This is a genomic window from Bradyrhizobium sp. SZCCHNR1002 (assembly GCF_032381435.1).
GTDB classification, from domain to species: domain Bacteria; phylum Pseudomonadota; class Alphaproteobacteria; order Rhizobiales; family Xanthobacteraceae; genus Bradyrhizobium; species Bradyrhizobium aeschynomenes.
In genome coordinates, this window is record NZ_JAUHIS010000003.1 from 458,403 (window position 1) to 571,061 (window position 112,659).

A 112,659-nucleotide genomic window follows, 5' to 3' on the forward strand; every position below is an offset into this window, starting at 1 on the left:
CGGGTCGGTCCAGACCAAGCAGGCGCTCAACGCCAATACGGTGACGCTGATCACCGGCACGATCGGCGGCACCTATGTGCAGTTCGGCGCCGACCTGGCTTCGCTGCTCGATGACGGCAACAACCTGCGGGTCCTGCCGATCGTCGGACGCGGCTCGGTGCAGAGCGTCGCCGACATCCTGTTCCTGCAGGGCGTCGATCTCGGCGTGGTCCGCGCCGATACGCTGGACTATCTGGAGCGCAAGGGCTTCGCCAAGGACATCAAGCGTCAGTTCACCTACGTCACCAAGCTCTACAATGAGGAGATGCAGGTCATCGCGCCGCGTGCCGTGCGCAATCTCCGCGACCTCGAAGGCCGCCGCGTCAGCGTCGACCTGCCGAATGGTGGCACCTTCGTCACGGCCCTGACCGTGTTCGAGCGGCTCGGCCTGCGCGCCAACTTCGCCTATATCGAGCAGCGCATCGCCATGGAGAAGCTGAAGCGGGGCGAGCTCGACGCGGTCATCGTCGTCGGCGGCAAGCCCTACAAGTCGGTCAGCACCTTCGTGAATGATGGCCGCTTCCATCTCGTCAATGTCGACTACGACCGGCCGCTGCAGACCGATTATCTGCCGGCGACGCTGACGGCGAAGGACTACCCGAACCTGATCGCAGAAGGCGAGAAGGTCGATACGATCGCGGTTCCGGCCGTGCTTGCCGCCTATAACTGGGCGCCCAACACCGATCGCTATCGCAAGCTGGCGACCTTCGTCGACGCGTTCTTCACCAAGTTCCCGGCGTTCCAGAACCCGCCCTTCCATCCGAAGTGGAAAGAGGTCTCGCTCTCGGCGCCGCTCGCCGGCTGGCAGCGCCTGCCCTCCGCCAGCAAATGGCTGGAGAGCCACGCGATGGAAGGCGCGCAGCGCGATCGCTTCGATGACTTCCTGAAGCAGAGCAGCACCGGCAGGGCGCTGCCCAGCGAAGCCGACCGGGAAGCGCTGTTCAAGCAGTACCAGGCGTGGGAGGCCGAGAAGACCGGCAACGCCCGCGCGCAGGCGCGGCCGCAGCGCTGAGCCGCTGCCTCGCGCCTGTTCCCGGTCTATATTGAAGCAAGAGAAGAGCCCTGCTCGCGCAGGGCTTTTTGTTGTCCGAGCATCGTCCGGCGCCTACGGACGCGCTGACGCAATCGGCGACGGTCGCTTCAGCCGCCCGTCGCGCCTTCCTGTTCCAGATCGACGTCCTTGTCCGCCTCGAGCCGTGCGAGCGCCGCACGGGCTGCCGCGCGATGGTCGGGCGTGATGTGCGAGGCCACCATGCGGATGGCCGTGGCGAGCACTGCGGCATCGTCGGTGAAGCCGAGCACCGGCATGACATCGGGCAGAAAGTCGAACGGCAGGATGAAATAAGCGAGCGCGCCGAGCAGCGCGACCTGCACATGCCGCGGCGTCTCCTTGTCGAAGGCGCAGTAATAGGCGGCGAGCAGATCCGCAGCGAACGGGATCTTGGCCACGACCTGCTTGAACTTGATCCAGAACCGCCGGCGCACACTGTCGCGATCCCGCGCCAGCCGGTCGGCCGGCTCGAAGCCAACGCTGTAATCGGTCGAATCCGACGCCATTTGCGCAATCTCCCGAGGCCTCCACGACACGCCATTGGCGCGGGCCCTACCCGTCATGTGGGGACCAGGTGCGGTGCTGCAAGATGATCCGGCAGCGGTGCCGCCGCAAATGGGACAGGCAGGGCACATTGACGGCGAGCGCAACCCGGCAGGCGCTGCGCTCGCCGGCATGTCATTTCGGCACGGCCTTGTAGGCCAGATAGGCCGCGTGGCTCAGGCCAAGCAGCGAGACGAAGCCGCCGTCGACCGGCGGAAACGTCGAGACCGGCGTCATGGTCTTGAGCACATTGAAGATCGAGCTGCCATAGACGATCAGCAGCAAGGCCGTGAAGGTGAGCTGCTGGACCTTGCTGATGTCGACATAGTCGGCATCGTTGGTATCCCCCCGGATGATATCGAGCCAGCGGGCGTCCCCAGGCGTCGCCTTCGTCACGACCTGGCCGCGCGAATCCGGCGGGGCCGTGAGCGTGTCGGACTTCTGGAGGTTGGCGCTGATCGTCTGCAGCCGACTCGGATCCGCCCCCTTCTGCTTCTCGCCGAGGATCGACGACGATGCGACGAAGCTGAAGCTGCCGATCCCGAGCAGCGCCCACACGCTGGCAGGAATCTGGATCTCGAGCGGGTTGGCCACGCCGATGCTGACATTCGAAAGCCCCGCCGTGAACAGTGCGCTGACCAGGAGGACGGTCCAGAGCACGATCTGGACGCGCGACAGGCTGACCTTGTTGCGTTCGTCGATCAGGACGCCGTCCCAGCGCCGCTTCTGCGCCACGCCAATGATGACGAACACCACGATCAACATGAGCAGCGTCAGCAGCCAGGTGACCGGACGTCCAAGTCCGACCAGGCTCGCGATGCCTCCGGTGTCGCCGCGCACCAGATTGGCCGCGACGAGAAAGATCAAAACGACGATCGTTGCAGACATGATGAATCTCCCCTCGTTCGATTGCCTCGTTGTCCCAGGCCGGCCGACGAGCCGGCCTGGGACAAGCTCATTGCTCCGATGCCTCGAACACCCAGCCGTTCGGCTTGCCGGAATTGCTGTCGGTGCCGGCAGCGTAGAGTCGCAGGCGGTCTCCGATGCGGGATACGACCGCGCGGCCCTGGGCTTTGAAGAAGGTCGCGTCCTTCACACCTTCCGGAAGCTCGGCGAGGATCTTGAACTCGGTGCTGTAGCCTCGCCGTCCGATCTTCCTGGCGTAGATCGTGTGCGGCGCCGGGCCCTGGTCCGCGATCGTCAGCACGTCGCCATTCAGCCTGACCGTGAGCGTCTCGGAACCCTTGTCCTGGCTCGGAATGGTGGGCGTAGCTGGATTGGAGAAGCTCAGATGATTGCTCATCTGCACCGAGAACGCGTCGAGATCGGGCGCGGTGCTGCCGGCCAGGATCCCGTAGACGCCCTGAGCGATCGTCCGGCCCAGCGGGACGCCGCCGACGGCGTCCGACTGCGTCAGCAAGCCGTCCGCGTCCGTCGCCGTCGTGCCGTCGAACCGCCAATGTACGCCGAGATAGACGCGGCTGACCGCGTTCTCGTACATCGCGTCGATGAGACGCTTGTAACGCCGGGCGTGTCGCGTTCGCCGCGTTCCGTCGGCATCGTGGCTCAGTCCGTTCAACTCGTCGGACACGAAGCTGAAGCCGATCGTGTCGGCCTGGTGGCACGGCACCTTCAGGAACAGCCGCACCATCTCGAACACGGCGCCGCCGAAGGTCGCATGCCCCGACGGATAGGCCGGGAAGTGCGGCGTGAAGTTGCGCTTCTGAGTGTTGGTGCTCGGCGCGCCGACCGGCTCCCAGAACGGATCGGCGTCGGCGTCGATCGATACGACCGGCCCGGCATCGGGGCCGAGGCCATCGCCCCTCTCACGGATGCCGATCACCGGACGCCACAGGTCGTAGACGTACTTGTAGTGCCACGCATCGATCGCCGCCTCGGCCATCGCGACGTTGACGAGCATGAGCAGCCGAAGATTGTTGACCAGCGCGGCATCCGCGGTCTGCTCCTTGTTGATGTCGGCAAGAATGGCGGTCACGATCTGGTTGTAGAGCCGTGGCGGCGTACCGATCTGGGCAGCACCGTCATAGGCCCAGAACGTCCCGATCGCGCTCTCGTCGGCGGTCCGCGCGGAGCCGTTGCGGTGGCCCTTGCTCATCACTTCCTTGTAGTGCCGGAGGTACAGCGGATCCTGCTCGTCGAGCGCGGCGCCGTCATGGCCGGGCGGGGGCGAAAGCGGTTGATGCGCCGGCATCACGAAGTGCCGCGTCTCGCCGTAGCATTGACCGAGCAGGCCCTGCTCCTCGTTGAACGGGTCCGGACGATGGTGCCCGCGCTTCCACGAGAACATCGCCGCCTTCGAGACCTCGGAGCCGTCTTTGAAGCGGTCGGCGATCACGTTGCGTCCGACGCGGATGCCGAATTCGCCGGCTGCCTCGACGTTGCCGCTGATGGCGGCGAGCGCGCCGGACAGCGCGACGTCGAGGCGATCGCGTTGCGACGGATAGAGCTCGTTGAGCACGACGAAGGCGGCTTGTGAGATCGCCGCGACGATGTCGTCGCGGGAAGCCGGGCTCGGCAGAATGATCTGGTTGGAGGGAAGGATCGGATCACAGTTCTCCGGATTCAACGGCGCTCCGCGGGGCACCAGGCCGAAATAGGCGTCGTGCATCGCGACATGAACCATCGCAAGAGCGCGCGAGCTCAAGGTCGGGCCGCGCTGGTTGCGCGCCGCCATGGCGCCGGTGTGATCGATACGGTTTGCCTCGAGGGCTATCGTGTTCCAATAGAGGGCAGGATCGCTCATCTGTTTCTCCGTTCGTAGACGATTGACGATTCCCGCCGTGGTCCAGCACAGGACGTGCCTCGGAATCGATCCGCGGCGGGCAGCTGTCTCCGATGAAAGGTGCCGTCCCTGTCGAGGGACGGCAGTTTCAGGGAGGATTGCGACGATGAGCCTATGGTCGATGGTCAGGCGCAGTAGCGCCGGCAAACGTCTCGTGTCCTCATGCAGAGCAAGTCGAGATGTGCCATGGACGAAGTGGTCGCCATTCCGTCTGACAGCGTCGGCGATCGGCTCGTCTTCAACTAATCACGTCGATCGAGCGCGTCGTGAGTGAATTAAGCGTGAGAAAATCCGATTCGCGGCAATCGCTGTTGGTCCTACTACGAGTAGCAGGTCGTATGTCATGACGGCGTGCCGTCCGATGCCGGTGGTTTCCGATCGAGCGGTCTGAGATCGTTCTCTCCGACGCGATCGGCGAGCAGGATGAGCCAATTCAAGGTCGTTTTCTGAAGAGGCGAGAGGTCGGCCCGTCCTGCCAATCCGGTGGCTACGTCGCGGAAATCCGACCAGCGTCGATAGAAATCGATCAGGTCGCGCGGCGGATTCCTGCGGCGGCGACGTGGGCCGCCTTCGCGGCCTGGGCGTTTGTTCGGCGCACTCATTGCGAGCGCAGGCTAGCGCGTCGCGCGCTCTGGAGCCGCGTGAAAAAAGCGTGAAACGGCTTGGAAGCGCAAAATCACAATGTTAAGTTGCGAGCAGTTCATTGGCGGGGCAATGCAGATGGACGGCAAGCGGATCGAGATCAGCCTGTTCGGAGCCTGCGTCGTGCGCGCAGCGGGCCGCTCAGGCTTCGAGATCAGCGGCGCCAAGCACAAGGCTCTGTTTGCTCTTCTCGCGACAGCCCCGTTGGGGCGCCGGACGCGCAGTTTCCTGCAGACCATGTTGTGGGGAACGGCGTGCTACGACACGGGTCGCCAGAGCCTTCGGCGCGCCTTGTCGGATATTCGGCACGTCATGGGTGACGCCTTCGACGACGTTCTTCTCTGCACCAATTCGGACGTCACTCTCAATCTCGGGCGGGTCCGCTTCATCGGCCGTCCCGGAGCCGGCGAGGTTCTCGAGGGCCTTGCCATCCGCGAGGACGGCTTCAGCCGCTGGCTGAGCGCTCAGCGTCAGAGTCCGGAGCAGCTCTACGCGCTCTACAGTCTGTCCGCACAGCCTCCGCCGGCCCCGATGCTGCCGGCCGTGACGGTGCTGCCGTTCCGAACCATCGCCGGCAGCGCCGATCACGCGATCCTCGGCGACTGGCTGGCTGAGGAGGCCTGCCGCTCGCTGTCGCGCTCGAACCTCCTCTCGGTCATATCCCACCTGTCGGCGCGCGCACTCGATCGGACCATCGTCGACGTGGCGATGATCAGGACGCAACTGGCCGTCGATTATTGCGTCGCCGGGACGCTGCGCGTCAGTGGCGGAGAGATTGCGCTCGATGCGGATCTTCTCGACGCCGAGTCGGGACGCATTCTCTGGACGCGGCACTTTTCCGGCTCGCATGACGATTTCCTCGGCCGGTCAGCCGACGGGGTGTCGGAGATCGTGACGTCGGTGGGCCGCGCCATTGCCGACGATGCGATCACTCACGTCAGCGGTCGGCACCTCGCCAACATCGAGGACCATCGGCTTCTGCTTGCCGGCGTCGACCTCATGCATCGGCCGTCGTTGCGCGAATTTGCCCGGTCACGCGAGTTGATCGAGGAGGCGCTCCGGCGCGCGCCGCATTCTGCCGAGACCCATGCCTGGTTCGGCAAGTGGCACGTGCTGTGTGTCTTCAACGGCTGGAGCACCGACCCGCCCAAGGACACGCAGCGCGCGATCGATTGCACGGCGCGTGCCCTCGACATCAGTCCCGACAGCTCTTTCGCGCTCAGCATCGACGGCTTCGCCCAGAACAACCTGTTGCGCCGCATCGACACGGCCAGGAGCCGTTACGATGCCGCGCTTCGGCTCAATCCCAACGAGTCGATCGCGTGGCTGCTCAGCGGCGCGCTTCATGCCTTCACCGACGAGCCTGATGCCGCGGTGTTTGCTGCGACGAAAGCGCGTCGCCTCTCGCCCATCGACCCCTTCCGATACTTCTACGACTCGCTCAGCGCGAGCGCGCTGTTCGCAGCCGGCCGCTATGAAGAGTCGCTGGCGCTCTCGGACAATTCGTTACGGCTTCACGATCGGCATATTTCCACGCTGCGAACGAAGATCGCGGCACTTCATTATCTCGACCGCGACGACGAGGCCCGCATCGTCGCCGCGGAGATCATCAGGCGGCATCCCGATTTCACGGTCGCTGGCTATCTGCGCGGCCACCCCGCGGGAGAGCACGAAAGCGGACGTCGCGTCGCCGCGGCATTGCGAGCAGCAGGCATTCCATGAAGTCGTTTGAAGGGAAGCTCATATGTCACAAGCGGGCGGGTTTGGTGGTTTCGGAGGATTTGGCGGGTTCGGCGGTTTTGGTGGCTTCGGAGGATTCGGTGGTTTCGGCGGCTTTGGCAGCGCCAATTTCAGCGGGCTCGGCCCGTTCCTCGGTGCCGGAGCGGACCCCGTCTACGATCCGGCTCTCGTGCAGGGCCTCCAGATTGCGGAGCAGGCCATCGCGCACGTCACCCACGGCTGCCCCGATCCGAAGGGGCGGCAGGCACCGTTCTCCGAGGCCGCCAACATGCGCTTCTGGGCCGATTGGGTCCGTTCTTCGGTCTATCTCACCGATTTCCTGAAAGATCTCGACTGGCACATCGACAGGCAATCCGAAGCGGTCACGCTGCACTATGGGAGTCCAAGTTTCCTGAAGCTGGTGCGCCCGGCCGTTGAGACCTTCAAGCAGCAGCTCGGGATCATGCGGCAATATCTCGATCAGCGGCCTGATCGCTCATCCGAGGTGATGACGCAGCTGAGCTTCCCGACGCCGTATTTCGCGATGGTTCTCGGGCTGCAGACCAATCACCGCCACGTCTCGGAGCTGATTGCCGTCGTGCAGTTGTTGGCATCTCACGTGGCGATGGTCGCCAAGCATCATCTCGCATGCCGCCGGCCGGTGCATCTTGGTGCAACCGTGATGCCGATGATCCCCACGCCCGCACATGGCAGCTTTCCGAGCGCTCACGCGGCGGAAGCCTATGCCGTCGCTGAGATCATGGGGCACTTTGCCGCCGCCCACCCGAAGCACTTTGCCGATGTCGAGCGGCGTCGGGCGCTGCTCGCCAAACTGGCTGAACGTATCGCGGTGACGCGAACCGTTGCAGGCATGCATTTCCCGATCGACAGCTGGGCAGGCGCTCTGCTGGGCAAGGCCGTCGGCCAGATCGTTGCCGGCAAATGCGGATTGGAAGTCCAGGTCGGGTCGTTCGCATACGATGCGATCGGAAGCAGCGACTTCTTCAACAGCGATTTCGAGAAGCACGACCGTAAGCCCTTCGGCATCGAGCGGCAGAACAACAATTTCAAGGTGCGATCGAGTCCGGTGTTCGAATGGTTGTGGGAGCAGGCGGGCGAGGAGCTGGCGCGATGAAGCGGCCCGCGAAGAAGCACGCGCGTTTCGTAACGCCCATCCCAGAAAGTCTCGGGCCGTATGAAACCTGGCTGTTCGGCGCCGGCATGGACTACGGGCCTGCAAGTGTCGGCATGTACTCGCGTCGCTATTTGACCGCGATTTCAGAGGTCGAGCCGTCGATTGAATTCAGCTTCATCCATCAGCTGGCGGCTCGTCATTCCCGACGGTTTCGGATCCCGACCTTGTGGAAACGCAACGAAGGCGGCAACGACCAATACGGGTTGCGGCATATCCCGTTCGTGATCGGCAGACCGAAATACAAGGCCAACATCGCGGAGCGGGCCGAAGCGCTCGATAGGCGGCTGCGCGAAGGAGTGAGTCCCGCGAAAGCCGAGCGACATCTCAAATCCGGCGGGGCGTTCTGTGGGCGGTTTCGGGTCGGTCTGCCCGTCGGCACCGAGGCGATGAAGGACACCCTGGAGAAGCCGACTGCGCCGTCCTGGCGTCCCGATGGCGAACTCCGAGCGCGTATCGGGCAAGAGAAGCGGATCACGGTCGTGGCCGTGATCGACGATGGCCTGCCGTTCGCGCATCGGAACTTCCGCGATGCGACCGGCAGCCGGACCCGCGTGGAATTCTGCTGGCTGCAATCGGCCAAGGCGGCTTGCGATCAGACCAGTGTCCTGTTTGGCCGCGAATTCACCCGCCGCGACATCGACGCTTGGATCTCGAAGTCCGGCGGCGACGAGGACGAGCTCTACCGTCGCGCCGGTGCCACTGACGATACGGAGGGGCTGGCGAGTCTACTGTCGCGGCATGCGACGCATGGCGCCCATGTGATGGATCTTGCCACGGGCTACGCGCCGGAGCGGCAAGAGACGGCCGCGGAAGGGATTCGCATCATCGGAGTGCAGCTGCCGAACCTGCTCACGATCGACACGTCCGGGATCGGCAAGGACATGTACGTTCTGTCGGCACTGCACTACATTTTCGATCGGGCAGACCTGATCGCCGAGGGTTACGGGCAGGACCGGCTCCGCCTCGTGATCAATTTCAGCTATGGCTATTTCGGCGGCCCCCACGACGGAATCTTTGATATCGAGGGCGCGATCACCGATCTCGTTCGCGCTCGTCGCAGCCAGGGCAAGCCGACGGCGGTGGTGCTGCCGACGGGAAACAGTTTCCTCGACCGCCTGCATGTCAGCGTGCCGGACGACAGGTTCGTTCGGAGGAGTGTCGTGATTCCCTGGCGTCTGCAACCCAATGATCGCACCCCGAACTATCTCGAAATCTGGTTTCCCAAACAGTTCAAGCCACTCGGCTACACCGTGAGCGTGACGGATCCTTCGGGCGTCGAATTCCGGGCACTCCGCGTCGGTCTCGCGCGAGGCGACGAGAACAGGGTCGTTGCACTTTACGACCAGCACCGCCGCCAGGTCGGCCAGATGAGCGTTGATGAACGGAACGGCCGCTGGCGCGTGCTCATCGTGACCGCGCCCTCGGAGCCGCACCCTGGCAAACTTCCGGCGGCCCGGGCCGGACTGTGGCAGATCACGATCAGTCGCGAGCCGCGCGCCGCGCGGCTTGAATGGCCCATCCACTGCTGGATCCAACGCGATACGGATCCGATCAGCGTCCGGTCTGGTGCGCGCCAGAGCTATTTCGATGATCCCGGCAATATTCAATTCGACGAGCGGGGAGCTCTCATGGAGCGTGATACGCCGACGGCGCTCGTGAGACGCTTTGGCTCGCTCAACGGGCTGGCAACCTCAGAGATCGCACTGGCGGTCGCCGGATTCCGTCGCAGCTCGGCTGCTGAGGAGAAGGGGATGGTACCCTCCCGCTACAGCTGCGCAGGAACGCAAGACCTGGGACGCGTATCCTGCTCCTCTCTGTCCGACCGAACGGCAGCGCTCCCCGGCACTGTGGCCGCCGGGGTGCGGAGCGGGTCGCGCTCCATCCTGCAGGGAACGAGCGTCGCCGCGCCACTCGTCGCGCGGCGTCTGGCAGAGGCCTTCCTGACGGCCAGCAACAAGCGGGTCGAGCGGGCTGAAGCCGACAATTATGTCAGTCTGCTGCCTGGGCCGCGGCTGACCGAGAACGATGACCAGCTCGTCCGGCTCGGCAAGGTTGCTATGCCGCCGCATGGACAGGTCGCCACGTCATGATTCGCCCACGCGGTGCTTTCAATCACCGGCCAGGACATGCGCAGCCGCAATCGCGTTCATCGCCTTTGCCAGCTCGATGTCGCGCGCGGTGACGCCGCCGGCATCGTGGGTGGCGAGCGCGACCTCGACGGTGCGGTAGACGTTGCGCCACTCGGGATGATGGTCGCGCTTCTCGGCGAGCAGGGCGACGCGGGTCATGAAGCCGAAGGCTTCGTTGAAGTCGCGAAAGGTGAAGGTGCGGGTAATGGCCTCGCGGCCATCGACCTCGGACCAGCCGGGAAGGTCCCGCAAGGCGCTCGCGCGCGCCTCGGCTGACATTCTCTCCACCATGTCGAACCTCCCGTTCATCTCGTCGGTGCATCGGGGCGGCGCGGCAGATCCGGAGCTCTACGGGCATCGGCCTGCGCCGCGTCACCCGGACCGGCGCGCCAGAGTAGCAGAAACGGCATCCGGATCAGAGCCTTGCGACAAAACCGACGCGGACCCGTCATGCAACCGCCGGGATCGTCGCGCACTCGGGCTCCGGTAACCATGACGCAGATGTCACCCCGGACGGAAAAGAAATTTGCTACAGTTTCGGCCTAGCGAAGGACGAGGCCCTGCGGAGCTGCGCATCGCGCGGCCCCCAACCGATCGGATCACCGGAGGACTGGACCTGGCAGACCCCCAGACCACGCCAGCGCAGCGCTCGCAGATGCGCCCTGCCGTGTTCGTCGTCATCGCCGGCATCCTCGCGGTCGTCGGCGCGCTGGCGGGCGCCTATTATTTTGCCATGCGTCCGGTGGTGCTGAAGATCGCCGTCGGTCCGCCCAACAGCGACGATCTCAAGGTCGTCCAGGCCTTGACCCAGGCATTCTCGCAGTCCCATGCCTCCGTCCGGCTGCGGCCGCTCCCGACCGAGGGCGCCGGCGAGAGCGCGCAGGCGCTGGCCGCGGGCAAGGTCGATCTCGCCATCGTGCGCGGCGACCTCGAGGTGCCGAAGAACGCGCAGGCGGTGGCGACCCTGCGCAAGAACGTGGCCGTGCTGTGGGTGTCGCCCGCAGGCAAGGGAAAGGGCCGCAAGGGCGCGGCCAAGATCACCAAGATCTCGCAGCTTCCCGGCCACAAGGTCGGCATCATCGGCCGCACGCCGGCCAATGCCAATCTGCTGAAGGTGATCCTGCACCAATACGGCGTCGACGCCGGCAAGGTCGAGATCATCCAGTTTCCGATCACCGAGGCGGCCGAGGCCGTCCGCAACCAGCGGGCCGACGTCTATCTCGCCGCCGGCCCGATCAACAGCAAGATCACGGCCGATGCGATTGCGGCTGCCACCAAGGATGGCGGCGTGCCGACATTCCTGGCGATCGATTTGGCCGGAGCCATCGCGCAGAACCATCCCGAATATGAGGCGGCAGAAATTCCGGCCGGCGCCTTCGGCGGCTCGCCCGACCGGCCGGAGGATGAGGTCAAGACGATCAGCTTCAGCCACCATATCGTCGCGCGTAGAGGGCTCGCCGAGTCGACCGTCTCCACCTTCACCCACCAGCTGTTCTCGGTGCGCCAGCAACTGCTGTCGGAATTCCCGCTCGCCGCCAAGATCGAGACGCCGGACACCGACAAGGATGCCGCGATCCCGGCCCATCCCGGTGCTGCGGCCTTCGTCGATGGCGAGGAGAAGACCTTCCTCGATCGCTACAGCGACTACATCTGGTGGGGCTTGATGGCGCTGTCGGCGATGGGCTCGGCCGGCGCCTGGTTCGCCGGTTACCTCAAGCGCGACGAGCGGACGATCAACACCACGCTGCGCGACCGGCTGCTGGAGATGATCACCATCGCACGCAAGAGCGACTCGACCGAGGAGCTCGACCAGCTCCAGGCGGAAGCCGACGAGATCCTGCGCAACACGCTGACCTGCTTCGAGGACGGCGCCATCGAGCATGCGGCCCTGACCGCCTTCAATATCGCGCTCGAGCAGTTCCACAACGCGGTCGCCGATCGCAAGCTGATCCTGATGAGCATGCCCGCCAACCTGCAACGCACCGGCGCGCAGTTGCGCGCCGCCGGCACCTGAGCCGGTCTCGGTCATCTTCGTGCTGCATCTGGCATTGGCCCGTGTGCTGGGGCGAGCGGCCTTGTAATTTCAACGTCATCAATCTTTTCTAGGTCTGCGGCGTCCTGGCAGCGCGGTTCTGCGCGCCATCCGACGAGGAGATCGTATGACCATTCACATTCCCCGCCCGCAGCTCCACAAGCTCTCCCGCCGCCGCTTCCTGTCGACGGCTGCCGCCGGCGTCGCGACGCTCGCGATGCCCGGTCTGAGCCGCGCCGCTGACCGGCCGCAGATCACGCATGGGGTGCAATCCGGCGACGTCGGCATGGATGGCGGCGTCGTCTGGGCCCGCGCCGACCGGCCGTCGCAGATGATGGTCGAGGTCGCGACCACCGAGTCGTTCAAGAACGCGCGCCGCCTGCCGCCCATTGCGGCGCTTCCCGAAAGCGATTTCACTGCCAAGATGCTGGTCGATGGCCTGCCGAGCGGTCAGGACATCCTCTATCGCGTCAAATTCCGTGATCTCTCGCACCCCGCGGTCGAGAGCGAGGCGGTCGTCGGCCGCTTCCGCACGGCGCCAGGCAACACGCGTGACGTGTCGTTCGTCTGGGGCGGCGACGTCGCTGGCCAGGGCTGGGGCATCAATCCCGACGATGGCGGCATGTTCACCTTTGCCACGATGAAGAAGCATCGCCCCGACTTCTTCCTGCACTCCGGCGACACCATCTACGCCGACGGCCCCATCAAGCCGGAGGTGAAGCTGCCGGACAACAAGGTCTGGAAGAACCTCACGATCGAGGAAAAGGCCAAGGTCGCCGAAACGCTCGACGAATTCCGCGCCGCTCACAAGTACAATTTCCTCGACGAGAATGTCCGCGCCTTCAATGCCGAGGTGCCGATCTTCGTGCAGTGGGACGACCACGAGGTCACCAACAACTGGTCGGCCTCCAAGGAATTGCCGGCCGCCTACAAGGAGCGCAACATCCAGCTGCTCGCCGCACGGGCGGCGCGCGCCTTCCACGAGATGTATCCGATGCGCGAGAGCATCAACGAGCCCGGCCGCATCTACCGGACCATCAACTACGGCCCGCATCTCGACGTCTTCGTGCTGGATGAGCGCAGCTATCGCGGCGCCAACGGCGCCAATCTCGAGGACAAATATGGCCCGGCGTCCTACTTCATCGGGCCGGAGCAGCTGCGCTGGCTGAAGCAGGCGCTGCTGAACTCGCGGGCGACCTGGAAGGTGATCGCCTCCGACATGCCGCTCAGCATCATCGTCTATGACGATGCGGCCAACAAGAAGGGCTCCGAAGCGATCGCGCAGGGCGATGGTCCTGCGCGTGGACGAGAGCTGGAGATTGCCGAGATCCTGCGCTTCATCAAGACCGCGCCGATCCAGAACACCGTCTGGCTCACCGCCGACGTCCATTACGCGGCGGCGCACTATTACGATCCCAACAAGGCGCAATTCCAGGACTTCGAGCCGTTCTGGGAGTTCGTCTCGGGTCCGCTGCATGCCGGCACGTTCGGTCCGAACGAGCTCGACAACACGTTCGGCCCCGAGGTTCGCTTCATCAAGGCCCCCGGCCTCGATAAGCAGAACCTGCCGCCGTCCGCAGGCATGCAGTTCTTCGGTCACGTCAAGATCGACGGCGAGTCCGGTCAGATGACGGTAACGCTGCGCGATCGCGCCGACGTCGCATTGTGGTCGACGACGCTCGACCCGAAACTGGGCTGACGGCGTCTCGCTGCGGCGACGACTAGTCGCGCCGCCGCAGCACGGCCTCCAGGGCATCGGTCGGGCAGGGCTTCGGCAGGCGCGGCCGGTCGGAAAACGCCGCCGGCACGCCGTCGGCGCCATAGCCGGTCGAGAATGCGAAGGGGATGCCAAGCGTGCTCAGCCGCTCGGCGATCGCAAAGCTCTTTTCGCGGACCAGGCCGACATCGAGCAGAGCGAACTGCGGCGCGCGCTCCTCGATCATGGCGAGCGCCGTGGCGACATTGGCGGCGATCCTGACCTCGGCAACACCGAGGTCATTGATGGTGTCTTCCAAGCCAAGCGCAATGATCGGGTCGTCCTCGACGACCAGCACATGCTGATAGAGCTCGGGCACGCTGGGTTGCGAGCTGGTCATGTGATCTGCGGGTTCCAAGGTGAGGTTGGCTCCCGCAGCCGGCGCCTCATCACAAGCACGCTGGCGGGTTCCTGGAACCGAAGCCATCATATCGGAGTTCCTGTGTCTGTGCACTTGTGAACACAAGAAGCACAGATCACGCACATGCGTAGCGCGGGGGATTTCGATGCCGACCCAGACTGTGACGACACTTGCGCGTGAGCGACCCTATAACAATCTGCTGCGCCGGTTGAGTCCACCGGATTATGCTCTGATCGCGCCCTATCTGGTCGAGGACCAGGCGATGCCGAGCGAACTGCTGTATCGCCCCGGCGACGACGTGCAGATCGTGCATTTTCCCTGCGGCCCGGCGCTGACATCCTACCTGGTTCCCAACGAGGACGGTCGCGACGTTGAGACCATTCTGGTCGGTCGGGAGGGCGCGGTCGGCGGCATCGTCAGCGAGGGTTTCCTGCCGGCCTATACGCGGATCGTCGTCAAGTTCGGCGGCCCGTTCGTCCGCTTGCCCCTATCACGCCTCGCCGCGGCCAAGCTGCAATCGAAGACGCTGCGCAACGTATTCGCGCGCTATGCCGATTGCATGCTGGCGCAGATGTTCCAGTCGACCGCCTGCAACGCCATCCACTCGATCGAGCAGCGCACGGCGAAATGGATCGTGGCGGCGATGGACCGCACCGATGGCGAGCCGATCGTGCCGCTGACGCATGAGCAACTCGCGACCCTGCTCGGCGTCGGCCGCTCCTATGTCAGCCGTGTCGTCCAGACCTTCCGCGTCGAGGGCATTCTCGAAACCAGGCGCGGCGCGTTCATGGTGCGGGATTTCGATGCTTTGAAGCAGCGCTCCTGCCTGTGCAACGAGGCGGTGAAGACCCATTTCGAGGAGGTCCTGCGCGGCGTCTATCCGACGGAGCAGGCGGCCACGGCCTGACGAACACGTCATTGCCTTTGATCCCGGGAACTTGCCATAGTCCGGATGCAACCGGACGATGGGAGTCATGGACGGCGCCGTTCTTCATGCGATCTTCGACGTCGCCGCCTGGCTCAGCGCGGCCGCTGCCGGCTGGTGGCTCACGCGCGGGGCGCGCGTCAGCTTCCCGAAGCAGTCGACCGAATGGCCCTATGTCGCCGCGCTCGTGTTCGGCGCCGGGCTGGGCGCCTATCTGTTCGGGACCTTGAACCTGTGGCTGTCCGGCATGACCGGGCTGGCGCGCTCGGTCGAGGGCGCGCTCGCCGGCGGCATCCTGGCGGTCGAGCTCTACAAATGGCGGCACGGCATCGCCTTGCGGACGGGGGCGCGGTTCGCGCTGCCGCTGGCGGTCGGCATCGCCGTCGGCCGTATCGGTTGTTATGCCGCCGGGCTCGATGATTTCACCTATGGCACGCCGACGTCCCTGCCGTGGGGCCACGATTTCGGCGACGGCGTTCTGCGTCATCCGGTGCAGCTCTATGAGAGTCTGGCGATGGCGGTCTTCGCGGTGCCCTACATCATCGCGGTCTTCAGGCGGAGCGACTCCATCATCGACAACGGCTTCTATCTCGCGCTGCTGGTCTACGGCCTGCAGCGCTTCGCCTGGGAATTCCTCAAGCCCTACGGGCCGGTGATCGGCCCGCTCACCCTGTTTCATCTGCTGTCGCTCGCGATCGCCGCCTACGCCGCGGTCATGCTGGCGACCGCGCCGCAACCGAAGGCCCTGCATGAACGCGCCGCTGCGTAAGTCCCGCCCCTATGTGTTCTGGGGGCAGACGCAATCCCTGTGCGAGACCTGCCTCGAACTGGTGCCGACCAAGATCCAGATCCTCGACAACGAGGTCTGGTACGAGAAGCGCTGCAAGCAGCACGGCGTGCAGTCGACCCTGGTTTCCGACGATGCCGCCTATTGGCGGCGCTGCAAGTCCTTCATCAAGCCGGGTGACACGCCGCTCAGCTTCCAGCGCCGCACCGAATATGGCTGCCCCTATGATTGCGGCCTGTGTCCCGATCACGAGCAGCATTCCTGCCTGGCGCTGATCGAGATCACCGATCACTGCAACCTGACCTGCCCGGTGTGCTTCGCCGAGTCCTCGCCGCAGCGCGCGCATTTCACCCCGCTGGCGACCGTCGAGCGCATGCTGGATGCGCTGGTGAAAAGCGAGGGCGAGCCGGACCTGGTGCAGATCTCCGGTGGCGAGCCGACCTTGCATCCCCAGTTCTTCGACATCCTCGCCGCGGTGCGCGCGCGCCCGATCCGCCACGTCATGATCAATACCAACGGGCTGCGCATCGCGCGCGAGCCGGAGTTCGTGGCGAAGCTCGCGGAAAACAAGCGCGGGCTCGAGGTCTATCTGCAGTTCGACTCGCTGTCGCGTGCCGGCCTCACCAACATCCGCGGCGCCGATCTGCGCCGCATCCGCCAACAGGCGCTGGACAATCTGGAGCGTGCGGGCATTTCGACGACATTGGTCGCGACCATCAAGCGCGGCGTCAACGACGATGAGATCGGCGACATCGTCCGCCACGCGCTGCAATGGTCCTGCGTCCGTGGCGTGACGTTGCAGCCGGTACAGGACGCAGGGCGCAACGCCGATTTCAACAAGGACACCGACCGCATCATGCTATCGGAGATCCGCCGCCGCGTGATCGAGACCGGCGTGTTCGGTGAGAACGACATGATCCCGCTGCCCTGCAATCCCGAGAGCATCTCGATCGGCTACGGCCTGCGCAACGGCACGACCGTGCTGCCGCTGACCTCGATGGTGCCGCAGGAGGAGCTGTTGTCGGTGATGCCGAACACGATCAGCCCCGAGAAATACCCGGTGCTGCGTGAAAAATTCGTCGAGCTGTTCTCGCTGTCGTCGGGACCGCTCAACACCGGCGAACGCGTTGCCGAATTCCTCTGCTGCCTGCCGTCCGTGCAGGTGCCCGATAATCTCGGCTATGAGCACGTGTTTCGGGTGACCATCGTGCAGTTTCTCGACCGCTTCAATTTCTGCGTCGGCAACGTCAAGCGCTCCTGCATCCATTTCGTCACCGAGCGCGGCGAGATCATCCCGTTCGACACCTACAACCTGTTCTACCGCAGCGGGGCCATCGACGGCATCCGCGCACGAATCGGGAAGGGGCGGATATGAGCAAAGCACTCATCCGTGTTGTTCGACCGATTCAAGGGTGATGACCATGACTGAACGCCCGATTCTTCCCCCCGAGCTCCCGCCACGACAGCAACGCTCCGGCTGTCTGACCGCGCTCGGCGTCGTGGCCGGCCTGATCCTGCTGTTTCCCATGGCCTGCGTCCTCGTCGTCTTCCCCAATCAGATCACGCGCAATGATCTGGTCGATCCGATCGGACTGCTGTTCATCGGCGCTGCGCTCGCCGGCGTCGTGCTGATCGTGCTCGCCGTCAGGCGCGGGCGGGGGCCGGCATGACATCGCCTGCGCAGCCGTCGGCTGCGCGTGGCTGCCTCACGGCGGTGGCGTCCATCCTGATGCTGCTGATCGGGCTGGTGCTGCTCGCGCCGGGCTTGCTATGCTTGATCACTGAGCGGAATCTCCCGGGCCTGTTCGCCGCGCTTGCGCTCGGTGCCGTGGTGCTCGGCTTGTTTCTGGTCCTTGCCGCGATTCGCCTGATGATGCCGCGCCGCCATGGATGATGACCCGTTCCACCGCCGTCCGCCGCTGTCGCCCTTCCTGGAGGAGGTGCGTCGGGTACGCGAGCCGGCAAGCCTTGTGGCGACGGTGGGTGCGATTCTCGGCGGCCTTGCGCTGGCGTTTCCGTTCGGCTGTGTGATGGCGTTCATGCGGCGCGAATGGAACGAGTTCGGCGGCCTGTTCGGTCCGGGAGCGATCCTGGCCGGCATGGCCGTCGCGGGCCTCGTAGTGATCGTGCTGGCCGCTCACCGCCGCTGGGGCTGAGCGAGCGCTCCACGCAGGGGCTTAATCAAGTGCCCGGATCCGCTCCTCATTCCTGAAAGCAGTCATTGTTTTTTGGCATTTTCCGCCTATATTGCGCCGCAACGCGCGAGGTCTGCCCGGTCGATTGGCCGGGTTTCCTATTTGGGGCTGCCGGCCCCTTCCGCCGAACGAGTTTCGCGAGCGCGCGTCGCAAAGCTAACAGCTTGATTCGACTATCATAAAGCGCGCGCCCCGCCGGGGACAGAGCACGGGCTCTTGAGAAAGCTTAGAAGACACCGACCATGAACCTCCGTAACATCGCCATCATCGCCCACGTCGACCACGGCAAGACCACCCTGGTCGACAAGCTCCTGCAGCAGTCCGGTACCTATCGCGAGAACCAGCGCACGGTTGAGCGCGCGATGGATTCCAACGATCTGGAGCGCGAGCGCGGCATCACCATTCTGGCCAAGTGCACCTCGGTGCAGTGGCAGGACACCCAGATCAACATCGTCGACACCCCCGGCCACGCCGATTTCGGCGGCGAGGTCGAGCGCATCCTGTCGATGGTCGACGGCGTAATCGTGCTGGTCGACGCCGCCGAAGGCCCGATGCCGCAGACCAAGTTCGTGGTCGGCAAGGCGCTCAAGCTCGGCCTGAAGCCGATCGTCGCCATCAACAAGGTCGACCGCCCGGACGCCCGCATCACCGAGGTTGTCAACGAGGTGTTCGACCTGTTCGCGGCGCTCGACGCCACCGACGAGCAGCTCGATTTCCCGATCCTGTACGGGTCGGGCAAGAACGGCTGGATGGCGACGTCGCCCGACGGCTCGCATGAGGACGGCATGAAGCCGCTGTTCGACCTCGTGCTCAAGCATGTCGCGCCGCCGGTGGTCGAGGAAGGCCCGTTCCGGCTGCTCGGCACCATCATCGAGGCCAACAACTATCTCGGCCGCATCATCACCGGCCGCATCGCGTCGGGCTCGGTGAAGCCGAACCAGGCTGTGAAGGTGCTGTCGCGTGACGGCAAGCTCATCGAGACCGGCCGCATCACCAAGATCCTGGCGTTCCGCGGCCTCGAGCGCCAGCCGCTCGACTACGCCGAAGCCGGCGACATCGTCGCCATCGCGGGCCTCACCAAGGGCACCGTGGCCGACACCTTCTGCGATCCCTCGGTCGAGACCCCGCTGCAGGCGCAGCCGATCGATCCGCCGACCGTGTCGATGTCGTTCATCGTCAACAACTCGCCGCTGGCCGGCACCGAGGGCGACAAGGTCACCAGCCGCCTGATCCGCGACCGCCTGATGCGCGAGGCCGAGGGCAACGTCGCGCTGCGCGTGGTCGAGTCCCAGGACAAGGACGCGATGGAAGTCTCCGGCCGCGGCGAATTGCAGCTCGCGATCCTGATCGAGACCATGCGCCGCGAGGGCTTCGAGCTCTCGGTGTCGCGTCCGCGCGTCGTGTTCGAGAAGGACCCGGCCACCGGCCAGACCCTAGAGCCGATCGAGGAGGTCGTGATCGACGTCGACGAGGAGCATTCCGGCGTCGTCGTGCAGAAGATGAGCGAGCGCAAGGCCGAGCTGATCGAGATGCGCCCGTCCGGCGGCAACCGCCTGCGGCTGGTGTTCTACGCGCCGACCCGCGGCCTGATCGGCTATCAGGGCGAGCTGATGACCGACACCAAGGGCACGGCGATCATGAACCGCCTGTTCCATAACTACATGCCCTACAAGGGCGCGATCCAGGGTCGCCGCAACGGCGTCCTGATCTCCAACGACCAGGGCGAGGCCGTGGCCTACGCCATGTTCAAGCTGGAGGACCGCGGCCCGATGATGATCGAGCCGGGCTGGAAGGTCTACAAGGGCATGATCGTCGGCGAGCACACCCGCGACAACGATCTCGAGATCAACGTGTTGAAGGGCAAGCAGCTCACCAACATCCGCACCACCTCGAAGGACGAGGCCGTCCGCCTCACCCCGCCGATCCGGATGACCCTGGAAAAGGCGCTGGCCTATATCGAGGACGACGAGCTGGTGGAGATCACGCCGAAGTCGATCCGGCTGCGCAAGAAGCACCTCGACCCGAACGAGCGCAAGCGCGCCGAGAAGCAGAAGGAAGCGGTGGCGTAAGCCACTCGACCGCTTCAGTGGGGCAGGGCGTGGTGGCGCAACATCCGCTCTCGTCATGCCTCGCTTGTCGAGCGCAGTGTCTCGACATCCTCCGCCGTCATGCCCCGCGCAGGCGGGGCATCCCGTACGCCGCGGCCCCTCGGGGTCACACGCCCGTCTCGGCGTACTGGATCACCCGCTTTCGCGGGTGATGACAGTCGTGGTGAGGCGATAGCCGGGCCTCCATCGTAGGAGCCGCAGCCGCCTCATGAGCAGTCTCCCATCCTCCATCGATATCGCCATCATCGGCGCTGGCGCGGCCGGTCTCGGCGCCGCGCATGCGCTGTGCGACAAGGGCGTCTCCTTCATCGTGCTCGAAGCGCGCGACCGGATCGGCGGGCGCGCCCACACCGTCATGGCGTCGCCCGAGGTCACATTCGACCTCGGTTGCGGCTGGCTGCATTCGGCCGACCGCAACTCCTTCGTCGCCATCGCCGAGCGGCTCGCCTTCACCATCGACAAATCCCGTCCGCCCTGGCGCGACCAGGCCTATGAGGCGGCGTTCCCGCGTGCCGAGCGCGACGATTTCCTCGGCGCGCTGGAGTCGTTCTTCACCCGCACGGCAGAGGCCGCCGCGCGTGGCCCTGACGCGCCGGCCAGCATCTGCCTCGAGCCCGGCAACCGCTGGAACGGCATGATCGATGCGATCTGCACCTATCTCAACGGCTGCGAGCTCGACCAGATGTCGCTGATCGACTTCGAGGCCTATGAGGACACCGAGCTGAACTGGCGCGTCCGCCGCGGCTACGGCGCACTGGTCGCCGCCTATGGCGCGGGGCTGCCGATCGCGTTGAGCTGCAATGTGAGCCTGATCGATCACGGCGACAAGCGCATCCGCCTGACGACTTCGCAGGGCACGCTGACCGCCGACAAGGTGATCGTCACCGTACCGACCAATCTCATTGCCGGCGAAGCGCTCCGTTTCACGCCGGCACTTCCCGCCAAGGTCGACGCTGCTGCCGGCCTGCCGCTCGGCCTCGACAACAAGGTGACGCTGGCGCTCGACGGCTGGGAGCACCTGCCGAAAGATTCCGGGATGCGCGGGCGCAGCAGCAGCGCGCGCGTCGGCAGCTTCCAGTTGCGTCCGTTCGGCCAGCCCTGCATCGAGGGTTTCTACGGCGGCAGTTTCGCCCGCGAGATCGAGGCGGCGGGCGAGGGGGCGCTTGCGGCACAGGCGATCGACGACGTCGTCGCATTGCTCGGCAACGACATCCGCAGCAGCCTGCGCCCGCTCGCCGAGTCCCGCTGGGGCGGCGATCCCTTCGCGCGCGGCGCCTATTCGCACGCGCTGCCGGGTCATGCCGACAAGCGTGCTGTGCTGGCCACGCCGGTCGACGATCGCCTGTTCTTCGCCGGTGAGGCCACGTCGCCGGATTTCTTCTCCACCGCCCACGGCGCGCGCGACTCGGGCGAGCGGGCGGCCAAGCAAGTGCTTGCGTCGTTAGGTAGGCACTGACCTCTCTGCCGTCATTGCGAGCGCAGCGAAGCAATCCAGGACCGCACGGGTGGTGAGAGTCTGGATCGCGTCGCTACGCTCGCGATGACGTTGCCTCAAACAGCGACCACCGCTCCCACGATCCGCAGGAACTCCCGCGCCGCCTGCGTCTGGTGATGCTCCCGATGCCGCAGGCTGTAGAAGTGCCGCTTCGGCAGTTCGAGATTCGCGACGGCGAGCAGTCCCGCCTTCACCGCCCGCATCACCACCAGCCGCGACAGCACCGTGACGCCGGCGCCGGCTTCGACCGCGCCGCGCACGGCCTCGTTGGACGGCAGGTCGAACACCACATCGAGCTCGGCTGGCGCAATGCCAATCCGGCCGACCGCCGCTTCGAGCACGGCGCGCGTGCCGGAGCCCTGCTCGCGCAAGACCCAGCGCGCCGCCTTGAGATCCTGGACCGCGACCGGCGTTCCCCGGCACAGCGGATGATCGATCGGCCCGACCAGCACCATCTCGTCCTCCGCCACGGGCTGGGCTGCGAGAATGGGATCGTCGACGTCGCCCTCGACGAAGCCGAGATCGGCAGAGCCTTCCCGCACCCGCTCCGCAACCTGCTCGGTATTGCCGATCGACAGTTGCAGGGTGATGGCCGGATGCGCGGCGTTGAAGCGGTGGATGAAGGCCGGCAGCCAGTAGCCGGCAATGGTCTGGCTGGCCGCGAGCGCGAGCTGCCCGCGTTTTAGCCCGGCGAGGTCGTCCAGCACGGTCTCGGCTGCGGCGGCCCGCGCGAGCACCGCCTTGGCCTCGACCAGAAACGCCTTGCCGGCCGCCGTGAGCACGATGCGGCGGCCGACGCGATCGAACAGCTTGGTCTGGTAGCGCGCCTCAAGCGCAGCGACGGCCGCTGACGTCGCCGACTGGGTCAGATTGAGCTCGCGTGCCGCCTGGGTGACGTGCTCGCGCGTGGCGACGGCAACGAAGATCCGGAGCTGCTCGAGCGTCACATGGTCTCCTCAAGCATGATCCGGAAAAGTGCGCAGCGGTTTTCCGAAAAGATCATGCGCAAACGACAACCGAAAGCGCGATGACGATTCATCCTGATCTCATCGCGCTTTAGGTCGTCAGCTTCACCAGCGCCAGGCTGAAGCCGGCGATGAACAGAAAGGCTGCAAAGCCCAGCGCCAGCGGCCGCAAGCCCTTCGCCTTCAGCTTGGCGAAATCGGTTTCCAATCCCATGGCCGCGAGCGCCATCGAGAGCAGGAAGGTCGTCGCGGTCACGATCACCGTCTTCGCCTCGGCCGGCACCGTGACGATGCTGTTGAGGCCGACCAGCGCGATGAAGCCGAACACGAACCACGGCAGCGGCGGCTGCGCGCCGGTCTGGCCGTGCCCACCCTGGCGCGCCCGGCGCGTCGCCAGCAGGCCGAGCGTCAGCACCACCGGCGCCAGCAGCATCACCCGCGCCAGCTTGGCGATGGTGCCGAACTCTCCTGCCTGCTGTCCTCCTTGGAACGCGGCCGCGACCACCTGCGCGATCTCGTGGATCGAGGCCCCGCTCCACAGTCCGAAGGCGTGGGCGTCGAGATGCAGGAGGCCGGGCAGCAGCGGGTAGGCGACCATCGCGACCGAGCCGAACACGGTCACGCAGGCCACCGCATAGGCGACGTCCTCGTCATGCGCGCGCGTCACCGTGTTGGTGGCGATCACTGCCGAGGCGCCGCAGATCGAGGTTCCCGCGGCGATCAGCTCGGCGAGCTTGCGGTCGACGCCGAGCAGCCGTCCCATCCACACCGTGAACAGGAAGGTGCCGGTCAGGCTCAGCGCGATCACGAACAGCCCGCGCGCGCCGACCTCGACGATCTGTGCCGCCGTCAGCTGCATGCCGAGCAGGATGATGGCGAACCTCAGGACCCGGCGCATCGCGAATGCGACACCCGGCTTGGCGCGCGTCGGCGTGCCGACGACGTTATGCAGCGCCATGCCCGCCACGATCGCCAGGATCATCGGGCTGAACATCCCGAGGCCGGGCAGCAGGCGGAGCCCGAAGGCGCCGGCCGCGATCGCGGCCGAGAGTGCCAGTCCCGGAAGCAACCCGGGCCGACCCGGCGTCGCCGACGCGCGGGCATGTCCAGAATGAGCGGCAATTGGTGCATCGGCAGTCAGATCGTGCGAAGGGGCAGTCATGAAAAACTCTCCCAAACCAGAGGTTTGAAAGAGAATTCCATGCTCCTAATGATCGATCCAACGAATTATATCGGATATATCGTTCGATTCAATCGATTATTCGGCGTTTCATTGCTCCAGCACCCGCCGGCGGAGCTCGGCATCCGGCACGAAGCACGAATCATATTTGCCGAAGATGCGATAGCGATTGCGGGCGACAACGCCATAGAGGGCGTCGCGCAACGGCTTCGGCACGGTGAACAGCGCGCGCGTCCAGCCCCAGCCCTCCAGGTTCGAGAGCACGGTCAGGGCCGCATCTGATTTCAGATGAGCGCGGCCGCCATGCACGACCGCGTTGGTATCGGGCTCCTCGGGATCGATGCCGAAAGCCTGCGCCAGCCTGATGCCGTAGGGCGACTGGATCGGCGTGAAGCGGAAGCGCCTCGCCGTGTCGCGCGCGATCACGAACCGGACCCAGCGCGAGCAGAACACGCAGACGCCGTCATAGAGGATCACATCATCGTCGGGCCAGTCCGTCGCCGTGTTCGTCATCATCGATTGTCCATCGTCAGCAGCGCGACCAGCATCAGCACGATCGCGGGAGCCGTCTTCACCAGCGCGCCGAGCGGCTCGAGCCAGAGGTCAGGGGTGAACAGCGCACACCCGATCATATAGCCGAGCGAGACGAAGATGCCCGCAACGAGCCCGAGCACCGCGGTTCGCCGAAACGCGATCAGCAGCCCCACCGAGATGTCCATCATGCTGGTGATCGCCGCGAACGGAACGGCGAACCAGTCGGGCCAGCCGCGTGTGGTCAGGATCGCGGTCGTCGCCGGGAATGACACGAACAATGCAATGCTGCCCGACGCGACCCAGAACAGCACGAGGCTCACGAGGATCAGCGCCTTGACCAGGAACAGCCGTGCGAACCACTTGTCCTGGATGGTGGCGCCATGCGCGCCGACGGTCCCGGCCAGCGTTGCCGGCGCGATGCCGGTCGCTGCGGTCCAGGGCGCGGGATCGCCGCGGACGCCGCGCCGGAGCTCGGTGATGGCGGTGGTGCGCATCGGCGGCATCCAGCCGAGCCGGCTCGAGATGTCACCGGCGAAAGCGCCGAGATCGATCAGCAGCGCGGGCACCGCGATGCGTGGCCAATCCGTTGTGCCGTAGCTGCGCCGAAACGCGCCGATGACGTCGCCAAGCGTCACCGCTTCGGGCTGCATCAGATCCCAGCTCACCGCACGCACGGCCTCATCGTCGATCGGCCGCGCGGCGAGCCAGGCGATGGTCGCGGCGATGTCGGCGACCGCCACCGGCTGGAACGGCGTCGCCGCATCCTTGGCCGGCAGATCGACCGGGAGCGCCGCGAGCGCCCGCACCATTGCGCTGCCGCCATAGGCCGACGGCGCGATCACGAAGCCAGGGCGCAGGATCGCATGCGGAATTCCGGACTCTGCGATCAGCCGCTCCGCCGCGCGCTTGGTGGTCGCGAACGACGTGTGGTCCTCGTCGGCGATGCCCGGAATCGAGATGTGAACGAGACGGGCACTGCGACCGCATGTCGAGATCGCCTGCAGCAGCCGGGCGACGAAATCGCGGTGCACGGCATTGGTGTCGCTGCCCGGGCCGTCCTGCAGCACGCCGAGGCAATTGACGACGACGTCGATCTGGTGCGCGCGAATGAGCCCCGCCAATGCCGTCGCATCCAGCGCCATGATCGGCAGCTCGATGTCGAGCGGCGATGCCTGCTGCGAAGCGGAGAACGTGCGCGCGATGCCGAGCGCCGCGAAGCCGCGCCGGCGCAGATCGTCGGTGACGAAGCGGCCGATCAGGCCGGAGGCGCCGAGCACGAGCACGCGCTGAGTGGCGATGGATGTCATGCGTGCCTCGTCAGAACGGCTTTGCGACCATCAGCCAGAGAATGGCCATGACCGAGCCGAAGCCGGGAATGCCGCACAGGAACCAGCGGCGGAAGACGATGAAATAGCGCGTGGGCAGCGGCTGCGCGGACATGTCCGCAGCACGCGCGAGATCGCGCAATTCGATCTGCATGAAGATGACGGGCACCCAGAACAGGCCGGCCATCGCATAGAGCGCGAGCGAGGTGAGCAGCCAGCGTTCCGACAGCGAGGTCGACGACAGCCACATCAGCACGCCGCCGGTCACCGGCTGCAGCAGCACCGCCGACAGCGTGAACAGCATGTCCGCGATCACGACGACGCCGGCGGTGCGCGCGATGAACGCGGCCTCGCCGCTCAGATGCGCCATCAGCATGAAGAATGCGATCCCCGTGCCGGTGCCGAGGATCACGATGGCGCCGAGCACGTGGAGATATTTGACGAGGAAATACAGCGTCATCGTGTCCTTGTTAGTGGCGCCTCATCGGACGCGGTGGCAGCCGCGCGAGCGCTTCCGACACAGCCGTGATACCGCCTTGCTGCTCGGCAAGCCAATGACCCTCATGAGAGAACGGCGGCAACAGCCTGAACTCCGCGGTTCCGCCGGCGGACGTGAATGCGTCGGCCAATTGCCGCGACAATGACGGTGGGAAGTAGCTGTCATTGGCCGCAACGAGCCAGGTGACATGAATGCGCGCCTCGCGCCCGAACATGCGCACTGCTTCGCGGAGTCGCTGCTCCGCGCACACGCGCCCCTCGACGTCATCGGCGTGTCCACCGCGTCCGGGCGCGAACACGATGATTCCCGAAACGAGATCCCGCGACTGTGTCGCCAATGCCAGCGCGCCCCAGCCGCCGGCGGAGTGCCCGACGACGAGCGCGCCGCCTGTCGCAACGAATGGCTGCTCGCGCATGTAGCCGAGCGCCCGGAGGATCTGCGCGGCGGTGGCGCGTCCCGCCTTTTCGTAGTTCGCTTCCTCGCAGCCGCCTTGATCTTCGACATAGGGGCCGCCGGTGCGGCCATGACCGAGACGCTCCGGCACCAGCACCGCATAGCCGCGCGCGACCAGTTGAGTAGCAAGTGCCGTGTAGCTCGGCTGCGGCATCTGCGCCCGCCGCAGCGCGTTCTGCGTCGAGGCGTGCGCGATCAAGGCCAGCGGAAACGGTCCCTCACCGGCGGGCCGATACAGCAATGCATGCGCCGGAATCCCCGGCTCGGTTGACGGCACCAGCCATTGCTGCTGCCGCGCCGGTCCGCCCTCTGAAGAGACCGGGCCGAAAGCCTGCGCCCAGGCGTTCGGTCCTGTCACGACCATGAAGGCGAGCAACCATGAGACGCAGCGAAGCAGTGCCATTCAGCCGGACGGGAGGATGTTGAAGCTGGGCCACACTAGCCGACCCCCGGGCGGACCAGATGCAGTTTTTAGTTCGCCTTATGAACATGCGGTGACAGGACACCGCCGCCACCCGACAATGTTGCGAAATTGTCCCTTTTCGGCACAGGTTTCCGCCACGGTGATGCCGAAAGTCCACAGGTTAACCGATCTTTAACGTGGCACCTTGAAGGCGGACCGCCGACTTGCTTTGATCCCGTCATGAGCACAACCCTGATCGAAGTCCGTCCGGCCAAGGCTGCAGATGCGGCTGCGGTGGCGTCAGCCCATGATGAAGCTTGGCGTTCTGCCTACCAGGGGATCATCCCCGGCGCAGAGCTGGAGAAGCTGATCAACCGTCGCGGCCCGCAATGGTGGGACAGCGCGATCCGCAAAGGCAGCCGCGTGAGCGTGCTGGTGTTCAACGACAAGGTCGCAGGCTATGCGAATTACGGCCGCAACCGCGCCCGCAGCCTGCACTTCGACGGCGAAGTCTACGAGCTTTATCTGCGACCGGAATTTCAGGGGCTGGGGTTCGGTCGCCGGCTCTTTCAGTCCGCCAAGCGCGATCTCGCGCAGAGCGGCCTGAAGAGCATGGTGGTGTGGGCGTTGTCCGACAACGATCCCGCCACCGAGTTTTACCGCGCGTTGGGCGGGCGCATGGTCGCGCGCTCGTCGGAGCGCTTCGGGCCGAAGTCGCTCGACAAGGTCGCCTTCGCCTGGACCAACTGAGTCCGGCGAAGTTGAGCTCTCGTCGCGTTAAGCGTTAACGCGGCGGTGAATTGAACTGAAGGTCAGGGATTGAGGTAGCTGTTGCGCGGCCGCGATTTTTTTGCGACTGCGAATGCGAGCGCTCGTCTTGCGGGCGTCCGACCCCTCAAACGTTCAAGTCCTCAAACGTTCAAGTTCTACGGAGCATCCATGCGCATCGACGCCATCCCGATCGGGAAAGATCCGCCGCGCGAGGTCAACGTCGTCATCGAAGTGCCTGTCGGCGGTGAGCCGATCAAGTACGAGCTCGACAAGGAAGCCGGCACGCTGATCGTCGACCGGTTCCTCTATACGGCGATGCGCTATCCCGGCAATTACGGCTTCATCCCGCATACGCTGTCGAACGATGGCGACCCGTGCGACGTGCTGGTCGCCAACACCCGCGCCATCGTTCCCGGTGCGGTGATGAGCATTCGACCCGTCGGCGTGCTGCTGATGGAGGACGAGGCCGGTGGCGACGAGAAGATCATCGCGGTGCCGTCCTCGAAGCTCACCCAGCGCTACGACAAGGTCCGCAGCTATTCGGACCTTCCGGACATCACGCTGCAGCAGATCCAGCATTTCTTCGAGCACTACAAGGATCTCGAGCCCGGCAAATGGGTCAAGGTGCTGCGCTGGGGCAATGCCGACGATGCCCATCAGCTGATCAGCGAGGGCATCGCCCGCGCCAAGGCGGCGAAGAAGTGACCTTGAGAGCGTTGGCAACAACGCTCGACAGGTCATTCCGGGATGCGCGAAGCGCAGGCCCGGACTCTCGAGATTCCGGGTTCAGCCGCTGCGCGGCTGCCCCGGAATGACTGTGCATCCTACACCGCGGGCTTGGGCAGCCCGGCGATTGCGCAGGCGGCGCGCAGGGTGTTCACCAGCAGGCAGGCCACCGTCATCTGCCCGACGCCGCCCGGCACCGGCGTGATGGCACCCGCGACCTCAGCCACTTCGGCATAAGCGACATCGCCGACCAGCTTCGTCTTGCCCTCGGCGGTCGGGATGCGGTTGATGCCGACATCGATCACGGTCGCGCCCGGCTTGATCCAGTCGCGCTTCACCATCTCCGGCCGGCCGACCGCCGCATAGACCAGATCGGCCCGTGCGGTCAGCGCCGGCAGATCGCGCGAGCGCGAATGCGCGATCGTCACCGTGGCGTTCTCGTTCAGCAGCAGCTGCACCAGCGGACGCCCGACCAGATTGGACCTGCCGATCACGATCGCGTTCATGCCCTCCAGCGAGGCGTGGACCGTCTTGCTGAGGATGATGCAGCCGAGCGGCGTGCACGGCGCCAGCGCCGGCTGGCCGCCGGCCAGCCGGCCGGCATTGTGCGGATGCAGGCCGTCGACGTCCTTGGCCGGATCGATCGCGTTGATCACCACCTCGGTCTCCAGCCCCTTCGGCAGCGGCAGTTGCACCAGGATGCCATGCACCGACGGATCCTGGTTGACCTTGCCGATCAGCGCCAGCAGCTCCGCCTGCGAAACGTCAGCGGGCAGCTTGTGCTCGAACGAGGCCATGCCGGCGGCCTGGGTCTGCGTGTGCTTGCTGCGGACATAGACCTCGGAGGCCGGATCGTTGCCGACCAGCACGACGGCAAGGCCCGGCGTCAGGCCGTGGTCGCGCTTGACCCGCTCCACCTCGCTGGCGACCTGCGCCCGCAGATCGGCTGCGATGACTTTTCCGTCGATGATGCGTGCGGTCATGTCTGGTCCCCTCGTGTCAGCGTCGATTCAGCTCAACGACAGCAAGATCGTTGCCGCAAGCTCCCCCTCCAGGGGAGGGTGAAGACCGCCGCTTGCAGCCGGAAGCGTCGATACGCTCGTCTTGCGTCTGCTCTGACTATTTGCCGGTGGGCTTATGGGCTACGATGGCATCGCGCAAGGCCTGATCGAGCGTCGACGGATCGCCGTCGATCGCCGCCTGCTTCAGCCGCGATGTCGTGCCCGAGGTGATTCGCACCGACTTCTTGGTGACGCCGATCGCCTTGGCCAGGAGCTCGGTCACGGCGCGATTCGCCTCGCCGCCGTCGGCGATCGCGCGCACCCGCACCTTGAGCACGCTGCGGCCGTCGGACAGCGTCTCGACGCCGTCGATGGCGTCGCGGCCGCCGCGCGGCGTCACCCGCAGCGCGACCGTCAGGCCGCCGGCCGCTGCGCGCCAGGGGTCCATCGCGGCGCGCGCGATCAGAAGACGTTGGGATAGATGTAGTAGGTGATGACCCGCTGGATCAGCATGATGATCAGGATCAGCACGATCGGCGAGATGTCGAGGCCGCCGAGATTGGGCAGCATGCGGCGGATCGGCGCCAGCACCGGCTCGGTGATTCGGTACAGGAACTCGGCGACGTTGGACACGAACTGATTGCGCGTGTTGACGACGTTGAAGGCGATCAGCCACGACAGAATCGCCGAGGCGATGAGCAGCCAGACATAGAGGTCGAGAACGATCAGAACGATGTCGAGAACGGCACGCATGCGGGTCCACTCGTGGGCGAGGTCGCGAATTCGACCTGCGACGCCCGGTAGATATCGGTTCCCCCCCGCCCAAACAAGGGACGCCGCCCGTCAAGGCTAACGGGCGATGTGAGCGTTCTTGACTTGACCGCTGCGCCCACTGTAAATGGCGCCCGATCTGCCGGCCGCCTTTTCCCACCATCGAAGCGGTCGTGTCACGGGGCCATAGCTCAGCTGGGAGAGCGCGTCGTTCGCAATGACGAGGTCGGCGGTTCGATCCCGCCTGGCTCCACCACGCTTCGCCCTTCGGGTTACGCGTGGCGCAGCCACGCAAGAGCCCGAGGGGCGAAGCGTGGTGCCCGGCGAAGCCCCTTGGCGAAGCCGGGCTGACTCAGCCCTCAAAGCCAATCGTCCGGAAAGCGCGCCCGCTACTCCGCAGCCTCCGCCATCACCGCAACCGGTTCGCGCGCCAGCCATCCGTCCAGGAAGTGCTTCAGCCACACCCGCTCGGCGGCATCGTGCACCGCGCGACCTTCGAAATGGTGATGGCGCGGACGGGCACCGGGCGTGTCCAGCCGGGCATGGCCGCGCGTCGTCCAGCGGCACATCATCGCGTAGGTGACGTCGGGGTGGAATTGCAGCCCGGTGGCGTTGTCGTATTGATAGGCCTGGACGGGAAAGTCGCCGCCCTCGGCCAGCAGGTCGGCGCCGGCGGGCAGATCGAAGCCCTCGCGATGCCAGTGATAGACGTTGTCGGGCCAATGCGGGCACAGCTTCTGCCCGGCCCGCGTCGGTCGGATCGGATAATAGCCGATCTCGGCGCGGCCTTGCGGATGCGGGGCGACCTGCGCGCCGAGCTGGACGGCCAGCATCTGCGCGCCCAGGCAGATCCCCAGGAACGGCCGCTGCTCGCGCAACGGCACCTCGATCCAGTCGATCTCGCGACGGACGAAATCATCCGGATCATTCGCGCTCATCGGACCGCCGAAAATAACGGCACCTGCGTGCTCATCGAGCGTTTCGGGCAACGGGTCGCCGAAACGCGGACGGCGGATATCGAGCGGATAGCCACGGGCGCGCAGCGCGTTGCCGATGCGTCCCGGGCTCGACGTCTCCTGGTGCAGGATGATGAGGACGGGCCGGCGCGGCGCAGCCGCCGGGGCTGGCTTCGGGTGGAGATGCCGAACGTCCGCCTTGGCGGTCCCGTTCGGTTGCAGCGAAGGGTATGGCCTGAGCATCACCTGGCGATCATAGCTAAGCGAAGGTTAACGGTGCGTGAGCAAGTCGACATTGCCAAAGCAAGCGCCGGGCCAGCGTCCGTCAACTCCGTTTCAGCTGCAGCCGACCGACCGCGTCGAGGATGAAGCCGCGCGGGAACCAGCGCAGCAGGAACGGCACGATCTTGATGCCGATCCCGGGCAGCACCACCCGCTTGTCGGCCATCAGGCCGCGATAGCCGGCTTCGGCCACAGCCTTCGGCGGCACGTTGAGAATCACCGAGTCGACTCCCGGCTTGAAGCCGGCGCGGTCCTGGAATTCCGACGGCACCGGACCGGGGCACAGCACGGTGACCCGCACGCCATGCGGCGCCAGCTCCTTGCGCAGCGCCTCGGTGAACGAGATCACATAGGCCTTGGAGGCGTAATACACCGCCATGCCCGGTCCGGGCAGGAAGCCGGCGACCGAGCCCAGGTTGAGGATGCCGCCCTTGTTGCGGATCAGCTGGTCGGAAAAGCGCAGCGACAGTTCGGTCAGAGCCCGGACGTTGACCGCGATCATGTCGAGCTGCTCGGTGCGGTCGAGCTGCACGGCTTTGCCGAACAGGCCGAAGCCGGCATTGTTGACGAGATAGTCCAGTTCGACTCCGGCCGCCGACAGGGCGGCCTCGATGGTCGCGCCGGCATCGGGCGAGGTGAGATCGCAGGGAATGACGAGCGGCGCCGGGCCGCCCTTGGCGGCGATCTCCTGCGCCAGCGCCGCAAGACGGTCCTCGCGCCGCGCCGTGAGCGCCAGACGGTGTCCATTGGCGGCAAACACACGGGCCAACTCGGTCCCGATCCCCGCCGATGCCCCCGTTACGAGCGTGACACGTTCACCCACAATCCCTGCTCTTCGATCACATTCCAAACATCATCCGATTGCGGCGGACGAGAGCATAGGCAGGCGGGAACATGCAAGCCGCCGCAAAATGCGGGCGAGCGTCCAATCGCCGCAATAGTTACGGATTCACATAGGTTTACATGAACAAGGAATGCCCGGAACAAAATTAAAGTTTGTTCATCTGAAATTCCGGGGGCCCGACGGCATCAGCCCGGATCGGTGGCGCGGCGCGCCGCCACCCGGTGCTTCAGGTCGACGCGGTCGCGTGCGGAGATGCCGAGCAGCTCCGAGGCGCGCCAGACCACGTTGTCCTCGAACTCGGTCACCTTGCCGTCGGCATAGACCAGCTGCCACATCATCTCGACGATGCGCAGGCGGCCGGCCTCGTCGACCTCGCGCATGATGACGCTGGTGAAACGATAGAGATCGACCGCGTCGCCCTCCGCCAGCATGGCCTGGGCGATCAGCCGGTCGGCGCTGCCGGGATCGAGCCCGAAGCGCAGCTCGATCAGGCTGTGCAGCTTGCGCCGCTCGGCCGCGCTCGGCTCGCCGTCCAGCGAGATCACGTGGATCAGCAGCGCGGTCGCCGCCAGCTGATAGCCGTTGTCGTCGAACGCCGGCGTCTGCTGCGGCGAAACGACGTCGGCGATGAATTGGCGCAATCCCTCGAGCATGGCGTCCTTCGGCTATCGCATTCGCGGGCGGGCGGTTCGGCCGTCCTGCTGACGACTATCATATGCGACCGCGAGCCGCGCTCGGCAATGCGTCGCGGCTCGGTCGGCGCATGACATTTCGGTAAGCGTTACGGTATTTCGTAGACCATCATCCGGTCGGCGATGCCGCGCAGCGCGGCCTGCTTCTGGATCGGTGCGATCCTTGCCGCGCTCAGAATGTCCGCCACCCCCGGGCTCTGGATCACCGGTGCGGTGAGATGAATCTCCTGCGCAGTCGACAGGCTTTGCACGCGGGCGGCGATGTTCACGGTCTGGCCGAAATAATCCTGGCGGTCGTTGAGCATCACCGCGAGGCACGGCCCCTCATGAATGCCGATCTTGACCACGAGGTCCTCGGTGCCGCGCTCGGCGTTGAGCCGCTGCATCGCCGCGCGCATGCGCAGGCCCGCTGACAGCGCATGCTCGGGCTTGATGAACGTCGCCATCACGGCATCGCCGATCGTCTTCACGACCGCGCCTTTCTCGGCATTGATGATCTCGAGCAGCACGCGGAAATGCGCGCGCACCAGATCGAACGCCGCGAGATCGCCGACGCGCTCGTACAGTGCGGTCGAGCTCTTGAGATCGGTGAACAGGAAGGTCAGCGAGGTGATCTTCAGCCGCTGGTCGATGTTGAGATTGTCGGCCTTGAACACGTCGCGGAAGGTCTGGTTGGACAGCATCCGCTTGGCGGTCAGGAACGGCTTGCGCCGGCCGATCAGGTGATGCAGCGCATCCGCCGCCACCATCACGGTCGGCAGCGTGCGCACGCGCGCCTTGTTGTCGAGCGCGAGCTGCAGCGGTCCGGGACGGAGCACCGTGGTCTCGACCGCGGCGCGCCCGCCGTCATATTTGAGGACGAGCTGCTGCACCTCGTCGGTCGGCGCGCCCTGCACGTCGATGAAATGCGCTGCATGGGTGACCGGCTCGAACACGATGATGAACTGCGGCGGCAAGGTCAGCGATATCGTCGTATGATCGCCGGCGGCAAGTTCGCGGGTGTCGATCACGACCTCGTTCGACAGCGCAGCCATCGACGTTTCGTCGAACTCGACGCCGGAGCTCCAGAACACCTGCTTGAAATAGCCCCACACCGGAAGCGAATGCGGGTCGTGGGCGGCGATGCGCCGGACCCGCGGGCTTACCGTGAACGCCGCCTCGACCTGCTGGTCGACGGTCGCCTCGTAGCCGCAGGCGCACAGCCCGCATTGATACTCGTCAGACCGCAGCGATTTTAGCGTGCCATGCGCGTCGAGCACGCCGCCGCAACCGGGGCACAGCACGTTCCAGGTCAGGTCGAACAGGCCGGCGCGCGAGGCATGGATGAAGCCGGAGATCACGCGCTCCTCGTCGAGGCCGGTGCGACCCGCGAAATCCAGCACGTTGATGCGGTTCAGCTCGTGATCGGCGCCTTCGGCGATTAGCCGCGCGATGGCGTCCGACACGGCCGGATCGGCCGCGTCGCCGGAAGCAGAAAACTTCACGGCCGCCGCGCTCAAGGACATCCGGATCAAATAAGGCGCGACCGGTCGGAATGCCAGACGCAACCGCTCAACGGGGCGTGATTCTGAACGGCGGCGAGCGGTTCGGCTGCGTCGTCACCACCCCCACAGGCATGACCGGCTCGCGATCGACGAGCTCGATCCTGAACGCACCGACCAGCCGCGCCAGCGCGAGCACCGCCTCGACCAATGCGAAATGCGCGCCGATGCAGACGCGCGCGCCGGCGCCGAACGGCAGGTAGGCGAAGCGCTCCGGCGGCGGCGCGCCGGGCAAGAAGCGCTCGGGCATGAAGGCGTTGGGCGCCTGCCACAGCCGCTCGTGCCGGTGCAGCAGCCACGGCGAGATCAGCACCACGTCGCCACGCTTGACCTGGAACTCGGCGATCTGGTCCGGACCGCTCGCGGCGCGCGCAATCAGGAAAGCCGGCGGATAGAGCCGCAACGTCTCGTCGATCACCGCGCGCGTGAACGGCAGCTGATCGGGATTGCCGAGATCCGCAGCGCCGCGAGCCTCCTGCGCCAGCCGCTCCTGATTGGCCGGATCGAGCGCGATCAGATACAGCGCCCAGAACAGCGCCGTCGCGGTGGTCTCGTGTCCGGCGAGGATCATGGTCGCGACCTCGTCGGCGAGCTGCGCATCGGTGAATGCAGCCCCGGTCTCGGGATCGCGCGCCGCCCCCATCAGGTCGAACAGGTCGCGCGGCGGAGCATCCTCCAGCTTGCCGGCGGCACGGCGCTCGGCCATCAGCGTGGCAATGAAATCGGTCCAGCGCTTGCGGAACCGCCGGCGCGCGAAGTCGCGCGGCGTCGGCCAGGACAGCGGCAGCACGATATCGAGCAGGTGCGGAGCCGCCAGCCGCTCGCCATATTCGTAGACGAAGTCGCGCAAGGTCGCGCCGTGGCGGCCCATCTCGAACGAGAACATCGTCCGTCCCGCGATGTCGAGCGTCATCCGCTGCATGATCTCGCGCAGATCGAGCGGCTGCCCGCATTGCTGCTGCAGCCGCGCCACGGTCTCGTCGGTCACCGCGATCATGTGCGGAACCAGGCCCGAGACGGCGCGCGGCGTGAACGCCGGCGCCAGCGTGCGGCGCTGGTGCTTCCAGGCCCGGCCCTCGGCGATCAGCAGGCCCTCGCCGAGCACGGGGCGCAGCACGCGGATGGCGCCGACGGTGCGGGCGTAGTTCTCCCAATTGTCGACCAGCACGTGCTTGATGGTCTCGGGCGTATTGAGAATGTAGCTGGAGTTGCCCAGGAAGCGGCCGCGGATGATCTCATCCTCATAGGCGCGCTGGCTCCAGGTCGCGATCGCGTTGTCGCCCATCATCAGCACGCGGCGCAAGGCGCCCATGCTGTCGGGCGCGCGTGGCGGCGCCGGAGGAATCAGTGGTGACCGGGCCTGCGACAGATAGTGGATCTCGGCGGCGCTCATCGGCGGCCTCGCGCGGCTGTGATGCGCCGTGAGCGGCCGAACGGCGCCGTGACGTCGGGGCTCGCGAGCGCGCCGACGCGAGGCGAGCCGCAGCGCGGTGGACCGGCAAGGCCGGCCCTAAGCGTCCCGGAGGCAATCGCGTCGCCAGCGTTGCGGTTCGAAAGGGGAAGCGCGATGTCGCGCTTCCCGATGCCGTGATGTATCATCCTACTCCGGTAACTAATTAGTCAGCTCGATCATCGCAATCCTACTTTCCGATGCTGGCCAAAGACGGGCGGCGATGCGTTCCTCATTGAACAGTCCGATGACGGTTCGTCCGATGTCGCCCGCCGGCAGCCGCAATGTCGTTGCCGCATCCGTAGGTACTCCCTTCTGTACGTCGGCAGGTTCCTTGCCGTCGAGCAGCACGATGTCGCGCGGCAGGCCGAAATAGCCGCGCGGCCTGACCATAATGACGATGGCGCCCGCGCCGGCGTCGGCCTGGCCCAGCGGTCGCGCCGCGCGCAGATGCACGACATCGGACGAGCGCGGGAACGGCGAGCGGTAAAAATGCGTGATCGGCGCGCCGGGCGAGGTCAGCACGATCTCGATATGGGAGGTGGGATCGATTTCCGCAGGACCCCAGCGTCCGTCGGCGCCGGTCTGGCCGCGATACACCGCCTCGCCATTGCGCGCGCCGGTCTCGCCCGAGACGCGATAGACCTCCACGGTGGCGCCGGTCACGGGACGGTTGGTCGGCGCACCGCCCGGCGTGCCCGTGACGAGGCCGCTGATGCGCACCTCGCGCTCGGGCTGCACCGCGATGAACGCCGGCTCACGGCCGGCGATGAATTTGTAGATCTCGCGGAACGCGCGCGGATGGAATGCGACCTCGCGATGATCGAGTGCACCGATCACGAGGTTGGTCGCGCCCTTCAGGGCCGGGCCCTCGGCGGTGATGCCGGTGGGCACGCCGGGCTTGCCGACCAGCCGGCCATCGGCCTGCGCATATTTGTCGAGCCCGTCGCTGCGCAGGGTCAGGAAGGCGGTGCCCGCCGTCACCTCGCTGTCGCCGGAATTCAGAGAGCGCAGGAACGGGCCGCGGCCGTTGAACTCGCTGCCGGGGCTGTCGTCCCAATCGAACACGCCGTGATTGGGCGTGCCGCACAGCACGGCATGGCTGACGTCGGCGCCGCCGCCATTCTTCACGACGTTGCGGATTGCGTTGCCGCCGCGCGAGCTGCCGACCAGCGCCACGCGCGCAGCTCCCGTGCGCTCCTTGAGCGCCTTGATGGCTTCAGCCAGCTCGCGGCGCTGGTCGTCGGTCGAGGAGCGGTTCGGCTGCGCCACGGCGTCGTCGTTGCGCGCCAGCGGATCGGTGAAGTTGAGCGCGGCGAGCCGCGTGCGCGGCACGCCGTTGGATTCCATCCGCCACAGCGCCGTCAGCCACAGCGCGGCATGATCGCCATTGCCATGCACGAACAGAACGGGGGGAATATCGCCGGATGCCGCGGCCGCGGTCTGCGCGGCGGCTGGTAAGGCCAGACCGCTCGTGAGCAAGGGCAGGGTTCCAATGCTCTGCAGCATGGTGCGGCGCGTCAACGTCATCGGCGGTCTCCCTCGGGTGGTTTTTTGGGTCGCGTTGATTTGTGTTCGTTGGCCGCCGTCGGGATGCAAAGCCGGGGGTGAGCACTGGACAGCGGCGGACATTCGCAGGCATCACATACGTCCGGCCGGAATCAAGCGATAGTTCAATGCGACAGAGTCCGATGCGACGTTCAAGCCGAGCTGCCGACGTGGAGCGACCTGCATGAATGCACCGCAGAAACGGGAGCTGTTCGCGCCCGAGAGCATTGCCGCGCCGCTGCGACACGCCGTGTTCCGCCGCATCTGGCTGGCGAGCCTGCTGTCGAATCTGGGCCTCTTGATCCAGGCGGTCGGCGCCGCCTGGGCGATGACGCAGATGACGTCGTCGGCCGACAAGGTCGCCCTGGTGCAGACCGCCTTGATGCTGCCGATCATGTTGATCTCCATGCCCGCCGGCGCCATCGCCGACATGTATGACCGGCGCATCGTCGCGCTGGCGGCGCTGGCCCTGGCGCTCGCGGGCGCCGTGACGCTGACGGTGCTGGCCTGGCTCGGTCTCGTGACGCCCGAGCGCCTGCTGGCGCTCTGCTTCGTGGTCGGCAGCGGCATGGCGTTGATGGGCCCGGCCTGGCAGTCCTCCGTCAGCGAGCAGGTGCCGCCGGAGACGCTGCCCGCCGCCGTCGCCCTCAATGGCATCAGCTACAACATCGCGCGCAGCTTCGGCCCGGCCATCGGCGGTGTCGTCGTCGCGGCCGCGGGGGCGGTCGCAGCCTTTGCCGCCAATGCGCTGCTGTATCTGCCGCTGCTGGCGGCGCTGTTCCTGTGGCGGCGCGTCGTCGAGCCGAGCCGACTGCCGCGCGAGCCGCTCAACCGCGCCATGGTGTCCGGCGTCCGCTACATCCTCCATTCGCCGTCGATCCGCATCGTGCTGATCCGCACGCTCGTCACCGGCCTCATCGGCGGCTCGATCTCGGCGCTGATGCCGCTGGTCGCCCGCGACCTGCTGCATGGCGGCGCGCAGACCTACGGCATCATGCTCGGCGCCTTCGGCATGGGCGCCGTGATCGGCGCACTCAACATCGGGGAGATCAGGAAGCGGCTATCGGGCGAGGCGGCGATCCGCAGCTGTGCACTCACGCTCGGCGCCGCGACGGCCGCCGTGGCGCTCAGCACCGAGCCGGTGCTGACGGCGGCGGCGCTCGTGATTGCCGGCGCGGTGTGGATGCTCGCCGTCGCGCTGTTCAACATCGGCGTGCAGCTGTCGGCGCCGCGCTGGGTCGCCGGCCGCGCGCTGGCCGCGTTCCAGGCGGCGATCTCCGGCGGCATCGCCATCGGCAGCTGGGGCTGGGGCCGTCTCACCGACGCGGCCGGCGTCGAGGTCGCCCTGCTGGTGTCCGGCGCGCTGATGATGGTGTCGCCGCTGCTCGGGCTGTGGCTGCGGATGCCGCCGGTGGGCGCCCGCAACGAGGACGGCGAGACCCTGGCCGATCCGGAGGTGCAGCTCGAGCTGACGCCGCGCTCGGGGCCGCTGGTGGTGGAGATCGAGTACCGCGTCGCCGAGGACAACGCCCGCGCCTTCCACGATCTGATGCAGGAGGTGCAGCTCAGCCGCCAGCGCAACGGCGCCTATGGCTGGTCGATCGCGCGCGACATCGCCGATCCGGAATTGTGGACCGAACGCTATCACTGCCCGACCTGGATCGACTATCTGCGCCAGCGCAACCGCTCGACCCGCGCCGAACGCGAGCTGCACAAGCGCGCGATCGATTTCCACATCGGCGCCGATCCGGTGCGCATCCGCCGCATGCTGGAACGCCCGTTCGGATCGGTGCGCAGCCGCGACGACATCGACCGCACCGCCGAGCAGGCGCCGGCGGTGGCGGCCCGCAGCGGGCCGTAGCCGACGCATCGGCGGAACGGACGTTACTGCCCGTGATCGGTGAGCACCTTCTCGCACGCCTTGGACAGCTTGGCGCGGTGCTCCTTCAAGCAGGCCAGAACCGCCTGGTCGCCGTTGTTCATCACCGCCCGGCAATGTCGCGAGACGTCGCGCGCGCAGGCATCCTGGCCGGGCTGCTGCTGGGCCGATGCCGCCGACGCCAGCAGGACGAGGGGCAGGACAAGGGGAATGACCACCGCAAATTTGCTCATGACTGACGCCTCGCTCCCGGCATTTGAAGGTTCGCGGCGCTTTTAGTGGTCACAACCGGGCCTCGCAAGCGCCTCGGTCGCAGCCGGGGCGCGCAAGGGGGAGAGCATGCAAAGCCCTGCACGCCGGCCTCAGTCGGCGGCGCCGGCCTCGGCGACCTTGCCGCCCCGCCGGGACACCTCCTTGTCGAGCACCGTGCGGCAGCCGCTGCTGAGCGAGGAGCGGTTCTTGATCATGCAGGCGGTGATCGCCGGAATGTTCGGGATCTCGCTGCTGCAGAGACGGAAGGCGTCGCCGGTGCACATCTGCTGCGCCTCGGCGCTGAAGGCGAAGCTGGCGCTCGACGCGAAGGTCGAGAGGGCGGCGGCGCCGACGACCGTCAGAACGGCGTTGCGCAGAAGATTGGCGGACTTCGTCATGGCTGGCTCCCATCGGCTCCGCATCAGCGCGGGCCCCGTGTTCAATGCGCCCATCATGGCCTGAGCGCTCTCTAGCAACAGTGACGCGGGTCACGCCAGATCGGGCCATTCAACCCCGGCCGTCGCGTGGCGCAGGCCGATGGCCGCGGCGACATGTCGCTCCGGTGAACCCCCGAAGTCAGCCCCGCATGATCCTGGAAATCTTGGCCGATCCTGGCCGTGTTGGCACCGCGTTAAGGATTCGTTGGCACTAATGGAAGCTAATCGAAGGTGCCGGACGGCGTCGAAGTCCGGCATCCGTATCTCGCGTTCGGGAAGAGTAACCATGCGTAATGCGTTAGGCTTGCTGCTGGCCACCGTCGTCGGGGCGCTGGCGATCACCGGTGTCTGGTATTGGGTTTCGAAGCCGAACGCCGCCAAGGCCACAGCGCAAAGCGCGGCCGCAAAACCCTCCGAGCTCGCACCGCCGCCCGCCGCGAAGGTCGCCGCCAAGGGCGCCAAGGACGATGTCGACTACACCGGCACCGTGCCGACGCGCATGGCCGCAGCCGCCCAGGCGCCGGTGCAGCCGAAATCGACCTGCGCCAACCCGGACGCGCTCGGCGTCTCGCGCACCGTCGTTGTCGACACCACCGGCGGTCCCGGTTTCGGCCTCGATCACTTCAAGCAGTTCGACTTCCTCGCCGACCGCGAGGTGGTGCTGACCTTCGATGACGGCCCGTGGCCGGTCAACACGCCCGCGGTGCTCAAGGCGCTGGCCGACGAGTGCACCACCGGCATCTTCTTCACCATCGGCAAGCACGCGACCTATCATCCGGAGATCCTGCGCCAGGTCGCGGCCGCCGGTCATGTCGTCGGCGTGCACACCTGGTCGCACGTCAATCTCAACGGCAAGAAGATGACCGACCAGACCGCAAAGGACGAGCTGGAGAAGGGTATCAGCGCGGTCAAGTTCGCGCTGGGCGGCACCAGCCCCGCGCCGTTCTTCCGCTTCCCGCAGCTGCAGCACCGTCCCTCGGCCGTGGCCTATCTCGGCAGCCGCAACGTGGCGATGTTCTCCTGCGACGTCGACAGCTTCGACTTCCGCTCCAAGGATGCCGACCAAGTCGTCAACACGGTGATGACCGGGCTCGACAAGAAGGGCAAGGGCATCATCCTGATGCACGACTTCCAGAAGAACACGGCGCTGGCGCTGCCGGCGCTGCTGCGGCGGCTGAAGGCCGGCGGCTACAAGGTCGTCGCGATGAAGCCGAAGGGCACGCTCGACACGCTGCCGGAATATGACGCGATGGTCGGGCAGGATCCGAAGCTGCCGACCACGATGACCAATGCGCGGCCGATCTCGAGCGTGATCCAGACCGTCTCGCAGTGATGCCCCGCTGCACGGTGGCGACGCGCGAAGGCCGGGCATTGCCCGGCCTTTCTCGTTTCGTGGCGAGAGCATGATCCGGAAAAGTGGAAACCGGTCTTCCGAAAATATCATGCTCAGACAAAGGGAGGAGATCATGATGCGATTCCGTGGAATCGCATCATGACCAGGGGCTCACCAATAGATGCCGTGGCGATGCAGCTCGCGGACGATGCGGGCTTCGGTCCAGCTCTTGCGAGGCTTGCTGGCGCGCGCCGATTTCGACCGCCGCGAAGATGTCTGCACCGCACGGGTCGGCTCGGCTGCCGGCGCCGCAGCGACGGCGGGCTGCGGAGCGGTTGGCGCCGCTGCCGCCGCCGGCGCCGCGGGCGCAGCCGGTTGCGCGGCGGGCTGGACCGGCGCTGGCGCAGCCGGCACCGGCGCCGGGGTGACGGAGATATCGCCGGCCTGCTGCACATAGACCGGGCGCGGCGCGGGTGCGGCGGTGTCGCTCGATGACAGCGACAGGCTGCGCGTCCCGTCGGCCTGCGCGACGGTGGCGGATGCGAGCACCAGGGCTCCGACCAGGATGATCTGACGCATTGTGAAAGCTCCCCTCGTTGACTGCGGAGAGGATTAGACGCTCCTGGGAGATGCGAATGTGATTTCGGTCACGCTCAGCGCTGCAAGCCTGAATTGAACCTCAGCCGCCGGCACGTCATCGCGGCACGGGGCACCACTTTTTTCAGAACCTTTTTTCAGCTGCTGCGACTTCCGATGAGGACGAGCAGGAGCGCAGGGACGCGTTCGTCGACATCCGGACCACCGATCATCACGGCACGGGCGCGCGGGGCGCACGGCATGCGGTCACCCAGGCTGGCTACCACAATACCGTCACGGCGAGATGTTCCATGGTCACGGAACCATCCCGAGCCAGGGGTATCTTGTCTGCATACGTCCTGTTCGTTGGTGCTGTTCAGCACGTTCGCCGAATCCGATATGTCAGTCCTGTTGCGGGAAGGGATAGGCGCATGCGCCGGATCATGATTGCAGTTCTGTGGTCGGCCGTCGGCCTGTTGGCCAGCCATGGCCAGGGGGCGGCGCAAGGCGGCGAGAACGAGGTCGAGGAGATCTACATCGCTCGCACCGTGCGCCACGGCCGCGTGGTGCCGTCCGATTTCTGCGCGCCGACCAAGACCGGCTTTGCCCCGGCGCTGGAGGACCAGCTCTCGGTCCATGCCGTCGACGTGCAGCCGGGCGACGGCCGGATGACCGGCAGCCCCGACAAGAGCATCGGCGAGATGCGGGTGTGCATCGGCCAGGCGATGGACCCGACCTTGCTCGGCACCTACACCGAAGGCCAGTTCAACGGCATCCCCTTCACCGGAATCGGCGATTGCCGGCTGGTGCGCGGCAACCAGCCGGAGGAGGGCCTGCTCACCCACCGCTGTTTCATGGCGCTGTCGGGATTGCCGGCGCCCTATGTCGGCGGCTTCCTGATCTCGAGCTCGCTGTACTCGAAGACGCCGTTCGGAACCGAGAGCTCGCCGCCGGGCTATGCCCAGGCCGGAATCCTGGTCATCCGGCTCTGGAAGAAGCGGCTGCCCTGAGGCAGCCGTTCGAACCTCTGGCTCAGGCCGGCGAGAACGTCTGCACGAAGGCGCGCACCGTGGCCGACACCTTGTCCTCGGAGACGTGCCAGGCGGCGCCGTCATCGGCGGCGAAGAAGCTGGAGGCGTTGGAGCCGCCCCAGCGGAACACCTCGAAGGACGGCCAGTACCAGATGTCCTCGAGGTTCGAATTGTTGACGATCTCGTGGGCGACCAGTCGCATCGTGCTCTTCGACAGGCAATCGGCCTGCACCACGGACTCGTATTCGAACGACGTCAGCAGCGGCACCGGCGACACGGTGACGATCACCTTGATGCCCGGCCGGATGCTGCGGACGAAGTCGATCAGGTAGCGCACATTGTCGACGTTCTCCTGCACGCTGGCGGTGCGGAACTTGTACTTCTCGGCCAGCGCCCGCGAGTTCAGCGCGGTCGGCCTGGGCAGAACGAAGGCGCCGGTCTCGCGGTCGAAGAACGCCGCGGCGACGCCGAGCGTCAGGATGAAGACGTCGGCCTGCTTGATGACGGCCAGCGTGTTCTCCTGGCTCGATCCCGGCGGCAGCAGCTCGACGATGCGCTCGCGGATCTCCGGATCGATCTTGGCACCGCGCAGCCAGTCGACGAACACGCGGTTGGCGAAGGTCGTGTTGATGTACTCCGAGATCTCCATGTGGTGGCTGTTGTAGCCGCTGTCATTGAGGCTCTTGGAGAGGTTGCGCGCGAAGCACGAGCCCATGGTGAAGAAGCGCGTGCTCTTGTCGAGAAACTTTGGCGCGGCGGCGAGGTTCACCGCGATGTGCTTGGTGATCAGCGTCTGCAGGTCGCCGAGGAAGTCCTTGGTCTCCGGATAGCGGCCGACCTTGGCGCGGCCGGCCTTGGCGTCCTTCGCCGCATTGTCCTTCTTGGCGTTGGTGCGCGCCAGCTCCAGCGTCTCGCGGTTGAGCGGGTTGTCGTAGGCAGGGTTGAGCTTGATGGCCTTCTCGAGTGCGGCGACAGCCTCCTCGAACTCGTTGTTCTGAGTCAGGATCTCGCTGAGCGAGAAATAGTCGGCGGCGTCGTTGGAGGCTGCCGCGAGCTTGCGGAACAGCTCCATCGACCGCGTGAACGGGCCGACATGGCTGCAGCGCACCGCCGCGCTGCGGATCAAATGCAGATTGCCTTCGGTGGCCTGCTCGAAGATCTCGGGGTTCTCGTCGAGGATCGCCAGCATCATGTCGCGCGCCTCGGCGCGCTTCTTGTGCGAGCCGTCGTCGATCAGCTGCGCATAGATGAAGCGCGCGTTGATGTCCTTGGGCTCGAGCTCGAGCAGCTTCTGGAAGGCGAGCTGCGCGCTGACGAAGTCCTTGTCCTCGATATATTTGTAGGCGAGCGTCCGGATCTGGCCGACGATCGCTTGAAACTGGGTGTGGCTGTCGAGGGCAGTGGTGCTCATGTCGAGGCTCGCCTTTGTGTCTCGCTCGTCGCGCGTTGCGTTCCGGCCGTCGATCCGGCGTGCGGCGGCCAACAGAGCCGCCATCGCCAGGCGTCGGGTCGAATCGTCACGCGCGCAAGCGTTGCGGCGCCGCGAGTGGGACGTCCCGACCATGGCCTTTCGGATACTGATCGCCACCGGCACGGCCGCTGGCGTACGCCCGAGCGCGACCGGCACCTGGGGGATTCGAACGTGACGGATGGTTTCGTCCGGATCGCCGCCTGCTGCCAGTGCGGGTATCTGCCCCGCGGCTCGCGCCGAACGATGGGGCGATTTGGGTTAAGCAATTCTTAACTGTGAACGAAGCGGGGGGGGGGGAGCGCGGAGGAGGCAGACGAAACCGGCTGGTGCGCAAGAGGGCGCCCCGCTGTGGGCACATCGTTTTGGCGGCCTCGCGAATCTCTGCGCGATTTTGGAGAAGTCCGATCGCAGTGGAGCTACTGCGCGCGACCATGAAAGTCGTACAGTGCCGTTTCGCCATAGGTGTCGCGGAGCCAGACACCACGGTCTTTCTGCAGGAAGCCGATGGCGTTGAGAGGTCCAGGCCACGGCAGACGGGTGCGTTGCACGATCGTCCCGTCGCTCATGGAAACCAGGGCCACGCGCGCGTGCGGATCAGACGCGTCGTCGGGAAGTCCGACGAGTGCATGGCGGCCGTCCTCGCTGATGGCGGGATTGGGAAAATGCTGGGGGTAGGAGCTGGGAGCCGCGCGAAGCGCCCAGAGCTGCCGCCCCGTGGCGAGATCATACAGCGCCGCGATCTCTCTTTCGGCCGGCTTGCAGGTCCAACTGTACGGCACTCTTCGCAGACTGCCGTCGGATTCGGCCCTGACGATGGGGTCACAGGGGTTCCGGACGATCAGCAGGCGCGAGCCGTCGCGCGAGATGATCATCTTGTTGTGGCGCTCCTGTGGGTCGGAATAGGGATTGGGCAGCGTCCGTGGCGACTCGCCCTGCGTCCACACGACCCATTTGTCGAGCGCGCTCACCACCGCGCGGAGCTTGCCGCTCGGCAGCCGCGTGGCCGCCGCGTTATGGACGTTGGCGATATCGTAGGCGTCCTTGAGGCCGGCGACGACGTTGAACGGCATCGTATCCAGAACGACGCCCCGCTTGGCATCGATGATGGCGAAGGTCGGACGTTTGTCGTGGCGCTGCGGTTGATAGGACGCGCCTCTTGCTCCGAAATAGGCCAGCGCCAGGCCGTCACCATCCGCCCAGAGTAGACCGTCCAACGGGCCCGCCTCATGCCGCGGGACCTCGAACAGGCGAATGCTGCGATCTGCGAGGGAAATGAACATCGGTTGCAGCCCGGTGCCGGCGATGCCGTTCTCGCCGATTTTTTCCCGCGTCGCAGTCCAGATGCCCGCCGAGTCCGACGACCATCCATAGGCCGGAATCGAGCCGAGAGCCTGGCCAAATTGCCACAACGGACCCATGGCCAGGGTGTGGCTGCTCCAGCCATCATGCGCATCGAGCCGCGCGACGTGCAGCACCTTGCGCTCTGCCGCATAGTGAGTGCCGCCCTGAAGGTACATGACCGCGCTGCCATCCGGCGACACCATGGCCATCTCTTGAGAGTTGTACTCGATGCGCTGGCAAAAGACCTTTGCCAGCTCGAGCGGACCTTGGCCGTCCGTCGTTGGGTCCAGCGCGCGGACCCAACGATCGTCGCAGTTGATCCACTCGACAGCTTGGGCCGGCTCCGGCCGGTTGCAGCAGGCGACCGCGATCAGCAGAACCGAAACGACAACCAGGAGCTTCTTCATGGTCCTCGCAAAGCCAGGCGGCAGTCACGTCACGCTAGCCAGCCCGGCAAGCGGAAACCAGATCGAAGATGAAGCCGATCGCCCCCGGCGGCGTGCGATGCGCCCTCCGCCACAAACAGCGCGGTTGCTCGACTTTGCGCCCTTTCTGCGACGATCAATTTACCTGAAGTTGCAACAATGGCGCGGGAATCGTCAGCGGGACTCGTGATACCAATGAGCATCGTTTTTCTGCGCAAGCCTGCCGCCGGCAGGACGAGAGTTCAGTCGTCGGTCATCCTGCGACGGCAGGTACCGATCCGGTTCGACGAGCCCGCACGGTCGTGGCTCGGCGGGCTGCCGCAGATGCCGGACAACATTGCCTGGCCGCGAACCCGCAGCGGACCAATGCATTTTCTCGCCCAGATCGCCTGCGCCGATTTGCCAGCGCAGATCTGGCATGGACGAGGGCCGCGTGACGGCTGGCTGCTGCTGTTCGTCGATGTCCTGCAGATGGAGGACGAGGACGACGAGGAGAACCGTCTCTCCCGCGTGCTGCATATCGATCAGCTCGGGCCCGAACGGCAGCCGCCGGCCGACATGCCGACCGTGCGCCACGCCCTCGCCGACCATATCGGTCAGTTCGCGCCAGAGATGCGCGCCGGCGTACCGAAGCTCTGGCGGCGCTGGCCCATCGACCTCGTCGTCCAGCCCGTTCCTGCGCCGCCCGCGGAAGACGACGAATCTGACTGGGAGCCGGTGCAGGTCACCGGCGCCGAGCTCTATGGCGCGCCGGAGGACGAGGAGAGGATCGACCGGATCGCACAGGACGAGCCGAGGCCGCTGACCCGGCGCGGCGCGCTCTATCTTGTCGAACGAGTGATGCACCGCCTGTCCGCAGAGAACGATCGCAGGCGTCCGGCCAAGGTCTTGCAGCCAGGCTGGCTGGCCCAGTCCATCGCCGCGCTGCAAGCATCCGTCGAGACGCATGAAGCCGGCGTAGCGCAAGCCGCCGCACAGCTGCAGGAGTGCCCGCCGCACGAGCTGAGCAGCCGCCAGCAATATCTCGACTATCAGCGTGATCTGCATGCGGCAGCCAAGCGGAAGCTTGCGGATCTCGTTGCGCTGACGCAGCCGATGACGGAAGACGCGCTGGCCGCGGAGATCGCCCGGGCCGGCCAGGCGCATGTGTGCTGGTTGGAGCGGCAGCCGGCCGAGCTGGAGGATCTCAAGCGGCAGATCCTGACGCAGGATCTCGATGCCATGCTCGATGACGACGGCTGGGCCGCCATGAAGGCCGCAATGACCGCTGCACGGTCCGAGTACTGGATGTGGTGGTCGGATCCTCCGACCGACCTGCGCAAGGTCTGCAACAGCCTGCTCGATTATGCGCAGGACGGCCTGCAATTCGCGCTGCGCGAGGATCTCCTGGATCTCTACACGCGCAGCGCAGCCGCACGGGACGCGATCCCTGAGGTCCTGCGCGCCCGGCTGGAGCCGAAGCTGCGGAGCATCTCGCGGTCGACCACGCCGCACCGGATGGGCGGCCCGCGCGACGTGCTGCAGAACTCAGCCGATGCGGCCGACGACGATCTGCTGTTCCAGCTCGGCTCGGACGATGCGATGGGATGGATGTGGGGCGACGTGGGCGTACTGCTGATCTATCTGCATCCATCGTCTCTGAAGATGGGGCGGCTCAAGCGAGCCTATGCCGAGATCGACAGCCATTGATCTCGGCGCGAGGGGGCGGGCGCCTTCCGCTCTCCGTGACAGGCAAAACGCCTTCGCCTCGCTCGACGCGCTTGATGGCCTTCAGTTTGTAAGCCGTCGGAAACCGACGGGTCTTCCCTCTTGCTGCCACAGGTCATCCTTGGAATGCCTGTCACTGAGATTGTCGTGTCTCACTTGAGGGGTGCGGTCCAGTGCTGTCACCGTAATCCCCCATCTGCCTATGTCGACTTCATATTCATCGACAACGAAACAGTCTGGATACGCATAGGACCAAGCCGTGAATTGAATTTAAAGAACAGCACAGCCCGCCTTGCGGGCTGTGCTGCGTTGATGGTGCTCTCTTGTGTTGCGGGTCGTCACTTTGAATGCGATCCTCTCAGCTAGAGCAGACGGGACTTGGGCCATGAAGGTTAGAGAAAGAAATCGGAGCCTCGCTGGCCGCTGTTTGCTGGCCCTTGTCGTAGCATCTTCTCTGGTTGAGAGCTTGGCGCGAACGGCCAATGGAGGGGTGTTGACATCCAGCAGCGGACCTGACTCGAAACGTCTTGCCGGATGGGCCAAGATGCCAGTTCCTGCAAGCGCAGAGCTCGTGATGAACATTGCTGAGACTGAGACGGCAGTTACGTACTTTCCCGATCGTGTTCCGGACAATATCGCCGTACTTCGACTTCCGCAAAACGCAAAGGACATCATCGTCGCGCGTGTGCGTCTCATACAACAGCCCGTCTACATGGTTGGAAGAGACGACTCCGGTGGACCATCAGCGACACCGCTTCCGAAAGACAACTACTTCGCGCAGCTGAAAATCCTTGCGGTAGAAAGCGGAGTTAGCCCAGCAAGTGGATCAATTGATGTACGCTTCGGCTCGCGAGCCGAAGTCCGGCCCATCATGGTTCCGTACACGCCCGATCAACTTCGGCGCGATTACATTGTAGTCATTTACGTTGATCCAGAAGACGGTGAACGGCGCTTGGCACCAGTCCCGGTTAGTCAAGATCAATACGCGCAGTGGTTGGCCGAGCAGTCGGCTTACGATGTTCTGCGTTTCAACCCGAAATCCAAGACTAAAAAATAGAGTTGCGGTGACGCTGATCCATCGACGGCCGTCGACAGAATTCCGAAGATCAGAAATTTTGTTGACAGGATCCCCAAATCAGTGGTCTTATCCGGCCATCCCGCCCGCACTGAGAGGGGCGCATCGCGATCGTCACGGGACGTTGCGGCGGGGAGCGGTGGCCGTGGGGCGACGCAGCATCTCGATGGAGGTGCGGACGAACGTCGTCGTGCGGACGGTCAAGCCGTGTGGTCCCGACACCCCGACGCTGGTGTCTTGATCGGCGACGATGCCGATGACGGGGGCAAGCAAGCCCGGTCCCCTGGGAGAGCACGGAGCAGCCGTAAACCCATTGCGCAGGGAAGGCCGGGTTGTTTCCGGCTGAGCCTGTGGTTCCTGCCCCGTGCATTTCTTTCGCACGGGGGCCATGGGTGCCAGTCGGCACTCGGCCTTCCCTGCGCCCTCTCATCTGATGAGGACGCCATCTGTAGCAGAGCTCGGGCTGATCAGGCCGCGAGGTCGAGGCGGCATGGGCGTGAGCTGCGGGCTGTTTGACAGAGTTGATCGGATATCGGAGAGCGCGGCTCAAGCGAGACTTGGGGGCTCAAACGCCCGGCTTCGCCAAGAGGCTTCGCCGGGCACGCTTCGCCCTGCGGGCTACGGCCTGGCTGCGCCACGCGTAGCCCGCAGGGCGAAGCGTGGTGCCGCAAGAGGGACTCGAACCCCCGACCCCGTCATTACGAATGACGTGCTCTACCAGCTGAGCTATTGCGGCGAACCATAGCGGCGGTCGTCCGGCACGAGGCAGGACGGCGCGAACGCGCTCCTGATATCGGGCGAACGGGCGGTTGGCAAGGACCACGCGCGCCACCCGGGCCTGGAATCGAGCCGGTGTGACCGGAAACGGCGGTCGGGCGTGCTCCCCGCCGGTGTCAGCTGCCGAACCGCGACCAGAACCCACGCCAGCCGCCGGCCTGGGCCTTGGGCGCGATCTGCTCGGCGAACTCGTCGCGCGGCTGGTCCTCGTCGTCGACGCCGGGATCGTCCGGCGGGCGCATGATCGGGACGATCGCCTGGATCGGCGTCTCCGGCGGCTTGGCCAGATCGCTGCGGTTGCGGAACAAGGGCGTCGGCGCGACGGCCGCGGTTTCCACCGGCTTGACCGGCTCGGCCGGCGTCTCGGCCTCCTCGGCGGGCTCTGCCTCAGCCTCGCTTTCGCTGGGCGCGGCGGCCTGCAGCGGCGGCGCCGGCTCGGCGCTCACGGGGGCGGGGACCTGGGGGGCCTGGGCGGTCACCGCCTCCACAGGGCTGTCCTCAGCCTTTTCAACAGGGATATCCACCGGCTTGTCGACAGGCTTGTCCGCTGTCTCCTCGACCGCGTCCTCGGTGCTGGGCTCCGGTTCTGCGGCTTCGGCGGGGCGCGGCGGCTCGTTGTCCTGCAGCGTGGTCGGGACGATCACCACCGGCGCGGCGGCGGCGCCGCGCGGCGGCTCGACCAGGCCTTCCGGAATCGCGGGCCGGCTCGGCGGCGCCAGCACGGCCTCGGCGAATTCCGAGCTCTCGATGACGCTGTTGCGCTCCGACGGCAGGCTCGCCACCGGGGTCTGCCACTGGAACGCGTCGAGGCGGCCGGTGACCGGCGAGATCGGCCGCCACTGGTCGCTGACATAGCCGTCGGCGGTCCAGGCCGGGTCGTGGCGGGCGCGCACGGCGCGCAGGGTCCATTCGCGCGCCTTGCCGGCGTCGCCATGCTCGGTGCGCTCCAGCTCGGCCATCAGCATCGCGACGCGCTGGGTCGGATCGTCGGTGAACGGCGCCAGCGCGGTACGGGCGCGGCCGAACTCGGCGGCGTCGATCGCGGCGCGGGCCACCGCCAGCGCGCCCTCGACATGGTCGCGCGTGCGCGCGGCGAGGTTCTCGATCCGCGTCAGCCGCTGCACGGCCGAATCGCCGAGCCGGACATGGGCATAGGCGTCGGCGAGATCCGGATGCGGGCAGGCGGCCCAGGCCGCCTCGATGATCTTCATCGCGCGCCGCACCTGGTGCGCCTCGCTCTCGAACTTCGCGGCCAGCACCGCGGCCGGCACCAGGGTCGGCGCGAGCTTCACCGCCTCCATCGCGCTGGCGCGTGCGAGGTCGCGATTTTCGGTCTCGAGCGCCATGGCGCGCGCCGTCAGCAGCACGCCGCGCTGGCGGCGGTAGGTCGGCTTATCGATCATGCCGGCGGTGTAGTTGCCGTCGAGGATCGCCAGCGCGCCGTTCCAGTCGGCCTGGGCGCAGCGGAAGCCGAGCACGGCGTGCGAGGCCCAGCTGGCATTCGGCGCCAGCTTCAGCGCCTCGTCGGCGATCACCACCGCAGCCATCGCGTCGTCGGCGCGCTGCGCCTCGATGAACAGGCCGCGCAGGCCGAGCAGGCGGGTGTCGGGGCGCTCGGCCATGGCGCGGAACGCGCGCCTTGCGCCGTCGCGGTCGCCCTCGAGCTGCGCCGCCTGGGCGTGCAGCAGAAGCGTCAGCGGATCGTCGCCGGCGAGCCGCTTGGCGGTGTCGGCGTGCTGGCGCGCCGCGGTCGAATCGCCGTGGCCGATGGCCAGCAGTCCGTGGGTGATGGCGTGCCGGCCGCGCTGGTGGCGGCGGGCGCGGTGGGCCTTGCGGATCCGGCTCGGCGCCCGCAGCAGTGCGCTGATCAGGTTCCACAGCAGCACGCAGGCGGCGATGGTGAGGCCGAGCGCCAGCACGAACACCGGCAGGGTCATCGCGATCCGCCAGGGACCCCAGTTCAAGACGACGTCGCCGGTCTGCTCGGCGACCCAGGCGGAGCCGGCAGCGGCGAGCCCGACCAGGAGAAGGAAAACAACGATCCGGAGCATGGGCGTCCTATTGCGCAGGTTTGGCGAGCGCGGTCATGGATTCGTCGGCGAATTTGCGGGCGGCTGAAAGGGCCGCGTCGCGGGCATCGGCGCGTGCGAGCCAGTCGTTGGCGGGGGCGCGCTGCTCCGCCGGAAGGCCCTTCAGCTCGCGCCGCGCCTCGGCGAAATCATTGCGCAGCGCGGCCGCGGTGATCCGCGCCACCACGGCGCCACGGTCGGTGCCGGCGCCGTCGGTGCGCTCGACCTTGACCAGGCCCTGCGCGCCGGCCGACAGCTTGCTGAGGATCGAGGTCCCGGTGGTGCCCTCGGGCGCGGGCGGCGTCAGCTTCGGCACGATGGTCAGGAGGTCGCGGCTGAGCGCGGCCGGGCTCGGCACGCCGCTCGCGGCAAACACCTCCAGCGGCTTCAGCGCCGCGGCGTCGGGCGCCAGCGATTTCGCCGTCGACAGCGCCGCCGCATAGGGATCGCCGTGGCGCACGGCGACGTCGAGCAGCGTGGCGGCGACGACGCGGCGCAGCGGCGCATCGTCGGCCGGCTTGGCGGCCTCGGCCTCGGCCGCCGCCTCGGTGAGCTTGCGGCTCTCCTGCGCCAGCGCCGCGCTCTGGCTCTTGCTGGCGCGCTCCAGCGCGTCGATGCGGGCGGTCAGACCGGACAGGTCGACCGGGGCGGGCGCGGGCGCCGCGCCGTCGCGCGGCTGGGCCCGGACATCGTTGAGCGCCGCCACCGTCTTGTCGGTCTGGCTGCGCAACGCGGCGACATCGCCGCGCACCGCGGCGATCGCCTTGTCGACCGCGTCGAGGCGGCCGGTGACGGCGGCATCGGGCTTGCCGATGCGCTGCTCCAGGGTCGCGACGCGACTGGTCAAATCGGTGACCGCAGCGTCCTGGCGAGACGCCTCCGATGGCGGCGCGACCTGCGGCCAGCCCAGCATCCAGCCGACGCCGATCACCAGCGCCGCGGCGGCCGCGCCGGAGAACGGCGCGATGATCCAGGGTGACACCGGGCGGGGCGGGGGCGGAGCCGTGCGTGGCGGCTCGGTCGCGGCCGCCGTCGCCTCCGGCGTCGCGTCGGCGGCCGACACCGGCTCCGAGTTCGGCTCAGAGTCCGGCGCCGCATGCGGGTGCGTCTCGCTGCCGGCATCCGACGAGCCCTCCGCGACCGCCTCGGCCGGAGCGGACCATGGCGATGCGGTCGGCCGCTCCGCTGCGCTCTCGGCCGCGGCGGGACGCTCCTCGCGCGAGGTCGGCTCGAGGTCGATGGTCGGCGGCGGCCGTTTCGGCCGCCCGGTATCGGAGCCCGGTGCAGCGGTGTCGGTATCATCGACCATGGTGGAGGTTCCCTGGCTGAGGCAAGATTGGGCAGGCCGTCTTACGCCATTCACGATCGCAACGCACGAGCCAGCCCGTCCAGCATGTCGTTTTCATCCGGATGCGCCGCGATTGTGACCTGGGTCGCGCCGGCGTCGCGCAGCACGTCGGCGACATTGGCCGACATGCAGCAATGCGGCACCGCCAGCGCCGAGATTTCGACGCCATCGGCCCGGACCGCCGCGACGAACGCCGCGGCGCTGCGCCGCGAATAGTGCAGCACCGCCTCGATCGCATTCGCCGCGAACGCCTCGCAGACGCCGCGCGGCAGCGCCGTCACCGGCGCCATCCGATAGACCGTCTGCGTGGTGACGTCGAAGCCGCGCCCGGCGAGTTCGGCGGCAAGGTCGCGCGAAACGTCGGCACCGGCCAGATAGAGGAGCGTCGCCTTGGCCTCGATCACGGCGCTGCTCGCGATGGTGTCGCGCAGCGCCGTCGCATCGCCCGAGGCCGAGATCACCCGGGTGAAGCCGGCATCGCGCGCGGCCGCTGCGGTCTGGTCGCCGACCGCGAACAGCGGCAGGTCGAGCAAGGCGGAACCGGATAGCTGCGGCGCGGCCGCGCGCAGCGCATTCGACGAGGTGACGACGACGGCGGCGACGTCGTGGCCGACGTCCCCCGGCAGCGCCACCGGCTCGAAGCGCAGCATCGGCGCCAGCAGCACGTCGAAGCCGCGCGCGCGAAGCGCGGCAGCGGTTCGTTCATTGTCGGGGGCGGGACGGGTCACCAGCACGGCCATGTGCTATGCTCCCGTCGAATCCGGATCGGCCGGGCTGCAACGGACTGGTGATTGCACCTGGCGACCTCGTGGTGTTAGGCGGTTCTGCGCACTCATAATGACCAAAAGGGTTGAGATTGGGTAACGATACGACAACGCTCGTGCTCGGCATCGAAACCACCTGCGACGAGACCGCCGCGGCCGTGGTCGCGCGTGATTCGGACGGCAAGGGGACAATCCTCTCCAACGTCGTGCGTTCGCAGACCGATGAACACGCTCTCTATGGCGGCGTGGTTCCCGAGATCGCGGCGCGCGCCCATGTCGACATGCTCGATCACCTCATCGACGCGGCGATGCGCGAGGCCGGCATCGACTATGCCGCGCTCGGCGGCGTCGCCGCAGCCGCCGGTCCCGGCCTGATCGGCGGCGTCATCGTCGGGCTCACCACCGCAAAAGCCATTGCGCTGGTGCACGACACGCCGCTGATCGCGGTCAACCATCTCGAGGCGCACGCGCTGACGCCGCGTCTCACCGATGCAATCGACTTCCCCTATTGCCTGTTCCTGGCGTCGGGCGGCCACACCCAGATCGTTGCCGTCGCCGGCGTCGGCGATTACATCCGGCTCGGCACCACCGTCGACGACGCCATGGGCGAGGCGTTCGACAAGGTCGCCAAGATGCTGGGTCTGCCCTATCCCGGCGGACCCCAGGTCGAGCAGGCCGCGCGCAACGGCGACGCCGCGCGCTTCGCCTTTCCGCGCCCGATGCAAGGCCGCAGCGATGCCAATTTCTCGCTCTCCGGCCTGAAGACCGCCGTGCGCAACGAGATCGGCCGGATGGAGTCCGTCGGCGAGCAGGACACCGCCGATCTCTGCGCCAGCTTCCAGGCCGCGGTGCTGGACTCGACCGCCGACCGTCTGCGCGTCGGCCTCGATCTGTTCAAGCAGCGCTTCGGCGCCCCGACCGCCCTGGTCGCCGCCGGCGGCGTCGCCGCCAACCAGGCGATTCGTGGCGCGCTCGACGACGTCGCGCAAGCTGCCGGCACCCGCCTGATCATGCCGCCGCCGGCCCTGTGCACCGACAACGGCGCGATGATCGCCTGGGCCGGACTGGAGCGCCTCGCGCTCGGCCTCGTCGACGGCATGGATGCCGCGCCCCGCGCGCGCTGGCTGCTGGATGCCAATGCCAGCGTGCCCGGCAAGTTCGCCAACACCCGCGCGGGGTTTTGAGACGTGCGCACATCGCCTCTCCACGCCTCGCCCGCAAGCGGGGCACGCGTCAAGCTCGCCCCGCCTGCGGGGAGAGGTCGGATCGCATCGGGAGATGCGATCCGGGTGGGGGGATGAGCGTGGGGCGATGACTCGCTTCCAAACCCTCTCCATCATCGGTGCTGGCGCGTGGGGCACCGCGCTTGCCGCCGTTGCCGCGCGCGCGGGCCGTGACGTCACGCTCTACGCCCGCGATGCCGACCACGCCGCGCGTATCGCCGCTGCGCGTGAGAATCCGCGCCTGCCCGGCATTCCGCTGGCCGCGGGCATCGCCATCACCGCCGACCTCGCGCGCGCCGCGCGCGCCGATGCCGTCCTCATCGTCGTCCCTGCGCAGCACCTGCGCGGCGCCGTCATGCATCTCGCGCCACTGCTCCGTCCGCGCACGCCGCTGATCGCCTGCGCCAAGGGCATCGAGCACGGCACCCACAAGTTCATGACCGAAATCATCGCGGAGGCCGCGCCGGGCGCGATCCCCGCCATCCTCTCAGGCCCGAGCTTCGCCGACGACGTCGCGCGGGGCCTGCCGACCGCGGTGACGCTCGCCGCGTCCGACGAGGTGCAGGCGGCCGATCTCGTGCAGGCGCTGGGCTCGCCGACCTTCCGGCCCTATCACTCGACCGACGTGCGCGGCGTCGAGATCGGCGGCGCGGCCAAGAATGTGCTGGCGATCGCCGCCGGCATCGTCTCGGGGCGCAATCTCGGCGCCTCCGCGCTGGCGGCGCTGACGACGCGCGGCTTTGCCGAGCTGGTCCGGCTCGGCCGCGCCTATGGCGCGCGCAGCGAGACGCTGACCGGCCTGTCCGGCCTCGGCGATCTCATCCTCACCTGCGCCGGCCCGCAATCGCGCAATTTCGCCGCCGGTCTCGCGCTCGGCCGCGGCGAGGCGCTGCCCGCCGGCAAGCTGGCGGAAGGTCAGTACACTGCACCGGTGCTGGTCGAGCTCGCGGCCTCGCGCGGGGTGGAGATGCCGGTCGCGCAGGCCGTCGCCGCGATCCTGTCGGGCGCGGTCACGATCGACGCTGCGATCGAAGGACTGATGATGCGGCCGTTCAAGGCCGAGCAGTGAGCCGGATCGCTGGGCAAAAGCGCGATGCCCTTGCTCTAAACTGTTGACCCGGCGATGGCCGTCTTCTTTGATCCGCCCGCCGATCCATGCTGCAATCCGCGTGAGACCGGCGCTGCCGTGATCTGAGGACGATGCGCATATGAGCTACTGGCTGGTGAAATCCGAACCCTCGGTGTGGTCCTGGGACCAGCAGGTGGAGAAGGGCGCGAAGGGCGAGGCCTGGACCGGCGTGCGCAACTACACGGCGCGGCAGAATCTGGTGGCGATGAAGAAGGGCGAGCTCGCCTTCTACTACCATTCCAACGAGGGCAAGGAGATCGTCGGCATCGCCGAGATCATCAAGGAAGCCTATCCCGATCCGACCGACAAGACCGGCAAATTCGTCTGCGTCGACATCAAGGCGCACAAGGCCTTCAAGACTCCGGTCACGCTGGCCGCGATCAAGGCAGATCCGAAGCTGTCGGAGATGGCGCTCGTCAAACAGTCGCGTTTGTCAGTGCAGCCGGTGACGTCGGAGGAGTGGAAGCACATCTGCAAGCTGGGCGGAGTGTAGGGGACGACTGCGCTGTCCTAGCGTCAGCGACTCCCAATGCGAGCGTGGCGCGCGACACCGATTGTTGCGCGCCAGTGCGGCTCCCAGCGACCTCCAAAAAAGAAAGGGGCCCCAGCTTGCGCTGGAGCCCCTCAACGGTCAGGGCATTGCCGGGTATTTGCCCGAACCGAAGTTGCGGACTTGGCCCGGTGGGGCCAAGTCCCGGGAGAACTCAGTAGTTGTAGGCGCGCTCGCCGTGGTCGGTGATGTCCAGGCCCTCGCGCTCCTGCTCGACGGTCGGGCGCAGGCCGATGATCACGTCGACGACCTTGTAGAGGATCGCCGAACCGATACCCGACCACAGCAGCGTGGCGACGACAGCCTTGATCTGCGCCAGCATCTGCGTGGCGAAGTCGTAGGTGCCGGCGTTGTTGCCGGTGATGTTGGTGTAGTCGGTGATGCCGACGCCACCCAGAGCCGGGTTGACCAGGATGCCGGTGGCCAGAGCGCCGATGATGCCGCCGATGCAGTGCACGCCGAACACGTCGAGTGCGTCGTCATAGCCGAGCGCGTTCTTCACGGTCGAGACGAAGAACAGGCAGACCGGAGAGACGATCAGGCCGAGCACCAGCGCACCGATCGGACCGGCATAACCGGAGGCCGGGGTGACGGCGACGAGACCGGCGACGGCGCCCGAGCAGATGCCGAGCAGCGACGGCTTGCCCTTGACCGCCCATTCGCACAGAAGCCAGGACAGCGCCGCACCGGCGGTCGCAACCATGGTGTTGACGAAGGCCAGCGCGGTGACGCCGTTCGATTCCAGGTTGGAGCCGGCATTGAAGCCGAACCAGCCGACCCACAGCAGGGCGGCGCCGATCATGGTCATGGTCAGCGAGTGCGGAGCCATCAGCTCCTTGCCGTAGCCGGTGCGCTTGCCGATCAGGACGGCGCCGACGAGGCCCGCGATGCCAGCGTTGATGTGCACCACGGTGCCGCCAGCGAAGTCGAGAGCGCCCGCCTGGAACAGCCAGCCGGCGTTGCTGCTAACTTCGTCGAGCTTGGCCTGGGCGGCAGTCTTGGCAGCCGCGTCGGTGGCGGCAGCGAGAGCCTTGGCCGCGGCAGCAACGTCATCCGGCGCAGGCACGTACCAGACCCAATGCGCGATCGGGAAGTAGATGAAGGTCACCCACAGCAGCACGAACAGCATCACTGCCGAGAACTTGATGCGCTCGGCGAAGGCGCCGACGATCAGGGCCGGGGTGATCATCGCGAACGTCATCTGGAACACGAAGTAGGCGAGCTCCGGAATCACCACGCCGTTCGAGAAGGTCGCGGCGGTGGAGTTGGCATCGACCCCGTGCAGGAAGGCCTTGGCGAAGCCGCCGACATATTTGGTCATGCTGCCGCCATCGGTGAAGGCGAGCGAGTAGCCGTAGAGGGTCCAGACCACGCCGACCATGGCAACGATCGCGAACACCTGGGTCAGGACGGAGGCCATGTTCTTGGTGCGGACGAGGCCGCCGTAGAACAGCGCGAGGCCGGGGACGGACATCATCAGGACGAGGGCGCTGGAGATCAGCATCCAGGCGACGTCGCCCTTGTTGGGAACGGGGGCGGCTGCGGCAGCGGCGGCCGGCGCGTCTTCAGCGAACGCCACATCGGCGAGGCCTGCGACGCAGAGCCCTGCGACTGCGAGCGTAACCCATCCCGCGCTGGTTGGACGTTTGAACGTCATTTTCTTCTACTCCGTAAGTGTTCTGGTTTGAGCGCGAAATCAGAGAGCCGCAGCGTCCGCTTCGCCGGTGCGGATGCGCACGGCGTGGTCGAGGCTGATGACGAAGATCTTGCCGTCGCCGATCTGGCCGGTCTTGGCGGCCGTGCTGATGGCGTCGATGGTCTTGTCGACCTGGTCCGAGGGGATCGCGACCTCGATCTTGATCTTGGGCAGGAAGCTCACCGCATATTCGGCCCCGCGGTAGATTTCCGTATGGCCCTTCTGGCGGCCGTATCCCTTCACTTCGGTGACCGTGAGACCATGAACGCCGATGGCGGTCAGGGCGTCCCGGACTTCTTCGAGCTTGAATGGCTTAATGATCGCCATAACAATTTTCATGGGTCCTATCCCCGCTTGGGCCCGGCACGGACGTCACCGAGCGCTTCTTGTCGACTGAGGTTCACCACGCGAGCTTCACGACGCGGGCACAGCCGGGGGGCTAGAATCAAATGCCGTGCCAGACGGCTGGTCAGGGCTAACGAGCCGTGAATCCTGACCTTTTCAGCGTTGAGGGGGGCGGGATGGACCTGTGCCATTCCGTCGCGCCCAATGAATGGGCAGACATGCGCAATAAATGCGCATGTCAGGCTCAGGACACAAAGCTGCTCACTGAGCGGGCAGAATCCACAGACTCAGGACTGATCAATTGGCGCCGAATCCTGCAATTATTGCAGCGCCTCGCCATGCTGGGAGATGTCGAGCCCCTCCAGCTCGTGCTCGCGCGACACCCGCAACGGCACGAAGGCGCTGACCAGCTTCAGCAGTCCCCAGGTCACCCCGCCGGACCACACCAGGGTCACGGCGACGCCATAGAGCTGGGCCACGAGCTGCTTCGGGTTGCCCTCGATCAGCCCGGCGGTGCCGCCGATCGCCGCGGTGGCGAACACGCCGGCCAGCACGGTCCCGGTCAGGCCGCCGATGCCGTGGACGCCGAACACGTCGAGCGAATCGTCATAGTTGAAGCGGTGTTTCAGCGAGGTGCAGGCCCAGTAGCAGATAATGCCGGCCAGCGCGCCGATTACCAGGCCATGCCAGGGCGCGACGAAGCCGGAGGCGGGGGTGATGGTGCCGAGGCCGGCGACCGCGCCGGAGATCATGCCGAGCACCGACGGCTTGCGGCGGGTCGACCATTCCAGCGCGCCCCAGGTCACCGCACCGGCGCAGGCCGCCAGGTGCGTGGTGAGGATGGCCATCACGGCATGCGCGTTGGCACCCAGTGCCGAGCCGCCATTGAAGCCGAACCAGCCGACCCAGAGCAGGCCGGTGCCGACCACGGCGAGCGACAGGTCGAATGGCGACAGGTTCTCGCTGCCGTAGCCCTGCCGCCGTCCCATCACCAGCGCGGCGACCAGGCCGGCAGTGCCGGCGGAGAGATGCACCACGAGGCCGCCGGCGAAGTCGACGGTGCCGGCCTGGGCGAGGAAGCCGCCGCCCCAGATCCAATGCGCCAGCGGGACGTAGACGAAAACGAACCAGGCGACGCTGAACAGCAGGTAGGCCGAGAAGCGCATGCGGTCGGCCACCGAGCCCGCCACCAGCGCCACCGTGATGATCGCGAATGTCATCTGGTAGAGCATGAACAGCGCTTCCGGGATGGTCCTGGCGCCGGGATGAACGCTGTCCATGCCCATGCCGGCCAGGAAGGCGCGGTCGAGCGTGCCGATCCAGTTGCCGTCGCCGACGAAGGCCAGCGAATAGCCGAACGCGACCCACAGGATCGAGATCAGCATCACGGCCGCGAGGCTCTGCGCCATCGTCGCGAGCACGTTCTTCTTGCGCACCATGCCCGAGTAGAACAACGCCAGCCCCGGGATCGTCATCATCAGCACCAGCGCGGTGGCGACGATCATCCAGGCGGTATCGGCCGGCTCGATCGTGGACGGCGCTGCCGCCCGGACGGGTGTGGTGAAGATCGCAACGCCTGCTGCAGCCAAAGCTGCAGTCGCGCGCAGGCAACGAGACGCGCAGGCCCCCATGACAGTCCCCCCGGCATGTCAGATCAGATTGAAAGTTCTCGTTCCGCCGCGCCGTTGCGGCGGGCGTGCAGCCGTTGCGGCTGCCTACAGCGCGTCGGTGTCGGTCTCGCCGGTGCGGATGCGGCGGGCGTGGTCGATCGGCGTGACGAAGATCTTGCCGTCGCCGATCTGTCCGGTGCGCGCATGCGTGGTGATGACTTCGACCGCCTTCTCGGCGATATCCGAGTTGACCGCGATCTCGATGCGCAGCTTGGGCAGGAAGTTCACGATGTATTCGGCGCCGCGATAGATCTCGGTGTGGCCCTTCTGGCGGCCGTAACCCTTGACCTCGGTCACGGTCATGCCGTGGACGCCGATCGCTGTGAGGGCCTGACGCACCTCGTCGAGCTTGAAGGGTTTGATGATCGCGACGACGAGCTTCATGGTCGGGCCTTGGTTTCCTCGGGTCTTGGATAGCCTGTTTTTGGAGCAGGCTTCTTTTGGAGCAGGCTTCGGACGGCCATTGTGGCCTGTTCCTAGGCAAATGGCACAAATTCAGCGCAGCGTTAAGTGAAAACGTCAGGAGTGACCGATATCACTGAACGAAAGTCGACATCGCCCGACAGATTGAAGACGTTTTCCTGCCGCCTCCATTCAAGGACCACCCATGTCGAATCGTTCCTGGTATTACGCAGAGCAAGGTCAGCAACAGGGCCCCATTTCGGAAGACGAGTTGCGCGACCTGATTGCCCGGAGCGTCGTGACTGCGGAAACGTTGCTGTGGAGCGACGGCATGGCCGGCTGGGAGAAGGCCGGACGCATTCCCGGGCTGATGTCGGGTGGGCCGAGCATCGCGCCCGGTGGTCCGCCGGCCTTCGACCGCGGCGCCCCCGCCCCGGCGGGCGCGGTCTCGATCAAGCTCGGCACGTGGTCCTATCTGGGCTGGACGCTGCTTTATGTCATCGGCCAGTTCCTGATCGTGATCACGCCCTGGACCGCGGTCTATCTCTACCGCTACGTGGTGGAGCGGATCAGCGTGCCCGGCCGGCCGAACCTGTCCTTCATCGGGCAGCCGCTGGAAATCTGGTACGTCTTCGTCGGCATGGGCGTGCTGACCTATGTCGGCATGAGCGATCAGCCGATCATCAAGCTCGCCGCCGTCATTGCCCAGGCGTTCCTCGGCTGGATGATGATGCGCTGGGTGCTGAGCCGGATCGCATCCAATGGCGAGCCGCTGCCGATCCATTTCGAAGGCAGCCCCGTCGTCTATTTCGCCTGGTATCTGGCGCTGATCGTGTCGGTCGTCACCATCGTCGGCTGGGCCTGGGTGGCGGCTGCCTGGATGCGCTGGATCTGCCGCAACATCCAGGGCACGCGGCGCGAGGTGGTGTTCAACGGCACCGGCCTGCAGGTGCTGTGGCGCACCCTGGTGTTCGTGCTCGGCTCGTCGGTGATTATCCCGATCCCGTGGCTGCTGCGCTGGTACAGCGCCTGGTACATTTCCCAGTTCGCGCTGGTGCCGCGGACCACGCAGCCGATGTAGGTCGGCTACGCCCGCCGCTCGCGAATCGATCCCTCCTGCGCGACGGAGGCGACCAGCGTGCCGTCGGGCTTGAAGATCGAGCCGCGGGTCAGCCCGCGGCCGCCCTGCGCGCTCGGCGAATCCTGCGCATAAAGCAGCCATTCGTCGGCGCGGAACGGCCGGTGAAACCACATCGCGTGATCCAGCGAGGCCGGCATCATGCGCTTGTCGAACAGAGTGCGGCCATAGCGTGCCATGACCGCGTCGAGCAGCGAAAAGTCCGAGGCATAGGCCAGCGCGCACATGTGCAGCGCCGGATCGTCGGGCAGCGTGGCCGCCGTCTTGATCCAGACGTGAATGCGACCGTCGTCGATCTTCTGGCCGAAATAGCGGCTGAGCTCGACCGGGCGCAATTCGATGGGCCGGTCGGATTCGTAATAGCGCCGGATGAAGTCCGGCATCCGCTGGAAGACCTCCTGGAACATCGGCTGCTTGGAGATCTCCTCCGCCGTCAGCTTCTCCGGCGGCGGCACGTCCGGCATCTTGTCCTGATGGTTGAACGCGCTCTCTTCGTCGCTGTGGAATGACACCATGATCGAGAAGATCGCGTTGCCGTGCTGGATCGCGGTGACGCGCCGCGTTGCATAGCTCTTGCCGTCCCGCAGCCGTTCGACCTGGTAGATGATCGGTACCTGCGGGTCGCCGGGCAGGATGAAGTAGCAATGCAGCGAATGCGGCAGCCGGCCCTCGACGGTGCGGCACGCCGCCATCATCGCCTGGCCGATCACCTGGCCGCCGAACACGCGCTGCCAGCTGGTCTTCGGGCTGTTGCCGCGGAACAGGTTCACCTCGATCGGCTCGAGGTCGAGGATCGAGATCAGGTCGATCAGTCCCTTGGACATGGCGTCGTGCTTTCGCTGGCTCGGGCGGCCGCACCTGCCCCATCGAGGCTGGATCAGGCATCCGGAATTGACGGCCTCGGGTGGCAGCCCTTGGTTCACGCCCCTGTTTCGCCTAGCTATACTCCACCCGCAAGAGTAACCGTGAGCAGGGCGGCATGACGACACAGCGAAGCATTGTCATTTGTGGCGGGGCCTTTGCGGGCCTGGCGCTGGCCCTCGCGCTGCGACAGGGGCTCGGGCCCGAGGTGCCGGTCATCGTGGCCGATCCGGCGCTCGCCAACCGGCCGAGCCGCGATCCGCGCGCCAGCGCCATCGTCGCGGCCTGCCGGAAGCTGTTCGACGCGATCGGGGTGTGGGCCGACGTGGCGCCGGAAGCGCAGCCGATCCTCGACATGGTGATCACCGATTCCAGGCTGGAGGATGCGACCCGTCCGGCCTTTCTGACGTTCGCAGGCCAGGTCGAGGCCGGCGAGCCGTTCGCGCACATGGTCGAGAACCGGCTGCTGATCGATGCATTGGTGAAGCATGCCGAGGCCGCGGGCGTCGAGCTCAAGGCAATGCCGGTGACCCGCTTTGCGACCCGCTCCGACGGTGTTGCGGTGACGCTGGGGGACGGTAGCCAGCTCGAGGCCAGCCTGCTGGTGGCGGCCGACGGCGCGCGCTCCAAGCTGCGCGAGCGTGCCGGGATTCAGACTCATGGCTGGGATTACGACCAGTCCGGCATTGTCGTGACCGTCGGTCACGAGCGCGACCATGGCGGCCGCGCCGAGGAGCATTTCCTGCCGCCGGGGCCGTTCGCGATCCTGCCGCTGACCGGCAAACGCTCGTCGCTGGTGTGGACCGAGCGGCGCAGGGAGGCGCAGCGCCTGGTCGGGCTCAGCGCAGACGAATTCCACGCCGAGCTGGAGAAGCGCGCCGGCCTGCATCTCGGCGAGCTCAAGGTGCTCGACCAGCCCAAGGCGTTTCCGCTGTCCTATTTCGTCGCCCGCTCGTTCATCGCGCCGCGGCTGGCGCTGGTCGGCGACGCCGCGCATGTGATCCATCCGATCGCGGGCCAGGGGCTCAACATGGGGCTGAAGGATGTTGCGGCGCTGGCCGAGGTGGTGGTCGATGCGGCGCGGATGGGGATCGATCCCGGGCAGGTCGACGTGCTCGAAAGCTACCAGCGCTGGCGACGGTTCGACACGATGGCGATGGGCCTCGCCACCAACTCGCTGAACTTCCTGTTCTCCAACAAATCGACCTTGCTGCGCACGGTGCGCGACATCGGGCTCGGCATCGTCGATCGCGCGCCGCCGCTGAAGGAGTTGTTCATCAAGCAGGCCGCAGGTCTCACCGGAGAGATGCCGCGGTTGTTGAAGGGCGAGGCGTTGTAGGACCTGAAGCGCGATGCGATCAGGATGAATCGTCATCGCGATTTAGGTTGTTGTTTGCGCATGGTCTTTTCGGAAAACCGCTGCGCACTTTTCCGGATCATGCTTTAGCGCGGGCCGGCGGCGGTGATGAAGCCGGCGACGGCTTCGACCATGTCGGGATCGAGCGGGCGGTCCGGGTCGTTGTAGGAGGCGAGGTTCTCGTCCTCATTGGCGACGTCGACCAGCACGTGATTCATCTCCGGCAGCCATAGCGTCTTGGCGGCCGGGGCCGCGGCGGCGAGCGCGACCATGTCGAGGCGGGCGACCTGGTGGTCGCGGGCGCCGCCGACGATCAGGATCGGGATCGTGATCTGCTTCAGCGGATCGATCGGATCCTCCGCGAACGCAGAGCCGATGCCGGGCTGCATGGCTGGCGCGATCGGCAGCTCAGGCGGGGTGGGATCGACGATCTGCCCGGCCATGATGGCGTCGATGGCCTTGGCGACCGGCTCCATCTTGGCTGCCGGCAACTTCCGCTCGAGCTGCGCCTTGAGCAGATCGCCCTGCCGCCGCGCCGCCGCCGCCAGCAGGACGAGGCGGTCGACCGGGGTGCGGCGGGCGGTGAGGATGGCGACCAGGCCGCCCTCGCTGTGGCCGACCAGCACGATGCGGGCGAACTTGCCGCGCAGGAAGTCGACGAGGGCGGCGGCGTCGCCGACATAGTCCTTGAAGCGGAAGTCCTCCGGCCGGCCGAACTCCGCCTTCCAGCCGCGCGCGCCCCGTTTGTCATAGCGCAGGCTGGCAATGCCGCGGGCAGCCAGCTGCTCGGCGAGCTTCTTCAAGGTCGCGGGCTTCAACTGCGGCCCGTTGCCATCCCGGTCCGTCGACCCGGACCCGGCGATCAGCAGCGCCACCGGCGGCCGTTCGACCCCTGCCGGGGTCGTCAGCACCGCGTCGAGCGCGCCGACGCGGATCGCGCTCTCCTCCGCCCGGGCCAGCGAGGGAAGCAGGGCCAAGGCCAGCATAAGCGCGCAGCGGATCGCGGCGGAACGCATCGTCAGTCGATCTTCCGCGCTTCCTCGGGCAGCATGATCGGAATGCCGTCGCGGATCGGATAAGCGAGCTTCGCCGACCGCGAGACCAGCTCCTGCTTCGCCGAATCATACTCCAGCGGCCCCTTGGTCATCGGGCACACCAGGATTTCGAGCAGCTTGGGATCGACCGAATTGGCGGGGCGTTCGAGCGGGGCGTTCATGGCAAGGATCTCCGGCGGGCGTCTCTCTAGCACATCAGCGGCGCCGTCGTCACTCAAGGCGCGTGCAGGGCGATCCGGATCAACTCGGCGATCACGGCCTGCTGCTGCGCCGACGGCAACTGACGGTCCGACAGCGCGTTGCCGAGAAAGGCCCAGTACAGCACTTGCGACCGCGCCTGCGCGACGGGTTGGGGCAGGCCGTTGGCGGTGAGGAGGCTCTCGACATAGTTGAGCCGCCGCCTGTCGATCGCCTGCACGGCGTGGCGCGCAATCGGATCGGCGGCGGCCCAGCTGCGCACCGCCCGCTCCAACGTCAGCCTGATCGAGAAGGTGCGACGAAGCAGAACGGCGATGGCCGGTTCATCACCCGCGCTCGCCTCGATGCCGGTGATGATCTGCTCGGCGGCGATCTCGCGCCAATGCTTGAGCAACGCGGCATGAAACGCCGAGACGTCGGCGAAGTGCCAATAGAAGCTGCCGCGCGACACGCCCATGGCCTTGGCCATCGGCTCGGCCTTGAGCGCGGTGAAGCCGCGGCTGGCCAGTACCTTGAGACCCTGGTCCAGCCAGTCCTTCGCCGAGAGCTGCTCGTTCATGTCGCCACCATTTTCGGCACCATACACAAGTGTATTGACGATCGCCAGCGCGGGGCGCATGCTCCATACACAACTGTATGGAGTCGATCATGCGTGACATGCTGCTGCAATGCGCCGGAGCCGGCGCGATCATCGTGGCCGTGATCCACGGCATCCTCGGCGAGACCGTCGTGTTCGCGCGCGCCACCATCTCGCCGGAGCGGCTGCGCATTCTGCTGCGACTGGTCTGGCAGGCCGGCACGGTGGCGTGGATCGGCTGCGGCGGGCTCCTGATCGCGGCGCCCTGGATGGGCTCCGAACCGGCCCGGCATTGGACCGTCGCCACGGCTGTCGTGGTGTTCGGCTTTGCAGCAGGCGCGAATGCGCTGGCAACGCGTGCACGCCATGTCGGCTGGGTCATGCTCGCCGGCGTCGTCGTTCTCGCCGCCGCAGGCTATTGAGGCGCGCCTCATCTCTGCTGCAGGCCTGCTGCGCGACGGCAATCATTTCGCCGCGTTTTGTCCACGGACAGCGATGCGCGGCGACGATATGGCAAGCAGGGAAAGTTCGTAACCAAACGATGCCGCTCGGCCTCCGGCGGCCCGGTGCTCGCCACTGCCGCGACACATTCGCAAAGAATGGTTCCAACTTAGAAGGAGTCTCTTTGCAGACCTGGCGGCGGGCCGATTAGCTGTTCGTCGTCGCGAACGGGTACCGCGCCATCGATGCGGCCGCGGGCCAGTTCTCCGATTTGCTTGTCTTGATACGAGAGGACTGATCGATGTTGGTCGACGTGGTGCGGAAGTTGATCGTTGTGGGCGGAAGCGTCGGGATGCTGCTGCTGTCGACGGAGGCGCAGGCTGGCGGGCCGAACGAGATCTGCCTGACCTATGCGAACGGGCAGTTCGAGCCGAACGAGCCGACGGTGCCGGCCGATGCGCCGCTCACCATTCGCGTCAAGAACATGGACGCCAAGGCGATGGAGTTCGAGAGCGAGACGCTCAAGATCGAGAAGGTGGTCGCCGCCAACAGCGAGGCGGTGCTCAACGTCCGCGCGGTGAAGTCGGGACGCTACGAGTTCCACAACGACTTCAACGAAAAGGCGCGCGGCTTCATCAACGTTCAATAGGACGGTCGTGCCATGCTCGCCGCACTGATCATCGTCTTTCGTGAAGTCTTCGAGGCCGGCCTGATCGTCGGCATCGTGCTCGCGGTCACCAACGGTGTGTCGCATCGGCTGCGCTGGATCGGTGGCGGCCTGCTTGCGGGGCTCGCCGGCGCCTGCGTCGTTGCGGCGTTCGCGGGCGCGTTGACGCAATTGTTCGAGGGCATGGGGCAGGAGATCTTCAACGCGGCCATCCTCGCAACCGCCGTGATCATGCTGACCTGGCACAATGTCTGGATGGCCCGGCACGGCCGTGAATTGGCGAGCGAGCTGCGGAGCATGGGGCGGGCTGTATCCGACGGCTCCAAACCGCTGATCGCGCTGGCGATCGTGATTGCGATCGCAGTGCTGCGCGAGGGCAGCGAGGTCGCGCTGTTCCTCTACGGTGTTGCCGCCTCGGGCGACGGCTCGGCTGGTGCATTGCTGGGCGGAGGACTCCTCGGCCTGCTGCTCGGCATCACCGTCGGCCTTGCGACCTATTTCGGGCTGATGCGGATTCCACCGCGCGCCCTGTTCAAGACCACGACCGTGCTGATCACGCTGCTGTCGGCCGGGATGGCCGCCCAGGCCGTGGTCTTCCTCGCGCGCGCCAATTGGCTGACGTCGCTCGATCGCGTGGTCTGGGATTCGAGTGCGCTCCTGCCGGAGCGCGGCGTCGCCGGCCGCACGCTCAAGGCATTGATCGGGTACACCGACCAGCCCACGGCGATGCAGCTGATGGTCTATGTCGGTGTGATCCTGGCCACCATTGGCCTCATGCGCCTCACGGCGATGCCGCAGGCGCCGCGCATCGCTGCGGCCGAATGATCACTGGAGCGGCGGGTCGCCCGAGGTCCGCTTCTTGGCGAGGTCCATCTCGGTGACGGCGACCAGGATCTCGGCCCGGGTCTTCAGATCCGGAGCCTCGAGCATCGCCTGCTTTTCCGCCGGACCGTAAGGCGACATCATCGCCAGTGCATTGACGAGCGCCTCGTTCGGTGCCGCTTCGATGCCCGCCCAGTCCACTTTCAGATTGTTGGCCTTGAGGAAATCGGTGAGCACCGCGAGCAGCGCCTCGCGGTCGACGGCGCTCTCGCCCTTGCGGGCGGTGAAATCGTCCAGGAACGGGAAGTAGTCGACCTTGCACTGACGATAGGGCGTCAGCACCGTCATCTCCTCGACCACCTTGAAGCGCGATACGCCGGTGAGCTCGAGGATATAGCGCCCGTCGCCGGACTCGGCGAGCTGGGTGATTCGGCCGACGCAGCCGACCTTGAACAGGACCGGCCGTTCCTCGTTCGCCGAATGCGTAACGTCGGGCTGGATCATGCCGATCAGCCGATGACCGTCGCGAAACGCGTCATCGACCATCGCGAGGTAGCGCGGCTCGAAGATGTTGAGCGGCATTTGGCCGCGCGGCAGCAGCAGCGCACCGGCCAGCGGGAACACCGGAATGATCTCCGGCAGCTCGGCGGGACCGCGATATTCGGCATTGATCGGCATGCGATACCTCGTGTCCGCTAAACCCGTGTCCGCTCGAAGTGCCCGCCCGGCTGCGATTAGGAGAACAGGATCGTCGACAACCGCTTGCGGCCGTCGACGGTCGCCTCGTCAGCGCCGCCCCAGGCTTCGAAGAACTGCACGAGCTGCTTGCGCGCGCCGTCTTCGTTCCATTTGCGGTCGCGCTTCACGATCTCGAGCAGGTGGGCGGTGGCTTCCGTCCGCTTGCCCGCGGCGTTGAGCGCGATGGCCAGATCGAAACGCGCCTGATGGTCGGCTGGATTGGCGGCGACCTTCTGTTCGAGCTCGCCGATGGGCCCGAGCGACTGGGCCTGCTCGGCGAGGTCGATCGCGGCCTGCACCGCCGAGACGGCCGAATCGTTGCGCTTGGCCTCGGGAACCTGGGCCAGCGTCTCCTTGGCCTGCTCGATCGCGCCGGTTTCGAGGTAGCATTTGGCGAGGCCGGCGAGGGCCGGGATGTTGGCGGCGTCGAACGACAGCACCTCGGCGTAGATCTGGGCGGCGCCCGCCGCGTCGCCTTCGGCCATCACCGCCTCGGCCTCCTTGAGGATCTCCGCGATGTCCGGCTCACCGATGCCGGGTACGCCCTTGGTGATCTTCTCGATGAAGGCGTTGATCTGGCTTTCGGGAACCGCGCCCATGAAGCCGTCGGCTGGACGGCCGCCGACGAAGGCGATCACGGCCGGGATCGACTGGATGCCCATCTGGCCGGGAATCGCGGGATGCTCGTCGATGTTCATCTTGACCAGCTTGACCTTGCCATTGGCGGCCTTGACGGCTTTTTCCAGGATCGGGGTCAGCTGCTTGCACGGGCCGCACCAGGGCGCCCAGAAGTCGATGAGGACAGGCTGACGCTTCGATTCCTCGATCACGTCCTTCACGAAGCTCTGGGTCGTGGTGTCCTTGATCAGATCCGGCACCTGCGGCGCCGCTCCGCTGCCCTGCTCAACAATGGTCACGGGGTCCTCGTCCGAAAAAGCTGGGGTGGACAGCGAGCCGGGAACCAGCCGCCGCCGCGCCTCAATACACGGTTTCCGTCACTTTAAGTGGCGGTCGCCGGTGAAATTTCAATCCATTCATGCAAGGGCCCGTCAATCGGCCGCCTCGGGCCGTTTCGAGGCGTCCGACACCCAAATTTGAAGGCCGCCGGCGTACGAAACCTGTCGCAGACCTGTTGCATTCGTCCGCGGCATTTGGCATAGGTCTGCCCGTCGCTGGCGGCCACGCCGCCCAGTCGTCACGGATGCGGGTGTAGCTCAGTGGTAGAGCACGACCTTGCCAAGGTCGGGGTCGAGGGTTCGAACCCCTTCGCCCGCTCCAAAAGCCTCGCTCCGTCGCTGCCCCCTTCAGCGGCTTTTTCCCGAACGCTCGGTTATTGGATCGGCTAGGATTTTTCCCAGGCCGCGAGGACGTCGGTGAACACCCGGTCCCCGCTCGGACCTTTGCCGATGGCGAGGATCCCCCGGCGCTGGCTCGCATAGACGACCGGAATGTCGAACCATTCGCGGCTCGCGAGGAGCTGCTGGTTGCGCGTGCGGTCGGCTTCGACGTTGGAAAAGCCGACCAGGAACGAACCTTCCGTGATCTTGACGGCGAGCCCCGCGATCGGCGTACCGCGGGCCTTCTCCTCCGTCTTCATCAGGATACCCGGTACGTTGCTGATGCCGCCACCGACGAAATCGGCGGCGGGCCGGAATGTGAGCTCGGCGACGTGGCTGGCCGGCAAGGCCGGATCGTCGTTGCGGCGCAGTTGCAGGCTGACCTTCAGCTTGCGGTCGGGAATGTCGATCTCGGCACGGATCACCGGCACGGGCCGGCCCGATTGCGGGCTCTTGATCGTCTCGGTCCGCCACGTCACGGAGCCGGAATACCGCCTGCCCTGGGGATCGGAAGGATCTTCGTCATACAGCACGGCCAGGCCGGGCGTCCGCGCGTCCTGCGCCGCGGATGAGGCCACCGGGTTCGCAGGTGGAGGGGCGGACTGGCTGACGATCGGGCCGCCAGCCTGCGCAGGCTTCGGTGCCGAGGGGGTCAGCGGAGCACCGCCGTCGACCAGCGTGAACATCACGAGAGGCTGCTGCGCCCCGTTGGTCGTACGCTCGACCGCGGCGTTGGTCTGGTTGAAAACCTCGATCAGGCGCCGGCCGGGCTGCTGCAGCGATTCGGCGAGTGCGGCGGCGAAGGCGCCGTGACCGTCCCCGCCACGCTGTCCGATCGTTCCGGCCTGCGCGGCAAAGGACATCACGGTGCGCGCGGGCACGCCGACCGGAACGAGGCCGGCGGCGAGACCGGCGATGCCGCGCGCCGCGAAGGGATTTGAGCGGAAGGCGTCGAGGATGACCACGTTCTGGCGGCGCGCCGATCCATTCAGCTCGCGCAGGATTCCGTTCAGATCACGCAGTTCCGTATCGAGCTCGGCGGCGTTCGTCGGCGCCGCGTCGACCGGCACGAGATAGTTGGTGCCGTTGAGATTGAGCCCGTACCCGGCATAGTAGATCAGCGCGAGGTCGGCGTCGGCGATCCGGCCCTTGAACTCGGCAAGCGCGCGATCGAAGCCCTTCTTGTCGAGGTCGATCTGCGCGGCGCCGCCGCTCAAGGCGAAGCCAAGCTGGGCGAGCCGATCGGCGACGAGCCGTGCATCGGCGGCCGGCTCGTCCAGCAGCGGCGCACGCTCATGGATGGAGTTGCCGATCACCAGCGCCACGCGCTTGTCGGCCGCAGCGGGGCCTGCCGTGGTCAGCATCGACATGGTAACCATGATGACCACGAGAATGGCGGCTGACCATCGTCGCCCGACCCGGCGGATCCCCCGACGCATGCCCATGATCTCCCGTCACCCGATCTGCGTGTTCGTGGGCGAGTTTTACCTCAATTCGAACAAAACCGGAACAAGAAACATGGCGAAAGGGAGAAAATACCGTCGGTTTTAGACCACCACCGGCGTGCGGACGCGACCGGCATCGCCGAACACGCGCAGGTAGCGCGCGATCTCGGCCGGGTCGCCGGTCGCCTTTTCCGGATTGTCGGACAGCTTCACGGCGGGACGGCCGTCGACCGAGGTCACCTTGCAGACCAGCGAGATCGGATCGAGATCCACCGAGCCGTCCGGCGTACAGCCGACGAAATCGTTGGTCAGGTTGGTGCCCCAGCCGAACGACAGCCGCACCTGGTCGGAGAAGCGGTGGTGGATCTGCTCGATCGATTCGACGTCCATCGCATCGGAGAACACCAGCAGCTTCTGCCGGGGATCACGCCCCTTCGACTTCCACCAGGCGATGATCTCCTCGCCGGCCTGGATCGGCGGCGCGCTGTCCGGGCGGAAGCCGGTCCAGTCCGCCACCCAGTCCGGCGCATCGCGCAGGAAGGCCTTGGTGCCGAATGCGTCGGGCAGCGCGATCAGGAGGTTGCCGGCATAGGTCTGCCGCCACTGGTCGAGAATGCGGTAGGGCGCGAAGCGCAGCTCGTCATCATCCTTGGCAAGCGCGGCCGCGACCATCGGCAGCTCATGCGCATTGGTGCCGATCGCTTCGAGATCATTGTCCATCGCCAGCAGCACGTTCGAGGTGCCGGTGAAGGAGGAGCCGAGACCTTCCTTGACCGCCTCGACGCACCAGCGCTGCCACAGGAAGCCGTGACGTCGCCTTGTGCCGAAATCCGATAGCCGCAGCCCCTCCAGCTTGCGCAGCCGCTCGACCTTGGCCCACAGCTTGGCCTTGGCGCGGGCGAACAGCACATCGAGCGCGAACCGGCCCTGGCCTTTCATCGCCTGCCGCGAGCGCAGCTCGTTGACGATGGCGAGCGCCGGGATTTCCCACATCGTGGTGTGCGTCCACGGCCCATGGAAGTGCAACTCGTACTGGCCATCGGACTTGCGCAGCTCGTATTCGGGCAGGCGGAAATTGGCGAGCCAGTCCATGAAGTCCGGCGAGAACATGTGGGTCTTGCCGTAGAACGTATTGCCGGCGAGCCAGATCAGCTCCTTCTTGGTGAAGCGGATGGTGCGGGCATGGTCGAGCTGCGCCCGCAGCTCGCCCTCGTCGATGACGTCGCCGAGCCGCACCCGCCGGGTCCGGTTGATGACCGAGAAGGTCACGTTCCGATTCGGGTAGAATTCCCGAATCATTTGCAGCATCAACAGCTTGTAGAAATCGGTATCGAGCAGGCTGCGCACGATCGGATCGAGGCGCCAGCCGTGATTATAGGTTCTGCTCGCGATGTCTGTGACTGTCATGAGATGGTTTTACAGCGCCGCTGGCGAACCCGCCACTGGGCTTTGTCGCAGGTGACCTTTGCGGCCGCTCGCGGTGTCCTCCGACGTCGTGAGCACTACTGGGCCAGCGGCGGCACGCCTGGATCGAAGCCAAGCGCCTGCTCGGCCCATTTGGCAACGCGAAGAACGTGGAGGTCGTTGCGATAGCGGCCGGCGATCTGCACGCCGAGCGGCAGGCCATTCTTGCCGAACCCGGCCGGCAGCGACACCGCCGGCGCGCCGACAAAGGTCCACGGTGCGCAATATTCGGCATCGCCGGTCCAGTCGAGGCCGCGCGGGGCTTCGCCGAAGGCGGGCAAAGTCAACACGGCGTCGAAGCCGTCGAGCTCTGCCGCGAGGGCCTTCTGCCGCTCGGCCTGTGCCGCCTTTGCCGTGAGATACTCCATCGCGGTCTTGGTCCGCCCGCTCTCGACGTGCCCCTTCATGACGTCGCTGACCCGGTCCGGGTAGCGCGCGATCAGATCGGAGAAGATCGTGGTCGCCTCGCTCAGCATGATCGTGGTGATCGCATCCCAATGCACGGCGTCGAGCATCGGAAGCTCGATCTCCTCGATCACGGCGCCAGCGCCGCGCAGCTTCGCGACGACGGACTCGAACACGGCCTTCTGCTCAGGCTCGGCGCGCTCCCATTTGGCGAAGCGCACGATCGCGAGCCGCGGTCCGGCGAGCGGCGCAAGTCCGTGCGCACTGTCTACGCTGAAGCCCGGCAGGGGGCGGCCGTGCACATCATCGGAGCTGGTCCCCGCCAGCAGCGCGAGCGCGAACGCGACGTCGTCGACGCGGCGTGCGAAGAAGCCGACATGATCGAGCGAGGGGCTGAGCGGATGCACGCCGACGCGCGGGATCGCGCCGAAGCTCGGCTTGAAGCCGACGACGCCGTTGAAGGCGGCCGGCCGGATCACCGAGCCGAGCGTCTGCGTGCCCAGCGCGAGCGGGACCAGCCCGGCGGCGACCGCTGCGGCCGAGCCGGACGACGAGCCGCCCGGCGTGTGCGCGGGGTTCCAGGGATTGACGGTGGGTCCGGGATGGCGCCAGGCGAATTCGGTCGACACCGTCTTGCCGAAGATCGTCGCGCCGAGCGCGCGCAGCCGCTCCACCACCCAGGCATCCGCCGCCGGCACGTGATCGCGATAGATCGGCGAGCCGTTGGTGGTCGGCATGTCCGCGGTCGCGATGATGTCCTTGATGGCGACGGGAATTCCGCCCAGCGGCCCGGTCCTCGGTGCGACGTCGTGCGGCAGATATTCGAAGGCCTTGAGCTCCGGCTCGATCGCCTGCGCCCTGTTCAGGCATTCTTGACCATGGCTCGCCGCGGCCGCCGGGTCAGCCGCGAATCGTCGCAGCAAATCGAGAACGCCTGCGCCGGCCTTCGGTAGGGCGGCATCGAACGGCTCAGTCATTGGCATCCTGCTCGGCATGAGTCCTGAAGGCACTGAATACGCACAGCGCCATGTCGCTCGCTCACCCTAGCGACTGCGGATCGGTGAGCCAATCGTGCGCAGTCGATGAGTGCGCATGAATACAGCGCATGGCAACCGCCGCCGCTCCGGCAACGACCGGTGCGCTGCAAACGCGCGCACATCGATCGTGCATGTCGGCACGCGAGACATGCAAGCCGCGATCAAGCAAGCTTGGCAGCAATGCGCTTCTCACTCGCTCAGGATGTGCTACCATTTTCACGCCTGACCTTGGATCTGGTCGGCCAAAGAACGTCTCCAAACACGTTCCGATAAGTAGACGCGGCCAAACGAGCTGCCTCATGGGAGTGAAGCGATGACATCGGCTTTTCACCGAAGCGTTCTTGCGCTTGCAACGATCAGTCTTCTCGCCGGCACCAGCATTGCCGGCGCGCAGCAGAAATCCGACGCGGGTAAGCCGCTCAAGAAATACGAATCCGGCACCAAGGAATTCTGGACACATCCACCGGACGACTGGTTCCTCGGGGACGAGACCGAGGCGCAGAAGGGCTTGGCGCCGCCGTCAGGACCGCCGACCGGCGCATCGGATGCCGAGCTTGCCGACCTCGTCAAGAAGGTGAAGCTCCCGCCGGGCTTCAAGATGGAGGTCTGGGCGTCCGGCGTGCTCGCCGCGCGGCAGATGGCCTGGGGCGACAAGGGCACGCTGTTCGTCGGCTCGTTCGGTCTCGGCAACGTCTATGCGATCAGCGACAAGGGCGGCAAGCGCGAGGTCAAGACGGTCCTCAAGGGCCTGAACATGCCGACCGGCCTCGCCTTCCAGGACGGCAATCTTTACGTGATCGCAGTCGACAAGCTGATCAAGTACGAGAACGCCGAGGCCAATGTCGATAATCTCGGCCAGGGCAAGGTCGTCTATGACGACATGCCGTCCTACGCCGCGCATGGCTGGAAATACATCGCGGTCGACAAGGAGGGCTGGTTCTATCTGCCGTTCGGCCCGCCCTTCAACATCGGCATTCCGCCGACGTCCGTGTCGCAGATCCGCCGCGTCGATCCGCGGACCGGCAATGCGGAGATCTGGGCGCTCGGCGTGCGCAACAGCGTCGGCGGCGATGTCGATCCGCGCACGGGCAAATACTGGTTCACGGAAAATGCGCGCGACTGGGTCAGCGACGATCTGCCGAGCGACAAGCTCAACATGATCTCGCGGATCGGCGAGCATTTCGGCTATCCCTATTGTCACCAGGGTGACATGCCGGATCCGAAGTTCGCGATGGGCCACAAATGCTCGGAGTTCACGCCGCCGGTGCTGAACCTCGGGGCGCACGTGGCGCCGCTCGGCATGAAGTTCTACACCGGCGACCAGTTCCCCGCCGAGTACAAGAACAACATCCTGATCGCCGAGCACGGCTCCTGGAACCGCCACAAGTACCAGGGCGCACGGATCATGCGGGTGATCGTCGGTCCGGACGGCAAGGATGCCAAGCAGGAGGTGTTCGCCTCCGGTTTCCTCGAGGGCGACCAGGGCTATCTCGGCCGTCCCAACGATATCGTGCTTGCCAAGGACGGCTCGATCCTGGTGGCGGACGACTGGGCCGGTGCGATCTATCGCATCAGCTACGAGAAGAAGTGAGCCTTTGACAATAAGCGGGGCTGCGCGCTGCCATCCTGGCGGCCGCAGCCCCAACTATTTTGGCTGTCGCGCGTTGATGACAGGCGTGGCGCCGCGAGCAGGACTGCTCGCGTGACAACAATGATGGGAGCTCGAACCCCCGCGATGAATCCAGGGAAACGTAGAATGCGCCGGGCGATGGCGGCCGCGTCGATGGTCGTTGTTCTGGGGCTGCCGGCCCATGCGGCCGATGTTGCCGCGGGCAAGGCGAAGGCCGAGCTCTGCGTCGGCTGCCACGGCGAGAACGGCATCTCGCAGACCGAGAACATTCCTTCGCTCGCCGGCCAGCAGGATCAGTTCATCCAGTGGCAGCTGGTGTTCTTCCGCGCCGGCACGCGCAAGAACGAGGCGATGAAGCCGATCGTCGAGCAGCTCACGAACGAGGATATCCGCAATCTCGGCGCCTATTTCGCCTCGCTGCAGCCGGCAAAGTCGCCGCCGGACGATGATCCCGATCTGTCGAAGAAGGGCGCCGAGGCCGCCGCCGGCCGCCGCTGCGCCTCATGTCATCTCGACAGCTACGCCGGCACCAAGGGTGTCGCGCGGCTCGCGGGCCAGCGCGAGGAATATCTCGTCAAGGCCCTGCACGACTACAAGAGCGGCCAGCGCGTCGGCGGCAGCCAGGCCGCGATGACGGATGTGGCGTATCCGCTCTCGGCGGAGGAGATCACCGCGCTCGCGCATTATCTCGCGCATTTGTAGCTCGATCTCGGCCAAGCAAAAAGCGTCGTCCCGGCGAACGCCGGGACCCACGCTGCAGCGGTCGTGATCGGCAGGATGCCTATGACCAGCCCGCCTCAAATCGCTCCCTGGGGGTATGGGTTCCGGCTCAAGGCCGGGACGACAGCGGTGGGCGTGGCGGCATCGTGGTTCACCGATACACTTTACGCGCTTGTCGCGCGTGGGAGTAACTACTTTCCCCGCTGCGCCTCGTACACCTTCAGCTGCGTATAAGAAATCCGGAGCCGCGGCACCGGCACCTTTGCAGCGTCGGCACGTGCTACCAGATCGCCGATGACGTGATCGGCTTCGACCGGCAGGCCGGCGCGGAGGTCACGGAACATCGAGGCGGTCATCGGCGAGCCCTCGGCGGTGATCATGCCGGAGACGCGCTGGAAGAAGGCACCGGCTGGAGGATATCCGGCCGCCGCTGCCACCGCGCTGCATTCGTCGAGCATGCCGAGCAGGAAGTCCTTGCCGCCGGGTGCGGTCAGGATCACGCCGACCGGCGCGCGCATCAGGGTGGTGGACGCAGCGAGCGAAGCGAGGAACACCCACTTCTCCCACATGTCCTGCATGATGTGGTCGCTGGCCGAGGCATTGAAATTGCCGCGCTGGAAGATCTCGAAGATGGCGCGGACGCGATCGGACGAACCGCCGTCGCGCTCGCCGAAGCTCAGCGACTGCATCGGCTGCAGCTGCACCACCTCGCGGCTGTCGTTCAACGTCGCGGCGATGGCGCACAGACCGCCGAGCACCCTCGCGCGTCCAAATTTGGCATCGAGCACGTCGAGATGCTTCATGCCGTTGAGCAGCGGAATGATCGCAGTGTTCGGACCGACGGCCGGCGCGAACGACGCAATCGCGTCGTCGAGATCGAACGCCTTGCAGCTCAGCAGCACGACATCGAAATGCTGTTTCAGATTGTTTGCCTGGACGGTCGGCGGATTGGGCAGGGTGACGTCGCCGGCCGGGCTGCGGATGATCAGGCCGGCACTGGCCAGCTCGGATGCGCGCCGGGGGCGGACCAGGAAGGTGACATCAGCGCCGGACTGCAGCAGCCGGCCGCCAAAATAGCCGCCGATCGCGCCGGCGCCGACGACGAGAATTCGCATGGTGGATCCCTCTGTGAGCGGGCCGCATCATGCAGAAGCGAATGGCGAATGGCGAGTCGCGAATGGGGATGGGCTCCATTCGCTATTCGCTACTCCCTATTCGCCCCTTACCATTTTTCGCCGAACGGCCGGATCTCCATCTCGAAGGTCCAGGCGCTCTTCGGCTGCTGGTAGAGCTGCCAATACGCACCGGCGACGGAGGCGGGCGGCATCAGGAGGTCGGGGTTGTCGAGGGCCTCCTTGCCCCACAACTGCGCGCGCCGCTCCCGCACCCAGGCGGTGTCGACGCCGGAATCGATGATGAGGTGGGCGACATGGATGTTCTGCGGCATCAGCTCGCGCGCCATCGACTGCGCCACCGCGCGCAGGCCGAACTTGGCGGAGGCGAACGCCGCAAAGCCCGCGCCGCCGCGCAGCGACGCGGTCGCGCCAGTGAAGAAGATCTTGCCGCCGCCCCGCGGCAGCATCAGCCTGGCCGCCTCGCGGCCGGTGACGAAGCCCGCCCAGCACGCCATCTCCCAGACCTTGCGGAACACCCGGTCGGTGGTCTCCAGGATCGGGAAGTTGACGTTGGCCCCGACGTTGAAGATCACGACCTCGAGCGGCGCATGCCTGTCGGCATCGTTGAGGAAGGCGGTGGTCTCCTCCTCCTTCCGCGCATCGAGCGAGCGTGCGACGATGCGGCCGCCGCCGGCTTCGACCTCGGCCACCAAGGAAGCCAGCTTCTCGCCGTTGCGCCGGCCGGCGAACACGGTGAAGCCTTCGGAGGCGAACTTCTTGACGATCTCGGCGCCGATATAATCGCCGGCGCCGATCACCGCGACGGTGGCGTTGCGCTGTTGCATGCTGGGGTCTCCGTTCTCACCACGTCGTCATTGCGAGCGCAGCGAAGCCATCCAGAATCGTGAGCGTCGCCCTGGGTTGCTTCGCCGCGCTCGCATTGACGGAGTTACCTGCCGAGGATGAATTCTTCGACGTCGCGCAGCTGCTCCTTGCCGAAGAACATCTCGTTGCCGACGAAGAAGGTCGGCGAGCCGAACGCGCCGCGCTCGACGGCGCGCTGCGTGTTCTCGACCAGCTTCGCCTTCACCTCCGGCTCCTGGGCGCGGGCGAACAGCCTGGCGCCGTCGAGCCCGGACGATGTGATGGCAGCGATCGCGATCTCGGGATCGTCCATCTTCTTCGGCTCGCGCCACATGTGGTGGAACGCCGCGTCGACATATGGCTCGAACACGCCCTCGAGCTGGGCGGCGATCGCGGCGCGCATCAGGTTCAGCGTGTTGACCGGGAAGTTCGGGTTCCAGACCCAGGGCTGCACATGGTAGCGCTTGAGGAAGCGCTGGGTCTCGATCTCGTGAAACTCGCGCTTGTTCTTGATGCCGGCGAGCGACTCGGCCGGCGACCTGTTGTTGGTCGCCTTGAAGATGCCGCCGAGCAGCACCGGCACATAGTAGAACTGGACGCCGATGCGCTTGACGATGGCCGGGATCGCCTCATGGCTCAGAAAGGCGTTCGGACTGCCGAAGTCGAACAGGAACTCTGGCGCGGGTCGGCTCATGGGCGGTCTCCTCGAAGCTTTTTCACATTGTGGTCCAGCGCGGCGGCGGCGTCCAGGATTTTATGATGACCGTCATATTGCAGCCGGCGGCATGCAACCGCCGGCGCCTCAGATCATCCGCTCCACCGTCCGCTTACGCCAGACCAGCAGATAATAGCTCATCTGCAGCAGCATCATGGTTGCGAACGTGATGGGATAGGCGAGCCAGACCCCGTCGAGGCCGATGCTGCGGCTGAGCCACGTCGCGACCGGCACCTCGATGGCGATGATGGAGAAGGCCGAGATCGCCAGCGGCACCCACACCGTGCCGCCCGCGCGCATCGCCGCGGAGAACGTGGTCGACAGGCCGAACAGCACCGAGCTCCACAAGACGATATGGAGCGAGCGCTGCGCCACCTCGATCACGGCGGGGTCGGTGATGAACAACCCCATCAGGCTGCGCGAGAACAGGTAGCCGAGCGCGACCAGGCCACCGGTCAGCACCACGTTCATCTCGATCCCGGTGCGCACGATGCGGCCGATCTGCGCCGCGTTGCCGCGGCCGATCGCCTGGGCGCCGAAGATCGAGACCGAGATCGCGATCGACAGCGCCGGAAACTGCACGTAGCCGAGCACCTGGTTGACGGCGCCATAGGCCGCCGTGGCGTCCGAGCCGAAGCCGTTGACGAGCCCGATCAGCACCATCTCCGCCAGCGACATCACGATCATGCCGATGGCTGCGGGAATGCCGAGCCGCAGCACGATGCGCAGCAGCGTCGGATCGGGCCGCATCCCCCTGAGGAACGCCGCGTCGATCGCGAGCGGATGCTGGCGCCGGCGCAGATGGAGATGGAGCAGAGTGAGCGTCAGCAGCGTCGAGATCGCCGAGGCCCAGGCCGCACTGGCGACGCCGAGTTGCGGCGCGCCGAACCAGCCGCGGATGAACACCGGCGTCAGCACCAGCCCGAGCAGGGTCGAGGCGGCCAGCGCGGCGAGCGGGGTCACGGTATCGCCGACCGCGCGCAGCTGCGACGACAGCATGATGTAGGCAAATGTCAGCGGCATCGTGATCATCATGATGCGGGCGTAGCTCGCGGCGGCATCGAGGATGTTGGCGGGCGTTGCGAGCGCGGTCAGCAGCTCGCGGCTGTAGAGGCCGCCGAGCGCGATCAGGCCGGCGAGCAGCAGCGTGACGGTCAACGTCGTGCCGGCAATCGCCTTCACCTTCAGGATCTCCTTGGCGCCCCAGGCCTGGCCGATCAAGACGCTGGCGCCGGAGCCGAGACCCATGACGAAGGCGACGAAGAAGAACATCGCCGGGAAGAACACCGACACCGCGGCGAGCGCGTCGACGCCGATCATCTGGCCGAGATAGACGTTGTTGATGGTGCCGAACAGCGATTGCAGGATGTTGCTCAGCATCATCGGCGCGAGAAACGTCAGGAACGGCTTGCGGAGAGGCGCGGGAGTTGACACGGCATGGGTCCGTCGGCCGACCTCGCGATCGAGGTGCAGCCGCGTTGAAGGAATTGAAGCGGGAGCGGGCCGCGGATGGCCGCTCTCGCTGGCGCTCTTGGTCAGCGGCACTCAGTCCGCGCGGTGGCGATGGGCGAGCGCCACGACATGGTCGCGGATGTCGGTCGGCCAGTCCGCGATCAGGGCGGCGAGGCGGCCGAGATCCTCGGCGAACAGCGCCCGCGACGCCTCCTCGAACCCCGGCAGGTCGCTGCCGATCGCCGACATCACATGATAGGCGGCATCGCGGGCCTCGCGGGCACGATCCTTGTCGCCGCTGGCGCGGCGGGCCTCGTGCACCAGCTTGCGCAGCGCCACCGAGGCGCCGCCCGGCTGGGCGCTCAGCCATTCCCAGTGCTGCGGCAGCAGCGTGACCTCGCGGGCGACGACGCCGAGCTTCGGCCGGCCGCGACCGCGCGGCTCGCTCGGCGGCTCGTCGGCGGCGGCCCGCGTGTCCGCGGGGAGGCGCGCCAGGATCTCCCGGTCGCTGCCGCGCAGATCGAGGTCGATCGGACGTCCGGTGCGGTCGCTGAGGATCGTCACCGCCGCGGTCGTCGCAGGGCCGTGCTTCAGTGCCAGCGCGACCTTGGGGAGCGGCCCGGCCGCAATGCGGGTGTGGCCGGCAAAGGCGGTGTAGGTATCCATGTTCGTCAATCCCTTCGGAAGAGCTCAATTAAACCCGGATAAAAATATTTGTCAATATTACCCGGGTAAATAGACGGACATTCTGGGACGCATGCCACGCCTCGCCGAAGCCGTTCCGTCCTGCTACGGAACACCGCCTGCCACTCGATCTCTCCCTGGGGCCTCTATGCTGACCGTTCACCATCTCAACAATTCCCGCTCGCAACGTGTGCTCTGGCTGCTCGAGGAACTCGGCGTGCCCTATGAGATCATCCGCTACGAGCGCCAGCCTGACATGCGCGCGCCAAAGGAGCTGCGCGCGATTCATCCGCTCGGCAAGTCGCCCGTGATCACGGACAACGGCAACACGGTCGCGGAATCCGGCGCTATCGTCGAATACCTGATCGAGACCTACGGCAATGGGCGGCTGATCCCGCCGCCGAAGACGCCGGAGCGGCTGCGCTATTCATACTGGCTGCACTATGCCGAGGGCTCGGCGATGCCGCTGCTGCTGCTCAAGCTGCTGTTCAACATCATGCCCAAGCGGGCCCCCGCCCTGCTGCGTCCGCTGGTGCGCAAGGTCTCCAACCAGGCGCTGACGACGCTGGTCAATCCGCAGCTCAAGCAGCATATGGCGTTCTGGGAGAGCGAGCTGCGGACCAGCGACTGGTTCGCCGGCAACGACTTCACCGCCGCCGACATCCAGATGAGCTTTCCGCTGCAGGCGGCCGCGGCGCGCGGCGGGCTGGAGCAGGGCCATCCGCGCGCGATGGACTGGCTGGCCCGTATCGAGGCGCGGCCGGCTTACAAGATCGCGCTGGAAAAAGGCGGGCCCTACGAAGTGGGTCGCTGAACACTACTTCGCGGCGGTCGCAGGCGATTCGGTCGCGGCGATCACCTCGCGCACCAGCCGCGCGACCCCCTTGATGTCGCCGTCAGGATCGACGGAATCGCCGAGCCGGACCACGACCATGTGCTGGCTCGGCATGATCACCAGGCGCTGGCCGAGCAGGCCGAAGGCGAAGAAGGCGTCTGCGGGAATGCCGGCGCGGGCGCGGCCCAGCGCGTTGGCGTGCTGGCTGCGATTGGTCCACAGCCCGGCGCCATAGTCGGTGTCGAGGGTTGCGGTCGCCGACATCGCCACCCACCCCTCGGGCAGGATCCGCATCTTGCCGGCGACGCCATCGCCAAGATACAGCAGCCCAAGTCTCGCCCAGTCGCGCGCGCTCGCCAGCATGTTGGCGTGACCCTGCAACGTTCCGGTGCCGTCATATTGCAGCGTCGCGCTGCGCATGCCGAGCGGGTTGAACAGCTCGCGCCAGGCGAGCTCGATGGCCTGCTCGGGCCCGCCGGCGACATCCCGGACGATGCGGGCCAGGATCTGCGTGCTCGCGCTCGAATAGGCCCAGCGCTGACCGGGCGGCGCGATCAACGGCGCATGGACGGCAAAGGCCGCCATGTCACGATGGATCTCCATCTGGCTCGACGGATCGAAGCCCGAATTGGTCTCGTCCAGCGCCAGCCCTGATGTCATGCGCATCAGCTGCTCGATCGTGATCGCGTGCCGGCCATTCCCGGAATCGCGCCATTCCGCGACCGGCGCCGGCATCGACGGGCTGAGCTTGCCCTGCCGCGTGAGAATCCCGAGCAGGGCGTTGGTGACCGTCTTGGTCATCGAGAAGCCGATCAGCGGCGTATCGACGCCGATGTTGGGGGCATAGCGTTCCGCGATCAGCCGGCCGTCCTTGATGACGACGACGGCCTTGGTGCGCCGGAACGGCGGATTGGCCGGCTCCTCGAAGGCGTGATCGAGCGCGGCCTTGAGGGCGGGCTCGGTGGGCTCCACCGCGCTTGGATGCGCAAAATCAGGCAGCGCCGGGGCCGGACCGGCGGCGCGCAACGCGCCGACGTCGCTGTGCGGCACGTAAGGCGGCTTCTGGCCTTGCGGCGAGACGCAGCCGAGCCCGTCATGAAACGTCGCGCGGGTGGCGTGCAGGCCGAGCAGCGAGGCTTCCACCATCCGCATGTCGGTTTCGATGCGGTAGCGCATCACGGCGCGCAAGCGGCGCAGGCCCGGGCGCTCCATCGTTTCCGCGAATACGGTGTGCGGATCGAGGCCCGAGACGAACGTCTTGGCGCAGATCATCTGTGCCACCGCCGTCGTCGCCGCGCGCAGCGCCCGGTCGGGCCGATAGGTCAGCCAGCCCGCCACCAGCAGACCCGCAAACACCAGGAGACCGACCGAAAATCTTCGCAAGTTCACCAGAACGCCTGAATCGTTTCTGCGAGCGAGCCACGCTGCGCCCTGGCATTCTTCTAACCCGGCTTCGGCACCTCGCCAACGGAAGGACACGGTGGAACGCCCCAACGGGGCGGCGGCAAATCGTCATCCGGGGCAACGACATCCGGCATGGCGCGGAACCGCGACGCCGCTATCCGCACTGGCATCAACGCCCGGCGGCGGTCGCGCCCTTGCTGCGCGGATCGGGCGCGCCGACCGGCCCGGCCGGCGTCACCAGGATCGAGTTGGCCGACGTTCGCCCCATCGGCTCCTCGATCTTGTGACCCCGCGCCCGCAGCTCAGCCAGCACATTGTCGGCAAAACCCTTCTCGATCCGCACCTCGTCCGGCATCCATTGATGATGCAGGCGCGGCGCGTTGACCGCCTCGCGAACGTCCATCTGATAGTCGAGCACGTTGACGATCACCTGCAGCACGGTCGAGATGATCCGGCTGCCGCCGGGCGAGCCCGTCACCAGCACCGGCTTGCCGTCCTTCAGCACGATCGTCGGTGACATCGACGACAGCGGCCGCTTGCCCGGCCCCGGCAGATTCGCCTCGAAGCCGACCAGGCCGAAAGCGTTGGAGGCGCCGGGCGCGGCGGTGAAATCGTCGAGCTCGTTGTTGAGCAGCACGCCGGTGCCTTCGGCGACCAGGCCGACGCCATAGGGGAAGTTCAGCGTGTAGGTGTTGCTGACGGCGTTGCCGTCATTGTCGACCACCGAGAAATGCGTCGTGTTGCTGCCCTCGCGGAGCGGCTTGATGTTCAGCACATCACCGGCGCTGGTCGCGCGTGCCGGATCGATGCTGGCGCGCTGCTGCGCCGCATAGTCCTTCGACAGCATCGCGCGCACCGGCGCATCGACGAAAGCGGGATCGCCGAGATAGCGCGCGCGGTCGGCATAAGCGCGCTTCATCGCCTCGACCAGGAGATGCAGCGAGGCCGGCGAGCCCTGCTTCAGCTCGGCGAGCGGAAAGCCCTCGAGGATGTTCAGCATCTCGATCAGCACGGTGCCGCCGGAGGAGGGCAGCGGCATCGAGACGATGTCATGGCCGCGATAGCTGCCGCGCACCGGCGCCCGCAACGCGGGCCGGTAGGACTTCAGATCGGCCGATGTCATGATGCCGCCGGCATCCTGGATGGCCTTGGCGAGCTTGTCGGCGACCGGCCCTTCGTAGAAGCCGCGCGGTCCCTGCTCGGCGACGGCGGTGAGCGTCGCGGCGAGGTCGCGCTGGATCAGCCGGTCGCCTTCCTTGAGCACCGTCCCATCGGGACGCATGAAGATCGCCGCGGAGGATTTCCACTTCGCCAGTCGCGGCGCCATCATCGGCAGCGTGACCGCGACGTCGTCGGCAACGGGGATGCCGTCGCGCGCCAGCACGATCGCCGGATGCACCAGTTGCGCCAGCGTGAACTTTCCCGAGCCGTATTTCTCCAGCGCCAAAGCCAGCCCGGCGACCGATCCGGGCACGCCGATCGACAGCGCCGAATCGCGCGACTTGCCGATGTCGGGCTTGCCGTCGGCGCCGAGGAAGATGTCGCGCGTGATGGCGGCAGGGCCGGTCTCGCGATAGTCGATCGCGATGTCCTCATTGGACTTGGCAAGGTGAATGACCATGAAGCCGCCGCCGCCGATGTTGCCGGCGACCGGATAGGTCACCGCCATCGCGAAGCCGGTGGCGACTGCGGCATCGACCGCGTTGCCGCCGAGTGCGAGGATGCGCTGGCCGACCTCGGCCGCAATCCGCTCCTGCGCCACCACCATGCCATGCGCAGGCGGATCGGCCGGCAACGCAACGTTCGGCGGCAGCGGGATGTCGATGCCCTGCGCATCCAGCGCGCGTGCCGGCGGGCCACCGGCCAGCAACAGCATGAAACCTGCCGACGCCATCAGGCCCGAAAGGAGTCGTCGTCGATCAAACGTGAACGTGGACATGGAGATTCTGCCGCTGCTGACATCCGCCTGGGACGATCGGATGTTATAGGGCCGCGTCGCCGGCGTAAAACGCGACACCGTGATCCCAGGGGGTTTTCGCATGGCCGTCACCACGATCGAGACCACCGATGCGGCTGACGGCCGAGCCTATCCGGGACGGGCGGCCGTCGTCAGCTGGATCTTCTTTGATTGGGCCACGCAGCCCTACTTCACGCTGATCACGACCTTCGTCTTCGCGCCCTATTTCGCCGCCCACGTCGCGCCCGATGCGGCGAGCGGCCAGGCGCTGTGGGGCTTTGCCACGGCCGCGGCCGGCATCGTCATCGCGCTGCTGTCACCGCTGCTCGGCGCCATCGCCGATGCGACCGGACGGCGCAAGCCGTGGATTGCCGCGTTCGGGGCGATGCTGGTGATCGGCTCCGGCCTGATGTGGATCGGGCGGCCCGGCGCACCCGAACTGATTCCGCCGCTGCTCGCGGCCTACGTGATCGCCACCATCGGCGTCGAGTTCGCGACCGTGTTCAACAATGCGATGATGCCGACCCTGGTGCCGCCGGAGCGCATCGGCCGCCTGTCCGGCACCGGCTGGGCCACCGGCTATGTCGGCGGCATTCTCTCGCTGATCATCGTGCTCGGCTTTCTCGCGGCGAATCCGGACAGCGGCCGCACCTTGTTCGGACTCACGCCGCTGTTCGGGCTCGATCCGGCGACGCATGAGGGCGACCGCATCTCCGGGCCGCTCACCGGCCTCTGGTTCATCGTCTTCGTACTGCCGATGTTTCTGTTCACGCCGGATTTTCCGGCGCGGCACCGGCTCGGCGCGGCCGTGCGCGAAGGCCTCGATCAATTGAAGAAGACGTTGCGCAGCCTGCCGCAGCAGCGCGACATCGCGCTGTTTCTGCTCTCCAACATGATCTACACCGACGGCCTGGTGTCGCTGTTCGCATTCGGCGGCATCTATGCCGCGGGGACGTTCGGCTGGAACACGATCCAGATCGGCACTTTCGGCATCATCCTCGCCGCCGCCGGCACGTTCGGCGGCTGGCTCGGCGGCAAGCTCGATGATCGGCTCGGACCGAAGCGGGTGATCGCCGGCAGCATGAGCCTGTTGCTGCTCGCGATCATCGTGATCCTCCTGGTCAGCCGGGATTCGATCCTGTTCATTCCGGTGGCGCCGGCTTCGCCCGGAGGCCCGCTGTTCGGCTCGTGGCCCGAGCGCGCCTACCTGCTGCTCGGCTGCATCATCGGGGCCTGCGGCGCGCCGCTGCAGGCGGCCTCGCGCTCGCTGCTGATCCGCATGGTGCCGCGCGACCGTGTCGCGCAGTATTTCGGCCTGTTCGCGCTGACGGGCAAGGTCACGTCATTCATCGGCCCGCTGCTGATCGGCATCATCACCGCGGCGACCGCGAGCCAGAAGGCCGGCATGGCCGCGCTGGTGCTGTTCTTCGCGACGGGGTTGGTGTTGTTGGCGCGGGTGAACGCAGTTGGTCGTGCAGGGCAGGGCGCTTGAAACTTGCTCCGCCGTCATTCCGGGATGCGCCGAAGGCGCAGGCCCGGAATCCATACTCACGATCGTGGTTATGGATTCCGGGCTCGTCGCTACGCGACGCCCCGGAATGACGACGGAGATTGTCGGAGCCGTTAGTGCCGGAAATGCCGGACGCCGGTCAGCACCATCGCGATGCCGTGCTCGTCGGCGGCCTTGATGACCTCGTCGTCCCGCACCGATCCACCCGGCTGGATGACGGCGGTGGCGCCGGCCTCGATGCAGGCCAGCATGCCGTCGGCGAATGGGAAGAACGCGTCGGAGGCGACCACCGAGCCCTTGGTCAGCGGCTCGGCGAGCTTCAGCTCCGTCGCGGCATCGAGCGCCTTGCGGGCGGCGATGCGCGCCGAATCGACCCGGCTCATTTGTCCGGCGCCGATGCCGACGGTCGCCGAGTCCTTGGCATAGACGATGGTGTTGGACTTCACATGCTTGGCGACGCGGAAGGCGAAGCGCAGGTCGCGCAACTCGGCGTCGGTCGGCGCGCGCCTGGTCACGACCTTCAGCGTCATGTCGTCGACCACGGCGTTGTCACGGCTCTGCACCAGCATCCCGCCGGCGACGGTCTTGGCCGTGAGGCCGGCCTCGCGCGGATCGGGCAGCGCGCCGGCCAGCAGCAGCCGCAGGTTCTTGCGGCCGGCGATGATCGCGATGGCCTCCTCGGTCGCATCGGGCGCGATGATCACCTCGGTGAAGATGCCGGTAATGGCGCGCGCGGTGGCCGCGTCGAGCTTGCGGTTCATCGCGATGATGCCGCCGAACGCCGAGGTCGAATCGCAGGCCAGCGCCTTCTGGTAGGCGGTGACGAGGTCCGGGCCTTCGGCCACGCCGCACGGATTGGCGTGCTTGACGATGACGCAGGCCGCGGTGCGCGCCGGGTCGAACTCGGCGATGCACTCATAGGCCGCATCGGTGTCGTTGATGTTGTTGTAGGACAGCTCCTTGCCCTGCAGCTGGCGCGCGGTGGCGACGCCGGGGCGCCGTCCGGGCAGCGCGTAGAACGCCGCGTGCTGATGCGGGTTCTCGCCATAGCGCAGCGACTGGATCAGCCTGCCGCCGAAGGCGCGGTAGTCGGGCGCATCGTTCTGGATGGTGGCGGCGAACCAGTTCGAGATCGCGGCATCATAGGCTGCGGTGCGCGCATAGGCCTTGGCGGCGAGCCGGCGGCGCAGCAGCAGCGTGGTCGAGCCATCGTGGCGCGCGAGGTCCTCGAGCACGGCCTCGTAGTCGTTGACGTCGACGACGACGGCGACGTCCTCGTGGTTCTTCGACGCCGCCCGGATCATCGCCGGGCCGCCGATGTCGATGTTCTCGATGCAGTCGCTGAACGGGGCGCCGCGCTCGACCGTGGCCTCGAACGGGTAGAGATTGACGACGAGCAGGTCGATCGGCGCGATGCCGTGGGTCTTCATCGCCTCGGTGTGCTCGTCATTGCCGCGGATCGCGAGCAGACCGCCATGGACCTTCGGATGCAGCGTCTTGACGCGGCCGTCCATCATCTCGGGAAAGCCGGTGAGGTCGGAGACGTCCTTCACCTTCAGGCCGGCGTCGGCGATGGCCTTGGCGGTGCCGCCGGTGGAGATCAATTCCACGCCGCGCGCGGCGAGTGCGCGCGCGAAGTCGGCGAGGCGCGTCTTGTCGGAAACGGACAGGAGGGCACGACGAACGGGACGAAGCTGATTGGTCATGGCGGGCAGAATCCTTGTGCAGGAGGTTCAGTTGCCCAGGCGCACGGCGGTCGATCCCGCGCTCCCCGATGGTGCTCCATCCAAAGTCGCCAGTCGCGCGAGAGCCGGGCTCATATCAGCTTTTGCCGGCGGCGACAACGGGGCGCCCCTGCCGCTGCGCCGTCATCGAGATTCCGGGTTCAAGGCCTGCGGCCTTGCCCCGGAATGACGGTGTTTGTCGCAGGCTCAGTGAACCCGCCGATGCTGCGGTCTACAGCGGCAGCTCCGGCTCGCGCCGTGCGTTCCTCCGCGCGTTGGTCTCGCTCGGCGAGGTCGACGAGCGGACGAAGCTCCAGCGGATGGAGGGGGCCTGCTGGGCGTCCTGGCGGATCACGAGCTGGGTGGTGCGGCGCGGGCCGTCATTGCCGGCGAGGAACACGCTGTCCTCGAGGTCGACGCGGTCCTCGAAGGTCTCGAAGGTCCAGACCTCGCGATTGGGCAGCACCAGCATGGCGCCGCGGCCGTCGCTGAGCCGGCTGGCTTTCACCGCGGGATGCAGATGAAAGCGCAGCGTGTAGTCCGAGCCGCCGCCGCGCAGCCGCGCACCTTGCGCCGGCGTCACGGTATCCTCGCCGTCGAGCCGCGCGCCGTCCTCGGCGGCGACCAGCACCCGGCGATGGATCAGGCCGAACTTGGCGGCGTAGCCGTTGTGCGAGGTCGACAGCACCGTGCCGTCGGGCACGACCTCGCGGAAATTCTCCACCCGCGTCGGGCCCGACACGATCGGCGCGCCGTGCAGCAGGCGCTTCATCGCCGACATCTCGACGAAGGTGCAGGACGAGGTGTTGTGATAGGTGAGCGTCGAATGCGCCACCGTTGAGCGCGCGAAGGTGCGCCAGTTGTCACGCCCGGTGGACGGCATGCCGCAATTGATGATGATGCGGCTCGTCCCCGACGACAGCTCGAAGGCGAGGCAGCCGGCATGCGCCTCGTGGCTGAGATGCGGCGGCGGCGGGGGGCCGGTGTCGACGATGACCGTCATCTGCCCGGCATCGAGGCGCTGGAAGCCGGAATGCGGCATGCTCGCCATCGGCGTGCCGTGCGTGTCGTCATAGGCGAGCAGGGTCGCCAGCAGGTCGGACGGCGTGCCGCCCATGCCGTTGAACAGCGCCATGTTGCCGTCGCCATGCCGGAAGAAGCGCAGCATCGGCATCATCCGGTCGATGGCGTTGAGCAGCGCCGGGGGCGGGGCGATGTTGCGCGCGGCGAAGGTCTGGCGCAGCGGCAGCAGGTCGATCAGGAGCTCGATCAACGCGCCGGGGTTGCGCGAGACGTGCCCGCCATCGGGCAGGATCTGCCGCTGCAATTCGTCGGAGAGTTTCCGGCTGGCGCTGCGGATGTGCTTGGCCTGGTTGGCGAGGCACAGCGCGGCGTAACACAGTGCGATCAGCACCTGCAGCCGTGGCGCCCCGTCCGGGATGTCGATGGTCGAATAGCGCAGATAGCGGATCTCGCGGGTCAGCCCGCGCAGATAGCGGCGGTAGAACTTGCCGTCGGAATCGGCGAGCACCAGCGGCGCCTGTGACAGCAGCGAGATCACCCGGCGCGCCAGCACGTCGGCCCGGCGGCTCAGCGGATGACGTCCGATCTGGTTGGTGATCCAGTCGTCGACCAGGGCCCGGGCATTGGCGCGGGTGAGAGCCGTATCGGCTGCGCGAAGATGCCGCAGCCAGCCGAAGCCGAGCAGGGCGACCTCCCAGTCCTCGGACGGCGGCTCCAGGTCGAAGATCGAGCGGCCATGGCAGGTCACGATCTTGCCGGCGAACACGAATCGTCCGGCATAGATCTCGGCCGCCCGGGTGGCGTCGGAGGTGCGCAGGTCATGCGGCGCAATGATGAGCCGATCGGCCCGGCCCGGCCATAATCCGGATACCGATACCGATACGCCGCTGACATTGGACATCAGGCTGCGCGCAAAGCGGCCCAGAACCAACGTCGATATGCGTCTGCGTTGAGCGGCGGACACGCCAAGCCTTAGGTCGAGAGGGGGATTCGGTTGCGGACCCTTAGTAGATCGCAAATGCCGCCGATACACCATTTTTGGCCCCGATGCAGCATCATCGCGGGACCAGAATCTGGTGCAAAATCAGGATTTAACGACTAACGCAACGCCGACGCCCTCAACCTGCTACCGCAAATGAGGCGGTGCACGGCGCGCACGATGACACGCTCAAGGCCGCCGCTCCAGTCTCGCCGCATAAAAACCGTCGAGGCCGCCGAGCCGCGGGTCGGCGTGGGGCAAATGGCACGGCAGGGTGCGCAGGTCGCCGGCCGGCGTCACCAGCTCGGCCAGACCGGCCACCTCGGCCGGGTCGATCGGAACGCGGCGAAGCTCGGCGCCGCCGGCAAGAACGTGGTCGACCACCTGCTCGCCCTCTTCGGGCTCGAGCGAGCAGGTGCAATAGACCAGGGTTCCGCCCGGCTTGAGCAGGCCTGCCGCCCGGGTCAGCAGCCGGCTCTGGGTGCCGGCCAGCGCGGCGATGTCGGCTTCGCTGCGTAGCCAGCCCACGTCGGGATGGCGGCGGATGGTGCCGGTCGAGGTGCAGGGCGCATCGAGCAGGATGCCGTCGAACCCGCCGCCGTCGGCCGGCTGCCATTCGGCGGCGTCGGCCACGACCGTGTCGGCCGCAAGCTGCAACCGGGTCATGTTGTCCTTCAGCCGGCTCATCCGGGCCGGCGAGCGGTCGACGGCGGTGACCCGGGCGCCGCCATGGGCGAGCTGGGCGGTCTTGCCACCCGGAGCGGCACAGAGGTCGGCCATCGTCTTGCCGGCGACATCGCCGAACAAGCGGGCCGGCAGCGCGGCGGCTGCATCCTGCACCCACCACTGGCCCTCGGCGAAGCCCGGCAGCACCGTCACCGAGCCATGCAGCACGGTGCGCACGGTTCCGGTCGGCAGCACCTCGCCATGCAGCCGGGACGCCCATTGCGCCGGGTCCGACTTGACGGTGAGGTCGAGCGATGGCTCCTGGCCGAGCGCCGCGGCAATGTCCTTTGCGGTCGCCTCGCCGTAATGGTCGGTCCAGCGCTTCAGCAGCCAGGGCGCAATGTCGAGCGGCTGGCCCTTGGCATCGTCGAGCAGGCCCGCGCCCTCGCGGGCGCAGCGCCGCAGCACGGCGTTGACCAGCCCGGCATATTTCGCGGCTCGGCGGTCGGCCTGCACCAGCCGGACCGACAGGTCGACGGCCGCGTGGTCCGGCACGTCCATCCACAGGATCTGGGCGGCACCGATCAGCAGCGCGCTCTGCGCGCGCGGCGCGTCGGTCGGAACGCCGCGGTCGAGCAGCCGCGACAGCACGTGGCCGAGCGTGCCGAGACGGCGCAGCGTGGTGGCGACGAGACGGCGCATCAGCGCGCGGTCACGGTCGGCGAGCTGCTTCAGGCCGGGATGGGCTCCGGCGCCATCGAGCTGGTCGTCGAGCGTGCGGTGCTTGTGCAGAACCCCATCAACGACGTCGGCGGCGATTCGCCGCGCCGCGAGGCCCGGGACTTCGGAAGGAGTCGCAAAACGCGGCGGGGGCATGCCTGGGAATTACTCGCGAAAAGAAGAAAGGCAGTTCCGCGACGATCGGGTGCATGCCATCAGCTTGCGGGTCCTCTGCCACCGGAATATGCCAAATGTAAGAATCGGCTCTGCTTTTATTAGCCCTGTTTTTTCATGGGTGGGCACACGATCTGATGAGGTCGGGAACGAACCGGTTCAATGGTGGAATGGTACGATGAGCAACGAGCCCGAGAACGAGCCCAAGAGTGAGCCGAAGCGCAAGCCCGCATTGGCCGTGGTCGCCAGCAACGAGTCGCCACGCAAGCCGTTGACGCCGGCTGCGCAACGCGCACTGGCCGAAGCCGAGGAACGCCGTCGGCTCGCGGCCGAGCAGGCCCAGCCGCGACCGAAGGAGTTGCAGGGTCCCAAGGGGCCGGAGCCGACCCGCTACGGCGACTGGGAACGAAAGGGCATCATCTCGGACTTCTAAAGCGCGATGAGATCAGGATGAATCCCTCATCACGCTTTAGGTTGTGGTTTGCGCATGATCTTCTCGGAAAACCGCTGCGCACTTTTCCGGATCACGCTTTAGCGGGCCGATGCATCGGCAATGGATCGGCGCTCAGACGTAATGATGCTCGCGCAGATGGCGGACGATCAGCTCGGCTGCAGCCTCTGCCGACAGCGCCCCGCCATCGACGGTGATGTCGGGCTTCTCGGGCACCTCGTAGGGCTGGTCGATTCCCGTGAAGTTCGACAATTCGCCGGCGCGCGCCCGCTTGTAGAGGCCCTTGGGATCGCGCGCCTCGCACGTCGAAAGCGGAGTCGCGACATGGATCTCGATGAACTCACCATCGTCGAAGCGCCGGCGCGCCATGTCGCGGTCGGCGCGGAAAGGTGAGATCAGCGACACCAGCGTGATCAGGCCGGCGTCGACGAACAGTGCGGCGATCTCGGTCACCCGGCGAATGTTCTCGACCCTCGCCTCCGACGTGAAGCCGAGATCGCGATTGATGCCGTGGCGAAGATTGTCGCCGTCGAGCAGCATCGTGTGACGGCCGAGCTCGCACAGTCGCCTGTCGACCAGATTGGCGATGGTGGATTTGCCGGCGCCGCTCAATCCGGTGAGCCAGAGCACGCAGGGCTTCTGCTGCTTCAGCCGCGCGCGCATCGATTTGTCGACGTCGAGCGTGTGCCACCTGACGTTCGCCGGCCGCCGCAGCGGCGCATCGACCAGGCCAGCCGCGACCGTCCGACGGCTGAACGGGTCGATCAGGATGAAGCTGCCGAGATCGCGATTGTCGCGATAGGCATCGCAGACCAGCGGCCGATCGAGAACCAGTTCCACACAGCCGATCTCGTTGGCCTCCAGGGTCAGCGCGGATTCCCTTGCCATCGTCTCGATGCAGACGCGATGCTTCATCGTCGAGATCACGGCGCCGATCGACGACGTCCCGGACTTGAGCACATAGCGGCGGCCGCGCCGCATCGCCTCGTCGTCGAACCAGATCAGGTGCGCCGCGATGTGGTCGGTCACCATCGGCGGCGTGCCGGAGGTGAGCACGTCGCCGCGGCTCGCATCGACCTCGTCGGCGAGCAGCAGCGTCACCGACTGTCCCGACACGGCCTGCCGCAGCCGGCCGTCGGCGGTGACGATGCCGGAGACGCGGCTGCGTCGGCCCGAGGGCTGCACGACCACGGGATCACCACAATGGACCGTACCGCCGGCGACGCGGCCGCTGAAGCCGCGAAACTCGGGATTTGGCCGGTTGACCCATTGGACCGGAAAGCGGAATGGCCGGCTCTCGATGCCGTCGGACACGTCGACCGCCTCGAGATGCTCCATCACGCTCGGTCCGTCGTACCACGGCATGCGCGCGCTGTTGCCAAAGACGTTGTCGCCGTCGCACGCCACCACGGGAATGCATTGCACGTCGGCAATTCCGAGCTGCTCGGCCATGGTGCGGAAGGCCACCGAGATTGCAGTGAAGCGGTCGGCATCGAAGTCGACCAGATCCATCTTGTTGACGGCCACCAGCACGTGACGCACGCCGAGCAGAGCGAGGATATGGCTGTGGCGGCGGGTCTGGCTGACGACGCCCTTGCGGGCGTCGACCAGCACCACGGCGAGCTCGGCATGCGACGCGCCGGTCGCCATGTTGCGGGTGTATTGGACGTGGCCCGGCGTATCGGCGACGACGAAGCGGCGGCGCCGGGTGGCGAAGAAGCGGTAGGCTACGTCGATCGTGATGCCCTGCTCGCGCTCGGCCTGCAGGCCGTCCACCAGCAACGCGAAATCGAGCGCCGGCCCGGCGGTGCCGGCCACCCTGCTGTCGGCGGCGAGGGCGTCGAGCTGGTCGTCGAGCAGCATCTTGGAATCGAACAGCAGCCGTCCCACCAGCGTGCTCTTGCCATCGTCGACGCTGCCGCAGGTAACGAGGCGGAGGGTCGGCTTGTCGTCGGTGTGCGTCCACGCCGACTCGCGCGTCCGGTCCAGGATTGCGGGGTGAGCAGCCATCAGAAATAGCCCTCCACCTTCTTGCGCTCCATCGAGGCGGCGCTGTCGCGATCGATCACGCGGCCCTGCCGCTCGGAGGTGCGCGATGCCGCCATTTCCCGCACGATCGCCGCGAGATCGGACGCCGTCGACGCCGTTGCGCCGGTCAGCGGATAGCAGCCGAGCGTCCGGAACCGGATCGACCGCCATTGTGGGGTCTCACCGGGTTGCAGCGGCATGCGATCGTCGTCGACCATGATCAGCGCGCCGTCGCGTTCGACCACCGGCCGCAGGCTGGCGAAATACAGCGGAACGATGGGAATGGCTTCGAGCTGGATGTAGTCCCAGACGTCGAGCTCGGTCCAGTTCGACAACGGAAACACGCGCATGCTTTCGCCGGGGGCGAGCAGAGTGTTGTACAGATTCCACAGCTCGGGCCGCTGGTTCTTCGGATCCCAGCGATGGGTGACACTGCGATGGGAGAAGATGCGCTCCTTGGCGCGCGATTTTTCCTCGTCGCGGCGCGCGCCGCCGATGGCGGCGTCGAAGCCGTGCATCTCCAGCGCCTGGCGCAAGGCCTGGGTCTTCATCACGTCCGTGTAGAGCGCCGAGCCGTGGACGAAGGGGCTGATCTCCTGGGAAAGGCCCTCCGGGTTGACGTGCACGAGAAGCTCGAGCCCGAGCTCGCGGACGCGCTGGTCGCGGAATGCGATCATCTCGCGGAACTTCCAGGTCGTGTCGATGTGCAGCAGCGGAAATGGCGGCTTGGCCGGATGGAATGCCTTCATGGCGAGGTGCAGAAGCACCGAGGAATCCTTGCCGATCGAATACAGCATCACCGGCTTGCGGAATTCGGCCGCGACCTCGCGCAGGATGGCGATGCTCTCGGCTTCCAGCCGGCGCAGATGGCTGAGCGCCGAAGGTTGCGTCCCAGCCGCCGACGGCCGGAGGGCGGATGCGCCTCCGGCGGAGTAGTGACTTGGACCGTTCATGCAGCCACTCCCGCACGATCGCCGAACAGGCGCGCCGATGTCGCCGCGTTCAGGCCGAGGTCGCGAATGCAGGCAGCGACCGAGTCGCGATAGACGGCATTGACGCCGCAGCGCTCCAGCACGCCGAGCTGGGCATCGGTCAGCGTGCTGGTCGGGCGAGACTGATAGCGGTAGGCGCTGTCGGAGGTGTGGAGGTTGGGCACCTTGTAGATCGCCGCCTCGGTCGGGAAAATGACGCGTGCGTTGGTCCCGTGCCCTTGCTCCGGCTGCTGCCAGGAGGTGACGGCGTCCTCGGCAAAGCAGCCCGACAGAGCGAGGCGGTCGAACAGCACGCGGATCGATGAGATCGGCTCCTTGCTGACCTCGTAGACGTAGTGCGTGACCGCGACGTCCTGCTCGCTGGCATAGCTGCAAACCCGCGCTGCGCTGAGCGCCGCGATGACGTAGTGCGCCAGCAAGGTGGTTTCCGAAGCGCGCGAGATCAGCTTGTCCAGCCAGGACGCCAGCGCGCTGGCCGGCTCGCGGTCGAGCGCGATGAGATGCAGCCGGTCCGGCGGATAGCCGGCGTCGATCAGCAGCTTCAGCGGATTGAACAGGCTCTCCGCAAGAACGTAAGGCCCGATCGTTTCCTTGCTGAAGATGCGCGGCGTGTCGCTCGCCGAGGGCACGATCCAGGGCGACAGGGGTTGGGCCACCTGCGCATCGCGCAACATCGCTTTCAGCGGCTGGTAGTATGACGGCATGCCTGTCATGCCGAACAGGTTGCTCAGCGCTGTCGATCCGACCCGCGCCTTGCCGCAGGCGAAGTAGAGCATTGGGAAGTCCCCGGCCGCGCGAGTCCGGAAGCTCTCTGCGAGGCAGTCCGTCACCTCGCGCATCAGGGTTTCGAGCGTCGTGGTCCGGGTCTGGAACGCGCCGACCGGCGACAGGGTCATGGTGTCGAGCGATCGATGATCGTGCCGGATCAGGTCGGCCATCAGTTCGATCGAGCCGGCAGTGGTCATGTCGAAAATCATGAGCTTGCTCCTGGGTGAGCTTGAAAAAGGATTAAAAGAAACGGCCTCGGAAATTGATTGGCGCCCACCTGGCGAGTCGGTGCAGCCGTCGTCCGGCTGCACCGAGCCGGTCAGGCTGCGCGTACGGTCTCTAGAAACTTCTCCACCTCCACTTTGAGATTGCTGCTCTGGAACGTCAGCGACCGTGCCGAATCCAGCACCTGCCCCGAGGCCCTTCCGGTGGCGCTGGCGCCACGGTTGACCTCCGTGATCCTTTCGGCGACCTCGGCCGTGCCCTTGGCCGCTTCGCCGACATTGCGCGCGATCTCGCGCGTCGCCGCGCCCTGCTGCTCGACCGTGGCAGCGATGGTCGTTGCGATGTCGGAGATCTGGGTGATGGTGGCGCCGATCTCCTTGATGGCGGCGACGGACTCCTGCGTCGCGGCCTGCATGCCGGCGATCTGCGTGCCGATGTCCTCGGTCGCCTTGGCGGTCTGAGCCGCCAGCGCCTTGACCTCGCTGGCGACGACGGCGAAGCCGCGTCCGGATTCGCCGGCGCGCGCCGCCTCGATGGTGGCGTTCAGCGCCAGCAGGTTGGTCTGCTCGGCGATCGCCGTGATCAGCTTGACGACGTCGCCGATGCGGCCGGCGGCGGCTTGCAGCTCGTTGATGCGGGCATCGGTCCGTTCGGCCTGCTTGACCGCCTCGTCGGCAATGCGGCTGGAATCGTGGACCTGACGGCTGATCTCGGTGACGGAGGCGCTCATTTCCTCGGTGGCGGAGGCAACGGCCCCGACGTTCGTCGACGCCTCCTCCGACGCCGCGGCCACCATTCCGGACAGCGACTGCGTCTGGTTGGCCGTGCCCGTCAACGTGTCGGCCGCGCCCTCGAGCTGATGCGCCGCCGACGAAACCGTCGTGACGATGCCTCCCACCGCCGCCTGGAACGCATCGGCCAGCTTGATCATCTCCACCCTGCGCTGCTGCGCGGCGATCTTCTCCTGGTTCTTCTGGTCGAGCTCCATCTGCTCGATGCGGATCAGGTTGTCCCTGAAGGTGCGAGCCGCGCGCGCATTGTCGCCGACCTCGTCGCCACGCTCGGTGTAGGGAATCTTGACCGCCTTGTTGCCATTGGCGAGTTCGAGCAGGACTTCGCCGACGCGCCGGATGGGGCGGGCGATGGTGAGCGACGAGAACACGGCCGAGCCGATCAGGATCAGCACCACCAGCGCGCCGACGACGATCGCGACGTTGCCGACGCGCTCCATCTCGGCCGACAACTGGCTCTGCCGCAGCGACAGCATGTCCGTGGCGATCTTCACACCTTCGCCCAGCCGCTTCCTGATCTCCTGATCGGTGGTGACGACCGTCTCCTCGAAGATCCGCCGGCTGGCCTCGTCGGCCTTGAAGTAGTCCAGCGCCGCCGCCTTGAACGCGGTCGCGGTGGTGATCAGCTCGTCGATCCCGGCCTGGATGTCCTTGTTGTTGGTGAGTTCGCGGGACTTCTGCAGGTCGGTGAGCAGTCCGTCCAACCCGGCGGTCACGATGTCGCGTTGCGCCGGATCCGAGGTCGCGCCGAAGCGCCAGCTCGCAGCGCTGACCGAGGCCATGGTGGCATCGGCCGTGCGCAGTTCGGATTCGATGCTGAAATGCACGGGGGATGCGAGCAGGCTTGGCAGGCTCGTCAGCTTGGGAAAGCTGCGCTTCCAGGCGTCGAAGGCCTGGTTGCGGGCCGCGATCTTGGCGAGAACCTCGCCGCGCGCGCGCGCGAAATCGGCGCCGGCTGCGGCGGACTTGTCGATGAACTGGCGAATCTCCGCATACAGCTGCTGCGCCACGGCGCGGGTCGCGCGCTGACGTGCGGCCTCGACTTCACTGCCGGCGGCGGCGAGGTTGCCTTGGAGCGCCTGCAGGCTGGCTTGGAGCCGGTCAGGCGTCGTCGCCCGGGCGATTTCCTGCTGGTTGAGCTGAGCGCGCAGCAGCGCCGCGTCGGCGCCCTGCGCATTGGACTTGTTGGCCATGTTGATGACGGCCAGGCGAGTCAGTTCGGCGATCGACTGGTTGCCGACGATCTGGTTGGCCAGCATGCCCGCGACCAGGAGCACACCGATCCCCGCCGTAATCCCGAGCTTCGTTCCTATCTTGAAATTGAACCCGAACATCCCACTCCCCAGAGTTGTATCTGGGTAGTAGGCTCAACCAAGATTAAGGAAGTCATAAATACCGCAGACCGTACAACTACAGGTAAAAAGTTCCGTTCTGGAACCGCTCGGAGGGAGTCTATTCCAGAAGCCCTGGCTCCCCGATGTGCGGGCGTCGTCGTTCAGCGCGTCACCACCACGGTCGTGCCGATCGACACGCGCTCGTAGAGGTCGGTGATGTCCTGGTTGAGCATGCGGATGCAGCCATACGAGACGTAGCCGCCCACCGAATTCGGCACGTTGGTGCCGTGGATCGCATATTCACCGCCGGCGAGCGTCAAGGCGGCGACGCCCATCGGATTGCGCGGCGAGCCGCCGGGAATGACGTCCGGCAGTTCCGGCTTGTCGCGCTTGACGGCAGCGGGTGGAGCCCAGGCCGGATTCTTGTACTTGCCGTCGATCTTGGTGGTGCCGGCCCATTGCCGGCCCACCTTGCCGACTCCGACCGGGTAGCGCATGGCGTGGCTGCCATCGAGCACGAGGTAGAGCCTGCGCTCGCCTGTCCTGACCACGATCGTGCCGGGCGAATAGTCGCCGGCAATGCCGACCAGCTCGGGCCGGGCTGAAGCCGTGCCGGCCGTCGCCAGCGTGGCGCCGATCGCCGATGCCGCCACCATCACCGCCTTTGCCAAGGCCAGCCTGATCGCTGCCATCCGCATCGCATCCCCCTTGCCCGGTGACACCGGTGCCACTCCCCGCCGGGAGCACTCGGATCACTTGAGGAAAGGAAAACTTCGTCCGCAAGTAAATGACCTGAAAACAACACTCCCGCGGAATCATCCGCGGGAGTGCCGAGGTCCTTGACGGATCCGACGACGGCGCGTCGGACAGGCTCAGGCCTGCTTCTCCTTGCGGTTCTGCCGGTGCTGCACGAGATCGTCGACCACGCCGGGATCGGCGAGCGTCGAGGTGTCGCCGAGCGCGCCCGGCTCATCCTCGGCGATCTTGCGCAGGATGCGGCGCATGATCTTGCCGGAGCGGGTCTTGGGCAGTCCTTGCGAGAACTGGATCTGGTCCGGCGAGGCGATCGGGCCGATCTCCTTGCGCACCCAGGCGACGAGCTCCTTGCGCAGCTCCTCGCTCGGCGTCTCCCCGGCCATCAGGGTGACATAGGCGTAGATGCCCTGGCCCTTGATGTCGTGCGGGTAGCCGACCACGGCGGCTTCCGAGACCTTCGGATGCGCCACCAGCGCGCTCTCGACCTCGGCGGTGCCCATGCGATGGCCGGAGACGTTGATGACGTCGTCGACGCGGCCGGTGATCCAGTAATAGCCGTCGGCATCGCGGCGGCAGCCGTCGCCGGTGAAGTACTTGCCCTTGTAGGTCGAGAAGTAGGTCATCTCGAAGCGGCCATGGTCGCCATAGACCGTGCGCATCTGGCCAGGCCAGGAGCGGGTGAGGCAGAGATTGCCTTCTGTCGCGCCCTCGAGCGTGACGCCGTCGGCATCGACGATCTCCGGCACCACGCCGAAGAACGGCCGCGTCGCCGAGCCCGGCTTGAGCTTGGTCGCGCCCGGCAGCGGCGTGATCAGGATGCCGCCGGTCTCGGTCTGCCACCAGGTGTCGACGATCGGGCAGCGGCTGTCGCCGACGACGCGGTGATACCACTCCCACGCTTCCGGATTGATGGGCTCGCCGACCGAGCCGAGCAGGCGGAGCGACGCGCGCGAGGTCTTCTTCACGGGCTCGTCGCCGCCCTGCATCAGCGCGCGGATCGCGGTCGGCGCGGTGTAGAAGATGTTGACCTTGTGCTTGTCGATGACGTTCCAGAACCGCGAATTGTCCGGATAGTTCGGCACGCCTTCGAACATCAGCGTGATGGCGCCATTCGCCAGCGGCCCATACAGGATGTAGCTGTGGCCGGTGACCCAGCCGACGTCGGCGGTGCACCAGTAGACGTCGCCCTCGTGATAGTCGAAGACGTATTGATGCGTCATCGACGCATAGACGAGATAGCCGCCGGTGGTGTGCAGCACGCCCTTGGGCTGGCCGGTCGAGCCCGAGGTGTAGAGGATGAACAGCGGATCCTCCGCGTTCATGTGCTCGACCGGGCAGTCGGTCGTCACCATCTCCGCCGCCTCGTGGTACCAGAAATCGCGGCTCGGATTCATCTCGATCTTGCCGCCGGTGCGCTTGACCACGACGACCCAGTCGACATTGTCGACCTTGTTGAGCGCCGCGTCGACGTTGGCCTTCAGCGGCACCTTGCGGCCGCCGCGCAGGCCCTCGTCGGCGGTGATGACGATCTTGGAATCGCAGTCCTTGATGCGCTGGGCGAGCGAGTCCGGCGAGAAGCCGGCGAACACCACGGAGTGGATGGCGCCGATGCGGGCGCAGGCCAGCATCGCATAGGCCGCCTCCGGGATCATCGGCAGATAGATGGTGACGCGGTCGCCCTTCTTGACGTTGCGGTTGCGCAGGATGTTGGCCATCTTGCACACTTCGTCATGCAGCTCGCGATAGGTGATGTGCTTCGACTGCGAGGGATCGTCGCCTTCCCAGATGATCGCGGTCTGGTCGCCACGGCTGGCGAGATGGCGGTCGATGCAGTTGTAGGCGGCGTTGAGAACGCCGTCCTCGAACCATTTGATCGAGATGTTGCCGGGGGCGTAGGAGACGTTCTCGATCTTGGTCGGCGCATGGATCCAGTCGACGCGCCTGGCCTGCTCGGCCCAGAATCCGTTCGGGTCCTTGATCGAGCGCGCGTACATCTCCTGGTACTTGGCGTCGTCGACAAAGGCGCGTTTCGTCCACTCGGCCGGAACGTCGTAGATCTTCTCGGACATTTCACACCCTCCGCATGCGGCCCGCCGTGGTCCGTCGCAGGCCGTCGTTGTTCCCACTATGCGTCCGCGTAACCGGCGGCGACAAGGCAAGACAAGTAGAACCTTCGGCGGGGAGGCGGTCTGCGCAGGATCAAAGAATTGTGCGCAGAGGTTGCGGCAGTCGCGATTTTGGTGAGGCCACCCCCGCGTCCAGCGGACGTCAAGGTTACCCCGGATCAGCTCGCGTAACGGTATGATGGGGCCGTTTTGCCCAAATTTAAGGACTCGCCATCCGGGCGATCACACCCTAAATCGCCTTGAAGCTGTGGATAACCCCGCCGGAACCAAACCGGACTCCGGGGCATTGAGCGGATGAGCACGACGGCAGGGCGTCTAAAGCAATGATGGACCAGCAGAATTTCGAGAGCCCCCGGGTCGGTCCGGCCGATCCCGAGGTCGCGCTCGCGAAGGCGCTGGGCCAATGGCCGGCCAAGCCGCCCCGCCGCAAGCTGACCCTGAAGGATCTCGCTCACGCCAAGACCGCCGACGCGCAGGGGCATGCCAAGACCACGGTCGAGGAACTGGCCAAGCGCATCGGGTTGAAGCTCGGCGACCAGACCGAGCTGACCATCCGCCGCATCAAGCGCGGCAAGAGCTATACCTTCATTCGCGCCAACGGGACCCAGATCCGCCATGCCGGCACCATCCGCCGCCTCCATGCGATGGCGGTGCCGCCGGCCTATCGCGAGGTGCGCTACGCGCCCGATCCCAGCCTGCACCTGCAGGCGGTCGGCATCGACGCCGCCGGCCGGCTGCAATACCGCTATCACGCCGATTGGGAGAAGGTGCGCGAGCATCGCAAGGCGCATCGCCTCGCCAAGCTGGTCGGCGCGCTGCCGCGCATCCGCCGCGCGGTGTCGAAACATCTCGCCGGCGACGAGCCGACGCGGGAGTTTGCGCTGGCGGCCGTGATCGAGCTGATCGCGCGCACCGCGATCCGCCCCGGCAGCGAGTCCTATGCGCGCCTCAACGGCACCCGTGGCGCCGCGACGCTGTTGAAGTCGAACGTTCTCCTCGAGGACGACTGCCTCGTGCTGACCTTCAAGGCCAAGGGCGGCAAGGCGGTGCGCAAGGAATGCGACGCCGCCAAGCTCGTGCGTGCCGCCGGCATTCTGCGCGGCCTGCCCGGCCGGCGCATGTTCCAGTATCGCGACGCGCAGGGCGTGGTGCGCGCGGTCTCGACCACCCAGGTCAACGCCTTCCTGCGCGAGATCGCCGGCATCAAGATCTCGCTGAAGGATTTTCGCACGCTGATGGCGTCGGCCGTCGCGCTGGAAACGCTGTCGCGGATCACGCCGGCGGCGAGCGCGCGCGGCCGCAAGAAGCAGATTCTGGAAGCGATCCGCGCCGCCGCCGACGAACTCACCAACACGCCGGCGATCTGCCGCAAGAGCTACGTGCACGACACCATCGTGACCGCGTTCGAGGACGGCATCCTCGAACGCTTCGCCGCCACCATGAAGGGCCAGCGCTCGCAGACGAAGCGCGAACAGCTGCTGGCCCAGGTGGTGACGGCCGTCTCGGCCTGAGGCAACAATCAGTTATGCTTGGCAGCGCGGTCCGATCTTGGCCGAGGCCAGGAAACGCGCGATCGGATCCAACTGCTTGCACGGCGCCGCCGCGCTCTTCAGCGGCTCGGCGTTGCGCGTGGCCGGACGCATCACGGTCTTCTTGCTGGTCACCTTGGCACGGCGAGCGACCGATGCGCCACGGCTCTCCGCGCGCACGGCCTTCGAGATCAGCGGCAGGCGCGCGCCCTCGGTGAGGTCCACCGGCGGCGTCTCGAAGCTGCGATCGCTCTCGCTCAACGTATCAACGCCGGGGATCGGCTCGCGGATCAGCGACGACGTCGTCTCGCCGGCGGTATCGGCCGGCGTCACCGCCGCCAGCACCATCTTCGTTGCAAACAAGCAGCAGATTATCACGAGGCAGAACCCCGCAATCCAGATCGTTCTGTTCACTGTTGGAAACCCCCGCCGATCGCGCCGGAGCGTGCAGGACATCCCCTTCCCACAGCCGGCGCCGTGCCCACCAATCAACCTTAAGAAAGTCTTACTCGCAATGTCTTCGGCAGGTTCGGCCGGCCTCGGCTGGCATTGTAGTTAATGCGAAGCCGCGTCGGCCAATGACCGACCCGCAGCGATGAGTTCGCAACGGCTGCGACATTGCGGCGCGCGACCTCTGGGCCAATGAGTCGGCGAGACGATCTCAGTCGCAGTTGGTTTCACGGATCACGTTAAATTATGACGCGAAACTCGCATCCCGAAGCTCGCGTAGCTCGGCCCGACACGACGCAAGAGCAAGCCGCTCATTCCAGCATCGGTGTCGCAGTCGAACTCATCACGCGGCTCTGCCGCCGTCGTTCATAGGGAGCTATCCATGTCCAAGCGCATTGCCTATCTCGCTGCCGCCGCCTTCAGCGCGCTGTCGCTGACCTCGAGCTTCGTGGCGCCCGCCAGCGCCGAGGAGAAGACCGTGATGGTCGGAGGTGCGGCGATGTATCCGTCGAAGAACATCATCCAGAACGCGGTCAATTCGAAGGATCATACGACGCTGGTCGCAGCCGTGAAGGCCGCCGGTCTCGTGCAGACGCTGGAAGGCAAGGGCCCGTTCACGGTGTTCGCGCCGACCAACACCGCCTTCGGCAAGCTGCCGGCCGGCACCGTCGACACGCTCGTCAAGCCGGAGAACAAGGCGACGCTGACCAAGATCCTCACCTATCACGTCGTGCCCGGCAAGCTCGAGGCCGCTGACCTGAAGGACGGCCAGATGCTGAAGACCGTCGAGGGCGAGCAGCTCACCGTCAAGCGCGAGGGCAAGAACGTGATGATCGTCGACGCCAAGGGCGGCACCTCGATGGTCACGGTGCCGAACGTCAACCAGTCGAACGGCGTGATCCACGTGGTCGACACCGTGCTGATGCCGGCGTCGTAAGACCCGGCGAAACACCGGACGCATCCGTTTCTTCCTCCTCCTCGCGGATGCGATCCCGAGCGAGCCGGGCCCACCCCGGCTCGCTTTTTTGTGAGAGCCATCGCTCCGAAAGCATCGATTTGCCGGTTTGAGCCCGTAACGACAGGCCGCCGTTTCGCGTATATCTGTCGGAACCTTGAAGACCACCCGGAACCACCGAGCCCGTCATGTCCAGCATCGCTGCCACCGAGACGACGATCGCGACCCCGCAGACCAAGGTGATCCAGCCCGCCTGGGTCCGCGTCATGCACTGGATCAACGCCGTGGCGATGATCCTGATGATCATGTCCGGCTGGCAGATCTACAACGCCTCGCCGCTGTTCGACTTCCGCTTCGACCGCAGCATCACGCTCGGCGGCTGGCTCGGCGGCGCGCTGCTGTGGCACTTCGCCGCGATGTGGCTGCTGATGCTGAACGGCCTCGCTTATCTCGTCACGGGTCTCGCCACCGGCCGATTCCGCCGCAAGCTGCTGCCGGTCTCGCCGGCTGCTGTCATCGCCGACGTCAAGGCCGCGCTGACCTTCAAGCTCTCGCATGCCGATCTCACCGTCTACAACGCGGTGCAGAAGCTGCTCTATCTCGGCATCATCCTGGTCGGCATCGTCGTGGTGCTCTCGGGCCTGTCGATCTGGAAGCCGGTGCAGCTGCACTGGCTGGTCATGCTGTTCGGCGACTACCCGGCCGCGCGCTACGTCCATTTCGTCTGCATGGCGCTGATCTGCGCCTTCCTGGTCATCCACATCCTGCTCGCGCTGCTGGTGCCGAAGAGCCTGCGCGCGATGATCATCGGCCGCTGAGGGGAGACTGCATCATGGCCAAGCGTCCGTTCCTCATTCCCGGCGTCGACAAGCGGCTCCTGATCAAGGATTCGATCAAGGCGATGCCGGACCTCACCCGCCGCCGCTTCATCACCGGCGGCGCCAGCCTGGGCACGCTGACCCTGCTGACCGGCTGCGACGTCGTCGACAGCGACACTGCCGAGGAGCTGCTCAAGAAGGTGTCGAAGTTCAACGACGCCGTGCAGTCCTGGATGTTCAATCCGGACGCGCTGGCGCCGACCTTCCCGGAGAGCGCAATCACAAAACCGTTCCCGTTCAACGCCTACTACACGCTCGACGAGGCGCCGGAGATCGACGCCGCCGACTGGAAGCTCGAGGTCCGCGGCCTCGTCGACAACAAGAAGTCTTGGACGCTCGACGAGCTGCACGCGCTGCCGCAGGTGACGCAGATCACGCGCCATATCTGCGTCGAGGGCTGGAGCGCGATCGGCTCCTGGACCGGCACGCCGCTGCGCGACTTCCTCAAGCTGATCGGCGCCGACACCCGTGCCAAATACGTCTGGTTCAACTGCGCCGACTCCCAGGGCTACAATTCGCCGCTGGACATGCGCACCGCGCTGCATCCGCAGACCCAGATGACCTTCAAGTTCGCGGACCAGATCCTGCCGCGCGCCTACGGCTACCCGATGAAGATCCGCGTCCCCACCAAGCTCGGCTTCAAGAACCCGAAATACGTCGTCGCGATGGAAGTCACTAACGACTACAAGGGCGGCTATTGGGAGGACCAGGGGTACAATTCGTTCAGCGGGAGTTGAGCGCGAGAGCTGATGAAGCCCCGGATCGCCGCCACACCCTCCACTGTCGTCCCGGCCTTGAGCCGGGACCCATACCCACAGGGAGTGGTTCGAGGCAGGCGGCTCATTGGCATTTGGCTCATCACATCCGCCGCGGCGCATGGATCCCGGGTCAAGCCCGGGACGACACCGTGTGTTAGGCGCGGTCTGTGGCTTTCAGCGCTCCGTGGCCTTCAGCTTGTGTTGGAAGGCCGCCATCACGGCGCCGAGCAGCAGCAGCGCGGCCGAGACGTTCAGCGCATAGGTCAGACTGCCCATCGCATCCGTGATCGCGCCGACGGCGAACGGGCCCAAGGTCTGGCCGACGCCGAATGAAATGGTCAGCGCGGCGATCGCGCGCGGCCAGGCGGCTTGCGGCAGGTTGAAGCGGACGAACGCGGTCGTCGCCGTCGTGACCGTCGAGAACGCGATGCCGAACACCGCAGCAGACAGCGTCAGCATGACCGGCGTATGGCTGAGCGCGGGCAGGCCGGCGCCAATGGCGTTGATCGTAAGGATCAGCGCGGTCGGCCAGCCGCCGCGGTCGAGCGCCAGCACGCGGCGCCACACCCAGGGCGTGGTGAATCCGGCGAGTCCGATCAGGCACCAGAACCCGGATTGCGCGGCGGCGCCGCCGCCGAGATCGCGGACATAGGCGATCATGAAGGTGAGATAGGCGATGTAGCCGGCACCGTAGAGGAAGTAGGCGAACAGATAGATCGTCATCGGCCGCAGCGACACGCGATCCGCGCGGCTCTCCGTCGCCGTCGCGTTCGCCGGGATCGGCATCAGCAGCAGCGGCACGATCAGCGCCGCGCCGACGCCTGCGAGCACCGCCCACACGATCCACCAGGAGCCCGGCCCGAACGCCTGCAGCACGAACGGCGCGATCAGGCCGGAGATGACGATGCCAAGCGGCGGACCGGCATAGAACAGGCTGAGCACGAAGCTGGCCTGCGCCGGCCGCGCCAAGGCGACCCGCGCCGCCACGGCACCGCCGGCGACGAGGGCCACGCCGGCGCCGATCCCCGTCACCAGCCGGGCCAGACTGAGGGCTGTGAAGTCGCCGGTCATGGCGCACACCACGAGCGAGGCCAGCGCAGCCAGCGTTCCCCCGCGCACAGCCGCCAGCCCGCCGAAGCGTCTGGCTAGCGGCGCCGCGATCAGGGCGCCGATCAGATAGCCGGCGGCATTGACCGTGTTCATGAAGCCCGCCGCCGAATATGACCAGTGCAGGCTGTCCCGCATGTCCGGCAGCACCAGCGCATAGGCGAAGCGGCCGATGCCGAGACCGATGATGGGCCCGAGCGACAGTATGAGATTGGTCAGCGCCGGACGGGCCGGAAGCGGGGCGGATGGGGGGATCGGCAAGAAATGCTCCGGCGCCACGAAGGTCGGGCCATTCATGCTGTCCGGCCGCGGATTTCGAGCACATTACAGCCCGGTCTGCCGGTACAGAAGACGTGCTGCGGCAATGGTGGCTTGCCAAGGGCGCAGGAGCGCTTTAGCACTCCGCGCGGATTTTAAAGCCGCTCTTCGTCAGCCCGGACTTGCACCGGGCATCCTCGTCCTGTCCGCTCGCCAGAGCACAGGCGCGGATGGCCGGACGAGACCGGTCATGACAACGACCCACGCAAGGATAACGACCATGGCGACCCAGAAGCTCCTGCTGCTGCCCGGCGACGGCATCGGCCCCGAAGTGATGGCCGAGGTGAAGCGTCTCATCGGCTGGCTCAACGGCAAGGGACTTGCTTCGTTCGAGACCGAAGAGGGCCTGGTCGGCGGCGCCGCATACGACGCGCATGGCGCGTCGATCTCGGAAGCCGACATGGACAAGGCCAAGGCGGCCGACGCCATCATCTTCGGCGCCGTCGGTGGTCCGAAGTGGGACGGCGTTCCCTATGAGGTGCGCCCCGAGGCCGGCCTGTTGCGCCTGCGCAAGGATCTCGGCCTGTTCGCGAATCTGCGTCCCGCGGTGTGCTATCCGGCGCTGGCCGATGCCTCCAGCCTGAAGCGCGAGATCGTCGAGGGGCTCGACATCATGATCGTGCGCGAGCTCACCGGCGGCGTGTATTTCGGCGAGCCGAAGACCATCACGGATCTCGGCAACGGCCAGAAGCGCGCCGTCGATACCCAGGTCTACGACACCTATGAGATCGAGCGCATCGCCCGCGTCGCCTTCGACCTCGCGCGCAAGCGCAAGAACAAGGTGACGTCGATGGAGAAGCGCAACGTCATGAAGTCGGGCGTGCTCTGGAACGAGGTCGTCACGGCGGTCCACGCGCGCGAGTACAAGGACGTCACGCTCGAGCACCAGCTCGCCGATTCCGGCGGCATGAACCTCGTGAAGTATCCGAAGATGTTCGACGTCATCGTCACCGACAATCTGTTCGGCGACATGCTGTCCGACATCGCCGCGATGCTGACGGGGTCGCTCGGCATGCTGCCGTCAGCCTCGCTCGGCGAGGTCGACGCCAAGACGCACAAGCGCCGGGCGCTGTACGAGCCGGTGCACGGCTCGGCGCCCGACATCGCCGGCAAGGGCCTGGCGAATCCGATCGCGATGCTGACCTCGTTCGGCATGGCGCTGCGCTACTCCTTCGACATGGGCGCGCTCGCCGACAAGCTCGACGCCGCGATCGCCGCCGTGCTCGCCTCGGGCCTGCGCACCGCCGACATCAAGGCCGAGGGCTCGACCCCGGCGTCGACCACACAGATGGGCGAGGCGATCATCAAGGAGCTGGAGAAGCTCACGGCGTAGGTCGTTGCCCGGCCTCGCAAGGCGAGGCCGGGTCGACATCTGCAGTTCGCCTTCTTTGGTTCGATCGTCTTCCGAGCAAGGGCTGCGTCGCCACTCCCCACGCTCTGGGGGCTGTCTGAGTTTTTCGCGAGTCTGTCTCCACGTCGTCATGCCCGGGCTGCGTCCCGGGCATCCACGTCCTTCCCAGAATGCCGAACGACGTGGATGGCCGGGACGCAGCCCGGCCATGACCGTGTGGAGGGAGCCAAACTCAGGCTTGGATCATCTTATGCAATCGCCCTGCCCCACGCTCCCGATCGCGATTGCGAGCAGCGGGAGGGGAGGTGAGACGGCCGCGCCGTCCTCCCAGGCCGCCGCAGACCTGAGAGGGATCCGCGGCGAAGGCGAGTCCTAGGCGTCGCGCGTGCCACCCGGGACTGCCCGACGGGCGACTCAGCACCGCGCATCGGCGCGATGTGCCTCGACCGCGCGACCTCACCATGCCCTGCATCGTCCGAAATCGGCGGCGTCAAGAAACTAATTTCATTCGCCCATTCAATGCGACCGCCGCTTCCATCCATCGCAGGCCGAAAATTCCACTTTCGCTTTTCCAGAATTCATGTTTTTCTCCCCTCATCCCGCTTCGCCGGCAAGGGGCGTTTCGCGATCGTCACGAGGCGTGAGGCGGGGATGCGGTGGCCGCGAGGGCTCGCAGCACGTCCTTCAACGGCGTGCGGACGAACGAGGCTCTTGCGGACGTGAAGCTGCGTGGTCCTGGCGCCCCGATGCTGGCGCCAAGTCGGAAGGGCGATGATCCCGAAGACGACGGTGGCTACAGGCCGGACACCGGGGAGAGCGCAGAGTAAGCGTGAAAACCATCGCGCAGGGAAGGCCGGGTCGTGCCGGCTGTACCTGTGGTTCCTGCCCCGTGCATTCTTTCCGCACGGGGGCCACGGGCCTCAGCCGAGGCTCGGCCTTCCCTGCGCCCTCGCTTCCGATGAGGGCGAATGTACCGGATCACTCGGACGCCAGAGCGCCGCGAGAACGAGATTGCATGTCGGCGTCATTGCGAGCGAAGCGACGCAATCCAGACTTCCCACAGCGGAGGCCGTCTGGATTGCGTCGCTGCGTTCCTCGCAATGCCGGGAGGCAAGAGCGATGTCGATGGCCTGCTCACAAACGAAAAAGCCGGGCGGAGCCCGGCCTTAAATCATCGGATTGGGTGTTCGAATGACGCCACAGCCCTCAGTAGGGGATCGGAATCCGGGTCGGGTAGCCGCCGAGATCGGACGGCGCCATCAGCGGCTGGCGGTCGATCGGGCGGTTCAGGTTCTCGCGGGCAAAGGACGGATAGCCAACCGCGGGCGGGAAGGCGTAGTCGCTGAACTTGCGGTCGCCCGGCAGCACCTCGGTGCCGCCGTCCAGCCAGGAGCGCTTGCTCACATAGATGCGGGTGCGCGGGCCGGACTGGTAGGAATAGTTCGGTCCGTTGGAGTAGACCACCGTCGAGCGACGCTTGGCGGGGGCGGCATCGGCGGAGGTGACGGCAAGAGTCGTGATGGCAAGACCGGTCGCGGCGATCACCGCCAAGGTCATGACCCGGGTCGCAGAAGAAAATTCAATCATCACGTCCTCTTCCTGGCGCCAAACGGGGCGGGCGCTCGCCATGCGCATGATTTGGCCCGCACAATATCTGGGTCGGCTGTGGCATCACAAGGTCATTCCCGCGACGTCGCCGAAGATAAATTCCGGCTGTGGCGGGAAAGTTGCATCAAAATCCGTCACTTGCCGGGGGCGGATGATGTCCGATCGTGGCCTCGCAGTCGCCGGCAACATGCGGACGCAAATCGCCGCTCAGAAGGTGCCGCGCAGCCGGGGATTGTCGAGGGCCGTGATCCAGTCGTTGAGCGTCTTGGCCACCCCCGTCGCGTCGCAATCGGCGCGCCGCGGCTCGGCCTGGGCGAACAGCTCGGTCAGGGCGGCATCATGGCCGGACGGCGACAGCAGGGTCAGGCGGTTGAGCATGCAGCCGACGGCGGCGCGCCGGGTCTGCAGGGCGACGCCCTGGCAGGACCAGCCGGAGATTCGCAGCGCCGGCACGGCGATCGTCTTCAGAAAGCCCAGGCAGGCGCCCGGGCCGTCCGGAGCGCCGGCCTGACGCAACAGGCTGATCGGGCCAAACCGGCTGTCGATGATGCCGGCCGCCTCGAGCTCGGGCGCAGGACGCCCCATGCGCGCCGCCAGATCGCCGATCGGGTTGCGCATGCCGTCGCGCTCCGGTCCGATCCGGTAAATCTCGATCTCGGCCGCCGACCGGTCCGCCGGCTCGCCCCAGCGCAGCACGTCCTTGCGGCCGCCGGCGGGGTGGGCCAGCATGGTGTAGGTTGCGGATCTGTCGGGCTGGTCGGTGAGGCGCAGCGAAAACGCCGGCACCGCGCCGTCGGCAAGCATCCAGCCTGCCCTGGACGACGGCGTGTCGTCGCCGGCGTCGAGCCGGTTCCAGGCGGCGACGCCGAGCATGGCGATCAACGCCAGCGCTCCCACATAGGCAAACAGGCGCGCAAAGGTGCCGCAGACCTCGTCCGCCACGGCCTTGAGCGCCGGCGAGATGCGAGGATTGCGGGGCGTCGCGGCTGTTCTGGCCGAATCGGGATGCATCGAATGCGATACGTCGTGGTAACGTTGTGTCAGGGACGTTTCTCGCATAGAAGCGCTGCCGCTTCCGTTTCCGCTTGTACGCGCGATCGGCCAAATTTCTTCGGAGAGTGAACGATGGGTTACAAAGTCGCAGTGGTCGGCGCGACCGGCAATGTCGGACGGGAAATGCTCAATATTCTCGATGAGCGCCAATTCCCCGTGGACGAGGTCGTGGCGCTGGCGTCACGCCGCAGCGTCGGTGTCGAGGTGTCGTATGGCGACCGCACCCTGAAGGTCAAAGCGCTCGAG

Annotated in this window: 103 protein-coding genes, 3 tRNA genes and 1 riboswitch (2 of these 107 running past the window's edge); of the genes, 42 read left to right on the top strand and 64 right to left on the bottom strand. The window is 66.5% G+C overall.

The features are described from left to right. On the top strand, positions 1-1,051 hold the 3' portion of the coding sequence (locus tag QX108_RS18355) for a TAXI family TRAP transporter solute-binding subunit (RefSeq protein ID WP_172113046.1). 125 nt of this gene lie to the left of the window's left edge; 1,051 of the gene's 1,176 nt are visible here — the last part of the coding sequence; the start codon falls outside the window, past its left edge; its stop codon occupies positions 1,049-1,051. 128 nt (positions 1,052-1,179) lie between these two features. Here QX108_RS18355 and QX108_RS18360 read toward each other — a convergent pair whose 3' ends face one another. The 4 genes from QX108_RS18360 to QX108_RS18375 all read right to left on the bottom strand — a co-directional run bounded on the left by QX108_RS18360 (position 1,180) and on the right by QX108_RS18375 (position 5,038). Next, positions 1,180-1,596, bottom strand: a complete 417-nt coding sequence (locus tag QX108_RS18360) for a YkvA family protein (protein ID WP_315723360.1) — start codon at positions 1,594-1,596, stop codon at positions 1,180-1,182. A gap of 172 nt (positions 1,597-1,768) precedes the next feature. Then, positions 1,769-2,521 (bottom strand): hypothetical protein, encoded by a 753-nt coding sequence (locus QX108_RS18365; protein ID WP_172133714.1) that lies wholly within the window; start codon positions 2,519-2,521, stop codon positions 1,769-1,771. 67 nt (positions 2,522-2,588) lie between these two features. After that, a complete protein-coding gene (locus tag QX108_RS18370) occupies positions 2,589-4,397 on the bottom strand; it encodes a phosphatase PAP2 family protein (RefSeq protein ID WP_315781097.1) in 1,809 nt (602 codons plus the stop codon). 380 nt (positions 4,398-4,777) lie between these two features. Then, positions 4,778-5,038: a hypothetical protein gene (locus QX108_RS18375; RefSeq protein ID WP_315781099.1), complete on the bottom strand. Its 261-nt coding sequence runs from the start codon at positions 5,036-5,038 to the stop codon at positions 4,778-4,780. A gap of 583 nt (positions 5,039-5,621) precedes the next feature. On the opposite strand from QX108_RS18375, the gene QX108_RS18380 reads away from it, so the two are divergent. Genes QX108_RS18380 through QX108_RS18390 form a run of 3 tightly spaced genes read left to right on the top strand, consistent with a single transcriptional unit; the run spans position 5,622 to position 10,082 of the window. Further along, positions 5,622-6,800 carry a hypothetical protein gene (locus QX108_RS18380; protein WP_315781101.1) on the top strand — a complete coding sequence of 393 codons (1,179 nt, stop codon included), beginning with the start codon at positions 5,622-5,624 and terminating at the stop codon, positions 6,798-6,800. Positions 6,801-6,822: 22 nt separating this feature from the next. Continuing rightward, a complete protein-coding gene (locus QX108_RS18385) occupies positions 6,823-7,932 on the top strand; it encodes a phosphatase PAP2 family protein (RefSeq protein ID WP_315781102.1) in 1,110 nt (369 codons plus the stop codon). Next, a complete protein-coding gene (locus QX108_RS18390) occupies positions 7,929-10,082 on the top strand; it encodes a hypothetical protein (RefSeq protein WP_315781104.1) in 2,154 nt (717 codons plus the stop codon). The genes QX108_RS18385 and QX108_RS18390 overlap by 4 nt, the downstream gene beginning before the upstream one ends. Positions 10,083-10,100: 18 nt before the next feature. Here QX108_RS18390 and QX108_RS18395 read toward each other — a convergent pair whose 3' ends face one another. Beyond that, positions 10,101-10,430 (bottom strand): 4a-hydroxytetrahydrobiopterin dehydratase, encoded by a 330-nt coding sequence (locus QX108_RS18395; RefSeq protein ID WP_315781106.1) that lies wholly within the window; start codon positions 10,428-10,430, stop codon positions 10,101-10,103. Between the two features lie 346 nt (positions 10,431-10,776). On the opposite strand from QX108_RS18395, the gene QX108_RS18400 reads away from it, so the two are divergent. Next, entirely contained in the window at positions 10,777-12,135 is a 1,359-nt protein-coding gene (locus QX108_RS18400) for a TAXI family TRAP transporter solute-binding subunit (protein WP_409998528.1), read from the top strand. Between the two features lie 145 nt (positions 12,136-12,280). Then, positions 12,281-13,852, top strand: a complete 1,572-nt coding sequence (locus QX108_RS18405; protein ID WP_315781108.1) for an alkaline phosphatase D family protein — start codon at positions 12,281-12,283, stop codon at positions 13,850-13,852. 22 nt (positions 13,853-13,874) lie between these two features. On the opposite strand, the gene QX108_RS18410 is transcribed toward QX108_RS18405, so the two are convergent. Continuing rightward, positions 13,875-14,249: a response regulator gene (locus QX108_RS18410; protein ID WP_315723381.1), complete on the bottom strand. Its 375-nt coding sequence runs from the start codon at positions 14,247-14,249 to the stop codon at positions 13,875-13,877. A gap of 166 nt (positions 14,250-14,415) precedes the next feature. On the opposite strand from QX108_RS18410, the gene QX108_RS18415 reads away from it, so the two are divergent. The 8 genes from QX108_RS18415 (at position 14,416) to QX108_RS18450 (ending at position 21,741) form a co-directional block, all read left to right on the top strand. Continuing rightward, positions 14,416-15,177 (top strand): Crp/Fnr family transcriptional regulator, encoded by a 762-nt coding sequence (locus QX108_RS18415; RefSeq protein WP_315781110.1) that lies wholly within the window; start codon positions 14,416-14,418, stop codon positions 15,175-15,177. A 67-nt stretch (positions 15,178-15,244) separates the two neighbouring features. Then, positions 15,245-15,964, top strand: coding sequence for a prolipoprotein diacylglyceryl transferase (locus QX108_RS18420; protein WP_315781112.1), 720 nt, complete (start codon positions 15,245-15,247; stop codon positions 15,962-15,964). Beyond that, the gene (locus tag QX108_RS18425) at positions 15,945-17,357 is read left to right on the top strand and encodes a radical SAM protein (RefSeq protein ID WP_315781114.1); all 1,413 of its coding nucleotides are present in this window, start codon (positions 15,945-15,947) and stop codon (positions 17,355-17,357) included. The genes QX108_RS18420 and QX108_RS18425 overlap by 20 nt, the downstream gene beginning before the upstream one ends. 46 nt (positions 17,358-17,403) lie before the next feature. Next, positions 17,404-17,652 (top strand): hypothetical protein, encoded by a 249-nt coding sequence (locus QX108_RS18430; protein ID WP_315723390.1) that lies wholly within the window; start codon positions 17,404-17,406, stop codon positions 17,650-17,652. Then, positions 17,649-17,876: a hypothetical protein gene (locus QX108_RS18435; RefSeq protein ID WP_172112831.1), complete on the top strand. Its 228-nt coding sequence runs from the start codon at positions 17,649-17,651 to the stop codon at positions 17,874-17,876. Before QX108_RS18430 ends, QX108_RS18435 begins: the two co-directional genes overlap by 4 nt. Next, entirely contained in the window at positions 17,869-18,138 is a 270-nt protein-coding gene (locus tag QX108_RS18440) for a hypothetical protein (protein WP_315723393.1), read from the top strand. The genes QX108_RS18435 and QX108_RS18440 overlap by 8 nt, the downstream gene beginning before the upstream one ends. A gap of 281 nt (positions 18,139-18,419) precedes the next feature. Next, on the top strand, positions 18,420-20,246 hold the full coding sequence (typA, locus tag QX108_RS18445) for a translational GTPase TypA (protein ID WP_315723396.1): 1,827 nt from the start codon (positions 18,420-18,422) through the stop codon (positions 20,244-20,246). A 247-nt stretch (positions 20,247-20,493) separates the two neighbouring features. Next, on the top strand, positions 20,494-21,741 hold the full coding sequence (locus tag QX108_RS18450; protein WP_315781117.1) for an NAD(P)/FAD-dependent oxidoreductase: 1,248 nt from the start codon (positions 20,494-20,496) through the stop codon (positions 21,739-21,741). A gap of 95 nt (positions 21,742-21,836) precedes the next feature. Here the strand turns inward: QX108_RS18450 and QX108_RS18455 are convergent, their stop codons facing one another. The 6 genes from QX108_RS18455 to QX108_RS18480 form a co-directional block, all read right to left on the bottom strand. Next, positions 21,837-22,727 carry a LysR family transcriptional regulator gene (locus QX108_RS18455; protein WP_315781119.1) on the bottom strand — a complete coding sequence of 297 codons (891 nt, stop codon included), beginning with the start codon at positions 22,725-22,727 and terminating at the stop codon, positions 21,837-21,839. Between the two features lie 109 nt (positions 22,728-22,836). Next, positions 22,837-23,907: a YeiH family protein gene (locus QX108_RS18460; RefSeq protein WP_315781121.1), complete on the bottom strand. Its 1,071-nt coding sequence runs from the start codon at positions 23,905-23,907 to the stop codon at positions 22,837-22,839. Positions 23,908-24,015: 108 nt separating this feature from the next. Further along, complete coding sequence (locus tag QX108_RS18465) at positions 24,016-24,441, bottom strand: thiol-disulfide oxidoreductase DCC family protein (RefSeq protein ID WP_315781123.1); 426 nt, start codon at positions 24,439-24,441, stop codon at positions 24,016-24,018. Beyond that, the gene (locus QX108_RS18470; RefSeq protein WP_315781125.1) at positions 24,438-25,766 is read right to left on the bottom strand and encodes an SDR family oxidoreductase; all 1,329 of its coding nucleotides are present in this window, start codon (positions 25,764-25,766) and stop codon (positions 24,438-24,440) included. The genes QX108_RS18465 and QX108_RS18470 overlap by 4 nt, the downstream gene beginning before the upstream one ends. A 10-nt stretch (positions 25,767-25,776) precedes the next feature. Beyond that, a complete protein-coding gene (locus QX108_RS18475; protein WP_315781128.1) occupies positions 25,777-26,244 on the bottom strand; it encodes a DUF2269 domain-containing protein in 468 nt (155 codons plus the stop codon). 10 nt (positions 26,245-26,254) lie between these two features. Next, entirely contained in the window at positions 26,255-27,139 is an 885-nt protein-coding gene (locus QX108_RS18480) for an alpha/beta hydrolase family protein (protein WP_315781130.1), read from the bottom strand. 240 nt (positions 27,140-27,379) lie between these two features. Between QX108_RS18480 and QX108_RS18485 the strand changes: the two genes are divergently transcribed. Further along, positions 27,380-27,889 (top strand): GNAT family N-acetyltransferase, encoded by a 510-nt coding sequence (locus QX108_RS18485; RefSeq protein ID WP_006611902.1) that lies wholly within the window; start codon positions 27,380-27,382, stop codon positions 27,887-27,889. 189 nt (positions 27,890-28,078) lie between these two features. Continuing rightward, positions 28,079-28,615, top strand: coding sequence for an inorganic diphosphatase (gene ppa / locus QX108_RS18490; protein WP_315723411.1), 537 nt, complete (start codon positions 28,079-28,081; stop codon positions 28,613-28,615). Positions 28,616-28,734: 119 nt separating this feature from the next. On the opposite strand, the gene folD is transcribed toward ppa, so the two are convergent. The 3 genes from folD to QX108_RS18505 all read right to left on the bottom strand — a co-directional run bounded on the left by folD (position 28,735) and on the right by QX108_RS18505 (position 30,390). Then, positions 28,735-29,619, bottom strand: coding sequence for a bifunctional methylenetetrahydrofolate dehydrogenase/methenyltetrahydrofolate cyclohydrolase FolD (gene folD / locus QX108_RS18495; protein ID WP_315781132.1), 885 nt, complete (start codon positions 29,617-29,619; stop codon positions 28,735-28,737). Between the two features lie 136 nt (positions 29,620-29,755). Continuing rightward, the gene (locus QX108_RS18500) at positions 29,756-30,085 is read right to left on the bottom strand and encodes a DUF167 domain-containing protein (RefSeq protein ID WP_315723415.1); all 330 of its coding nucleotides are present in this window, start codon (positions 30,083-30,085) and stop codon (positions 29,756-29,758) included. Positions 30,086-30,099: 14 nt separating this feature from the next. Next, positions 30,100-30,390 carry a YggT family protein gene (locus QX108_RS18505; RefSeq protein WP_172113021.1) on the bottom strand — a complete coding sequence of 97 codons (291 nt, stop codon included), beginning with the start codon at positions 30,388-30,390 and terminating at the stop codon, positions 30,100-30,102. Between the two features lie 198 nt (positions 30,391-30,588). Here QX108_RS18505 and QX108_RS18510 point away from each other — a divergent pair. Continuing rightward, positions 30,589-30,664, top strand: a tRNA-Ala gene (locus QX108_RS18510). Positions 30,665-30,797: 133 nt separating this feature from the next. Here QX108_RS18510 and QX108_RS18515 read toward each other — a convergent pair. The 6 genes from QX108_RS18515 to QX108_RS18540 all read right to left on the bottom strand — a co-directional run bounded on the left by QX108_RS18515 (position 30,798) and on the right by QX108_RS18540 (position 37,703). Then, the gene (locus QX108_RS18515) at positions 30,798-31,607 is read right to left on the bottom strand and encodes a glutamine amidotransferase (RefSeq protein ID WP_315726540.1); all 810 of its coding nucleotides are present in this window, start codon (positions 31,605-31,607) and stop codon (positions 30,798-30,800) included. A gap of 82 nt (positions 31,608-31,689) precedes the next feature. Beyond that, positions 31,690-32,469, bottom strand: coding sequence for an SDR family oxidoreductase (locus tag QX108_RS18520; protein ID WP_315723418.1), 780 nt, complete (start codon positions 32,467-32,469; stop codon positions 31,690-31,692). Positions 32,470-32,675: 206 nt separating this feature from the next. Then, a complete protein-coding gene (locus QX108_RS18525; RefSeq protein WP_315723420.1) occupies positions 32,676-33,143 on the bottom strand; it encodes a TerB family tellurite resistance protein in 468 nt (155 codons plus the stop codon). 128 nt (positions 33,144-33,271) lie between these two features. Continuing rightward, positions 33,272-34,687, bottom strand: a complete 1,416-nt coding sequence (locus QX108_RS18530; protein WP_315781136.1) for an adenylate/guanylate cyclase domain-containing protein — start codon at positions 34,685-34,687, stop codon at positions 33,272-33,274. Positions 34,688-34,733: 46 nt separating this feature from the next. Beyond that, positions 34,734-36,116, bottom strand: a complete 1,383-nt coding sequence (locus tag QX108_RS18535) for a cytochrome P450 (RefSeq protein WP_315723424.1) — start codon at positions 36,114-36,116, stop codon at positions 34,734-34,736. A gap of 219 nt (positions 36,117-36,335) precedes the next feature. Continuing rightward, entirely contained in the window at positions 36,336-37,703 is a 1,368-nt protein-coding gene (locus QX108_RS18540) for a hydrolase (RefSeq protein WP_315723425.1), read from the bottom strand. A gap of 202 nt (positions 37,704-37,905) precedes the next feature. Here QX108_RS18540 and QX108_RS18545 point away from each other — a divergent pair, with 202 nt between their 5' ends. After that, complete coding sequence (locus QX108_RS18545) at positions 37,906-39,582, top strand: MFS transporter (RefSeq protein ID WP_315723427.1); 1,677 nt, start codon at positions 37,906-37,908, stop codon at positions 39,580-39,582. A gap of 23 nt (positions 39,583-39,605) precedes the next feature. On the opposite strand, the gene QX108_RS18550 is transcribed toward QX108_RS18545, so the two are convergent. Both QX108_RS18550 and QX108_RS18555 read right to left on the bottom strand, forming a co-directional pair. Continuing rightward, positions 39,606-39,833, bottom strand: a complete 228-nt coding sequence (locus QX108_RS18550) for a hypothetical protein (RefSeq protein ID WP_315723429.1) — start codon at positions 39,831-39,833, stop codon at positions 39,606-39,608. A gap of 129 nt (positions 39,834-39,962) precedes the next feature. Beyond that, positions 39,963-40,250, bottom strand: coding sequence for a hypothetical protein (locus QX108_RS18555; protein ID WP_172113012.1), 288 nt, complete (start codon positions 40,248-40,250; stop codon positions 39,963-39,965). A gap of 325 nt (positions 40,251-40,575) precedes the next feature. Here QX108_RS18555 and QX108_RS18560 point away from each other — a divergent pair, with 325 nt between their 5' ends. Then, the gene (locus tag QX108_RS18560; RefSeq protein ID WP_315781141.1) at positions 40,576-41,622 is read left to right on the top strand and encodes a polysaccharide deacetylase family protein; all 1,047 of its coding nucleotides are present in this window, start codon (positions 40,576-40,578) and stop codon (positions 41,620-41,622) included. A 171-nt stretch (positions 41,623-41,793) separates the two neighbouring features. On the opposite strand, the gene QX108_RS18565 is transcribed toward QX108_RS18560, so the two are convergent. Continuing rightward, on the bottom strand, positions 41,794-42,201 hold the full coding sequence (locus QX108_RS18565) for a hypothetical protein (RefSeq protein WP_315781143.1): 408 nt from the start codon (positions 42,199-42,201) through the stop codon (positions 41,794-41,796). A gap of 428 nt (positions 42,202-42,629) precedes the next feature. Here QX108_RS18565 and QX108_RS18570 point away from each other — a divergent pair, with 428 nt between their 5' ends. Beyond that, positions 42,630-43,208 carry a hypothetical protein gene (locus tag QX108_RS18570; RefSeq protein ID WP_315781145.1) on the top strand — a complete coding sequence of 193 codons (579 nt, stop codon included), beginning with the start codon at positions 42,630-42,632 and terminating at the stop codon, positions 43,206-43,208. Between the two features lie 22 nt (positions 43,209-43,230). On the opposite strand, the gene QX108_RS18575 is transcribed toward QX108_RS18570, so the two are convergent. Next, positions 43,231-44,640, bottom strand: a complete 1,410-nt coding sequence (locus QX108_RS18575) for a GSCFA domain-containing protein (protein ID WP_315781147.1) — start codon at positions 44,638-44,640, stop codon at positions 43,231-43,233. Positions 44,641-45,116: 476 nt separating this feature from the next. Beyond that, positions 45,117-46,448, bottom strand: a complete 1,332-nt coding sequence (locus tag QX108_RS18580; protein ID WP_315781149.1) for a hypothetical protein — start codon at positions 46,446-46,448, stop codon at positions 45,117-45,119. A gap of 213 nt (positions 46,449-46,661) precedes the next feature. On the opposite strand from QX108_RS18580, the gene QX108_RS18585 reads away from it, so the two are divergent. Then, positions 46,662-48,155, top strand: coding sequence for a DUF1963 domain-containing protein (locus QX108_RS18585; RefSeq protein WP_315781151.1), 1,494 nt, complete (start codon positions 46,662-46,664; stop codon positions 48,153-48,155). A 592-nt stretch (positions 48,156-48,747) separates the two neighbouring features. After that, complete coding sequence (locus QX108_RS18590) at positions 48,748-49,230, top strand: hypothetical protein (protein WP_315781153.1); 483 nt, start codon at positions 48,748-48,750, stop codon at positions 49,228-49,230. A gap of 132 nt (positions 49,231-49,362) precedes the next feature. On the opposite strand, the gene QX108_RS18595 is transcribed toward QX108_RS18590, so the two are convergent. From QX108_RS18595 to QX108_RS18615, 5 genes are all read right to left on the bottom strand, one after another. Next, entirely contained in the window at positions 49,363-49,521 is a 159-nt protein-coding gene (locus tag QX108_RS18595; protein WP_315799598.1) for a hypothetical protein, read from the bottom strand. A gap of 387 nt (positions 49,522-49,908) precedes the next feature. Beyond that, positions 49,909-49,984 (bottom strand) — tRNA-Thr (locus tag QX108_RS18600). A 157-nt stretch (positions 49,985-50,141) separates the two neighbouring features. Next, positions 50,142-52,076, bottom strand: a complete 1,935-nt coding sequence (locus QX108_RS18605) for a heme biosynthesis HemY N-terminal domain-containing protein (protein ID WP_315781155.1) — start codon at positions 52,074-52,076, stop codon at positions 50,142-50,144. A 7-nt stretch (positions 52,077-52,083) separates the two neighbouring features. After that, positions 52,084-53,403 (bottom strand): hypothetical protein, encoded by a 1,320-nt coding sequence (locus tag QX108_RS18610; RefSeq protein WP_315781157.1) that lies wholly within the window; start codon positions 53,401-53,403, stop codon positions 52,084-52,086. A gap of 50 nt (positions 53,404-53,453) precedes the next feature. After that, positions 53,454-54,182 (bottom strand): uroporphyrinogen-III synthase, encoded by a 729-nt coding sequence (locus tag QX108_RS18615; RefSeq protein ID WP_315781159.1) that lies wholly within the window; start codon positions 54,180-54,182, stop codon positions 53,454-53,456. Positions 54,183-54,322: 140 nt separating this feature from the next. On the opposite strand from QX108_RS18615, the gene tsaD reads away from it, so the two are divergent. From tsaD to QX108_RS18630, 3 genes are all read left to right on the top strand, one after another. Next, positions 54,323-55,390 (top strand): tRNA (adenosine(37)-N6)-threonylcarbamoyltransferase complex transferase subunit TsaD, encoded by a 1,068-nt coding sequence (tsaD, locus tag QX108_RS18620; RefSeq protein WP_315781368.1) that lies wholly within the window; start codon positions 54,323-54,325, stop codon positions 55,388-55,390. A gap of 127 nt (positions 55,391-55,517) precedes the next feature. Next, positions 55,518-56,498 carry an NAD(P)H-dependent glycerol-3-phosphate dehydrogenase gene (locus QX108_RS18625; protein WP_315781161.1) on the top strand — a complete coding sequence of 327 codons (981 nt, stop codon included), beginning with the start codon at positions 55,518-55,520 and terminating at the stop codon, positions 56,496-56,498. A gap of 139 nt (positions 56,499-56,637) precedes the next feature. Further along, positions 56,638-57,051, top strand: coding sequence for an EVE domain-containing protein (locus QX108_RS18630; protein WP_172112999.1), 414 nt, complete (start codon positions 56,638-56,640; stop codon positions 57,049-57,051). A 211-nt stretch (positions 57,052-57,262) separates the two neighbouring features. Here QX108_RS18630 and QX108_RS18635 read toward each other — a convergent pair whose 3' ends face one another. From QX108_RS18635 to QX108_RS18650, 4 genes are all read right to left on the bottom strand, one after another. Continuing rightward, positions 57,263-58,765 (bottom strand): ammonium transporter, encoded by a 1,503-nt coding sequence (locus QX108_RS18635; RefSeq protein ID WP_315781163.1) that lies wholly within the window; start codon positions 58,763-58,765, stop codon positions 57,263-57,265. Between the two features lie 39 nt (positions 58,766-58,804). Then, positions 58,805-59,143: a P-II family nitrogen regulator gene (locus tag QX108_RS18640; RefSeq protein ID WP_284417133.1), complete on the bottom strand. Its 339-nt coding sequence runs from the start codon at positions 59,141-59,143 to the stop codon at positions 58,805-58,807. Between the two features lie 326 nt (positions 59,144-59,469). Then, the gene (locus QX108_RS18645) at positions 59,470-60,780 is read right to left on the bottom strand and encodes an ammonium transporter (RefSeq protein WP_315781168.1); all 1,311 of its coding nucleotides are present in this window, start codon (positions 60,778-60,780) and stop codon (positions 59,470-59,472) included. An 84-nt stretch (positions 60,781-60,864) separates the two neighbouring features. Next, the gene (locus QX108_RS18650; protein ID WP_172112996.1) at positions 60,865-61,203 is read right to left on the bottom strand and encodes a P-II family nitrogen regulator; all 339 of its coding nucleotides are present in this window, start codon (positions 61,201-61,203) and stop codon (positions 60,865-60,867) included. Positions 61,204-61,426: 223 nt separating this feature from the next. On the opposite strand from QX108_RS18650, the gene QX108_RS18655 reads away from it, so the two are divergent. Continuing rightward, positions 61,427-62,302, top strand: coding sequence for a DUF4339 domain-containing protein (locus QX108_RS18655; RefSeq protein ID WP_315781170.1), 876 nt, complete (start codon positions 61,427-61,429; stop codon positions 62,300-62,302). 5 nt (positions 62,303-62,307) lie between these two features. On the opposite strand, the gene tesB is transcribed toward QX108_RS18655, so the two are convergent. Beyond that, positions 62,308-63,183 (bottom strand): acyl-CoA thioesterase II, encoded by an 876-nt coding sequence (tesB, locus tag QX108_RS18660; protein ID WP_172112994.1) that lies wholly within the window; start codon positions 63,181-63,183, stop codon positions 62,308-62,310. A gap of 155 nt (positions 63,184-63,338) precedes the next feature. Between tesB and QX108_RS18665 the strand changes: the two genes are divergently transcribed. Next, positions 63,339-64,559 carry a ubiquinone biosynthesis hydroxylase gene (locus QX108_RS18665; RefSeq protein WP_315781172.1) on the top strand — a complete coding sequence of 407 codons (1,221 nt, stop codon included), beginning with the start codon at positions 63,339-63,341 and terminating at the stop codon, positions 64,557-64,559. A gap of 104 nt (positions 64,560-64,663) precedes the next feature. Here QX108_RS18665 and QX108_RS18670 read toward each other — a convergent pair whose 3' ends face one another. Genes QX108_RS18670 through QX108_RS18680 form a run of 3 tightly spaced genes read right to left on the bottom strand, consistent with a single transcriptional unit; the run spans position 64,664 to position 66,389 of the window. Further along, positions 64,664-65,593, bottom strand: a complete 930-nt coding sequence (locus tag QX108_RS18670) for an alpha/beta hydrolase (RefSeq protein ID WP_315781174.1) — start codon at positions 65,591-65,593, stop codon at positions 64,664-64,666. Positions 65,594-65,595: 2 nt separating this feature from the next. Beyond that, positions 65,596-65,793, bottom strand: a complete 198-nt coding sequence (locus tag QX108_RS18675) for a Trm112 family protein (protein ID WP_172112991.1) — start codon at positions 65,791-65,793, stop codon at positions 65,596-65,598. A 53-nt stretch (positions 65,794-65,846) separates the two neighbouring features. Next, positions 65,847-66,389: a TetR/AcrR family transcriptional regulator gene (locus QX108_RS18680; protein ID WP_315781176.1), complete on the bottom strand. Its 543-nt coding sequence runs from the start codon at positions 66,387-66,389 to the stop codon at positions 65,847-65,849. An 89-nt stretch (positions 66,390-66,478) separates the two neighbouring features. Between QX108_RS18680 and QX108_RS18685 the strand changes: the two genes are divergently transcribed. The 3 genes from QX108_RS18685 (at position 66,479) to QX108_RS18695 (ending at position 68,340) form a co-directional block, all read left to right on the top strand. After that, positions 66,479-66,829: a hypothetical protein gene (locus QX108_RS18685; RefSeq protein WP_315781178.1), complete on the top strand. Its 351-nt coding sequence runs from the start codon at positions 66,479-66,481 to the stop codon at positions 66,827-66,829. 320 nt (positions 66,830-67,149) lie between these two features. Further along, positions 67,150-67,497, top strand: coding sequence for a cupredoxin domain-containing protein (locus QX108_RS18690; RefSeq protein WP_246739276.1), 348 nt, complete (start codon positions 67,150-67,152; stop codon positions 67,495-67,497). Positions 67,498-67,509: 12 nt separating this feature from the next. Further along, on the top strand, positions 67,510-68,340 hold the full coding sequence (locus QX108_RS18695) for an FTR1 family protein (RefSeq protein WP_315781181.1): 831 nt from the start codon (positions 67,510-67,512) through the stop codon (positions 68,338-68,340). Here QX108_RS18695 and QX108_RS18700 read toward each other — a convergent pair whose 3' ends face one another. Continuing rightward, complete coding sequence (locus QX108_RS18700) at positions 68,341-69,015, bottom strand: LON peptidase substrate-binding domain-containing protein (RefSeq protein ID WP_172112986.1); 675 nt, start codon at positions 69,013-69,015, stop codon at positions 68,341-68,343. It abuts the gene before it with no gap. 56 nt (positions 69,016-69,071) lie between these two features. Beyond that, complete coding sequence (trxA, locus tag QX108_RS18705) at positions 69,072-69,992, bottom strand: thioredoxin (RefSeq protein ID WP_315781183.1); 921 nt, start codon at positions 69,990-69,992, stop codon at positions 69,072-69,074. 286 nt (positions 69,993-70,278) lie between these two features. Here trxA and QX108_RS18710 point away from each other — a divergent pair. Beyond that, positions 70,279-70,353, top strand: a tRNA-Gly gene (locus tag QX108_RS18710). Between the two features lie 64 nt (positions 70,354-70,417). Here the strand turns inward: QX108_RS18710 and QX108_RS18715 are convergent. From QX108_RS18715 to QX108_RS18725, 3 genes are all read right to left on the bottom strand, one after another. Then, positions 70,418-71,791 carry a caspase domain-containing protein gene (locus QX108_RS18715; protein WP_315781185.1) on the bottom strand — a complete coding sequence of 458 codons (1,374 nt, stop codon included), beginning with the start codon at positions 71,789-71,791 and terminating at the stop codon, positions 70,418-70,420. Between the two features lie 168 nt (positions 71,792-71,959). Continuing rightward, positions 71,960-73,264, bottom strand: coding sequence for a nicotinate phosphoribosyltransferase (gene pncB, locus QX108_RS18720; RefSeq protein ID WP_315781187.1), 1,305 nt, complete (start codon positions 73,262-73,264; stop codon positions 71,960-71,962). A 95-nt stretch (positions 73,265-73,359) separates the two neighbouring features. After that, positions 73,360-74,703, bottom strand: a complete 1,344-nt coding sequence (locus tag QX108_RS18725; protein WP_315781189.1) for an amidase — start codon at positions 74,701-74,703, stop codon at positions 73,360-73,362. Between the two features lie 373 nt (positions 74,704-75,076). Between QX108_RS18725 and QX108_RS18730 the strand changes: the two genes are divergently transcribed. After that, positions 75,077-76,354 carry a PQQ-dependent sugar dehydrogenase gene (locus QX108_RS18730; RefSeq protein WP_315723486.1) on the top strand — a complete coding sequence of 426 codons (1,278 nt, stop codon included), beginning with the start codon at positions 75,077-75,079 and terminating at the stop codon, positions 76,352-76,354. Between the two features lie 165 nt (positions 76,355-76,519). After that, positions 76,520-77,095, top strand: a complete 576-nt coding sequence (locus QX108_RS18735; protein WP_315723488.1) for a c-type cytochrome — start codon at positions 76,520-76,522, stop codon at positions 77,093-77,095. A gap of 209 nt (positions 77,096-77,304) precedes the next feature. Here QX108_RS18735 and panE read toward each other — a convergent pair whose 3' ends face one another. The 5 genes from panE to QX108_RS18760 form a co-directional block, all read right to left on the bottom strand. Then, positions 77,305-78,228: a 2-dehydropantoate 2-reductase gene (panE, locus tag QX108_RS18740; protein WP_315781192.1), complete on the bottom strand. Its 924-nt coding sequence runs from the start codon at positions 78,226-78,228 to the stop codon at positions 77,305-77,307. Positions 78,229-78,335: 107 nt separating this feature from the next. After that, positions 78,336-79,073, bottom strand: coding sequence for an SDR family NAD(P)-dependent oxidoreductase (locus QX108_RS18745; RefSeq protein WP_315781194.1), 738 nt, complete (start codon positions 79,071-79,073; stop codon positions 78,336-78,338). A 104-nt stretch (positions 79,074-79,177) separates the two neighbouring features. Beyond that, positions 79,178-79,786, bottom strand: a complete 609-nt coding sequence (locus QX108_RS18750) for a 2-hydroxychromene-2-carboxylate isomerase (protein WP_315781196.1) — start codon at positions 79,784-79,786, stop codon at positions 79,178-79,180. A 108-nt stretch (positions 79,787-79,894) separates the two neighbouring features. Then, on the bottom strand, positions 79,895-81,241 hold the full coding sequence (locus QX108_RS18755) for an MATE family efflux transporter (protein WP_315781198.1): 1,347 nt from the start codon (positions 81,239-81,241) through the stop codon (positions 79,895-79,897). Between the two features lie 111 nt (positions 81,242-81,352). Further along, on the bottom strand, positions 81,353-81,925 hold the full coding sequence (locus tag QX108_RS18760; protein WP_315723499.1) for a DUF2239 family protein: 573 nt from the start codon (positions 81,923-81,925) through the stop codon (positions 81,353-81,355). A 166-nt stretch (positions 81,926-82,091) separates the two neighbouring features. On the opposite strand from QX108_RS18760, the gene QX108_RS18765 reads away from it, so the two are divergent. Further along, complete coding sequence (locus QX108_RS18765; RefSeq protein WP_315723501.1) at positions 82,092-82,757, top strand: glutathione S-transferase; 666 nt, start codon at positions 82,092-82,094, stop codon at positions 82,755-82,757. Positions 82,758-82,760: 3 nt separating this feature from the next. Here the strand turns inward: QX108_RS18765 and QX108_RS18770 are convergent, their stop codons facing one another. After that, a complete protein-coding gene (locus QX108_RS18770; protein WP_315781201.1) occupies positions 82,761-84,167 on the bottom strand; it encodes a serine hydrolase in 1,407 nt (468 codons plus the stop codon). Positions 84,168-84,351: 184 nt separating this feature from the next. Further along, on the bottom strand, positions 84,352-86,058 hold the full coding sequence (ggt, locus tag QX108_RS18775; RefSeq protein WP_315781203.1) for a gamma-glutamyltransferase: 1,707 nt from the start codon (positions 86,056-86,058) through the stop codon (positions 84,352-84,354). Between the two features lie 163 nt (positions 86,059-86,221). Between ggt and QX108_RS18780 the strand changes: the two genes are divergently transcribed. After that, a complete protein-coding gene (locus QX108_RS18780) occupies positions 86,222-87,631 on the top strand; it encodes an MFS transporter (RefSeq protein WP_315781205.1) in 1,410 nt (469 codons plus the stop codon). 131 nt (positions 87,632-87,762) lie between these two features. Here QX108_RS18780 and purH read toward each other — a convergent pair whose 3' ends face one another. The 3 genes from purH to QX108_RS18795 all read right to left on the bottom strand — a co-directional run bounded on the left by purH (position 87,763) and on the right by QX108_RS18795 (position 92,917). Further along, positions 87,763-89,355 (bottom strand): bifunctional phosphoribosylaminoimidazolecarboxamide formyltransferase/IMP cyclohydrolase, encoded by a 1,593-nt coding sequence (gene purH, locus QX108_RS18785; protein ID WP_315781208.1) that lies wholly within the window; start codon positions 89,353-89,355, stop codon positions 87,763-87,765. A 26-nt stretch (positions 89,356-89,381) separates the two neighbouring features. Continuing rightward, a riboswitch (ZMP/ZTP riboswitch) is annotated at positions 89,382-89,462 on the bottom strand. 143 nt (positions 89,463-89,605) lie between these two features. Further along, positions 89,606-91,297, bottom strand: a complete 1,692-nt coding sequence (locus QX108_RS18790; RefSeq protein ID WP_315723511.1) for a heparinase II/III family protein — start codon at positions 91,295-91,297, stop codon at positions 89,606-89,608. Positions 91,298-91,564: 267 nt separating this feature from the next. Next, complete coding sequence (locus QX108_RS18795) at positions 91,565-92,917, bottom strand: RsmB/NOP family class I SAM-dependent RNA methyltransferase (protein ID WP_315723513.1); 1,353 nt, start codon at positions 92,915-92,917, stop codon at positions 91,565-91,567. A gap of 196 nt (positions 92,918-93,113) precedes the next feature. On the opposite strand from QX108_RS18795, the gene QX108_RS18800 reads away from it, so the two are divergent. Further along, positions 93,114-93,368: a DUF1674 domain-containing protein gene (locus QX108_RS18800; RefSeq protein WP_315781213.1), complete on the top strand. Its 255-nt coding sequence runs from the start codon at positions 93,114-93,116 to the stop codon at positions 93,366-93,368. Between the two features lie 132 nt (positions 93,369-93,500). Here QX108_RS18800 and cysC read toward each other — a convergent pair whose 3' ends face one another. From cysC to acs, 6 genes are all read right to left on the bottom strand, one after another. Further along, the gene (gene cysC / locus QX108_RS18805; protein WP_315781215.1) at positions 93,501-95,396 is read right to left on the bottom strand and encodes an adenylyl-sulfate kinase; all 1,896 of its coding nucleotides are present in this window, start codon (positions 95,394-95,396) and stop codon (positions 93,501-93,503) included. Beyond that, positions 95,396-96,367 (bottom strand): sulfate adenylyltransferase subunit CysD, encoded by a 972-nt coding sequence (cysD, locus tag QX108_RS18810; RefSeq protein ID WP_315781218.1) that lies wholly within the window; start codon positions 96,365-96,367, stop codon positions 95,396-95,398. Before cysD ends, cysC begins: the two co-directional genes overlap by 1 nt. After that, positions 96,364-97,383 (bottom strand): sulfotransferase family protein, encoded by a 1,020-nt coding sequence (locus QX108_RS18815; RefSeq protein ID WP_315781220.1) that lies wholly within the window; start codon positions 97,381-97,383, stop codon positions 96,364-96,366. The genes cysD and QX108_RS18815 overlap by 4 nt, the downstream gene beginning before the upstream one ends. A 110-nt stretch (positions 97,384-97,493) precedes the next feature. After that, complete coding sequence (locus QX108_RS18820; RefSeq protein ID WP_315781222.1) at positions 97,494-99,524, bottom strand: methyl-accepting chemotaxis protein; 2,031 nt, start codon at positions 99,522-99,524, stop codon at positions 97,494-97,496. A gap of 161 nt (positions 99,525-99,685) precedes the next feature. After that, the gene (locus QX108_RS18825; protein WP_409998530.1) at positions 99,686-100,180 is read right to left on the bottom strand and encodes a L,D-transpeptidase; all 495 of its coding nucleotides are present in this window, start codon (positions 100,178-100,180) and stop codon (positions 99,686-99,688) included. A gap of 216 nt (positions 100,181-100,396) precedes the next feature. Continuing rightward, entirely contained in the window at positions 100,397-102,349 is a 1,953-nt protein-coding gene (gene acs, locus QX108_RS18830; RefSeq protein WP_315781225.1) for an acetate--CoA ligase, read from the bottom strand. Positions 102,350-102,729: 380 nt separating this feature from the next. On the opposite strand from acs, the gene QX108_RS18835 reads away from it, so the two are divergent. Beyond that, positions 102,730-103,917, top strand: a complete 1,188-nt coding sequence (locus QX108_RS18835) for a DNA topoisomerase IB (RefSeq protein ID WP_172133666.1) — start codon at positions 102,730-102,732, stop codon at positions 103,915-103,917. Between the two features lie 12 nt (positions 103,918-103,929). Here the strand turns inward: QX108_RS18835 and QX108_RS18840 are convergent, their stop codons facing one another. Further along, positions 103,930-104,298 (bottom strand): hypothetical protein, encoded by a 369-nt coding sequence (locus QX108_RS18840; RefSeq protein WP_315781227.1) that lies wholly within the window; start codon positions 104,296-104,298, stop codon positions 103,930-103,932. Positions 104,299-104,767: 469 nt separating this feature from the next. Between QX108_RS18840 and QX108_RS18845 the strand changes: the two genes are divergently transcribed. From QX108_RS18845 to QX108_RS18855, 3 genes are all read left to right on the top strand, one after another. Then, on the top strand, positions 104,768-105,322 hold the full coding sequence (locus tag QX108_RS18845; protein WP_315781230.1) for a fasciclin domain-containing protein: 555 nt from the start codon (positions 104,768-104,770) through the stop codon (positions 105,320-105,322). Positions 105,323-105,528: 206 nt separating this feature from the next. Further along, a complete protein-coding gene (locus QX108_RS18850) occupies positions 105,529-106,158 on the top strand; it encodes a cytochrome b/b6 domain-containing protein (protein WP_315781232.1) in 630 nt (209 codons plus the stop codon). A 14-nt stretch (positions 106,159-106,172) separates the two neighbouring features. Then, a complete protein-coding gene (locus QX108_RS18855) occupies positions 106,173-106,955 on the top strand; it encodes a molybdopterin-binding protein (protein WP_315781234.1) in 783 nt (260 codons plus the stop codon). A gap of 195 nt (positions 106,956-107,150) precedes the next feature. Here the strand turns inward: QX108_RS18855 and QX108_RS18860 are convergent, their stop codons facing one another. Next, the gene (locus QX108_RS18860; RefSeq protein WP_315781236.1) at positions 107,151-108,344 is read right to left on the bottom strand and encodes a YbfB/YjiJ family MFS transporter; all 1,194 of its coding nucleotides are present in this window, start codon (positions 108,342-108,344) and stop codon (positions 107,151-107,153) included. Between the two features lie 277 nt (positions 108,345-108,621). On the opposite strand from QX108_RS18860, the gene leuB reads away from it, so the two are divergent. Continuing rightward, positions 108,622-109,734, top strand: coding sequence for a 3-isopropylmalate dehydrogenase (leuB, locus tag QX108_RS18865; RefSeq protein ID WP_315781238.1), 1,113 nt, complete (start codon positions 108,622-108,624; stop codon positions 109,732-109,734). A 1,224-nt stretch (positions 109,735-110,958) separates the two neighbouring features. On the opposite strand, the gene QX108_RS18870 is transcribed toward leuB, so the two are convergent. After that, positions 110,959-111,339: a hypothetical protein gene (locus QX108_RS18870; protein ID WP_315723539.1), complete on the bottom strand. Its 381-nt coding sequence runs from the start codon at positions 111,337-111,339 to the stop codon at positions 110,959-110,961. 228 nt (positions 111,340-111,567) lie between these two features. Continuing rightward, positions 111,568-112,371 carry a hypothetical protein gene (locus tag QX108_RS18875; RefSeq protein ID WP_315723541.1) on the bottom strand — a complete coding sequence of 268 codons (804 nt, stop codon included), beginning with the start codon at positions 112,369-112,371 and terminating at the stop codon, positions 111,568-111,570. A 114-nt stretch (positions 112,372-112,485) separates the two neighbouring features. On the opposite strand from QX108_RS18875, the gene QX108_RS18880 reads away from it, so the two are divergent. Continuing rightward, positions 112,486-112,659: the 5' portion of an aspartate-semialdehyde dehydrogenase gene (locus QX108_RS18880; protein ID WP_315781240.1), read on the top strand. The gene runs 861 nt beyond the window's last position; only the first 174 of its 1,035 coding nucleotides appear in the window; the start codon lies at positions 112,486-112,488; the stop codon falls past the right edge of the window.

Excerpts from the sequence above, each read along its gene's own strand:
- QX108_RS18605 (WP_315781155.1), bottom strand. The coding sequence starts at position 52,076 with ATGCTCCGGATCGTTGTTTTCCTTCTCCTGGTCGGGCTCGCCGCTGCC.
- QX108_RS18845 (WP_315781230.1), top strand. The coding sequence starts at position 104,768 with ATGTCCAAGCGCATTGCCTATCTCGCTGCCGCCGCCTTCAGCGCGCTG.
- QX108_RS18815 (WP_315781220.1), bottom strand. The coding sequence starts at position 97,383 with ATGATTTTCGACATGACCACTGCCGGCTCGATCGAACTGATGGCCGAC.
- QX108_RS18415 (WP_315781110.1), top strand. The coding sequence starts at position 14,416 with ATGCCGACCCAGACTGTGACGACACTTGCGCGTGAGCGACCCTATAAC.
- QX108_RS18735 (WP_315723488.1), top strand. The coding sequence starts at position 76,520 with ATGCGCCGGGCGATGGCGGCCGCGTCGATGGTCGTTGTTCTGGGGCTG.
- QX108_RS18715 (WP_315781185.1), bottom strand. The coding sequence starts at position 71,791 with ATGGTTACCATGTCGATGCTGACCACGGCAGGCCCCGCTGCGGCCGAC.
- QX108_RS18725 (WP_315781189.1), bottom strand. The coding sequence starts at position 74,703 with ATGACTGAGCCGTTCGATGCCGCCCTACCGAAGGCCGGCGCAGGCGTT.
- QX108_RS18750 (WP_315781196.1), bottom strand. The coding sequence starts at position 79,786 with ATGAGCCGACCCGCGCCAGAGTTCCTGTTCGACTTCGGCAGTCCGAAC.
- QX108_RS18665 (WP_315781172.1), top strand. The coding sequence starts at position 63,339 with ATGACGACACAGCGAAGCATTGTCATTTGTGGCGGGGCCTTTGCGGGC.
- QX108_RS18440 (WP_315723393.1), top strand. The coding sequence starts at position 17,869 with ATGGATGATGACCCGTTCCACCGCCGTCCGCCGCTGTCGCCCTTCCTG.
- QX108_RS18570 (WP_315781145.1), top strand. The coding sequence starts at position 42,630 with ATGCGCCGGATCATGATTGCAGTTCTGTGGTCGGCCGTCGGCCTGTTG.
- QX108_RS18505 (WP_172113021.1), bottom strand. The coding sequence starts at position 30,390 with ATGCGTGCCGTTCTCGACATCGTTCTGATCGTTCTCGACCTCTATGTC.
- QX108_RS18400 (WP_409998528.1), top strand. The coding sequence starts at position 10,777 with ATGCGCCCTGCCGTGTTCGTCGTCATCGCCGGCATCCTCGCGGTCGTC.
- QX108_RS18670 (WP_315781174.1), bottom strand. The coding sequence starts at position 65,593 with ATGCGTTCCGCCGCGATCCGCTGCGCGCTTATGCTGGCCTTGGCCCTG.
- QX108_RS18470 (WP_315781125.1), bottom strand. The coding sequence starts at position 25,766 with ATGACATCCATCGCCACTCAGCGCGTGCTCGTGCTCGGCGCCTCCGGC.
- QX108_RS18375 (WP_315781099.1), bottom strand. The coding sequence starts at position 5,038 with ATGAGTGCGCCGAACAAACGCCCAGGCCGCGAAGGCGGCCCACGTCGC.
- QX108_RS18515 (WP_315726540.1), bottom strand. The coding sequence starts at position 31,607 with ATGCTCAGGCCATACCCTTCGCTGCAACCGAACGGGACCGCCAAGGCG.
- QX108_RS18545 (WP_315723427.1), top strand. The coding sequence starts at position 37,906 with ATGAATGCACCGCAGAAACGGGAGCTGTTCGCGCCCGAGAGCATTGCC.
- QX108_RS18695 (WP_315781181.1), top strand. The coding sequence starts at position 67,510 with ATGCTCGCCGCACTGATCATCGTCTTTCGTGAAGTCTTCGAGGCCGGC.
- QX108_RS18625 (WP_315781161.1), top strand. The coding sequence starts at position 55,518 with ATGACTCGCTTCCAAACCCTCTCCATCATCGGTGCTGGCGCGTGGGGC.
- ggt (WP_315781203.1), bottom strand. The coding sequence starts at position 86,058 with ATGCTGTTGCTGGCCGGTGGCCCGCCGGCACGCGCGCTGGATGCGCAG.
- QX108_RS18430 (WP_315723390.1), top strand. The coding sequence starts at position 17,404 with ATGACTGAACGCCCGATTCTTCCCCCCGAGCTCCCGCCACGACAGCAA.
- QX108_RS18760 (WP_315723499.1), bottom strand. The coding sequence starts at position 81,925 with ATGGATACCTACACCGCCTTTGCCGGCCACACCCGCATTGCGGCCGGG.
- QX108_RS18630 (WP_172112999.1), top strand. The coding sequence starts at position 56,638 with ATGAGCTACTGGCTGGTGAAATCCGAACCCTCGGTGTGGTCCTGGGAC.
- QX108_RS18480 (WP_315781130.1), bottom strand. The coding sequence starts at position 27,139 with ATGGCACTGCTTCGCTGCGTCTCATGGTTGCTCGCCTTCATGGTCGTG.
- QX108_RS18550 (WP_315723429.1), bottom strand. The coding sequence starts at position 39,833 with ATGAGCAAATTTGCGGTGGTCATTCCCCTTGTCCTGCCCCTCGTCCTG.
- QX108_RS18850 (WP_315781232.1), top strand. The coding sequence starts at position 105,529 with ATGTCCAGCATCGCTGCCACCGAGACGACGATCGCGACCCCGCAGACC.
- QX108_RS18475 (WP_315781128.1), bottom strand. The coding sequence starts at position 26,244 with ATGACGCTGTATTTCCTCGTCAAATATCTCCACGTGCTCGGCGCCATC.
- QX108_RS18650 (WP_172112996.1), bottom strand. The coding sequence starts at position 61,203 with ATGAAGCTCGTCGTCGCGATCATCAAACCCTTCAAGCTCGACGAGGTG.
- QX108_RS18765 (WP_315723501.1), top strand. The coding sequence starts at position 82,092 with ATGCTGACCGTTCACCATCTCAACAATTCCCGCTCGCAACGTGTGCTC.
- tesB (WP_172112994.1), bottom strand. The coding sequence starts at position 63,183 with ATGTCCAAGGGACTGATCGACCTGATCTCGATCCTCGACCTCGAGCCG.
- QX108_RS18555 (WP_172113012.1), bottom strand. The coding sequence starts at position 40,250 with ATGACGAAGTCCGCCAATCTTCTGCGCAACGCCGTTCTGACGGTCGTC.
- QX108_RS18530 (WP_315781136.1), bottom strand. The coding sequence starts at position 34,687 with ATGTCCTTGAGCGCGGCGGCCGTGAAGTTTTCTGCTTCCGGCGACGCG.
- QX108_RS18680 (WP_315781176.1), bottom strand. The coding sequence starts at position 66,389 with ATGAACGAGCAGCTCTCGGCGAAGGACTGGCTGGACCAGGGTCTCAAG.
- QX108_RS18730 (WP_315723486.1), top strand. The coding sequence starts at position 75,077 with ATGACATCGGCTTTTCACCGAAGCGTTCTTGCGCTTGCAACGATCAGT.
- QX108_RS18575 (WP_315781147.1), bottom strand. The coding sequence starts at position 44,640 with ATGAGCACCACTGCCCTCGACAGCCACACCCAGTTTCAAGCGATCGTC.
- QX108_RS18500 (WP_315723415.1), bottom strand. The coding sequence starts at position 30,085 with ATGGACCCCTGGCGCGCAGCGGCCGGCGGCCTGACGGTCGCGCTGCGG.
- QX108_RS18585 (WP_315781151.1), top strand. The coding sequence starts at position 46,662 with ATGAGCATCGTTTTTCTGCGCAAGCCTGCCGCCGGCAGGACGAGAGTT.
- pncB (WP_315781187.1), bottom strand. The coding sequence starts at position 73,264 with ATGACAGTCACAGACATCGCGAGCAGAACCTATAATCACGGCTGGCGC.
- QX108_RS18635 (WP_315781163.1), bottom strand. The coding sequence starts at position 58,765 with ATGACGTTCAAACGTCCAACCAGCGCGGGATGGGTTACGCTCGCAGTC.
- QX108_RS18835 (WP_172133666.1), top strand. The coding sequence starts at position 102,730 with ATGATGGACCAGCAGAATTTCGAGAGCCCCCGGGTCGGTCCGGCCGAT.
- QX108_RS18450 (WP_315781117.1), top strand. The coding sequence starts at position 20,494 with ATGAGCAGTCTCCCATCCTCCATCGATATCGCCATCATCGGCGCTGGC.
- QX108_RS18820 (WP_315781222.1), bottom strand. The coding sequence starts at position 99,524 with ATGTTCGGGTTCAATTTCAAGATAGGAACGAAGCTCGGGATTACGGCG.
- QX108_RS18460 (WP_315781121.1), bottom strand. The coding sequence starts at position 23,907 with ATGACTGCCCCTTCGCACGATCTGACTGCCGATGCACCAATTGCCGCT.
- purH (WP_315781208.1), bottom strand. The coding sequence starts at position 89,355 with ATGACCAATCAGCTTCGTCCCGTTCGTCGTGCCCTCCTGTCCGTTTCC.
- QX108_RS18535 (WP_315723424.1), bottom strand. The coding sequence starts at position 36,116 with ATGAGCGCCGCCGAGATCCACTATCTGTCGCAGGCCCGGTCACCACTG.
- acs (WP_315781225.1), bottom strand. The coding sequence starts at position 102,349 with ATGTCCGAGAAGATCTACGACGTTCCGGCCGAGTGGACGAAACGCGCC.
- QX108_RS18365 (WP_172133714.1), bottom strand. The coding sequence starts at position 2,521 with ATGTCTGCAACGATCGTCGTTTTGATCTTTCTCGTCGCGGCCAATCTG.
- QX108_RS18615 (WP_315781159.1), bottom strand. The coding sequence starts at position 54,182 with ATGGCCGTGCTGGTGACCCGTCCCGCCCCCGACAATGAACGAACCGCT.
- leuB (WP_315781238.1), top strand. The coding sequence starts at position 108,622 with ATGGCGACCCAGAAGCTCCTGCTGCTGCCCGGCGACGGCATCGGCCCC.
- QX108_RS18640 (WP_284417133.1), bottom strand. The coding sequence starts at position 59,143 with ATGAAAATTGTTATGGCGATCATTAAGCCATTCAAGCTCGAAGAAGTC.
- QX108_RS18580 (WP_315781149.1), bottom strand. The coding sequence starts at position 46,448 with ATGAAGAAGCTCCTGGTTGTCGTTTCGGTTCTGCTGATCGCGGTCGCC.
- QX108_RS18745 (WP_315781194.1), bottom strand. The coding sequence starts at position 79,073 with ATGCAACAGCGCAACGCCACCGTCGCGGTGATCGGCGCCGGCGATTAT.
- QX108_RS18485 (WP_006611902.1), top strand. The coding sequence starts at position 27,380 with ATGAGCACAACCCTGATCGAAGTCCGTCCGGCCAAGGCTGCAGATGCG.
- QX108_RS18700 (WP_172112986.1), bottom strand. The coding sequence starts at position 69,015 with ATGCCGATCAATGCCGAATATCGCGGTCCCGCCGAGCTGCCGGAGATC.
- cysD (WP_315781218.1), bottom strand. The coding sequence starts at position 96,367 with ATGAACGGTCCAAGTCACTACTCCGCCGGAGGCGCATCCGCCCTCCGG.
- QX108_RS18565 (WP_315781143.1), bottom strand. The coding sequence starts at position 42,201 with ATGCGTCAGATCATCCTGGTCGGAGCCCTGGTGCTCGCATCCGCCACC.
- QX108_RS18435 (WP_172112831.1), top strand. The coding sequence starts at position 17,649 with ATGACATCGCCTGCGCAGCCGTCGGCTGCGCGTGGCTGCCTCACGGCG.
- QX108_RS18800 (WP_315781213.1), top strand. The coding sequence starts at position 93,114 with ATGAGCAACGAGCCCGAGAACGAGCCCAAGAGTGAGCCGAAGCGCAAG.
- QX108_RS18360 (WP_315723360.1), bottom strand. The coding sequence starts at position 1,596 with ATGGCGTCGGATTCGACCGATTACAGCGTTGGCTTCGAGCCGGCCGAC.
- QX108_RS18780 (WP_315781205.1), top strand. The coding sequence starts at position 86,222 with ATGGCCGTCACCACGATCGAGACCACCGATGCGGCTGACGGCCGAGCC.
- QX108_RS18790 (WP_315723511.1), bottom strand. The coding sequence starts at position 91,297 with ATGTCCAATGTCAGCGGCGTATCGGTATCGGTATCCGGATTATGGCCG.
- QX108_RS18560 (WP_315781141.1), top strand. The coding sequence starts at position 40,576 with ATGCGTAATGCGTTAGGCTTGCTGCTGGCCACCGTCGTCGGGGCGCTG.
- cysC (WP_315781215.1), bottom strand. The coding sequence starts at position 95,396 with ATGGCTGCTCACCCCGCAATCCTGGACCGGACGCGCGAGTCGGCGTGG.
- QX108_RS18465 (WP_315781123.1), bottom strand. The coding sequence starts at position 24,441 with ATGATGACGAACACGGCGACGGACTGGCCCGACGATGATGTGATCCTC.
- QX108_RS18675 (WP_172112991.1), bottom strand. The coding sequence starts at position 65,793 with ATGAACGCCCCGCTCGAACGCCCCGCCAATTCGGTCGATCCCAAGCTG.
- QX108_RS18795 (WP_315723513.1), bottom strand. The coding sequence starts at position 92,917 with ATGCCCCCGCCGCGTTTTGCGACTCCTTCCGAAGTCCCGGGCCTCGCG.
- QX108_RS18410 (WP_315723381.1), bottom strand. The coding sequence starts at position 14,249 with ATGACCAGCTCGCAACCCAGCGTGCCCGAGCTCTATCAGCATGTGCTG.
- QX108_RS18855 (WP_315781234.1), top strand. The coding sequence starts at position 106,173 with ATGGCCAAGCGTCCGTTCCTCATTCCCGGCGTCGACAAGCGGCTCCTG.
- QX108_RS18370 (WP_315781097.1), bottom strand. The coding sequence starts at position 4,397 with ATGAGCGATCCTGCCCTCTATTGGAACACGATAGCCCTCGAGGCAAAC.
- QX108_RS18825 (WP_409998530.1), bottom strand. The coding sequence starts at position 100,180 with ATGGTGGCGGCATCGGCGATCGGCGCCACGCTGGCGACGGCCGGCACG.
- ppa (WP_315723411.1), top strand. The coding sequence starts at position 28,079 with ATGCGCATCGACGCCATCCCGATCGGGAAAGATCCGCCGCGCGAGGTC.
- QX108_RS18870 (WP_315723539.1), bottom strand. The coding sequence starts at position 111,339 with ATGATTGAATTTTCTTCTGCGACCCGGGTCATGACCTTGGCGGTGATC.
- QX108_RS18390 (WP_315781104.1), top strand. The coding sequence starts at position 7,929 with ATGAAGCGGCCCGCGAAGAAGCACGCGCGTTTCGTAACGCCCATCCCA.
- panE (WP_315781192.1), bottom strand. The coding sequence starts at position 78,228 with ATGCGAATTCTCGTCGTCGGCGCCGGCGCGATCGGCGGCTATTTTGGC.
- QX108_RS18685 (WP_315781178.1), top strand. The coding sequence starts at position 66,479 with ATGCGTGACATGCTGCTGCAATGCGCCGGAGCCGGCGCGATCATCGTG.
- QX108_RS18875 (WP_315723541.1), bottom strand. The coding sequence starts at position 112,371 with ATGCATCCCGATTCGGCCAGAACAGCCGCGACGCCCCGCAATCCTCGC.
- QX108_RS18540 (WP_315723425.1), bottom strand. The coding sequence starts at position 37,703 with ATGACGTTGACGCGCCGCACCATGCTGCAGAGCATTGGAACCCTGCCC.
- QX108_RS18610 (WP_315781157.1), bottom strand. The coding sequence starts at position 53,403 with ATGGTCGATGATACCGACACCGCTGCACCGGGCTCCGATACCGGGCGG.
- QX108_RS18655 (WP_315781170.1), top strand. The coding sequence starts at position 61,427 with ATGTCGAATCGTTCCTGGTATTACGCAGAGCAAGGTCAGCAACAGGGC.
- QX108_RS18590 (WP_315781153.1), top strand. The coding sequence starts at position 48,748 with ATGAACATTGCTGAGACTGAGACGGCAGTTACGTACTTTCCCGATCGT.
- QX108_RS18690 (WP_246739276.1), top strand. The coding sequence starts at position 67,150 with ATGTTGGTCGACGTGGTGCGGAAGTTGATCGTTGTGGGCGGAAGCGTC.
- QX108_RS18420 (WP_315781112.1), top strand. The coding sequence starts at position 15,245 with ATGGACGGCGCCGTTCTTCATGCGATCTTCGACGTCGCCGCCTGGCTC.
- typA (WP_315723396.1), top strand. The coding sequence starts at position 18,420 with ATGAACCTCCGTAACATCGCCATCATCGCCCACGTCGACCACGGCAAG.
- QX108_RS18645 (WP_315781168.1), bottom strand. The coding sequence starts at position 60,780 with ATGGGGGCCTGCGCGTCTCGTTGCCTGCGCGCGACTGCAGCTTTGGCT.
- QX108_RS18405 (WP_315781108.1), top strand. The coding sequence starts at position 12,281 with ATGACCATTCACATTCCCCGCCCGCAGCTCCACAAGCTCTCCCGCCGC.
- QX108_RS18425 (WP_315781114.1), top strand. The coding sequence starts at position 15,945 with ATGAACGCGCCGCTGCGTAAGTCCCGCCCCTATGTGTTCTGGGGGCAG.
- folD (WP_315781132.1), bottom strand. The coding sequence starts at position 29,619 with ATGACCGCACGCATCATCGACGGAAAAGTCATCGCAGCCGATCTGCGG.
- QX108_RS18395 (WP_315781106.1), bottom strand. The coding sequence starts at position 10,430 with ATGAACGGGAGGTTCGACATGGTGGAGAGAATGTCAGCCGAGGCGCGC.
- QX108_RS18525 (WP_315723420.1), bottom strand. The coding sequence starts at position 33,143 with ATGCTCGAGGGATTGCGCCAATTCATCGCCGACGTCGTTTCGCCGCAG.
- QX108_RS18385 (WP_315781102.1), top strand. The coding sequence starts at position 6,823 with ATGTCACAAGCGGGCGGGTTTGGTGGTTTCGGAGGATTTGGCGGGTTC.